The following is a 109,929-nucleotide window of genomic DNA, read 5'->3' on the forward strand; positions in this document are numbered from 1 at the left end:
CGCCCGGCGAGATGGGCGCCGACATCGCCGTGGCCGAGGGCCAGTCGATCGGCAACGGCCTGAACTTCGGCGGCCCCTATGTCGGCCTCTTCGCCTGCAAGGAGAAGTTCGTCCGCCAGATGCCGGGCCGCCTGTGCGGCGAGACCGTCGACGCCGATGGCAAGCGCGGTTTCGTTCTGACCCTGTCGACCCGCGAGCAACATATCCGCCGCGACAAGGCCACTTCGAACATCTGCACCAACAGCGGTCTCTGCGCCCTGGCCTTCTCGATCCACATGAGCCTGCTGGGCGAGACTGGCCTGCGCCAGCTTGCCGCCCTGAACCACCAGAAGGCGGTCGCCCTGCGCGACGCCCTGAAGGCCGTGCCGGGCGTCGAGATTCTGACCCCGCGCTTTTTCAACGAGTTCGCGATCAAGCTGCCGAAGGATGCGGCCGAGGTCGTCGAGACCCTGGCCGGCCATGGCGTCATCGCCGGCGTGCCGTTCTCGCGCCTCGACGCGGACGCGGGCCTGAACGACGTGCTGCTGGTCGCGGCCACCGAGACCACGCTCGATATCGACATCCCCTTCTTCGCCAAGATCCTCACCAAGGCGGTGGCCCAATGAGCATGAACAACGTCGGCCGCCCCACGCGTCCCGAAACCGCGAACGACGCCGCCACCGGCCACGAGACCCTGACCGGCGGTCGTGGTCTCCTTCAGGACGAGGCCCTGATCTTCGAACTGGACGGCTGGAACAAGACCGGCGTCGACCTGCCGGAAGCCGCCGCCCCGTCGAGCGACCTGGCCGGCCTGCTGCGCGCCGAGCCCATCGGCCTGCCGGGCCTGTCGGAGCCCGAAGCCGTCCGCCACTACGTGCGCCTTTCCCAGAAGAACCATGCCATCGACCTGGCGCTGTATCCGCTGGGCTCGTGCACGATGAAGCACAACCCGCGCCTGAACGAGAAGATGGCGCGGCTGCCGGGCTTCTCGGACATTCACCCGCTGCAGCCGCAGTCGACCGTGCAGGGCGCCCTGCAGCTGATGGACCGTCTGGCCCACTGGCTGAAGACCCTGACCGGCATGCCGGCCGTGGCCCTGACGCCGAAGGCCGGCGCCCACGGCGAGATGTGCGGCATGCTGGCCATCCGCGCGGCCCACGAAGCCAACGGTCAGGGCCACCGCAAGACGGTGCTGGCTCCGACCAGCGCCCACGGCACCAACCCGGCCACGGCGGCCTTCGTCGGCTACACTGTCGTCGAGATCGCCCAGACGGAAGACGGCCGGGTGGACATGGCGGACCTGGAGTCCAAGCTCGGCGACCACGTCGCGGCGATCATGGTCACCAACCCCAATACCTGCGGCCTGTTCGAGCGCGACGTCGTCGAGATCGCCCGGCTGACCCACGCGGCCGGAGCCTACTTCTATTGCGACGGCGCTAATTTCAACGCCATCGTCGGCCGGGTTCGTCCTGGCGACCTGGGCGTCGACGCCATGCACATCAACCTGCACAAGACCTTCTCGACGCCCCACGGCGGCGGCGGTCCGGGCGCTGGTCCTGTGGTGCTGTCGGAGGCTTTGGCGCCCTTCGCGCCGACGCCCTGGCTGGTCCACGGCCACGACGGCTTCACCCTGGTCGAGCACGCCGGCGAAGAGGGGGCCAAGACCGCCCTTGGCCGCATGAGCGCCTTCCACGGCCAGATGGGCATGTATGTCCGCGCCTACGCCTACATGCTCAGCCACGGGGCCGACGGCCTGCGGCAGGTGGCCGAGGACGCCGTTCTCAACGCCAACTACATCAAGGCCCGCCTGAAGGACGTGATGAGCCCGGCCTTCCCGGATGGTCCGTGCATGCACGAGGCCCTGTTCGACGACAGCTGGCTGGAAGGCACCGGGGTGACCACGCTCGACTTCGCCAAGGCGATGATCGACGAAGGCTTCCACCCGATGACCATGTACTTCCCGCTGGTCGTCCACGGCGCCATGCTGATCGAGCCGACCGAAACCGAGAGCAAGCAGGAGCTGGATCGCTTCATCGAGGCGCTTCGCCTGCTCGCCGGCGCGGCCAAGGCGGGCGATACGGAGCGCTTCAAGGGCGCGCCGTTCCACGCTCCGCTCCGCCGCCTCGATGAGACCCTGGCGGCCCGCAAGCCCCGGTTGAGGTGGAAACCTGTGGCCGCGGCGCCACTAGCCGCTGAATAGCAAATTCCATACCCCCCTTGCGACGGCAGGGCGCCTTTACGGCGCCCTGTTGTCTCCACATATCGGGGGGGCGCATCCGGGCTGACTGGCTTTTCCAGGGAGCAAGCGGCGCGCAAGCCCGTTTCGTCCTCCCATGACTGCTTTCGCACTCACCATGCCGCGCGCCCAACGCACCGCCGATGACCTCGCCCGCGAGCTCGTCGCGCGTTTTCTGCGCGTCATTCTGGTGACACTGGGTATGCTGCTGGTCATCGGCGGCATACTGATCGCGCCGCTGCCCGGCCCCATGGGGCTGCCGCTGACCGTGGTCGGCCTGATGCTGGTGCTGCGCAATTCGTTCAAGGCCCGCAAGCAGTTCGTCCGCTTCCAGCACGCCCACCCCAAGCTGATCTTCCCGCTGCGCCGCCTGCTGCGCCGCGAGCCGGAAGTCGTGCTGGTGGCCTGGCAGCAGGCCCTGCGCGTCGAGCGCCTGATCGTGCCGCGCAGGTGGCGGGTGGCCGTTCGCTGGCGCAAGTCCCTCAAGCAGCGCGCCGTGAAGCGCAGCCAAAGGTGAGCGCGGTCGCCACGATTGACGATATTAAGCACAAGGTCCGCCGCCGCGCGCGGCTGGCCCTGCTGCTGCGCGAGTCCGCCGCCCGCACTTTCCGCTGGATCGCCATCGGCTTCGGCACGCTGGTGATCCTGGCCGGAGCGGTGCTGACGCCGCTGCCGGGGCACCTGGGCCTGCCGCTGCTGGTCATCGGGCTGATGATCGTGCTGCGCTACTCGTTCGCCGCGCGAAAGACCTTCATCCGCTGGCAGAAGCGCCACCCCAAGCTGGTCTTCCCGATCCGCCGCCTGATGCGCCGCGAGCCCGAAGTGCTGCTGGTCGTCTGGCAGCAGATGCTCCGTACCGAGAAGATGGTCCTGCGCCGCGCCCGCTGGCGCCTGCTGAAGAAGACCCGCAAGCGCGTGAAGAAGTACGTCGCGCGGAAGATGGCGAAGACGGCCTAGGGACGGGCGTCGGCTTTCGGGCCAAGTTGGACGTTGGAGCGAGGCCGGCCTCATCCTATTTGCTTGCTATGGTGGGCTCCGCCTCAACATAGTCTTGGCATGACCGACGCGCACACGTTGAACATCGCCGCCCACGTCTCGACCGGGGCGCTGGCCCTGCTCATCGGTCTCATACCGTTGTTCTGCCGCAAAGGCGGTCCGCTGCATCGCTGGTCGGGGCGCGCCACCGCGGGATTGGGTCTTGTGGTCCTGTCCAGCGCGGTGCTGGCGGTGATCCTGTTTCGACCGCCGGCGCCGCTGGTCGCCGCGACCCTCACGGCCGGGTATCAGTATCTCAGCGGCTTGCGGACCTTGTCGCTCAACCGGCGCGGGCCACGCCTGCCGGACACCCTGCTGTCGACCCTGGGCGTGGGGATGGCTCTGCTCGTGGCTTTCCAGATGGGGCGAGGCACGGCGTCCTGGACCCCGGCCATTGGCTACACGACCATCGGCTATCTGCTGACGATGACGGCCTATGATCTAAGCCGGTCGCTGTGGGTCGGGGCCTGGTATCGCTGGGTCCGTCCTCTGGATCACGGCGTGAAGATGATCGGCTTCTACTTCGCCATGCTTTCAGCCGGGGTGGGCAATCTGCTGGCCGAGTGGCAGCCGCTGAGCCAGGTTCTGCCATCCGCTGTCGGTATGGCGATGATGATCGGCTTCGTCATCTGGTACGGCCTGCATCCCATCCGCCCCGGCGCTGAAAGCCGGGCCTGACGTCCGTTTTTCACGCCAGGACCGACACTTCGTCCGAAAGCGTGATCCGAGGTCCGGTATCCGGCCGGTGCCGATAGCTGTTCCCCACCCGCGCCGGATCTTGGCGTTGCTGATGAATGGCGCTCGCTTCTGGGCAAAGGCGGCCTTGGAAGATCCGCCCGTCGGCGCCTTTCATCTCGGGGCCAGGCTGCCGCGCGGAGGGGGGTTCTAAGCCGCTAAGCGCGCGGCGTCGGCGTCGATTGTGAAGTGCCCCACGCGGCGTGTCAGTTCATGCGCCTCGTCGGCCAGCGAGCGGCTGGCGGCGGTTGATTCCTCGACCATCGCGGCGTTCTGTTGGGTGACTTGATCCATCTGGTTGACGGCAATATTGACCTCGCCCAATCCCTGCGACTGCTCCTGAGCCGCGGCGGCGATCTGCTCCATGACCTGGGCCGATTGTCGGACGCCCCCGACGATGCGCTGGAGCGCCTCGCCCGTCTGGTTGACGAGCAGCACGCCGTTCTCCACATGACCGGAACTGGCCAGCATCAGGCCCTTGATCGCTCTGGCCGCTTCTGCGGAGCGCTGGGCCAGGGCCCGCACTTCCTGCGCGACGACGGCGAAGCCACGTCCGGCGTCACCGGCCCGAGCCGCCTCCACCCCAGCGTTCAGGGCTAAGAGATTGGTCTGGAAGGCGATCTCGTCGATGACGCTGAGGATTTGCTCGATTTCGTGCGACGACTTTTCGATGGCGCTCATGGCGATCACCGCCTCGGCGACGATCGCGCCGCCGCGCTCGGCGTCGTCGCGCGCGGTCTGGACCTGAGTCCTGGCCGAGGCGGCGCCGTCGGCCGAGCGGCGGACCGTCGCCAGCAGTTCTTCAAGCGCGGCGGCGGTTTCTTCGATGCTCGCGGCCTGGCGTTCGGTGCGCTGGGCCAGCTGATCGGCGGCCTTGCTGATCTCCGACGAGCCGCCAAGGATGCTACGCGCGCCGCCGTCGATGGCCGCCATGGCGATGTTGAGGTGCTGAATGGCGGCGTTGAAATCCTCCTTCAATTTGGCGGCGGTGGCGGGAAATCCGGTCTGGATCTGATAGGTGAGGTCGCCAGCCGCGAGGCGATCCAGCGCCACGCCCAAATGTTCCACCACGATGGCCTGTTCGCGGGCGTGGGCGGCGCGCTCGGCGTCATGGATCACGCGGTCGCGTTCGGCCGCCTGGCGCTGATCCTCCGCCCTATGCTCCACCTTCAGCTTGTCGATCGCCGATTGCTTGAAGGCCAGCACCGCATCGGCCATTTGCCCGATCTCATCGCTTCGTCCGACCGCGGGCACTTCGACGGTGTTGTCGCCGGCCGCCAGGCTCCGCATCGTGGCGGTCATATCGCGGACAGGGTTGGCGATCGCCCGGGTTAGAAGCCAACCCATGGCGCAGGCAAGGCCGATCGTCAGCACGCCGACAACGCCCAGGCCGATTTCAGCCCAACGATATAGCGCCGACAGCGAGGCCTCGCGCTGTTTCCGCGCGGCCTCGGAGTGTTCGGCGATCTCCTTGCCAACCTTGCGGACGGCGGTGAGACGTCCTGCGGTCAGCAATGATGCGCGGGCGGCCTCTAGTTTTGTCGGATCTCCGCCCTGGGCGATCTGGAGATCGGTCTGGCCCGAGAAGGTTTGAACGGCCGAGGCGAAGCGCGTCAGACGGTCCTTGTCGCCGTCGTCGGTGGGCTCGGCGAGAAGGACATCGAGAGCCGCCGCATAGTCGGCCTTGAAGCCGTTGTAGCGCTTGAGGAATGACGGATCGTTGGTCGCCAGATAGCCGCGGACGGCGTTCTGTTGTTCGACAAGGGCGTCGTTGGCTTTGGCCATCAGGCTGTCGCGCGTCAGGTCGCGGTGATCCTCGGCCGCCCTGGCCTTGATGGTTTGCTCGCCGGTCAGGACCAGAACGCACACCAAAGCCACCAAGGTCACCAGCACGGTGAAGGCCGCCACGAGCTTGTGGGCGATCTTTAGGGAGCCAAACATGTCGAACCTCGCTGATCAACGGCGATAGTGCTCATGGACGGCGTTAACGGAGACCTCGGCTTGGGCTGTCCGCGTCAGTTAGCCGCGTGTGCTTAAGGTCCGCGTCCTTGAAAATCCCTATGCCTGCTTCGTGATGCGAGACGGAGCTTTCGCGGGACCGGGAGTGAAGCCGGCTTCCCCCTCTCCTCAAACGCCTGCCGGGTCCGCTTTCGAAGGCGCCCAGAAGAAAGGGCGCGGACCTTGCGATCCGCGCCCTCTTGTCTTGTCCGATGTCGCTAGCCGCTATTGCAGCTTGGCGCCCATCTGGCGGATCGCGGCGTCGACCAGGCCGTCGTTGGTCGAACCGGCGAGGCGGGCGGCCAGGACGGTCTCGGCGGCTTGCGCGGCCAGATCGACCGCGGCGGCCTTCACGTCGGCGGCGGCTTGCGCCTCGGCCTGGGCGATCTTGCGTTCGGCCATTTCGGCGCGGCGCTTGATCTGCTCCTCGAGCTTTTCCTTGGCTTCCTCGGCCATCCGCTTGGCGTCGGCCTTGGCGGCGTCCATCATCGCGACGGCTTGGCGTTCGGCTTCCTCGCGCTGGGCCTTGACGTCCGCGAGCAGGGCCTGGGCCTCTTCACGCAGGTGCTGGGCTTCGTCGAGCTCGGCCTTGATCTTGGCGGCGTAGCCGTCCAGGGCGCCGAACAGCGCGCCCGGCAGGACCTTCAGATAGACCAGCAGGCCGAAGAAGATCACCAGGGCGACCAGAACCCAGAATTCGGGGTTCGAGAGGCTGAACAGGGATTCGTGTTCCATCGTCAGCGCTCCTTAGGCCAGGGCCGACTTCAGCTCGGCGGCGGTGGCCACCTTGCCGGTCAGCTTCTCGACGATCGCGCCGGCCGTCTCCTGAGCCACTTCGCGGACATGGCTCATGGCCGTGTCGCGGGCGGCCTGGATCGAAGCCTCGGCCGCGGCCAGCTTCTCGGCCAGGACGGCCTCTTCCTTGGCCTGACGCTCGGCGGCTTCGGCCGAAGCCTTGGCCTTGGCGTCCGCCGCGGTCTTCTGGGCCTTGGCGCGCGCCTCGGCCACTTCGGCGGCGGCCGCGCGGGCCTGGGCTTCCGCCTCGTCCTTCAGGCGACGGGCGTCGGCGATGTCGCCGGCGATCTTGGCGCCGCGCTCGTCGATCGCGCCGCTGACGCGGGGCAGCAGGCCCTTCGACAGCACCGCGTAGAGGACGGCGAAGATGAGCAGCAGCCAGACGATCTGACCACCCCAGTGCTCGAACTGCAGCTGCGGAAGGCCGCCGCTTTCGTGCTTGGGGGCTTCAGTCGTCTCGACCGTGCCGTGATGTTCCGTCGCCATGGGCGAAGGCGCCTCTCAGCTAGTGCGCTTGGAGCGGACCGTGATCCGGCCCGCTCCAGGAAGCGCGAGAAAACAAAAGCATGGAGCGCGTCGCTTCCGTTGAAGCGCCGCGCTCCAGGGTCGGATTACGAGAACAGGATCAGGAAGGCGATGACCAGGGCGAAGATGCCCAGGGCTTCCGTCAGGGCCATGCCCAGGAACAGCATCGGGCGCTCTTGAGCGGCGGCCGTCGGGTTGCGCAGGGCGCCTTGGAAGTAGTTGCCGAACATCACGCCCAGGCCAACGCCCGCGCCGATCATGCCGAGCATGGCCAGGCCAGCGCCGATGTACTTAGCTGCAGCAGCGTCCATGATAGAGACTCCTTGGAAGGGTATTTGTTGGAAAGACTAAAGGTTGATCAGTGGCTGTCGAGGTGCACGACGTCGTTGATGTAGACGCAGGCGAGCACCGCGAACACGAAGGCCTGCAGGAAGGCCACCATGAACTCGAGGGCCGTCAGGGCGACGACCGAGGTCAAGGCCAGGGCCGAACCGGCCCAGCCCAGGGCGCCGAGACCGCCCAGGGCGATCACGAAGCCGGCGAAGATCTTCAGCACCACGTGGCCGCCCAGCATGTTGCCGAACAGACGAAGGCCCAGGGTGATGGGGCGGATCAGGAACGACAGGATCTCGATCGGCACCAGCAGGAAATACAGCGGCCACGGCACGCCCGACGGGGCGAACAGCTTGAAGAACTTCAGGCCGTTCTTGGCGAAGCCGACGGCGACCACGGTCAGGATGACCATCAGGCCCAGCGTCAGGGTCACGGCCAGCTGCGACGTGGCGGTGAACACCAGGAACATGCCCTGAATGTTCATGAACAGCACGAAGGCGAACAGCGTGAAGATGAAGGGCAGGAACTTCTTGCCGTCGTGGCCGATGATCGACTCCGCGAGCCCGTCGACCAGTCCGTAGAGCATCTCGCCCACCGACTGTAGGCGGCCCGGGATGACGGCCTTGCGCGCCGCCAGGCTGTAGAACGTGATGACCAGCAGCGCCGCCAGCATCATCGCGAACACCGAGTTCGTGATCGACAGGTCGATAGCGCCGAGGCCGGGAACGGTCACGGTGGGCAGTTCCACGATCTTCTGGATCTGGAACTGGTGCATCGGATCGGCCATCGGCCCTAGTCTCTCTTCTGCTTGGGGGCGGTTGACCCGCCTCCCGTGTCTCCGCCGGCATTCCCTTGAGGGGACGGCGCCGACGCCTGCGCGCTCATTTTCGTCGCCTTGCGGACGACGGAGAAAATCGAGAGCCCCAAGCCGATCAGCAGACCGCCGACCATGCCCCAGGGGCTCGTGTGGACATAATGGTCGAGCAACCAGCCGAAGCCGAGACCCACCAGTACGCCCCCGATCAGATCCGCCAGGAGGCGATAGCCGTCCTGGTTGGCCTTCTCGGACGCGGCTTTCGCCGGCTTTTCTGCCGCCTTCCTCGCCTCAAATGCGTCGAGCCGAGCGTCGAGGCTTACCAGAGCCTTGTCGTTCGGTTCGTCGGCCTTGGGCATGGGAGCGGCAGGTCCGAAAACGCCGCGGGCGCGCCAAAACAAGGCGCATTTCCGGCCGGCTTGATCGGCGCGGAACCTATAGACCTCGCCGCAGTGCGTCAAGGTAAGCGCTTCGCGGGCCAAGTTACGGGAATACTTAAGGATTTCGCCTTTGGCTTAAAGGGAAGGCAAAACCATCCCGCTTTTCATTCGATTGGCCGTTCGTTCGCGCCCCTACCGGAGGCGGGAACGGCTTCCTACATCACACGCGTTCTTTCGGCGCCACACCCCATAGGCAAGGTGCGGCGCGGCCCAATCACGCATTGATTTTTTCGTCGATCTGGGTTTTAGAGCCGCCGCCTCCAAACAATACGAAGATTCATGTCGCACCTGAAGAACACCGGATTCGCCGATCGCATCTCCTCCCAGCAAGAGGCCAAGAAGGCCATGCTGGCAAAGTTCAAGGCCAAGCCGACCGTCCAGGACCCCGATTTCGACAAGCGCGAGGAACTGCGCGCCGCCGAACTCGAGGCTGTCCGCGCCGCCCGCGCCGAGGCCAAGGAAAAAGCCCGCCTCGAGGCCCTGGCTCGCGAAGAAGAGCTGATGGCCGCCAAGCGCGCCGAGCGCAAGGAACGCAAGGCTCTCGAAGCCGCCGAGATGCGCGTGCGCAAGGAAGAGAAGGCCAAGGAACGCGACGAGCTGCGCGCCCTGGGCAAGACCAGCAACAGCAAGGCGTCTCGCGCTCACGCGTGGGGCAGCCTCCTGGGCTGATCCGAGAAGGGGCCTCATCAGGCCCCTTTTTCTTTGCCATGCCTTTCCCTTGATCGACGCCTCGAACGGGATCATGAGCCGCTCATGGTCCATCTCGACGTCATCGCCAGCCTGTTCGTGGTCGCCGCGCTCGCTGGCGCGCTGGACGCCATAGCCGGCGGCGGCGGTCTGGTGACCCTGCCCGCCCTGCTGCTGGCGGGCCTGTCGCCGGTCCAGGCCCTGGGCACCAACAAGCTGCAGGGCGCGGTCAGCGCCATCTCCTCGACCAGCGCCTTCGCCCGTCGCGGTCTGATCGACTGGAAGACGGCCCTGCCGGTGGCCGGCGCGGCCGCGGTCGCGGGCCTGTGCGGCGCGCTCTGCGCCAGCCTGCTGTCGCCGCACCTGCTGCGGGCCATCGTGCCGCTGCTGCTGATCGCCATCGCCCTCTATTTCGGCTTCTCGCGCGCCCTCAAGACCGAGGACGTCGCGCCGCGCATGGCGCTGATCCCATTCGCCTGCTTCGTCGCCCCGCTGGTCGGTTTCTACGACGGCATCTTCGGACCTGGCGCCGGGGCCTTCTACATGGTCGCGATCGTCACCCTGCTGGGCTACGGCGTGCTGAAGGCCACGGCCCACACCAAGCTGGCCAACGCCGCCAGCAATGTGGGCAGTCTGAGCCTGTTCATCCTGAAGGGCGCGGTCGTCTGGCCGGTCGGCCTGGCCATGGCCGCCGGGGCCTTCATCGGCGCCCAGGTCGGCTCAAGGCTCGCCATGCGCTTCGGACCCAAGCTGATCCGGCCGCTGCTGGTGGTGATCTCGTGCGCCATGGCCGTGAAGCTGCTGGCGGATCCGAGCAATCCGATCAGACAGGCGGTTGGGTTCTAAGCCGCGACCAGCTTCTCGGCGGTGGACAGGTCAACGCTGACCAGCTGGCTGACGCCGCGCTCGGCCATGGTCACGCCGAAAAGGCGGTCCATCCGGCTCATGGTCACCGGGTTGTGGGTGATGGCGATAAAGCGGGTCTGGGTGCGCCGGCGCATCTCGTCCAGCATGTTGCAGTAGCGATCGACATTGGCGTCATCCAGCGGCGCGTCGACTTCGTCCAGCACGCAGATCGGGGCCGGATTGGCCAGGAACACGCCGAAGATCAGGGCGCTGGCCGTCAGGGCCTGCTCGCCGCCGCTCATCAGGCTCATGCTGGCCATGCGCTTGCCGGGCGGGCAGGCGAAGATCTCCAGGCCGGCCTCCAGCGGATCGTCGCTCTCGATCAGCTTCAGCTCGGCCTGGCCGCCGCCGAACAGGGCCTGGAAGAGGGTCTGGAAGTTGGCGTTGATCACGTCGAAGGCGGCCAGCAGGCGCTCGCGGCCCTCGGCGTTCAGCTCCTCGATGCCGGCCCGCAGCTTGCCGACCGCGCCCGACAGGTCGGCGCGCTCGATCCGCATGGTCTCCAGGCGTCCGGCATATTCCTGGGCCTCCTCCTCGGCGCGCAGGTTTACCGGACCGATGGCGTCGCGCTCTCGTTCGAGAGCGAACAGGTGGGCCTCGACCCCGGCGGCGTCCTTCGGGACGGCCACGGCCTCGCCGGCGACGTGACGGCCCAGCTCCTCGGGCTCCATGCGGGCCTGCTCGCGGATGGCCGAGGCGACCTCGCCGAAGCGCTGGCGAGCCCCGTCCAGGTGGGCGACCAGGGCCGCGCGCTTCTCGCGGGCCTCGCCGGCGGCCTGCTCGGCGGCCCGGGCGGCGCGGTCGTTGTTGAGGCGGGTGGTCTCGGCGGCTTCCAGGGCGTCGCTGGCCTTGGCGCGCCGGGCTTCGGCGGCGCCGAACTCGTCCAGCAGGATGACCAGCTTCTCCTTCAGCGCCGCAGGCGCCTCGCGCGCGCCCTCCAGGGCGGCGGCGGCTTTCACGCGGTCGCCCGCGAGCGACTCCGCGCGCTTGCCGGCGGTCTCGGCGCGCTTGGCCCAGTCGGCGCGGTCGCGCTCCAGGCTTTCCAGACGCCGTTGGCGGCCAGCGCGCTCACGGGTCTCGACATCCAGCGCCGTGCGGGCGGCGCTGGCGGCTTCGCGGGCCTGGGCCGAGGCCTGGCGCGCCTGCGCGAGTTGAGGTTGCAGATCGCCCGACGTCTGGGCGGCGGCGTGGGCCTCGCGGGCCTCCGCCAAGGCCGCGTCGACCTCGGTCTTCTCGGCCTCGAAGCGGGCGATGGTGTCGTCCAGCGACTGGGCGCGGGCGGCCCGCATCGCCTGCTCGCGTTCGAACTTGGCGACCTGCTCGCGCGCGCCGTTCAGCAGGCGTTCGGCGTCCGGCGGACCCCGGCGCTTGTCGCGCAGCAGATCCTCGACGACGCGCATCCGGTCGGCGGCGGTCTTCAGCGCGGCGGCGGTGGCCTCGGCGCGCGGGGTCATGAGGTCGATCTCGGTCTCGACTTCGGCCAGGCGCGTCCGCTGCTCCAGCCGCACGGCGGCCGGCTTGGGCGCATCGGCGCGGGCCACGAAGCCGTCCCAGCGCCAGAGATCGCCTTCCTTGGACACCAGGCGCATGCCGGGCTTCAGCGCGGCTCGCAGCCGGTCACCATCCGCGCGGGCCACGACGGCGACGTGCGAGAGACGGGCGGACAGGGCGGGCGGCGCCTTCACGAGCGGGGCCAGCGGCTGCGCGCCCTCGGGCCAGGTCGGGGCCGGCGCCTCGGCCCCGCCCCAGTAGGACGGCGCCTTGGCGTCGAGCGCGGCGTCCAGGTCGTCGCCGAGAGCGGCGGCCAGGGCCGCGCCATAGCCCTTGTCCGGCGAGACGCTGTCGAGGGCCGGGGCGTGGCCGCTCTTGGAGCGTGGGGCGGTCAGCTGAGCCAGGCCGCGCGCTTCCGTGCGCAGACGGCCCAGCTGGTCCTCGACATTACGCGCCAGCTGGCGGGCCTGGGCCTCCTGCTCGGCGGCCTTGACCCGCTCGGCCTCGGCCTCCTCCAGCGCCGCGCGGGCGGCGGCCAGGGCGGCCTCGGCGTTGGCGAAGCGCTGGCGGGCTTCGGCGGCGGCCGGATCGACCTCCGGACCGACGGCGGCCCGCTCGGCCTTGGCCTGATCGAGGGCGCGGCTGGTGCGGTTGGCGCGGGCCTCGGCTTCCGAGAGGCGGGCGGCGGCAGCGCGGCCCTGCGCCTCCTCGGCCGCGACGCGGGCGGCCAGTTGCTCGACAGCGGCCTCGGCGGCGGCGCGGGCCTCCTCGGCGGTCTTGGCGGCGGCGGCCAGCTCGGGCCCGCGCTCCGGCGCGGCGGCGACCAGCTCCCGCACTTCGGTGAGTTCGGCGTCGATGCGCGCCAGGGCGGCGGCGGCGTCGTCCTTGGCCTGCGCCTCGCGGGCCAGGTCGGCGTCGATGCGCGCCAGATCATTGGAGAGGCGTTCGAATTCGGCGGCGGCGGCCTCGGCCTCGCGCTCGGCGCGGTCCTTCTGGATGGCCAGCTGGCCCAGGATCGCCTGGGCGATGGTCGCCTCTTCCCGCAGGGGCGGCATGGCGGCCTCGGCCTCGGTGATCGCCACCTGAGCGGCGGCGCTGGCGCGGGCCGTTTCCTCGACCAGCCGGGCGGCGCTGGTGGCCTCGCTCGTGGTCCGCTCCAGCGTGTCGCGGGCCTCGGTCCAGCGGGTGTAGAGCACCGCGCCCTGCACGGCCCGGATCTCGGACGACAGGCGCTTGTACTTCTCGGCCTGGCGGGCTTCGCGGCGCAGGCGATTCAGCGCCATCTCCAGCTCGCGGGCGACATCCTCCAGCCGGGCCAGATTGCTCTCGGCCGCCCGCAGGCGCAGCTCGGCCTCATGGCGGCGGGTGTGCAGGCCCGAGACCCCGGCGGCCTCTTCCAGGATGCGGCGGCGGTTCTGCGGCTTGGCGCCGATCAGCTCGCTGATCTGGCCCTGGCGGACCAGGGCTGGCGAGTTGGCGCCGGTCGAGGCGTCGGCGAACAGGAGCTGGACGTCGCGGGCCCGGACCTCGCGGCCGTTGATCCTGTAGGTCGAGCCCTCGCCGCGATCGATGCGGCGGACGACCTCCAGCACCGGATCGTCGTTGAACTGGGCGGGGGCGGTGCGGTCGGTATTGTCGATGGTCAGGGCGACGTCGGCGTGGTTGCGCGCGGGCCGCGCGCCGCTGCCGGCGAAGATCACGTCATCCATGCCGCCGGCCCGCATCGCCTTGGCGGAATTGGCGCCCATCACCCAGCGCAGGGCTTCCAGCAGGTTGGACTTGCCGCAGCCGTTCGGGCCGACAATGCCCGTCAGCCCGGGCTCGATCCGGAACTCGGTCGGCTCGACGAAGGACTTGAAGCCCGAAAGGCGCAGGCGCTGGAACTGCACGGAGGCGGTCCCCTGGGACCCTAGCCCTTCGCCGCGGCGGCGAAGGCCTTGGAGAGCACGGCGAAGTCGGCGCTGTGATCGTAGGGCGCGCCGTTGACGAAGAAGGTCGGCGTGCCCTCGACGCCATCGTCCACCGCCTTGGCCATGCGCTCGTTGACGCCCTTCAGCGCCGCCGGATCCTCCAGCGTCGCCTTGAACTGCGCGTCGGTCAGGCCGTACTGCTTGCCGATCGCCTGCAGGCCCTCGAACAGCTTCTCGCTGCGATAGATCTCTTCCTGCTTCTGGAAGACGGTGGTCAGCACCTCGAAGTACCTGCCCGGGATGCGGCGGGCCAGGATGAAGCCGGCGGCCGCGAACTCGTTGGGCGGGGTCAGGAACTCGCGGAACACCAGGCGCACCTTGCCGGTGTCGATGAAGGCCTTGCGAACCTCCGGCAGCACCGTCGTCCACCAGTGGGCGCAGTGCGGGCAGCTGGCCGAGGCGTAGACCACCAGCTGGACCGGCGCCTTGGCCGAGCCCAGCATCATCTCGCCCGGGACCGGCGGCAGCGGCGCGGCGCGCGCGGCCAGAGGGCTCGCCGCGACAGCGAGGCCCGAGACGATCAGCGCGCGCCGGTCGAGACGCATTACTTCGAGGCTTCCGCGATGGCGGCGTCCAGCTGGGCCAGGGTGACCTCGCCGCCGGACTCGCCGCCGACCTTCTTGCCGTTGACGATGAAGGTCGGAGTGCCTTCGATCTTGTCGGCCTTCATCTGCTTTTCGATGCGCTCGGCCGACTTGGCGGCCTTCTCGTCGGTCAGGCAGGCGTTGAACTGGTCTTCGCTCATGCCGGCCGCCTGGGCGATGGTCAGCAGCTCGCCGCGGATGTCGCCGGTCTGAAAGATGCTGGCCTGGGCGTGATAGATCGCGTCCGTCACCTGGAAGTACTTATCCTTGCCGGCGCAGCGGGCCAGCATGGCGCCGGCGTTGGCCAGGCGCGGCTCGCCGGTCAGGGCTTCGCGGGCCACGTAATTGACCTTGCCGGTGTCGATGTACTTGGCCTTGAAGGCCGGGAAGACTTCCGCGTTCCAGGTGGCGCAGTGTGGGCAGGCGACCGAGGCGTACTCGACCACGGTCACCTTGGCGGCGGGATTGCCCAGGGTCATGTCGTCGGCGGTGACCTTGGTTCCCGTGGGGCCGCAGGCGGCGAGCGCGCCCAGCGAGGCGGTGAGGGCGACGGCGGTCAGAAGCCGGCGGGTCAGCGGACGCATGGTCGATCTTCCTTGCAGTAGAATAGCGAAGTTAAGCGCGATTCTTAGAGGTGGCGAAAAGGGCGCCGATAAGGCCTGTGCAACAGCGCGATCGGGGTGGGGTTGTCAATCGGAAGGTCTGTGGATCGGAGGCTCAGGGATGCTCGCGCAGCACGCCGCGCCCCAGTTTCAGCAGGGCGTCCTTGAGACCGCCGTCGGGCTGGTCGGCCAGGCTGTCGGAGAGCTGCTTTTCCAGCGCCGCGTCCAGCGGCGGCTTGCGGCGCGGACGTTGTGCGACCGGCGCGGCGGCGGCCTTGACCGGGCCCTGGACGATGCGCAGGCGGGTGACGACGCCCTTGCCCAGCAGCATGTCGAGGCGGGCGGTGATCTGCGGGGCCTGGTGCTGGATCAGCGAGGCCACGGGGCCGTCGACGCGCAGCTCCAGCGCGCCGCCTTCGCCATTGCGGCCCTTGATGATGCGAACGGGCTCCGTCCGACGCGCGAGGGTGTCGCCGACGATCTCGCGCCAGCGGGCCTGCAGGGCGGCGGGACCCTTGCCGAAACGGTCTTCCAGCGACTTCAACAGCGGCGCCAGGCTCTTGCCGGCGGGCGGCGGCGGGCGGCGCTGGGGACGCGTGCGCTTGGCGCGCAGGATCGCGAGGGCTTCTTCCGCGGTGGGCAGGGGGCGGCGCATGCGAGGAAACTAGCATGCCGGGCTCGGTTCGCGGTAGGCGAGGGACGATGAAAGACCGTCAAGCGATCCGTTCGGCCCTGCTGGCCTGGTACGACGCCCAGGCCCGGACCCTGGCCTGGCGCGTCTCGCCCGCCGACCGCCGCGCCGGCGTGCGGGGCGACCCCTACCGCGTCTGGCTGTCGGAGGTGATGCTGCAGCAGACCACCGTGCCGCACGCCACGCCCTATTTCCTGGGCTTCACCGAGCGCTGGCCGACGGTCTCGGATCTCGCGGCGGTGGACGACGGCGACCTGATGGCCGCCTGGGCGGGGCTCGGCTACTACGCCCGGGCCCGCAACCTGCTGGCCTGCGCGCGGGCGGTGGCGAACCAGCACGGCGGCGTCTTCCCGGATACCGAGGAGTCCTTACGCGCCCTTCCCGGCGTCGGGGCCTATACCGCCGCCGCCGTGGCCGCCATCGCCTTCGACCGCGCGGCCAATGTGGTCGATGGCAATGTCGAGCGGGTGATGTCGCGGCTGTTCGCCGTCGAGGCGCCGATGCCGGACAGCAAGCCGGAACTCAAGGCCCTGGCCGGCGAGCTCGTCACCGACGATCGCCCCGGCGACTGGGCCCAGGCGCTGATGGATCTCGGAGCCACGGTCTGTAAACCCAAGGCCCCGCTGTGCGACCGCTGCCCGATCTCGGACTGGTGCGCGGCCTACAAGGGCGGCGCGCCCGAGACCTATCCGCGCAAGACCAAGAAGGCCGACCGCCCGCGCCGACACGGCGTCGCCTATGTCCTGACGCGCGGCGACGACATGGCTCTGGTCCGCCGTCCGCCCAAGGGCCTGCTGGGCGGGATGCTGGGCCTGCCGACCAGCGACTGGCGCGCCGCGCCGTTCTCCGACGCCGAGGCGGTGGCCGCGGCGCCGATCGCGGTCGCCTGGCGCGACCTCGGCGCGGTGGAGCACGTGTTCACGCACTTCTCCCTGACGCTGAGGGTGTTCGCGGCGGACGGCGTGAACGCTGGCGACTTCGTCTGGACCCCGCGCGAAGGCCTGGGCGCGCTGCCCAGCGTGTTCCTGAAAGCAGCGCTGGCGGCGGAGCGGCTGATCTAATCAGCGCGCGAACGTCCCGAGCGCGTCAAGGAAGTCATTGCCGAAGATTTTCAGCAGGAACGCCGCGATCACGAGAAGTACGGAATAGCTGAGCGCCGACACCACGCCGATCATGACGTCTTTCCACAACGGTCGGCCGCGTAGCAAGGCATCGCGCTGAATGGAGGGCGTCTGATCCTCGAGCGCGATCTGGGCATAGGCGGATAGGGCGCTGTCGGCGGTCTCGCGGAAGGCTTGAAGCGTTGTCGGCGTCCATTGCCGAGAGAAGCCGCGCAACTCGGTCACCGTCGGAGCTCTGCCCTCGCGAGCGCGGTGCTCGAATAGCCACTCGCGCTTGGCCTGCTTGTAGAGGCCGTAAGCGATGAAGCCTTCAATATCGTCCGAGGCGCGGACCAACTGGTCGAAGACCGGATTGTGGTCGGTCGTCGCCACGCGGCGGTTATTTCCTGGCCAGGACGAGTTTGGCGCGAGACAGAGCCCGTTCATGCGTATCGCGGCTCAGGGCGATGACCTTGCTGCCGTCAGAGCGTCGAATCTCTTGCAAAACGCTCCCGTTCCGCGGATCGCGAAAAGGAACGGCGCTCACCATCGCTTTGCTGGCGGGAATTCTACCGGTGCGGATCATAAGGTGAACATTGCCGCCTCGCGTTGGATCACGCAAGACGGCGGCGCGAAAATGAGCGCCTCAGTTCATCCCCGCCCGCACCTGCGCCCGCAGCACGTCGATCGGGGCCAGGCCCGCGTCGGTCTTGAAGTGCCAGTAGGTCCAGCCGTTGCAGGCTGGGGCGCTCTGCACCAGGGCGCCGATCTTGTGGATCGAGCCGGACAGGTCGCCGACCGTGATCGAGCCGTCCGGGCGGACCTTGGCGGCGTGGTTGCCCTTGGAGCAGTAGAGGGTGTCGCCGGGCGACAGCAGGCCGCTCTCGACGATCGTGCCGAACGGCACGCGCGGTTCGGCGCGCTTGCTGCCCATGACGTCCAGGTCTTCCGGCGCGATCGGCACGACCTTGGCGATGCGGGCCTTGGCGTGTTCCAGATATTCGGCCTCGCGCTCGATGCCGATGAACTTGCGGCCCAGGCGCTTGGCGGCCGCGCCGGTGGTGCCGACGCCGAAGAACGGATCCAGGATCACGTCGCCCGGCTTGGTGGTCGACAGGATCACCCGATAGAGCAGGGCTTCCGGCTTCTGGGTCGGGTGGGCCTTGTGGCCGTCCACGCCCTTGATGCGCTCCTCGCCGGTGCACAGCGGGATGGTCCAGTCCGAGCGCATCTGCACCTCGTCATTGGCCATCTTCAGGGCGTCGTAGTTGAAGGTGTAGCGCTTGGCGTTCTGGCTCTTAGAGGCCCAGATCAGGGTCTCGTGGGCGTTGGCGAAGCGGGTGCCCTTGAAGTTGGGCATCGGGTTGGACTTGCGCCAGACGATGTCGTTGAGGATCCAAAAGCCCAGGTCCTGCACGGCCACGCCGACGCGGAAGATGTTGTGATAGCTGCCGATCACCCAGATCGCGCCGTCATCCTTCAGCACGCGGCGGGCGGCCTTCAGCCATTCGCGGGTGAACTTGTCGTAGGCGGCGAAGCTCTCGAACTGGTCCCAGTGGTCGTCGACCGCGTCGACCTTGGAATTGTCGGGACGCAGCAGGTCGCCGCCCAGCTGCAGGTTGTAGGGCGGATCGGCGAAGATCAGGTCGACCGACTTCTCCGGCAGGGCGTTCATCTGCTCGATGCAGTCGCCCAGGATGATGGTTTCCGGCCCGAACTTCATGTCCCGCGTCCCTACAAAAGAGAACGGAATCATGAGTCTTGCTGGTAAATGCGGGGTGAGCAGACGTGGTTAGCGGGACGTTAATGCGCGCAAAACGCGTGGTCTTGAGTCCGATCAGACTCAAAACCTCTTTCGGATCAGAGGTCTAGGTCGTCGCCCAGCGCCAGTTCACCGGCCAGCGCGGCCTTCACCGGGGCCCAGCCCATGCGGTGGATCGGCGAAGGGCCAAGCTTGCGCAGACCCTCGACATGGATCGGCGCGTGATAGCCCTTGTGGCCGGCGAAGCCGTAGCCGGGATAGACCGCGTCCATCTCCACCATGATGCGGTCGCGGGCTTCCTTGGCCAGGATCGAGGCGGCGGCGATCGAGCACGACAGGCTGTCGCCCTTGACCACGGTCTTGATCGGGCAGGGCAGCTTGAAGGCGTAGTTGCCGTCCACCAGCGCGATGGCGGGCGTCACCGACAGGCCCTCGATGGCCCGGCACATGGCCAGGCCCGCGGCGTGCAGGATGTTGAGCTCGGCGATCTCGTCGATCGAGGCCAGGCCCACGCCCCAGGCGATGGCGACGGCCTTGATCTCTTCCTCCAGGCCCGCGCGGGCCTTGGCGGTGAGTTTCTTGGAGTCGTTGAGGCCCTTGGGCACGCGGTCGGGATCCAGGATCACGGCGCCGGCGCTGACCGGCCCGGCCCAGGGACCGCGCCCGGCCTCGTCCACCCCGCAGACCGGCCCCGGTCCGCAGGCCAGCTCCAGCATCATGTCGGGTCCGGTGCGCATGGGCCGGTGTTTAGGCCGGTTCGCGGAGGCGGGAAAGAATTTTACGAGCGTAATAATTCGCCTTGACGGCGCGGCGTGACGTCGCTCAGTTGATTACAGATGTAATACTGGGGGCGAGCATGGACACCGGTCACGGCTATCGGCGCGACATCGACGGCCTGCGGGCCGTGGCCGTGGCGGCGATCGTCATCCACCACGCCTTTCCGGGCCTGCTGCCCGGCGGCTTCGTCGGGGTCGACGTGTTCTTCGTCATCTCCGGCTTCCTGATCACCCGGCTGATCGCCGAAGCGCGCGACGCGGGAACTTTCTCGTGGGGCGGCTTCTACCTGCGCCGGGCGCGGCGGATCATCCCCGCCTATCTGCTGGTCGTGCTGGTCACGGCGGCCCTGGCGGTGGTGATCGAGATGCCGCGCCTGCTGGCCATGACCGGCGCGGCGACGGCGGCCTCGGGCCTGTTCGCGGCCAATATGCTGTTCGCCCAGACCGCCGGCTATTTCGCGCCGGGCGCCCAGCAGAACCCGTTGCTGCACCTGTGGTCGCTGGGCGTCGAGGAACAGTTCTATCTCGTCTGGCCGGCGCTGCTCGCCCTGTTGTGGTGGAAACCTCTGCGGGGTCGGCGAGCGATCCTGGCGCTGCTCCTGCTGCTGGCCTCGCTGGTGCTGGCCCAGGCGCTGGTCGGGCGGGGCGCGGCGACCTGGGCTTTCTTCGGCCTGCCGACGCGGGTCTGGGAGTTCCTGGCCGGCGGGGTTCTGGCCCTGGGCCTGGTCAAGCCGCCGGGGGACCGCACGACGGCCAATCTCGCCGGAGTGATCGGCGGGCTGATGATCGCCGCCAGCCTGGCCCTGCTGAACGAGGCCAGCGCCTTTCCCGGGCTCTCGGCCGTTCCGGTCTGTCTGGGGACGGCGCTGCTGATCTGGTGCGGCATGGGCGCCCGGCCGGGCCCGGCCGTCCTGCGCCTGGCGCCGGTCGTCGGCCTGGGGCGGGTGTCGTATTCGCTCTATCTCTGGCACTGGCCGCTGCTGGTCCTGGCCGCCGACGTCGCCCAGCAGCCGCTGACGATATTGCAGCGCCTGGGCCTCGTCGCCTTGTCGCTGGCTTTGGCCGTCGTGACCTGGCGCTTCATCGAACAGCCGTTCCGGCGCGGTCCGATCGATCGTCCCTGGCGACGCCTGGGCGTCCGGCTCCTGCCGCTGCTGGTCCCGATCGCCATCGGCGCGGCGCTGTTCTTCAGCCACGGCCTGCCCCAGCGGCTGTCTCCCGCCGCCAAGGCCCTGGCCGAGCTGGAGGAGACCGACGTCAATCCGGCCCGCAAGGCCTGCTTCGAGAAGGCCAGGACGGCCAAGCCCGAGGACTGCCGCTTCGGCGCGCATCCAGACGGTGTCGGCGACGACGTGCTGGTCTGGGGCGACTCCCACGCCGACGCCCTGACTCCCGGCGTGGTCGACTGGGCCGTGGCCCGCGGCTGGAGCGTCCGTGAGGCAGCGCGCGGCGGCTGCCCGCCGCTGGTCGGGGTCAATATCCGCACGATGTACCGCTTCAAGCTGGAATGCGCGGCCGCCGCCGACCAGGCCATGGCCCTGATCGCCTCGGACCGGAAGCTGAAGCTGGTGGTGCTGATGGGCCGCTGGCCGCTCTATCGCGACGCGCCGCCGTTCTACGACGTCAACTCGCCGCGCGTGACGATGGAGGTGATCGGCCAGCCTGGGAAGCGTCAGCGCGTGTCGACCGCCCTGAAGGCCACGCTGGACGCCATCGCCCGTCGCCGGCCCGATGTCCGGGTGCTGGTGGTCGGGCCATTCCCGGAGCTAACCCTGGGCGCGCCCGAGTGCCTGGCCCAGCAGAAGCAGATCGGCGGCCGGCCGGGGGTCTGCGCCAGCGTCGCCGCCGACCTGCCTCTGTCGCGGACCTTGCCGGCCGAGGACGCCCTGCGCGCCGCTGTCCAGGATCGCCCGAACGTGGCGGTGGTGTTCCCGTCCGAAACCCTGTGCCGCAACGGTCGTTGCCTGGCGATGATGGACGGGGAGCCGATCTATTTCGACGACGACCATCTCAGCGCCTCGGGCGCGCGCCGCCTAGCGCCGGCCTGGCTGGAAACGGGCTGGTCACGCTTGGAGAAACCGGATCCGGCGCGTCTAGATGGGCCATGACCTTCAAGACCGTCGCTGTCGCCCTTGGCCTGCTCTCGGCCGCCGCGCCAACCCACGCCCACGCCGATGAGGAGGGCTGGAAGCTGGTGTGGTCCGACGAATTCGACGGTGACCGGCTGGACGACGCCAAATGGACCTATGCCGCCGACTGCGGCGGAGGCGGCAATGACGAGCGGCAGTGCTACGTGTTCAGCCCGCAGACGGTGTCCGTCGGCGGCGGCGTGCTGAAGCTGACGACGATCAAGCGCAGGACACAGGGCCTGACCAATCCGTGGGCTGGGCCGACGGGGCCGATGAAGACCGGCGACTACGCCTCGGGCAAGATCCTGACCAAGGGCAAGGCGTCGTGGCTCTACGGTCGCATCGAGGCCCGGGCTCGCGTCCCGGGCGGCCAGGGCGTCTGGCCGGCGATCTGGATGATGCCGGAGCGCGGGGCCTATGGCGGCTGGCCGCGCTCGGGCGAGATCGACATCCTGGAGACGGTCAATCTGGGCGCGCCGTGCGGATCTTGCGAGGGCGGTCGTGAGAACCGGATCTTCGGCACGATCCACTTCGCCGGCGATGCGGCCGGCGCTCACAGGCAGGTCAGCACGGCCACGCCGATGCCGGCCTCTCCCACCGGCTTCCACGTCTACGCGGTCGAGTGGTCGCCCGAAGCCATCGTCTGGTTCGTCGACGGCCAGCGCTATGCCGAGGCCAAGGCGGCGCAGTGGAAGCGCGACGAGAAGGGGGAGGCAACCGCCGCGCCGTTCGACCAGCCCTTTCACCTGATCCTCAACCTGGCCTTCGGTGGCCGCTGGCCCGAGAGCGCCAACGCCAAGGGCGTCGACGAGACCGCCCTGCCGGCGACGATGGAGGTCGACTGGGTGCGGGTGAGCCAGAAGCCCTGACCACGTCTTTGCCTTTAATTCGCCGCGCCGCTGAGGACTTCATGCGTCAACCCAGGGTGGCGAGGCGTCAATGAGCGTGATCTCAGCGGTTCTGGCGTCTGCCCTGCTGGCGGCCGCGCCGACGGATGACGCCGTCCAGACGACGGTGGCGCGGGTGAAGACCATCGGTGACCGGGCGGCGATCATCGAGGCGATCACCGGCATGGGATTCGTCGACTCGGCGATGCGGACGGCCATGCTCGAGGCGTCGAAGACTCTGCCGCCCGATCAGCGCGACGCCGCCCAGAAGGCGGCCGGGCCGTTGATCGTGGCGCAGGACAAGATCCACGTGGCGAGACTGAAGGCCATCATCGCCGAGCACGGCTGGCCGAAAATCTCGGAGACCTCCGAGCGCACCTCGGCGTCGGCGGTGACCCTGGTCAATCACGCCAGCTTCGATCTCGCGTTTCAGCGGGACGTTCTCGCCCTGATCGAGCCTCTGGCCAAGACCCGCGAGGCGAGGCCCGAGGACTATGCGCGGCTCTACGACCGCCTGGCCACGGTCGACAAGCGCCCCCAGCGCTACGGAACCCAGGGGACCACCTGCAAGGACGGAAGGTACGCGATCCCCAACGACCTAGAGGCGCCCGAGACCCTGGACCAGCGCCGCGCCGCCGTCGGCCTTCAGCCGATCGCGGAATATCTTGGCGTGCTGGACAAGATGTATGGGGCTTGCAAGCCGCCTTCGAATTGAAGAGCGCCTAGAGCCTCCGCCCCTAGACCCGCCTGGCCATCGCCCGGCATTCCTCGTGACGATAGCATGTCACCAAGTGGTCGTTGACCAAGCCGGTGGCCTGCATGAAGGCATAGACGATCACCGGGCCGCAGAACTTGAAGCCCTTGGCCTTCAGCGCCTTGGCCATGTCGACGGCCAGCGGCGTCTGGGCCGGGACCTCTCCGGCGCGCCATGCGTTCTGGATCGGCGCGCCGCCGACCATGTCCCACAGGAATTGGCCGAAGTCCTCGCCCCGCTCGCGCATGTCCAGATAGATCCGCGCGCCCGAAATGGCCGCGTCGATCTTGCCGTTCGAACGGATGATGCCGGCGTCGGCCATCAGCCGGGCGCGGTCGGCGTCATTGAAGCGGGCGACCTTCTCCGGATCGAAGTCGGCGAAGGCGGCGCGGAACCCCTCGCGCTTGCGCAGGATGGTGATCCACGACAGTCCGGCCTGGAAGCCGTCCAGCACCAGCTTCTCCCACAGGGCGCGGCTGTCCCACTCGGGAACGCCCCATTCATCGTCGTGATAGGCCTCGTAGAACGGGTCGCCGTTCATGCCCTTCCAGGTGCAGCGTGTGGGTTCGGTCATGCGGCGAAGCTAGCAGAAGATCGCGAACTGGCCAGAACTTTTCAGGAACATGCGTTTTCGCGCGACGGATCGGCCGCCTTGGTGCGTTACAAGGCGTTAGAGGGATTAAGCCAAGGAGCAGACGCCGATGAAGCGCCTGAAGACTCTCGCCCTATTGGCCCTGGCGACAGCCACCGTGGCCGCGACGCCCGTCCTGGCCCAGCGCCATGACCGCGACAACAACCCGCCCGGCCCGCGCGGCGGCCCCGGCACCAACTGGGAGAACCCGCCCGGCTGGCGTGGCGGTCCGGGGGCCTCGCCCGACCGCCGCTACTACCGCTGGCACGGCAAGCGCGTCGAATTCCGCTATCGCAACGGCTACTACTACAACCGCGCCTATGGCTACTATCACCCGCGTTACGGGTGGTGGAACCAGGCGGCCCGGTGCTGGCTGGACAACGACAACAACCCGCCCGGCCCGCGCGGCGGCCCTGGCACCAACTGGGAGAACCCGCCGGGCTGGCGCGGTGGTCCAGGCGCCTCGCCCGACCGCTTCGGCCGCTGCCGCTAGCTAGGTTAGCCAGGCCGGACGGTCGACGCGCACCGGCCGGCCGTCGGCCGTCAGGTCCGCGCCCTCGATACGGTCGAGGCGCAGCAGGGCCAGGGCCCGGCCGTCGCGGCCGCTCAGCACCTCGCCGGCCCGCAAGGTCCCGGCCAGCACCTCGGTCCCGAAGGCCGGGGCGGGGCCGTCGAAGGTGATCGGCAGCATGCGGTTCTTGATCACGCCGCGCCGCTTCATGCGGCTGGTCGTCTCCTGGCCGACGAAGCAGCCCTTCTTGAAGTCGATGCCGGCCATCAGGTCGAAGTCCGCTTCGATCGGATAGGTCGTCTCGCTGCCCCAGTCGGCGGGGCCGGGGACGCCGAGGGCAAGGCGATGGGCCTCGTAGGCGTCCTCGTCGGCGTTGGAGAGGCGGTCGTCATAGGCGCGCGCGCCCAGGCCCGGGAGGCGTGGGTCGACATAGGGGCCCGAGACGCCGTCGCCGAACACCGCCAGCACCGGCCGGTCGCTGGCCTCCAGCGTCACCTTGGCGCGCAGGCGGTACATGGTCAGGCGTTGCAGGATCGCCGCGCGGTGCTCGGCCGCCACGTCCAGCAGGGCGCCGTCATCAGTCCCGGCCACGAACAAGTCGTAGAGCAGCTTGCCCTGCGGCGTCAGCAGGCCGGAAAAGCGCAGTTCGCCCGGCGCGAGGGTCTCGACGTCCTGGGTCAGCAGACCCTGCAGGAAGCCGCGCCAATCCGGGCCGGACACGGTGATGACGGCGCGGGAAGCGAGGCGGGCGACATTAAGCGAGCTCATGCCAGGAGATGTGGCGCCGAGTCCCCACCAACGCCAGTCCCTGAAAACGGGGAAAGCTCAACTGTTAACGTGGGATGCGCCGACTCGCCGACTGATCTATGGATAGTCCGATGACACAGCGGGCTTTCCCGATTCTCTTCATCACGGCCACCCGCATCGGTGATGCGGTGCTTTCGTCCGGCCTCATCCGGATGCTGGCCGACCAGATTCCCAACGCCCGCTTCACGATTGTCGCCGGTCCGCTGGCCGCGCCGCTGTTCGCCCACGTGCCGGGCCTGGACCGCGTGATCGTCATGGAGAAGGGCAAGGGCAAGGGCCACTGGTTCAAGCTCTGGCGGCAGGTGCGCCACAAGAAGTGGAGCCTGGTCGTCGACCTGCGCGGATCGGCCACGGCCCTCTTCCTGCGCCGCGACAAGCGGGCGATCTGGAAGAAGCTGCCGGGCGAGGTCGTGCACAAGGTGGTCGACGCCGCCCGCACCTTGAAGCTGGAAGGCGACCCGCCCGCGCCGCACCTCTACATCACGCCCGATGTCCAGGCCCTGGCGGATGATCTGCTGGCCCCAATCGCAGGACAGGGGGAGGGACCGATCCTGGCCGTCGGGCCGGCCGCCAACTGGGTCGGCAAGGTCTGGCCGATCGAGCGCTTCACCCAGACGGTGGCCCAGCTGCTCGACAAGGACGGCCCGATGGCCGGGGGGCGTCTGCTGATTCTGGGCGGACCCGAGGACACCCGCATGATCGAGGAGCTGCGCAGGGCCTCGGCCCGTGGCCGCACCATCGACCTGACCGGCAAGGTGGACCTGCTGACCGCCTATGCCTGCCTGCGCCGGGCGCGCCTGTTCATCGGCAACGACTCGGGCCTGATGCACATCGCCGCTGCGGCCGGCGCGCCGACCCTCGGCCTGTTCGGCCCCTCGGACGAGCGCCGCTATGCGCCCTGGGGCGACAAGGCCGTGGCGGTGCGGGGCCCGCGCGGCTTCGACCAGTTCCTGGCCGTCGACCCGGACCTCTCGCAGGCCATCCGCCACATGAGCGACCTGCCGGTGGCCACGGTGATCCGCGAGGCCAAGGCCTTGCTGATCCGCACCGAGCCGAGCGCCGAGGTCTCGCCGCAGGAAGCGGAGGTCGAGGACACGATCGCCGAGGAGGCCGCCGGCGCCGAGATCGCGCCGCTGGCCGAAGAGCCCGCGCCCGAACCCGTCGAGGCGTCGGTCGAAGAGGTTTCGCCTGAACTGGCCGTCGTCGAAGAGGCCCTGGCCGAGGAACGCGCGGCCGAGCGGGACGCCAGCTAGTTTCGGTTGCCTCGCGAGCGAGCCGGTCCTACGACCGCCTCAACCCATCGCCAGGAGCCGTCCCATGACCCAGACTTTCGACCTGATCGTGCGTGGCGGCGAAGTGGTGAACCACGCGGGACGCGGGATCACCGACATCGGCGTCCGGGGCGGCAAGATCGTCGCCATCGGCGATCTCTCTCAGGCCTCGGCCGGCGAGGTGTTCGACGCGGCCGGCCTGACCGTTCTGCCGGGCGTCATCGACAGCCAGGTCCACTTCCGCGAGCCGGGGCTGGAGTGGAAGGAAGACCTGGAGAGCGGCTCGCGCGGCGCGGCCCTGGGCGGCGTGGTCGCCGTCTTCGAGATGCCCAACACCGAGCCCACCACCACCGACCCGGACGCCCTGGCCGACAAGCTGGCCCGCGCCAGGAACCGGATGCACACCGACCACGCCTTCTATGTCGGCGGCACCCACGAGAACGCGACGTTCCTGGGCGAGCTGGAGCGCCTGCCGGGCTGCTGCGGCATCAAGGTGTTCATGGGCGCCTCGACGGGCTCGCTGCTGGTGCAGGACGACGAGGGCGTCGAGAACGTGCTGCGCCACGTCAACCGCCGCGCGGCCTTCCACTCGGAAGATGAGTACCGCCTGGCCGACCGCCGCCACCTGGCCCGTCCCGGCGACTGGACCAGCCACCCCGAGGTGCGCGACGCCCAGGCCGCCCTGCAGTCGACCCATCGCCTGGTCCGCATCGCCAAGTCGCTCGGCAAGCGCATCCACGTGCTGCACGTCACGACCAAGGAAGAGATCGACTTCCTGGCCCAGAACAAGGACGTCGCCTCGGTTGAGGTCACGCCCCAGCACCTGACCCTGGTGGCGCCCGAGGCCTATGAGCGGCTGAAGGGCTTTGCGCAGATGAACCCGCCGATCCGCTCGGCCGACCACGTGGCCGGCGTCTGGCGCGGGATCGAGGCGGGCATCGCCGACGTGCTGGGCAGCGACCACGCCCCCCATACCCGCGAGGAAAAGGCCCGTCCCTATCCGGCCTCGCCGTCGGGCATGCCGGGCGTCCAGACCCTGGTGCCGGTCATGCTGACTCACGTGGTCGACGGCAAGCTCAGCCTGGAACGCTTCGTCGACCTGACCAGCCATGGCGTCAACCGCGTGTTCGGCCTGGCCGACAAGGGCCGCATCGCCGAGGGTTTCGACGCCGACTTCACCATCGTCGACATGAAGGCCCGCAAGGTCATCACCAACGACCAGATGGCCAACCGCGCCGGCTGGACTCCCTTCGACGGCTTCGAAGCCAAGGCCTGGCCGATGGCGACCATCGTGCGCGGCGTCGTGGTCATGCGCGACGACGAGATTGTCGCGGAAGGCAAGGGCGAGCCGGTGCGGTTCCTGGAGACGCTGGCTGGCTAGAGTTCGGTCCGCCTACGGATCAGCCATAGCCGCTCCGCCGGTCCGGGCGCCATGTCCAGCGCCCGATCATAGGCCTCCAGCGCTTCGTCCCGCCGGCCCAGCCGCGCCAGCAGGTCGGCGCGCACGGCATGGAACGGCTGGAAGTCGTCCAGCCGCGCGGCGTCCAATCCATCCACCTCGGCGAGCGCCGCCGCCGGTCCCGCCACCTCCGCCAGCACCACGGCGCGGTTGATCCGGACGAATGGATCTTCCCGCCAGGCCAGCAACAGGTCGTACAGCGCCAGGGCGGCAGACCAGGGCGGCGGTTCGGCCAGTGCGCGGCGCATGCACCAGACGCCGTGCAGCGCCGCCCGCAGCTGGCGCGGCCCAGGCCGATTCAAGCGCGCGGCCGCCCACAGCAGCGCCTCGCCCTCCAGGATCAGCGGTCGCCGCCACAGCTTGGGATCCTGCTCCGACAGCGGGACCATCGCCCCTTCCGCATCCAGTCGCGCCGGCCGCCGCGCCTCGGCGAAGCGGACCAGGGCGGCGAAGGCCAGGCATTCCGGCTCGTTTGGCAGTAGCTCGGCCAATACCGCCGTCAGGTCCAGCATCTCGCGGGCATAGCCGGCATGCTGGCCGGTCCCGGCGGCGTCTTCGTGGGCGCGAGCATAGGCGACCTCCAGGGTCGAGAGCACGGCCGCCAGGCGCTCGGGCCAGGCCTCGGGACCGGGGACTTCGAACGACACGCCGGCCTGGGCGATCTTCTTCTTGGCGCGGGTCAGGCGCTGGAACATGGCCGGCTCGGCGACCAGGAAGGCGCGGGCGATCTCCTCCACGGACAGGCCGCAGACCAGCCTCAGGGTCAGGGCCGCGCGAGCCTCGGGCGCGACGGCCGGATGACAGCAGACGAAGATCAGCCGCAGCCGCTCGTCGGGGATCAGACGGGCGTCGCAGGCCAGGATGTCCTCGGCGGAGGGCTGGGGTTCGGGGGCGTCCGGCGCCAGGCGCTGATAAATGATCCGTTTACGGATTAAGTCGATCGCATGGCGCCGCGCCGTGACGTAGAGCCAGGCGGCCGGGTCCAGGGGCGGGGCCGTCGGCCAGACGGCGGCGGCCCGCGCGCAGGCCTCGGCCCAGGCCTCCTCGGCCAGGTCCAGGTCGCGGAAGGTCGCGGCCAGGGCGGCGACGATGCGCCCGCCGGCCTCCCGCGCGGCCCCTTCAAGAGCCGTTCTGGAGTCGGGCGTCTTCAATCTTCGTCGATGACGGGGCGGACCTCGACCGCGCCGTCGCCGGCCAGCGGGATCCGCTTGGCGATGGCCAGGGCCGCGTCCAGGTCCGGAACCTCGACCAGGTAGAAGCCGCCCAGCTGTTCGCGCGCCTCGGCATAGGGACCGTCGTGCAGAGCGTGCTGGCCGTCGGTCTTGCGCACCGTGGTGGCCGTGTCGACCGTCTTCAGGCCCGAGCCGCCCTTCAGGACGCCCGTGGCCGCCAACTCGCCGGCCAGGGCCTGGTGGGCGGCGATGATCCCGTCCAACGCCCGGCCGTCGCCCGCGCGGTAGAGGTCTTCGTTCTCGTAGATCAAAAGGGCGTATTGCATGGCGATATCTCCCGACGAGCCCGCGACCATCGCGGCGCTTCGACCTTTGAGACGCGTCGGCTCGGCGAGATTCGACAGCGGACGACGAAAAATGTCGAGAGGGGCGCCGCGGCGGCCGGATTGAACCGCGCCGCTGGCGGTCGCATAACAGGGCATGGACGGATCCAACCCCCACACCGCTCCCTTCCGCGACGCCCGCTACGCGCCTCGCGCGCTGGAGGTCGAGCGACTTGGAGGCCATGAGGGCGAGACGCTGATCCTGCGCAATCCGATGGCCTATTCGGACGCGGTGCGGACCACGACCGAGCCGCTGGCGCGGTGGGCCGCCGAGGCGCCGGATCGGGTCTGGCTGGCCGAGCGCGCCAATGGGCAGGGGGGCGACGACTGGCGAAAGGTGAGCTACAGCGAGGCCAAGGCCAAGGTCACGGCCCTGGCCGGCGGGCTCGCGGGCCTTGGCCTGTCGCGCGGCCGGCCGCTGCTGATCCTGGCCCGCAACGGGATCGACCACGCCTTGATCGCCTACGCCGCCATGAGCCTGGGCGCGCCCGCCGCGCCGGTCTCGCCGCAATACGGGCTGAAGGGCGCGGACCTGACCCGGCTGCGACACGCCGTCGAGCGGCTGAAGCCGGCGGCCGTCTATGCCGACGACGCCGAAGCGTTCGGCGACGCCCTGGCCGCGCCGTTCCTGGCCGGCCTGCCGGTCGTGGTCAGCCGCCACGCGCGGCCGGGCGACGTGACCTTCGACGATCTGCTGGAAAGTCCGCCGATCGAGCCGGTCGCCCAGCCCGGCGACGTCGCCAAGCTGCTGCTGACCTCGGGCTCCACGGGACGGCCCAAGGCGGTGGTCTGCACCCACGCCAACATCGCGCTGAACGCCGCCCAGATCGAGGCCTGCTACGCCGATCCCGAGCCGCCGGTGCTGGTCAATTCCGCGCCCTGGAGCCACAGCCTGGGGGCCAACGCCATCCTGCACATGGTGCTGCACCGGGGCGGGACCCTGTACATCGACGCCGGCCAGCCCGCGCCCGGCCGCTTCGCCGAAACGGTGCGGAACCTGCGCGAGGTGGCGACGACCTATCACAACATGGTCCCCGCCGGCTGGGGGCTGTTCGTCGGCGAGCTGGAGCGCGACGAGGCGCTGGCGGCCAGGTTCTTCGAAAAGGTGCGGGTGCTACAGTACGGCGGGGCCTCGATGGCCCAATCGATCCTGGATCGCGTCCAGGCCGTGGCGGTGCGGACGATCGGCGAGCGGATCACCTTCGCGGCCGGCTATGGCGCGACCGAGACCGGGCCGACGGCCTGCAACATCCACTGGCTGAACGCCCGCTCGGGCATGGTGGGGCTGCCGACGCCAGGCACGGCGGTGAAGCTGGTCCCGGCCCCAGGAACGAAGGATGGCGACGGCGGCAAGTTCGAGGTCCGGGTGAAGGGGCCGCAGGTCTCGCCGGGCTATCTGGATCAGCCGGAAGCCACCGAGCAGGCCTTCGACGAGGACGGCTTCTACCGCCTGGGCGACGCCGCCCGGCTGGCCGATCCGGAGGATCCGGCGGCGGGGCTGGTGTTCGACGGGCGGCTGGTCGAGAACTTCAAGCTGGCCAGCGGCACCTTCGTCGCGGCCGGGGCCCTGCGGGTGGCGGCGGTGTCGGCGATCGGCGGCGTGGTCTCCGACGCGGTGGTTTGCGGCGAGGGGCAGGACGGCGTCGGCCTGATGCTGTTCCTCGACGCCAAGGCCTGCGAACACCTGAAAAACGAAAGAGGGGGAGACGAGGCGGCCGTGCGGGCGGCGATCGTCGACGGCCTTTCGCGCATGAACGCCTCGGCCAAGGGCGGCGGCGGCAAGGTGCTGCGCGCCCTGATCCTGGACGGCGCGCCCGACGCGGCCAGCGGCGAGCTGACCGACAAGGGCTACATCAACCAGGCCCTGGCGCGGGATCGGCGGCCGAACGAGCTGGCGCGGCTGTTCGCTACGATACCGGACGACGGGGTTCTAGTTCTTTAGCCGCGCCCAGACAGATCAGAAGCTGGCCGAAATAATAGAGGCCCCAGACCGCCAGGCCGGTGGCCAGGTTGTCGGGCAGGTCGCCTTGCCGGGCGAAGATCAGCAGGTCCGAGACCACGAACATCAAGGCGCCCAGGCCGACGGTCTTGAGCGGGAAGCGGCTCATCAGGGCGGCAGCGGCCATGACCGCCAGGAACAGGCCGTAGAACGCGACGCCCGGCGCGCCGGCTCGATCGTGCGGGAGCAGATAAGCGATCCCGACCACGACCGGGATCAGGACCAGCGGGATCAAGGTCCCCGGCTTGCGATGCCGCAGATAGAGCCCGCTGGCCACCACATGGCCCAGCAGGAACGACACCGCCCCGACCGTCAGGCCGTGGGTCTCCAGCAACACGTCGCCGCCCGCGCCAAAGGCCATCACGGCCGCCAGCAGCCAGCCGTCCAGGTTCTTGGCCCGCAGCGCCGCGTGGACCGCCAGCAGCGCCACGCCGGCGCCCTTCCAGGCCGTCTCGACGCCCGGCGGCAGGGTCAGTCCCCAGGTTGACACATAGCTGACGCCGGCGATCAAGGACGCGATCAACGTCCAACGCGCGGCCGCGCTCATACCTTGCATCGAACGTTTCCCCCCGATTTTGCCGACCAGACTGCAATGGCGATCGGCTGATGCGCAACCGGGTTGGCCTGCTTGCCGAAATGTCGGAGACAAGAGGCCTAAAAAGCGGAGGAACGCATGAACGGCGCGGACGCCCTGATCACCACCCTGGCCGATAACGGGGTCGTCGCCTGCTTCGCCAATCCGGGCACCAGCGAGATGCAGTTCGTCTCGGCCCTGGACCGCGAGCCGCGCATGCGCTCGGTGCTGTGCCTGTTCGAAGGCGTGGCGACCGGCGCGGCCGACGGTTATGGCCGCATGGCCGGCAAGCCCGCCTGCACCCTGCTGCATCTGGGGCCCGGCTATGCGAACGGCGCGGCCAACCTGCACAACGCCCGCAGGGCGTACACCCCGGTGGTCAACGTCATCGGCGATCACGCCACTTATCATCGGGGCTTCGACGCGCCGCTGAACAGCGACATCGCCGCTTTGGCCGCCCCCAATTCGCTCTGGGTCAAGTCGGCCGAGACCGCCGACAGCGTCGGCCCGCTGGCCGCCGAGGCCATCGTCGCCAGCCACGGAACGCCCGGCGGGAACGCCTGCCTGATCCTGCCCGCCGACGCCGCCTGGAACGAAGCGACGGTGAAGGGGCCAGTCGTCACGCCGGCGGCCTTCGCCGAGCCCGACACGGCCGCTGTCGAGAGCGTCGCCAAGGCGCTGGGCTTCGCCAGTAAGCCGGTGCTGCTGCTGGGCTCGGGCGCCTGCGGCGAGGTCGCCCTGGCGGCGGCCGGGCGGCTGGCGGCGCACGGCGTCCGCATCCTAACCGACACCTTCACCGCCCGTCAGGCCCGTGGCGAGGGGCGCTTCCGACCCGACAAGCTGCCCTATTTCGGCGAGCAGGCCCTGAAGGACCTCGATGGGGTCGACCTGATGGTCCTGGTCTCGACCCAGCGTCCGGTGGCCTTCTTCGCCTATCCGGACCGGCCGAGCGTGCTGGTTCCCGAAGGCTGTTCGGTCGAGACCTTGTGTGGCCGCGAGGTCGACGCGGCGGCGGCCCTGAACGCCCTGGCCGACGCGATCGGCGCCCCGGCCGCGGGCCCCGTCGAGGCCTATGCCGCGCCCGACGCCCCGGCCGGCCGCCTGGACGCCTGGGCGATCGGCGCATCGGTCGCGCGGCACATGCCGGCCGACACGGTCATCTCGGACGACGCGGTGACCGCCGGCCTGCCGATCTTCACCCAGACCAGGGCCGCCCGCGCCCACGACTGGCTGTCTCTCACGGGAGGCGCGATCGGCCAGGGTATTCCGCTGGCGATCGGCGCCGCCGTGGCCTGCCCGGACCGCAAGGTCCTGGCCCTGACCGGCGACGGGGCGGGGATGTACACGGTGCAGGGCCTCTGGACGATCGTCCGCGAGCAGCTGGACGTCACCGTCGTGGTCTTCGCCAACCACGCCTACCGGATCCTCGGCATCGAGCTCTCCCGCACCGGGGCCGGCAATCCGGGCCCGGCGGCCTCGCGGCTGCTGGATCTGGGCGACCCTCGCATCGACTGGGTGAAGCTGGCTCAGGGGATGGGCATGCCGGCCGAACGCGCCGAGACCGCCGAAGCGTTCGACGACGCCTTCGCCCGGGCCATGGCCGCGCCCGGGCCGCGCCTGATCGAGGCGGCGCTCTAGCCAAGAAAAGGCCCGCCGGATCGCTCCGGCGGGCCTCGTCATTCAGAGATCAAGCGCTGGGATCAGCCCTTGACCTTGTTGGTCGGCAGCTTGCAGCCGCCGCCGATGCCCTTGGCTTGGGCGCAGGACAGGAACTCCTTGGCCGCCGGCTTGGCGACGCCCGTCGGATAGCCCAGCACCCAGCCCGGCAGACCGTCCGAGCAGGCGACTTCGACGAAGCCTTCGTTGTCGGTCGAGCCCATGACGCGGACGTCGGAGACCTTGCACGAGGCCTTGTTGAAGCCGACCAGATCCTGGCTCAGGCGGGCGTACTGCGTGTCCTTCTTGGTGAAGGAGCAACGGTAGCCGTTGAGCTCGGCCGTCAGGCAGTCGAACACCGTGCCGCCGCCGGCGGCGGCGAACACGGCGATGGCGCCGACTTCACTGCCCTTGCACTTCAGCTCGACGACTTCCTTCTTCGGATCGGCGCTCGGCAGCATGCCGTACTTCTCGACGTCGCAGGGGAAGCCGGCCTTGGCCGACAGCTTGCTGTAGAAGCCGGCCTGCTCGGTCTGAGCGGCGACGGCGTCGGTCATGGTGCAGCCGCCGCCGACGAAGCCGGCCTGGGCGCAGGGGATCGACTTGACGAAGGCGTTGGTGGCCATCGCCTGCTGATACATGTAGCCCTTGCCGTCCTGGCAGGCGACTTCGAAATAGTTGTCGTTCTTGGTGCTGAGGACGTAGCGGCGGTCCTTGATCACGCAGTTGTTGGCCGCGGCCGTGTTCAGCGTGTCGACCAGCTGCAGCTGGGTCTGACGGTTGGTCAGCTTGCAGCTGACGTTACCGCCCTCTTCGTACAGCAGGCAGCTGTTGGCGACGACTTCGCCGTTCAGGTTCATCGGGTTCGTCGTCTGGACGATGTAGCCGGCGCCGCCCTTACAGGCGACCTCGAAGAACGAGTTCTTGGCGCCGGAGCCGATGGCGCGGGCGTTTTCCTGCTCGCAGGTCACGCCGGCCTTCTTGACGTAGGGGGCCAGTTGAGCGCCGGGGTTGGCGTTGCCTGGCAGCAGGCAGGCGAGGCCGCCGACCTTGCCGTCCGGACCCGGCTGGCTCGATTCCAGGCAGGAATACAGCTGCGGGGCGCCTTCCTTCTTGGCGATGACCGCGAAGCCCATGCCTTCGTTGCAGGCGACTTCGTAGTACTTGTCGCCAGCCTTCTTGTCCTCGCCCATGTAGCGGGCGTCGGAGACGGTGCAGCTCGCGCCGCTGGCCTGGATGACGGCCGGGGCGTCCTTCTTACCGATCTCGCGCGACTTGGCGTCGATGGCGGCGGGCTTGCTCTTCTCTTCCTTCGGCGCCGAAATGACAGCGGCCGGAATGAGAATGGCGACCGCGAGGGCGGCCGACAGGCCGATCGCGAAAGGCCTCATGGGTAACATCTCCTGGGTGGATTCCTCGCGCGGACATAAGCGCGTGCTTGTATCAGGGGTCAAGACACCGTCCGACCCAGGCGTGATGATGACTGGGTTTCAGGGCAAAAAATGGGTTGGATCAACGACAAGCGCCGGTTGAACGGGGCCTGAGGGAACGAAAATGCGCGACGGATTCGAAGACGAAGCGGCGGCCGAGACGCCGGAGGTCCGCAAGGCCGGGCGGCTGGTCTATCCGTTCGAAACCGCGCCGGAGGCCGGCTCGGGCGGCGCCGTGGAGGTCGCGCCCGGCGTGCTTTGGCTGCGCATGCCGCTGGGCGGCTCGCTGCAGTTCATCAATGTCTGGGCCATCGAGGATGGCGAGGGCTGGGCGATCGTCGACACCGGCGTCCAGACCCGCGAGACCAGCCAGGCCTGGCGCGACGCCTTCGCCGGCGCCTTGGGCGGCAAGCCGCTCACCCGGGTGATCGTCACCCACCTGCATCCCGACCATATCGGCCTGGCTGGCTGGATGACCCGCAAGTTCGACTGCCGGCTGTGGATGACCCGGCTGGAATATTTCCAGTGCCGGATGCTGGTCGCCGACACCGGCCGCGAGGCGCCCGAGGACGGGGTGAAGTTCTTTCACGCCGCCGGCTGGGACGAGGACGCCATCGAGAACTACAAGGCCCGCTTCGGCGGCTTCGGCAAGGCGATCTACGCCCTGCCCGACAGCTATCGCCGGCTGTCCGACGGCGAGGACTTCGACATCGGCGGCAAGACCTGGCGGGTGGTGACGGGGCAGGGGCACTCGCCCGACCATGCCTGCCTGTGGTGCCCCGAACTCAATGTGCTGATCTCCGGAGACCAGGTGCTGCCGCGCATCTCGTCCAATGTCTCGGTGTTCCCGACCGAGCCGGACGCCGACCCTCTGAGCGACTGGCTGCGGTCGCTGGCCAAGGTCAAGGCGACGGTCCCCGACGACGTCATCGTCCTGCCCGCGCACAACGATCCTTTCGAGGGGCTGCACACCCGCATCGACGGCCTGATCTCGGGCCACGAGCGCGGCCTGGCGCGGCTGGAAAAGAAGCTGTCCGAGCCCAAGCGGGTGGTCGACACCTTCGGGGCGCTGTTCGCGCGGCCGATCGGGCCGGACCTGCTGGGCATGGCGACGGGCGAGGCGCTGGCGCATCTCAACTGCCTGATCGGTCGCGGCAAGATCCGGCGCCAGCTGGATGGAGACGGCGTGGCCTGGTACGCGGCTTTTTCTAGTCCCGACTAGAAACGCTCGTTTGACATTTCGCATACGAAACATAATCTGCGGCCATGTCCGTGTCCGCTGATCGCCGTCTCATCTTCCTGCTCAACGCCGGCCATCGGCGCGTGCAGCGCTGGATCGAGGGTAAGATGGCGGCCAAGGGCGGCCTGACCGCCGCCCAGTCGGGGGTGCTGTTCTATCTGGGTGAGCAGGACGGAGCGCTGATCGGCGAGGCCGCCGACGCGCTGGACCTGGCCCCTTCGGCCATGACCGGCCTGATCGACCGCATGACCCGCGCCGAGCTGGTCGAGCGCCAGGCCGATCCCAAGGATGGCCGCGCCATGCGCCTGCGCCTGACCGCCAAGGGCCGCGCCGCTCGCCAGGCCGCGAAGGCGGGTCTTGATGGCGTCAACGCCCACCTCACCGAAGGCTTCACGGACGAGGAGATCGGCGTCGTCGCGCGCTGGCTCGCCAGTCTGCAGACCAAGTTCCCCAAGGGAGACCAACAATGACCGATCACGTGAAGGTCGAGATCGACGCCGGCGTGATGACCCTCACCCTGGCGCGTCCGGAGAAGAAGAACGCGCTGTCGAACGCCATGTACGGCGTGCTGGCCGACAGCCTGGAGGCGGCCGAAGCGGATTCCGCCGTCCGCGTCGTGGTCATCCAGGCCGACGGCGACAGTTTCACGGCCGGCAACGACCTGCAGGACTTCGCGGCCCAGGCCACGGGCGCCTTTACCGGCGAGCGACACGTGCTCCGCTTCCTGAAGGCCCTGGCCAACGCCACCCGGCCGCTGGTCGCCGCAGTCCAGGGCCAGGCCGTGGGCGTGGGCACGACCATGCTGCTGCACTGCGACCTGGTGTTCGTGACGCCCGACGCGCGCCTGACCACGCCCTTCGTCAACCTGGCCCTGGTTCCCGAGGCCGCGTCGAGCTGGCTGCTGCCGGCCCGCATCGGCCATGCCCGCGCCTACGCCATGTTCGCCCTGGGCGAGGCGATCGACGGCGCCACCGCCGTGGCCTGGGGCATAGCCAACGGCTCGGCCGAGCTCGGTGACCTGCGGGCCCGCGCCCGCGCCGCGGCCGACCAGCTGGCCAAGCGTCCGCTGGGGGCACTAACCGTCACCAAGCGTCTGATGCGCGACGCCGAGAAGATCGCCGCCCTGATGGATGTCGAGGGCGCCGAGTTCGCCGCGCGCCTGCAGACGGCCGAGGCCCGCGAAGCCTTCATGGCCTTCGCCGAACGAAGGGCTCCCGACTTCTCGAAGGTGGGCTAAGCTCCACCGACAACACTACGATCTGGGAGGATCAGATGGCGGAACGGATCACCTCGCCCTTCGGGGCGAAGTCGACGGCGCGCGAGGTCGTCGCGGGCCATGACCTTTCAGGCCGGGTGGCGATCGTCACCGGCGCGGCCACCGGCATCGGCGTCGAGACGGCGCGGGCCCTGGCCCTGGCGGGCGCGGAAGTGATCATCGCCGCGCGCAAGCCGGAGCTGGGCGAAGAGGTCGCCAACCAGATCAACGAAGAGGCGGGGCTGAAGCGCGTCAGCTTCGGCATGCTGGACCTTTCCAGTTTCGAGGCCATCCGCCACTTCGCCCACCGCTGGGGCGATCGCCGGCTGAACATCCTGATCAACAACGCCGGCGTCATGGCCTGCCCGCTGTCGCGCACGGCCGACGGGCTGGAGATGCAGATCGGCACGAACCACTTCGGCCACTTCCTGCTGTCGGTGCTGCTGGCCCCAAACCTGGTGGACGGCGCCGAGCACTCGGGCCATCGATCGCGGCTGGTGTCGCTGTCCTCGATCGGCCACCGTCGCTCGCCGGTGCATTTCGAGGACCCGAACTACCAGACCCGGCCCTACGACAAGTGGGAGGCCTACGGCCAGGCCAAGACCGCCAACAGCCTGTTCGCGGTCGGCTTCGACAAGCGGTTCAAGGACCAGGGCGTCAACGCCAACGCCGTCATGCCCGGCGGCATCATGACTCCGCTGCAGCGGCACATGAGCCTGGACGAGCAGCGGGCCATGGGCTGGCTGGACGAGCACGACAAGCCGCGCGAGGGCTTCAAGAGCACCGAGCAGGGCGCGGCGACCAGCGTATGGGCCGCGGTCGGCGACGAGCTGGAAGGCGTCGGCGGGCTCTATCTGGAGGACTGCAACCAGGCCGTCCCGTGGAGCCAGGAGCACCCCTGGAACGGCGTCGTGCCCCACGCGCTCGACCCGGAAGCGGCCGACCGCCTGTGGGAACTGTCGGTCAAGACCACGGGCGCGGGCGCCTGATGGACGACCGGTCCATCCTGCGCCTGGCCGGGATCGCCACGATCGTCGGCGCGGTGATCGACATCGTCGCGCCGTTCGTCATCTATCCGCATCTGGTCGAGCCGCAGCCGCATCTCGTCTACGTGGCTATCGATCTGCTGCTGATGTTCGGCATGCTGGGCGTCTGGTCGGCGAGCCGGCGCGCGGCCAGCATCCTGGGCCTCGCGGGCTTCGTGCTGGGCCTGCTCGGCGTGATGCTGGTGCGGACCTCGTCGGCCAAGATGTTCGGCGAAGCCTCGTACCTGATCGCCTCCAGCGTCTGGTCGATCGGCATGGTGGTCTGGGCCGTCGACCTGCTGCGGGTCCGGACCTTCCGTATCGCCGCCGGCCTGTGGATCGCCGCGCTCGTCATCGGCCTTGTCGGCGTCGCCCTGAAGGATCACGGTCCCGTCGCGCACGTGGCCAAGATGAGTTTCATCCTCGGTTTCGTCGTCGTCGGCGTCGACCTGATCAAAGCGCGTGGAGAACCCGCATGAGCCAGCCCAATTCGCTTCGGGGCAAGACCCTCTTCGTCACCGGCGCCTCGCGCGGCATCGGCCTGGCCATCGCCCTGCGCGCCGCGCGGGACGGGGCCAATATCGTCATCGCCGCCAAGACGGCCGAGGCGCATCCGAAACTGCCCGGCACCATCTACACGGCCGCCAAGGAAATCGAGGACGCCGGCGGCAAGGCCCTGCCGCTGGTGGTCGACGTGCGCGAGGAGGCCAATGTCCAGGAGGCGGTCGAGAAGGCCGTCGCCCAGTTCGGCGGGATTGACATCTGCGTGAACAACGCCTCGGCCATCTCGCTGACCGGCACCCTGTCGACCGACATGAAGCGCTACGACCTGATGCACCAGATCAATACGCGCGGCACGTTCGTCACCTCGAAGGCCTGCATCCCCTATCTGAAAAAGGCCGAGAACCCGCACGTCCTGATGCTGTCGCCGCCGCTGGATATGTCGCCGCGCTGGTTCGGCTCGCACGTGGCCTACACCATGGCCAAGTTCGGCATGTCGATGTGCGTGCTGGGCATGGCGGAAGAGTTCAAGAGCGACGGCGTCGCCTTCAACGCCCTGTGGCCCCGCACCGGCATCGCCACCGCCGCCATCCAGTTCGCCCTGACCGGCGACGAGGGCCTCAAGCACTGTCGGACGGTCGAGATCATGGCCGACGCGGCCCATGCGATCTTCAGCAAGCCGTCGCGTGAGTTCTCGGGGAACTTCTTGATTGATGATAGTTTCCTGTACGGCGAGGGCGTCCGCGACTTCGACCAGTACAAGGTCGATCCGGCCGCGACCCTGATGCCGGACTTCTTCGTGCCGGAGAGCAGCGAACCGCCGCCGGGGGTGAAGATCGGCTAGCGCTTCTTCTTGCCCGCCGCCTTCTTGGCGCTTGATCGGGCCGCGACCTCCAGCGACTTGCGCGACCAGTCCAGCAGGATGTCCTGGTCGTCGAGCGCCTCGGCCGGCGCGGCCCAGTAGGCCATCGGCTTGCCCTCGCCGAACGGGTCGAAGGCGTGGGAGCCGGCGGCCTCGAACGCGACCTTCAGGGCGTCGTCGCCCTTGAGGTAGAGGACGTCGTCGTCGATCAGCGCGAAGAACAGGCCGTTCGCATAGACGCCGACTCCGCCGAACATCCGGCGCGCGGTGATCTGGCCCAGCGGGGCCAGTTGCTCCAGAACGAAGTCCCGATAGTCCGCAGAGACCGCCATGTCCGTTTCCATTCGCTCGGCCACGCCCGCCGACGCCGCCCTGATCCACCAGTTCATCCTCGATCTGGCGGACTATGAAAAGCTGCTCGACACGGTGGAGGCGACGCAGGCCGATACGGCCGCGGCTCTATTCGGTCCCAAGGCCCGCGCCTTCGCGGACATCGCCGAGCTCGACGGCCAGCCGGTCGGCTTCGCCCTGTGGTTCTACAACTACTCGACCTTCGTCGGGCGGCACGGGATCTATCTGGAGGATCTGTTCGTGCGGCCTTCCGCGCGCGGCTCCGGCGCGGGCAAGGCGCTGCTGGCGAACCTCGCCAAGCGCTGCGTCGACGAGGGGCTGGGCCGCCTGGAGTGGTCGGTGCTCGACTGGAACGCCCCGTCGATCGCCTTCTATGACAGCCTCGGCGCGGCCGCGATGGACGAATGGATCATCCGCCGGCTGACCGGCGACGGCATCCGAAAGCTGGCGGGCCTCTAGGTCCTATTCCAGTCGGTCGGCCTTGCGCAGGTCGGGGAACAGGAAGGCCCACACGGCGGTGACCGCCATGGCCCCGACGCCGCCGAACACCGCCGCGCCGATCGGTCCGAGCAGCCAGGCCATGGCCCCGCTCTCGACCTCGCCCAGTTCGTTGGAGGCGCTGATGAACACACCGGAGACGGCGGCGACGCGGCCGCGCATGGCGTCCGGGGTGACGATCTGGACCAGGGTCTGGCGGACATAGACCGACAGCATGTCGGCCCCGCCCAGCACGGCCAGGGCTCCGACCGACAGCCACTCCAGCTTGGAGAGGCCGAACACCGCCGTGGCCAGGCCGAACACCGCCACGCCGGCGAACATGATCTTGCCGGCGTTGCGGCGGATCGGGTTGCTGGCCAGGTAGACGCCGACCAGCGAAGCGCCGATGGCGGGAGCCGCGCGCAGCAGGCCGAAACCGCCGGGGCCGATGTGCAGCACGTCCTTGGCGAACACCGGCAACAGGGCCGTGGCCCCGCCCAGGATCACCGCGAACAGGTCCAGCGAGATCGAGCCGAAGACGATCTTGTTGTTCCAGACGTAGGACAGGCCTTCCTTGATCAGCTCCACGCGCGAGCCGGGCTGGGTTTCGGGCTGGGTGTTCTTGCGGATCGATAGGGCCAGCAGGGCGGCGACCAAGTAGAAGACCAGCGAAGCGCCGAAGGCCAGGGCCGGCGAGTGGATGAGCAGGAGCCCGCCCAGCGCCGGGCCAATGATCGAGCCGCCCTGCCAGGACAGCGAGTTCCAGGCGATGGCGCGCGGCAGCAGGGGGCGCGGCACCAGCATCGGCCCCATGGCGCTGCTGGCGGGCGAGAGAAAGGCGCGGCTGGCCCCGAACATCACCGAGACGGCGAAGATCGGCCACAGCGCATGCGAGCCCATCAGCGCCAGGATCAGCAGCACGCTGGCGCTGATCGCGTCCAGGCACAGGGTGGCGGCGACGATCAGCTTGCGGGTCCGTCGGTCGGCCGTCTCGCCGGCGATGAGGGTCAGCAGGAACAGCGGCACGAACTGGGCCAGGCCGATCATGCTAACCATGAAGGCCGACTCGCCCACCGAGTGGGTCAGGCGGGCGATGGCGTAGACCTGCCAGCCCAGGGCCACCGACTGGATCTGCACCCCCAGGGTGGAGACGAAGCGCGCCACCCAGAAGAGGAGGAAGTCACGCTCCCGCAACAGGGCGCGGGTAGAGGTGTCGGGAGCGGGCGGCGCGGGAGAGGCGGGGTCGGACATTGGGTCGCAACATAGGCCGCGCTTCGCGCACCGCAACGTTATTGACCTGAGAAAGGCTTGGCCCTACAGCGCGCGCATCTTCTGGAGGTTTCCGGGTATGCCCCGCCTGCGACGAATGACGCGCGAACGCGCCACGATCTGACGCCCTCCCGGTCGCGCCTTCGCGTCGGGAGCCCCCGACGCCCTTTCGCATTTCCCGAAGGCCGATGACCCCGACAACAGCCCAAAAGACCGTTCCGCCCGCGCCCGCCTATCCGCCCCTGGTCCATGAGACCCCGGCGATGGAGGCGGCCGTCACCCGCCTGATCGACCGGGTGTTCGGCCCTGGCCGTTTCGCCAAGTCGTCCGAGCGTCTGCGCGAGGGCAACACCCTGTTGAGCGACTGCTCGTTCGTGGCTCTGCGCGACGGCGAGCCGGTCGGCTGCTGTCGCATGTGGCCGGTGACGATCGGCGGCGAGCCGGTCGCCTTCCTGGGGCCGCTGGCGGTGGATCCCGACGAGCGCAGCGCGGGCCTGGGCCAGGCCCTGGTCGAGAGCGCCGTCAAGGCCGCCCGCGCCGCCGGCTGGCGCGCGGTGCTGCTGGTCGGCGATGGCCCCTATTTCGGCCGGGTCGGCTTCACCAACGCCCACACGGCCGGCGTCGTCATGCCCGGCCCGGTGGATCAGCGCCGGGTGCTGCTGCTGCCGCTGAAGGAAGCCGGGGACGAAGGACTCGCGGGTCTGGTCGCGATCGATCCGCGCGCTTGAACCGCCACTCCTGCTTGAGTGCGATGGCCTATGGGCCTAACTGATCCGTGATGACCGACGCATCTCCCAAGACCGGGTTGGACGGCGTCGCCCAGGCCGCCCAAAACGCACAAGGGGGGGCCGCCGGCGCGCGCGGCCTGCCGCCGGTCCATCTGTGGAACCCGCCGCATTGCGGCGAGATCGACATCCGCATCCGCAAGGACGGGGTCTGGTTCCACGAGGGCTCGCCGATCGGCCGGGAGGCCCTGGTGCGGCTGTTCTCGACCGTGCTGCGGCTCGATCCGGACGGCTATCACCTGGTCACGCCCGTCGAGAAGATGAGGATCACGGTCGAGGACGCGCCGTTCATCGCCACCCGCGTCGACCGCGTCCAGAAAGACGATGGCGGCGAGGCGCTGGTCTTCCAGACCAATGTCGGCGACACGGTCGAGGCGGGGCCGGACAATGCGATCCGCGTCGAGATCGATCCGGTGACCGGCGAGCCGCGCCCCTATGTTCACGTCCGTCGCGGGCTGGAGGCGCTGATCGCCCGGCCGGTGTTCTACGAACTGGCCGAGATGGCTGGCCAGCAGAACGACGCTTGGGGCGTCAGCTCGAACGGCGCGTTCTTCCCGATCGCGCCGCCGGGAGCCGTCCCGGCATGACGCACCCAGACATGACGCGGGAGGAGCGCCGCGCCTGGATCGCCAGCCGTCTGCATCCGATCTCGGACTACGACCCCAGTCTCGCCAATCCGAAGAAGTCCGACTACGACCTCAATCCCGGCTTGAAGGTCGACAACCCGCACGCTCTGCGTCCGGCCGCCGTGCTGGTGGGGCTGATCGAGCACGAGGACGGGTTGACGGTCCTGCTGACCCGCCGGTCCGACACCCTGCGCAGCCACACCGGACAGATCGCCTTTCCCGGCGGTCGCTGCGATCCGGGCGAGACGCCCTGGCAGACGGCCCTGCGCGAGGCGCAGGAGGAAGTAAACCTCGATCCGGCCCTGGTGACCGTGGTAGGCCTGTTGCACGGCTACCAGACGGTGACCGGCTTCCATGTGACGCCGGTGGTCGGCTTCATCGATCCGAAGGCGACCTTCGTCGCCAGCCCCGAGGAAGTGGCTGACGTCTTCGAGACGCCGTTCGCCTTCCTGATGGATCCGGTCAACCATCAACGGCAGTCGCGGGAGGCTCCGGATGGGGCGCGACGTCATTTCTATGCGATGCCCTGGAACGATCGGTTCATCTGGGGGGCGACGGCCGGCATGCTCCGGTCGTTGTACGAGGCGCTTTACGACGAAAGCGGACGGACACCCTCCGAATAGGGTGTTTCGCATCTGGCGAAGCCAGGGTCTCCTGGCCTAACAATGTCGCCCCGTTCAAGGGGCGATGACGCGTGCTGTGGGGAGTCAGGCGTTGAGCAGTGAATCGATCGGCGTTCAGCCGTGGATGGCGCTACCTGGAACAAGGGCGGTGTTCGCCGCCCTGGAGGCGCGCGGCTATCCCGGCTGCGCGCGCTTCGTCGGCGGCTGCGTTCGCAACGCGGTGATGGGCAAGCCCATCGACGATATCGACATCGCCACCACCCTGACGCCTGACCTGATCATCGACGCCCTGGAGCAGGCCGGCCTGCGCGCCATTCCGACCGGCGTCGACCACGGCACGATCACGGCGCTGTCGGGCGGCCGGCCCTATGAGATCACCACCCTACGCAAGGACGTCTCGACCGACGGCCGCCGGGCGGTGGTGGCCTTCACCCAGGACTGGGGCCAGGACGCCGAGCGCCGCGACTTCCGCTTCAACGCCCTGTACGCGGATCTGGAAGGACGGCTCTACGACCCGACCGGCGAGGGGATCAAGGACGCTCACGAAGGCCGGGTGGTGTTCGTCGGCGATCCGATGACCCGTATCCGCGAGGACTATCTGCGCATCCTGCGCTTCTTCCGGTTCCAGGCCTGGTACGGCAAGGGCGACGCCGACCAGAAGGCCCTGGCCGCCTGCAAGGCGCTGAAGGGCATGGTCTCCGGCCGCGCCGCCGAGCGTACTCAGAAGGAACTGATGAAGATGCTGGCCGCGGAGGATCCGCGCCCGGCTCTGCGCCTGATGGCGGCGACCAGCGTGCTGTCCTCGATCCTGCCCCAGGTGAAGTCTCTGGCCCGCTTCGAGGCCCTGGTGGCCATCGAGACCGAGCAACTGTTCGAGAACGACCCGGACCTGCGCCTGGCGGCGCTGATCCCGGACGATCCCAAGCAGGCCGCCGACCTGGCCGAGCGACTGCGCCTGCCCAACAATGTCCGCGACCGGATCGTTGACGCGGTTGGCAAGAGTCCGCGCATCGTCTCGTGGATGAGCCCGCGTGAAGCGCGCCGCGCCGTCTATGGCCTGGGCGTGCGGGCGTTCAGCGACCGGATCAAGCTGGCCTGGGCCGGCTCGGGCCGTGACTCGACCGCCCCGCAGTGGCGGGCCCTGCTGGCCCTGGCCGAGACCTGGAACCCGCCGGCCTTCCCGCTGTCGGGCGAGGAGGTCATGCAGGCCGGCGTGCCAAAAGGGCCGATGGTCGGCGAGGTGATGCGCGAAATCGAAATCTGGTGGATCGACCAGGACTTTATCGAGGACAAGTTCAGCGCCATCGAGCGGCTGAAGGCGGTCGCGCAGGGCATGGTTTACTAGGAGGGGTGTCTTGAAGATCGGCCTGCTCGAGACCGGCAATCCGCCAGGCGACCTCGCGGAGACCCACGGCAGCTATTCGGCGATGTTCGAGGCGCTGCTGGGGCCGGAGCATAGCTACCGCGTCTATGACGTCCAGAAGGGCGAGCTGCCCGAGGATCCGGGCGAGAACGACGCCTATGTCATCACCGGCTCGGCGGCCGGAGTCTATGACCCGTTGCCGTGGATCGAGCCGCTCAAAGCGTTCCTCGTCCAGGCCAAGGGCGAGCAGCCGATGGTCGGGGTGTGCTTCGGCCACCAGATCATGGCCGAAGCGTTCGGCGGCAAGGTCATCAAGTCCGACAAGGGCTGGGGCGTGGGCCTACAGGCCTACGCGGTCGAGGCGCAGGAACCGTGGATGGACGATGCCCACCACGTCGCCGTGCCCGGCTCGCACCAGGACCAGGTCGTCGCGCTGCCCCCTGGCGCGCGGGTGCTGGCCGGCAGCGCGTTCACGCCCTACGGGATTCTGACGTACGACGACGCCAAGGCGATCTCGATGCAGGTCCACCCCGAGTTCTCGCCGGACTACGCCAAGGCGCTGATCGAGACGCGGCGCGGCGCGCGGCTCACTGACGAGCAGGCCGACGCGGCGATCGCCAGCCTTTCGGCCGACAACGACCGCGCGCGGATGGCCGAATGGATCGGCGCATTCCTGAAGCAGGAAACCCAAGGCTAAGCAGGCGCGTTCCTCCCGCGGTGAAGTCCGGGAGGTCCGTCCATGCGTATCGCTACCGTCGTGATCCTGGCCGGAGCCCTGGCCGCCGCCGGCGCGGTCGTCGCCAGCGTACAGGCGGCGCCTGAAACGAAGGCGGCGGGGCCAGCGCCCGTGGCGCTGAAGACCGCCGCCAGCTTCCAGTCGATCAAGGATCCGGCCGCGCGGTCGATCGCCCTGTTCCAGGAGGCCGGCAAGGTGATCCAGAGCCCGCGCTGCCTGAACTGCCATCCGGTCCAGCGCGCCCCGACGCAAGGCGACAACCTGCATCCGCACAATCCGCCGATGATCGCTGGCGACAGCGGCCATGGCCCGGCGGGCATGCCGTGCTTCTCGTGTCATACCCAGGCCAACGTCCCGACCTGGGGTGCGGATATCAAAAGTATCCCCGGCGATCCGAAGTGGGCCCTGGCCCCCGCCGAGATGGCCTGGCAAGGCAAGTCGCTGGGCCAGATCTGCGCCCAGATCAAAAATCCCTCGACCAACGGCGGCAAGTCCATGGCCGAGCTGCATCATCACATGGCGCAGGATCACCTGGTCGGCTGGGCCTGGAACCCGGGCGCCGGACGGATCCCGGCCCCCGGCACGCAGGCGCGGTTCGGCGAGCTGATCAAGGCGTGGATCGACACCGGCGCCAAATGCCCTAAGGCCGCCTGATACTTTCCAGATAGGCGGTGAACATGTCGGCCATGGCGTCGGCGTGGGCCGTGATCTCGGTGTCCGTCCTCGGCGTCTCGGAGAAAGCCTTGGCGACCTCCTTGAGCGTCAGGGTGATCAGGTCGCCGGCCTGGACGCGGACGTCTTCGTCCGTGTCCGGCAGCACCTCGCGCATGAAGTCGCGGATGGTGTCCGTGCCCGAGACCCTCGCCGCCTGGGCCTCGGGGGCGTCGCGATAGAGCGGCGCGGCGTCGTTGAGCGCCGTGCGCATCGCGGCTTCCTCGCATTCGGATCGGACGAAGGCGTGGACCAGGGCGCGCAGGCGCTCCAGGGGCGGCCGCGCGCGGTCCTCCAGGATGGTGCGCAGCAGGTCGGTCGTCTGGCGCCATTCGTCGCTTTGCAGCCGGAACAGGATCGCGGCCTTGTTCGGGAAGTACTGATAGACCGAGCCGACGCTGACTCCTGCCTTGTCTGCGACCCGGGCGGTGGTGAAACGCGCCGCGCCCTCCTTGGCCAGAACCTGAACAGCCGCCTCCAGGATCGCCGCCACCAGCTCGGTCGAACGGGCCTGCTTGGGCTGCTTTCGTGAGGAAATCCGGGGGCTTGGGTGGTCAGGCATAGGAGCGTCCAGCAACGCGAATAGGAAACCTGACGAATTAGTCGCATTTCTGAGGTCGGCGCAACACCGCGCTTTTGGAGACCTCCATGAACACCCTGATCAAGCTTGGCCCGCTGCTGGGCCGCCTGTTCGACCTGAGCGACACGGCGCGCCCCGTCTTCTCCGGCGTGCCCGCCGCCGAGCGCGAGCGGCTGATGCGCAGCAAGACCGAGTATCTCGAGCTCTACGGCGCCCTGAAGGAATTTCCGCTGGCGGTGTCGCGCGACACCGGCGCGCTGCTCTACATGCTGGCGCGATCGATCGGCGCGAAGACGATCGTCGAGTTCGGGACCTCGTTCGGCGTCTCGACCCTGCACCTGGCCGCGGCCCTGCGCGACAATTGGGGGAATGGGGGCGGCGGTCGCCTGATCACCACCGAGTTCGAGCCGTTCAAGGCCGAGCGCGCCCAGGAGCACTTGGTGGCCGGCGGCCTGCTGGACCTGGTCGAGATCCGCCTGGACGACGCGCTGCGGACCTTGGCTGTCGACCTGCCGGAGACCATCGATCTCGTCCTGCTGGACGGCGCCAAGGCGCTTTATCCGGAGATCCTGGCCCTACTGGAAAGCCGCCTGCGGCCGGGCGCGTTGATCATCGCCGACAACGCCGACTATGCGCCGGAGTATCTGGCGAAGGTGCGGTCCACCGAAGCCGGCTACCTGTCCGTGCCGTTCGGCGAGGACGTGGAACTGTCGATGAAGCTCTGAACGGGCCACAGCAGCACGATCGCCGTCAGGACGAGGTGCGCCCCGGCCGAGAGCCAGGGCGACCCGTCCGGACGGGCCGCGTCGATGGTGACCGCGCCATCGAGCAAGGTGTTGGTCAGGTTCCAGCCCCAGTGCAGACCGACGGCGGCCCAGAGGCTCTTCCAGCGCCAGGCCGCGGCCGCATAGGCCAGGCCGAAGCAGAAGATCCGCATCCAGGCCAACGGCCCGTCGCCCAGCCGGTAGATGTGATTCAGCAGATAGATGGCGCTGCTGGCCAGGACGAAGGCCGAGCTGGTCCAGGCGACGCCCGAGGCCTTCAGCCAGAAGCCTCGGGTCAGGATGTCCTCGGTGATCGAGGCGACGAAGGTCGACAGGGCCGCGCCGGCGACCATGCCGATCCAGAAGATCGGTGTGTGCGAGGCAGGTGGCGAACCGAAGACGAAGGTTCCGTTCGCCAGGCCCCAGAAGACCGCGGCGAGTCGCGCCAGGGCGGCCAGTAGAATGCCGACCAGCACCAGCCGCGCCCAACCCGGCTTGAGGTCGAGGGCATAGGCGTCATAGCCGCGATGGCCCAGCAGCCAGCGTCCAACCGGCCAGGCCGCCAGCAGGGCGGCGATCATCAGTACGGCCTGGAGAGCGGGGCTGTGCAGCCAGAGCATGCCTACGCCCTCGGCCGACTGGTAGAGAGCGAACAGGATGACGAAGGCCGCGATCCGGCGGCCGGCCGACACTGTCCCTAAGGCCATTTCACCGCCGGCGGCATCGAGCTCAGGATCGATTCCACGTTCCCCCCCGTCTTCAGACCGAACATCGTGCCACGGTCGTAGAGCAGGTTGAACTCGACATAGCGGCCGCGCTGGACCAGTTGCTGCTCGCGCTCGTCGGCCGTCCAGGCCTCGCCCATCCGGCGACGGACCAGCTCCGGATAGATCTCCAGGAACGCCCGGCCAACGTCCTGCGTGAAGGCGAAGTCCCGGTCCCAGTCGCCGCTGTCGTGGTGGTCGTAGAAGATGCCGCCGATACCGCGCGGTTCATTACGGTGGGGCAGGAAGAAGTACTCGTCGCACCAGGCCTTGTACTTGGCGTACCAGTCCGGATCGTGCTTGTCGCAGGCCCGCTGGTAGGCGGCGTGGAAGTCGATGGCGTCGGGGAAGTCCTGCTGGCGCTGATAGCCGAGCAGGGGTGTGAGATCCCCGCCGCCGCCGAACCAGCTCTTGGTCGTGGCGATGAAGCGGGTGTTCATGTGCACGGCCGGCACCCGCGGATTGGTCATGTGCGCGATCAGGCTGATGCCGGTGGCGAAGAACCGGGGGTCGTCCGCCGCGCCGGGCATGTTTTTCGCCATCTCGGGCGTGAAGGTCCCGTGCACCGTCGAGACGTGGACGCCGACCTTCTCGAACAGGCGGCCGTGCATCATGCCCATGACGCCGCCGCCGCCGGCCGGGCGGTCCCAGGGTTTCTTCTCGAAGCGGCCGGGCGCGCCGGGATAGAGATCGGCAGGGGCCTCGTCCTCCAGGCGTTCGAATTCCGCGCAGATCTGGTCGCGCAGGCTTTCGAACCAGGCGCGGGCCTTGGCCTTCTTGTCGTCGAGGGCCAGAATTTCGAGGTCTTGGTCGGTGCTCATGCCGTCGGATTAAGCCGCAGAACGCCCGCGTGCAAATGGGTCGCCGCGCCTGAGGCAAAACCGAAGGGCGGTATTCGACAAGAACGGGACGGCGACCCCATATAGATCAAGGTTTCCGCGCCTTCCGGAGTTCGTCATGCCCGTCGCCAAATCCGCCGCCAAGTCCTCGGATGTCTGGATCGCCTCGGGCGTCCGCACCCCGTTCGCCAAGGTCGACGGGCCGCTGGCTTCCTACGACGCGATCGAACTCTCCGTGCCGGTCGTGAAGGCCATGCTGGCGAAAGGCGCGCGGCCCGACTTCGCCGTCTGGGGCACGGTCATTCCGAATCTGACCTGGAGCAACCTGGCGCGCGAAGTGCTGCTGGACGCCGGAGCCGACCCGACCATTCCGGCCTTCTCGACCATCATGGCCTGCTCGACCAGCATGATCGGCGCGATCGAGGCGGCCGGCATGATCGACGGGCGGGGCCGCGACCTCGCCCTGGTCGGCGGCGTCGAGAGCATGAGCCGGGTGCAGATCGGCCTTTCGGTCGCCCTGTCGGACTGGATCCGCAAGTTCCAGGGCGCCAAGACGGGCCAGCAGCGACTGGCGGCCCTGGGCGCGCTGAACCTGAAGGACGTGAAGCTGTTCATCCCCAAGGTGGCCAACCGGGTCACGGGGTTGTCCATGGGCGAGCACACCGAGATCACCGCCAAGGAATGGAACCTGTCGCGCGCCGACCAGGACGCCCACGCCCTGGCCAGCCACCAGGGCGCGGTGAAGGGCTGGGAGGAAGGCTTCTTCGACGACCTGGTCATTCCGATCGGCGGCGCCAAGCGCGACACCATCCCCCGCAAGGACTCGACGCTGGAGAAGCTGGCCAAGCTGGGTCCGGCCTTCGACAAGACCAGCGGCAAGGGCACGCTGACGGCCGGCAACTCCTCGCCGCTCACCGATGGCGCGGCGGCGATCTGGGTCGGGTCCGAGGCCGGCATGGCCCGCCTGCCGGGTGAGACGCCGAAAGTGAAGATCGTCGACTACGAGGTCACCTCGATCGACCTGCGCCACGAGGGCCTGCTGATGGCGCCCGCCTATGGCGTGCCGCGCATGCTGGCCCGCAACGGCATGACCTATGCCGATGTCGGGCTGTGGGAGATCCACGAGGCCTTCGCCGCCCAGGTGCTGTCGCACATCGCGGCCTGGGAAAGCGCCAAGTTCCTGTCGGAGAAGGCCGGCGTCGCCGCGCCGATGGGCGCGTTCCCACGCGATCGCATGAATCCGTTCGGCGGCTCGCTGGCGCTGGGTCACCCGTTCGGGGCGACCGGAGCGCGGATTCTCAGCCAGGCGGTGAAGGAGCTGGCCGCCCGTCCGAAGGGCGAGCGCGCCATCGTCAGCATCTGCGCCGACGGCGGCCAGGGCACGATGATGCTGCTGGAGAGCGCTTAGGTTCGAGGAGCCGAAACCTCGTCCTTCGACAAGCTCAGGATGAGGTTTCTACCGCGACGTTTGATGTCGTCCTCACCCTGAGCTTGTCGAAGGGCGAGGGCGTATCCTAGGTCAGGGCCGTGAAGATCAGGGCCACGACGGCGACGTCGAAGATGCGGATGGCGACGGACAGCATTTGAAGACCCGTGGGCGATGAATTCACCAACGATTAAGCAAGACTGGCGCCAACCCTTCGGTTCCCGCTGATGGCGCTCTTCTTCGACGCCGCCTGGTACGACGAACGCCTCGCCGAGCGCGGTCTGAGCCGCACGATCCTGGCCGCCGCCGCTGGTCTGAGCGAGGCCGACCTCACCCTGGCGTTCAAGGACCAGCGCGAGCTATCGATGCGGGAAGTCTCTGTCTTCGCCGAGCTTTTGGGCGTCACGCCGGCCGAGGCCGCGTCGCGCGCCGGGATGCGTCCACCGCCGGTCAGCGACGCCCAGCGTCTGGCGGCGTTGGAGGCGCGGGTCGCCGCGCTCGAGGCCGAGCTGGCCCGCCTGAAGGGTTAGATCTTGGTCTTCTTCAGCAGGCCCGTTGGGGGACGGCGATCGGCCGGCCCGGAATATTCCGTCCCGAGATAGGTCGATCTGGCCGTATCCAGCACTTCCTGCCCACCGCGCAGGCCGCGTTTCTGTCCAGGCTGACCCATGACATGCGCGGCGAAGGCGGCGAAGCCTCCCCGGCGCGGCGGGGGTTCCTGACGCGGTGGGGGGGCGTCTTCCTCCACGACGAATACAACCTCTTCTTCGGTCTCATGACGCTCGCCATCGCGCGGCGCCGGCAGGGCGCGGCGCGCGGGACCAGGGCGTCGAAGGGGATCGATCGGGCCGCTCATGGTGAAGAGCCTAGAAGCCGGACGGTTAAGAACCGCTGGAGCGTCTTGGTTAAGGCGTGGGTTAGGACTTGTTCGCCAGCTTGGCCAACTGCTCCTGCATCGCCTCCATCTGGCGCTTCAGGTCGGCCAGGGAGTCGTCGCCGGCGGGGGGGGGCGCAGGCGAAGGCTGAGGCTCGGCGGGCGCCGCGCCGCCGTCTTCCGGACGCACATAGGCGAACGGCGAGAACATCTTCATGGCCCGGTCGAACAAGGCCATGTTCTGGCGGATCTGCTCTTCATAGACGCCCATGCCGGGGATCTTGCCGGGCGCCAGGCCCGCGAACTGTCCGCGCATGCGCTCCTGCTGCTTGGAGAAGCTCTCCAGCGACATTTCCAGGTACGACGGCAGGAAGGCCTGCATCGAATTGCCGTAGAAGCCGATCAACTGGCGCAGGAACTGGATGGGCAGCAGATTCTGGCCGCCGCCGCGATTCTCTTCCTCGAAGATGATCTGGGTCAGGACCGAGCGGGTGATGTCGTCGTTGGTCTTGGCGTCATAGACCACGAAGTCGACGCCCTCCTTCACCATGTCCGACAGGTGTTCGAGGGTCACGTAGGACGACGAGGCCGTGTTGTAGAGGCGGCGGTTGGCGTACTTCTTGATGATGACGCGCTGGCCGGCAGCCTTCTCGGCGCCCGCCTTTTCGCTGTTCGCGGCCGTTTCGCCTTTTTCAGGGTTCTCGGACATTTCGTTCCCTAAGGTAGCGGTTGGACCGCTTCTCGCACCGCACTATCGCTAATGCAAAGGCGAGGCGCCAGTGGTCAGATGACTTGGAGCTGTCGCCAAGCCGTGAAAATGTAGCCGTGACGAACGCCGTCGCGATGTGCATGTTGGATGCTGCATCGCAAAAGCACGGGCGCCGCAACCGCGAAGGCGTCACGTCAGAACGTCACGGGAGCCTATCCATGAGCGACATCGTCATTGTCTCCGCCGCGCGCACGCCGGTCGGTTCGTTCAACGGGGCGCTGTCCAGCCTGCCCGCTTCGGACCTGGGCAAGATCGCGATCCAGGCCGCCGTCGAGCGCGCCGGCATCGCCCCCGCCGACGTCGACGAGGTTATCCTGGGCCAGGTGCTGCAGGCCGCCGCCGGCCAGGGCCCCGCTCGCCAGGCCTCGGTCAATGCCGGCATCCCGGTCGAGAGCCCGGCCTGGAGCCTGAACCAGCTGTGCGGCTCGGGCCTGCGGGCCGTGGCCCTGGCGGCCCAGCAGATCGCCGCCGGTGACGCCAAGATCGTCGTGGCTGGCGGCCAGGAGAGCATGAGCCAGGCGCCGCACGCCCAGAACCTGCGCGGCGGCCAGAAGATGGGTGACCTGACCTTCGTCGACACCATGATCAAGGACGGCCTGTGGGACGCCTTCCACGGCTATCACATGGGCCAGACGGCCGAGAACATCGCCAACCGCTGGCAGATCACCCGCCAGGACCAGGACGTCTTCGCGGTCGCCAGCCAGAACAAGGCCGAGGCCGCCCAGAAGGCCGGCAAGTTCGACGCCGAGATCGTTCCGGTCACCATCAAGGGCCGCAAGGGCGACACCATCGTCGACAAGGACGAGTTCATTCGCCACGGCGCGACCCTGGAAAGCGTCCAGGGCCTCAAGCCCGTGTTCAACAAGGAAGGCTCGGTCACCGCGGCCAACGCCTCGGGCCTCAATGACGGCGCAGCCGCCCTGGTGTTGATGACCGCCGACGAAGCCGCCAAGCGCGGCCTCAAGCCGCTGGCCCGGATCGCCTCATGGGCCAATGCCGGCGTCGAGCCGGAGATCATGGGCACGGGTCCGATCCCGGCCTCGAAAAAGGCGCTCGAAAAGGCTGGCTGGACCGTCGCCGACCTCGACCTGGTCGAGAGCAACGAAGCCTTCGCCGCCCAGTCGCTGTGCGTTGTCCGCGAGCTGGGCCTCGACCCGGCCAAGGTCAATGTCAACGGCGGCGCCATCGCCATCGGCCACCCGATCGGCGCCTCGGGCGCGCGGATCCTGACCACCCTGCTGCACGAGATGAAGCGCTCGGGCGCCAAGAAGGGCCTGGCCACCCTCTGCATCGGCGGCGGCATGGGCGTGGCCATGTGCGTCGAGGCCGTCTAGGTCCGGAGCGCCCAGGCCTCAAGAAAGTAGGCTGCCTCAATAACGTCGCGCATCCTTAGGCGTGATCCGCGCGCTTCCTCTTGCTGAGGCGCGCGGATCACGCGAACCATAAGAAAACAGCGTTCGGGAGAGATCAGATGACGAGAGTGGCTTTCGTGACCGGCGGCACCCGCGGGATCGGCCGGGCGATCTGCGAGCGATTGATCGCCGACGGACACAAGGTGGCGGCGGGCTATTCCGGCAACGAGGAAGCGGCCGCGGCCTGCGCCAAGGCGCTGGGCGTCATGGTGGTGAAGGGCAATGTCGGTTCGTTCGACGACTGCGCCGCCGCCGTGAAGACGGTCGAGGCCGAGCTTGGCCCCATCGACATCCTGGTCAACAACGCCGGCATCACCCGTGACGGCATGCTGCACAAGATGACCTACGAGCAGTGGTCCGAAGTGATCCGGGTCAACATGGACTCGGCGTTCAACATGACCCGCCCGGTGATCGAGGGCATGCGCGACCGCGGCTGGGGTCGCATCGTCAACATCAGCTCGATCAACGGCCAGAAGGGCCAGATGGGCCAGACCAACTATTCAGCCGCCAAGGCCGGCCTGATCGGCTTCACCAAGGCGCTCGCGCTCGAGAACGCCAAGAAGGGCGTGACGGTCAATGTGATCTGCCCCGGCTACATCGACACAGAGATGGTGGCGGCGGTGCCGGAGAACGTTCTGGCCCAGATCATCGCCGGCATCCCCGTCGGTCGCCTGGGCAAGGGCGAGGAGATCGCCGACATGGTCTCGTTCCTGTCGGGCGAACGCGCGGGTTTCGTCACGGGCGCCACGCTCAGCCTCAACGGTGGCCAGTACATGGCCTGATGCGGGCCTGATCCCGGTTCCCTGAAGCCCAAGGCTTGACGCCGACTGTTGCGGTTGGGCCTCATGCCGCCGGCTTCGGGGAATAGGCGTTAACGCGTCCAAGATTCGCCCCAGTCGGCGGGCAGTACGGATCGCATGAAATTCTGTAAGGCGGAGTTGGCTGACCTCGGGGCCCGTGTGTCCCTGGCGATCGCGGCTCTGATGGTCATGACGGCGTCCGCGAACGCCCAGCAGCTGCCGCACTCGCTGCGGGACGCCTTGCTTGGTCACAAGGGGCCGGCCGAGGCCCGCCGCGTCGCCGCTCCGCCGGTGGGGCGCTATGTCTCCGAAAGCGGCGGCGCCTTCATCTTCGACCAGGCCGCGCCCCAGCCGCTGATGAAGTTCGACAACAGCGCCGAGGTCTGGGTGCTGTCGGCCCAGCCGGCCTCGCGCGGCGATGTCATCTACCGAAACGACCTGGGCGAACCCGTACTGCGGGTGACCAAGCTGGGCGGCATGATCCTGTTCACCGACGACGCCCCGATGGGCGCGGCCGCCGCCCTGTCGGGCCGCGCCTCGTCGATCCAGCCGCCGGCGATCATGTCGTTCAGCGTGTTCGTCCAGCGCGTCCGCATCGCCACGGCCCGCGCCAGCCGCGCGGCCCAGCGCGATATCGAGTTCTCGACCGTCGAGGACGTGCGGCCCGAGACCTCTGTCCTGGCCGCCGACTCCGCCACGGTCGTGGCCGAGGCTTTCGAGCGGATGGCCCGCAAGGGCGACCGCTCGATCATCGCCAAGGTCTTCCGTGTCCTGCTGGCCGAGGGCCGCAAGCCGTCCGCGGCGCTGAAGGACGGGGCCCTGACCATCACCTATTCGCCGGATCAGGGCCTGGCCGGCCGGCCCTCGTCCAAGCGGATCATCAAGGTCATGAACCGCTGATCCGTCGCGGCGTACTGAATTCTGGCGAACGTCGTTCTCCAAGCGTAACCATAACTCCTCAGCGACCGTTTACCCGAATGGTCTAGCTTGATGACACACGGCCACGATGGCGCCGCCGCATGGGATCAACCCCGCGTGGTGCGACGCCAGCGAGGCTTTTCGTGCATCCGCAAGGTTCTATTGTCTGGTCATGGATAGCTCCGAGCTCGCCGAGGTTCCTGAGCGTGGGCGGCTGAAGATGGCCGACATCGCCCGCATGGCGGGCGTGTCGATCTCGACGGTGTCGCGCGCGCTGGCGGGCAATCCGCTGATCCCCAAGACGCTGCGCGACCAGATCGTCGAGATCGCCCAGACCCACGGCTATGTCGTCAACCAGTCGGCGCGGTCCCTGCGCCTGCGCAAGACCGACACCATCGGCGTCATCATTCCGCTGGCCCACGAGGCGGGGCAGCTGATCTCCGACCCGTTCTTACTGGAGATGGTCGGGCGACTGGCCGACGAGATCACGCGCCGCAACTACTCCGTTCTGCTCAACAAGGTGATCGTGACCGAGCCGGGCTGGCTGGACCGTATCATCCAGTCGCACCGCGCCGATGGTCTGGTTCTGATCGGCCAGAGAGTCCAGCACGAGGCGCTGAACGCCGTCGCCGACACCTACAAGCCGATGGTGGTCTGGGGCGCCCCGCTGCCGGGCCAGCGCTATTGCGCGGTGGGCAGCGACAACGTCCAGGGCGGTCGACTGGCCGTGGCGCACCTGGCCGGCGCCGGCCGCAAGCGCATCGCCTTCCTCGGTGCGGTTGAGGCGCCCGAGGCCGCCCAGCGCTTCGAGGGCTACAAGATGGGCCTGGCCGAGGCGGGCCTTCCTTTCGACGCGAGTCTGGTCGCGCCAGCGCCCTGCGCCATGGAAGAGGCCCAGGAAGCGATCACGGCCTTCTTGGCGACCGGTGTGTCGTTCGACGCCGCCTTCGCCTTCTCGGACATCATCGCCCTGGCGGCGATCGGCGCCCTGACCGAGGCCGGCAGGAGCGTGCCGGGCGAGGTGGCGGTGGTCGGCTTCGACGACATCGTCCTGGCCCGTTACAGCACTCCGCCCTTGACCACGATCCGCCAGGACCTGGCGTTCGGGGCCCGGGCGATGGTCGACCTGCTGTTCCGCCGCATGGCCGGCGAGGATGCGCCCGGGACCCTGTCGCCGGTCGAGCTGGTGGTGCGCGGCTCCAGCGTCTAGAGCGCCGACGGGGACCTACGTCGCTTCGACGCCGATCGACTTCAATTCCTTGAGGAAACGGGCCAGGCTCTGGTGCGAACGCTTCAGGCCTTGCAGAACCTCGGGCTTGGACAGGGCCGACTGCGGGACGATGAAACCTTCGCGGCCGACGCGCTGGGCCATGCCCTTCTCCAGCATCTCGACGAAACGGCGGCGAACGGTTTCGTAAGGCAGGGCCAGCGAGTCGGCGACTTGGCGCACGGTCAGCGGGCGGCGCTCATGGTCCGGCGGAACTTCGTCGACCTCGGCGTAGAGGCCGCCGCGGATATGCGAGCAGTTGCCGGCCCAAAGGGTAGTGAAAACGAGGGCGTACAGGAGGTCCGAACCATGGACTTCGTTGGCGATCTCGACCCAGCGTAGAATGTAGTCCGTCGCGTAGCGGCTGGCCGCGCGAGCGTTGATGTACTCATCGGACATAGGTTACTCGGTTCCCCAGGGTCGTCGTTTCGGCGCGACGTGAAAAGGATTGCATGGCTCGATGAACGACGCCATGCGACCAAGTTGCCCACTATGGGTACCCTATCTGAGCACCCGCGACCGGTTGACGCAGGTATGGAGGGCTTAGGTTTTCGAGGGGCTCCAATCGGGCGCGGCCAGCTCGAAGCCCTCGAAGCGGAAGCCCGGCGCGACGGTGCAGCCGACCAGAGTCCACGCGCCCAGGCTGACCGCGGTCTGCCACCACAGCGTCGGCACGACCACCTGCGGCCGGCAGCCGGCGCGCAGGTCCGGACCCAGGACATAGGCCGTGGCGCCTCGACCGCCGGGCGGCGACAGGGTGATCGAGATCGGCGCGCCGGCGTACCAGTGCCAGGTCTCGACGGCGTCGACGCGGTGCCAGGCCGACATCTGCTCGGCCTCCAGCAGGTAGTAGATGCAGGTGGAATGGGCGCGGCCGTCGGGACCGGGCTCGTCTTCGAAGGTCCGCTTGTACCAGCCGCCCTCGGGATGGGGCTGCATGTCCAGCATGCGGATGATTTCCTTGGCGCCCAGGTCGCCGGAGACGCCCCGTACGGTCTTGTTGGAGTCGATCACGCTGTCACTCATCCCTTGAAGCTGTCCTTGGCGGCCCGGATCTCGGCGAAGGCCTGGGCGGGGGTGGAGGCGGCCGACCGCAGCCGCGGCGCGCGCAGGAAGGGATTGGTCGCCTTCTCGGCGCCGATGGTGGTGGGCACGGTCGGTTCGCCGCGCTCGCGGGCCGCGAACACCGCGTCGGCGCGGGCCTTGAGGGCGGGGTCGTCATCGACCGACAGCGCGAAGCGGGCGTTCGCGGCGGTGTATTCGTGAGCGCAGTAGACGACGGTGTCGTCGGGCAGGGCGGTGATGCGGGATAGCGACTCCCACATCTGCTCGGGCGTACCCTCGAACAGACGGCCGCAGCCTAGGGCGAACAGGGTGTCGCCGACGAAGGCGATGCCGTCGGCGGCGTCGTGATAGGCGATGTGGCCCAGGGTGTGGCCGCCGGAGTCGATGACCTCGAACCGGGTCTCGCCCAGCAGGACGATGTCACCACCGCGCACCACGCGGTCCAGCGGCGCGATGCGGGTCACTTCGGCCGGGCCGGTGATGGTCGCGCCCGTGGCCTTCTTCAGCGCCGCGTTGCCGCCGGCATGATCTGGGTGCCAGTGGGTGTTGAGAATCAAGTCGAGGCTCCAGCCCAGCGTGTCGAGCTCGGCGAGGATGGCGTCGGCGTCCGGCGTGTCGATGGTCGCGACCTTGCCGCTGGTCTCGTCGCGCACGAGGAAGCCGTAGTTGTCGGACAGACACGGGAACTGGTGGACGGTCAGGGACATGAGAGGGCTTGCTCTATCGCGCCGACGCGGGCGCGCCTACAAGGATGGCCTCGACGCTCGGGAGACTCAATGCGCCGCGACGTGCTGGATCTGAGAGCCTTCTACGCCGCCCCGCTGGGCCGCGCGGCGCGGACCATGCTGACCCGCAAGGTGGAAGAGGCATGGGGTAATACGCGGGACCTCGACGTGCTGGGCGTCGGCTACGCCACCCCCTTTCTGGACGCCGCCCGGGGCAACGCCCGCCGGGTGGTGGCCGCCATGCCGGCCCAGCAGGGCGTCGAGGTCTGGCCGCATGGCGGCCGCAACCAGGCCTGCCTGGTCGAAGAGACAGCCTTGCCGCTGCCCAACGCCATGTTCGACCGCGTTCTTGCCGTCCACGCCCTGGAAGAGGCCGACGACCCGGCCGCCCTGCTGGCCGAGATTGGCCGGGTGATGGCCCCCACGGGACGGCTGATCGTGGCGGTGTCGTCGCGCGACGGCGTCTGGACGGGCGCCGAGACCACGCCGTTCGGCCACGGCCGCCCCTACAGCCGCGGCCAGCTGGAATCGCTGATTCGAGAGGCGGACCTGGAGCCGGCCGGCTGGACGCGGGCTCTCTATGTGCCTCCGGTCGGGGCCATGGCGTCGTGGGCCGAGGGCTTCGAGCAGGTCGGCGCGCGCCTGTGGCCGCGCTTCGCCGGGGTGATCCTGATGGAAGCCATCAAGCAGACCTTCGCGGTCAAGCCGCGCGGCCATCGCGCTCGCGCGCGGGTGTTCGCGCCCGGCGTCCTGCTGCCCAGTCCGGCCGGGCCGACCCCCGCGCGGCACGAAGGTGGCCGGTCCGTTCCCGTTCATCAGGCGCCCGTTCCTCAGGCGCCGAACGGTCGGGACGTCTGATCTCACTTGGAGCGAAGCGCGCGGACGCCTAGCTTGTGGTCCTGACAACCGTTCGCTCCCGGGAACACCGCCATGAAGATGATCGTCGCCGTGATTAAGCCGAGCCGCCTGGATGCGGTGCTTGAAGCGGTCACCGAGGCGGGCGCGTCGGGTTTGACCGTCACCGAGGTGCGCGGCTACGGCCGCCAGAAGGGCAAGACCGAGGTCTATCGCGGCGCCGAGTACGAGGTGAAGCTGCTGCCGAAGGTCAAGCTGGAGATCGCCGTGCCCACCGACGTGCTCGAGCCCGTCATCGAGGCTCTGCAGCGCACCGCCAACACCGGCAAGATCGGCGACGGCAAGGTCTTCGTCATGGACCTGGAACAAGCCCTGCGCATCCGCACCGGCGAACGCGACGCGGCGGCCATCGCGGGCTAAGACAAGCGGAGCCATGAGCCGCCCTGCGCGTTGTCGTGGTTCACGGCGATTTGGGGCGACATGGATCCGGGACCTTCCGTCTTCCAACCGGGATACAACTGCTGGCGGGTCGAGCCCGCCGATCGCGTGGCCCTGTTCATCGACAACGACGAGGCGTTCGACGCGCTGAAGCCGTTGATCCTGTCGGCCAGGAAGTCGATCTGGATCCTGGCCTGGGTGTTCGATCCCCTGACGCGCCTGGACCCCGACCGCGTCAAGAAAAGCCGTGATCCCAGCCACGCCGACCGCATCGGCCTGATCCTGCGGCGACAGGCGGCGCTCAATCCCGCGCTCGACGTGCGGGTGCTGACCTGGGACATGCCGCTCCCGATCGCCGCCTCGCAGCTGTTCGGCCCGCATCGCGGCGCGGCCTTCTTCGCGGGCTCCCGCGTCAAGTACCGGCTGGACGCCACCCTGCCGGCCAGCGCCTGCCATCACCAGAAGGCGGTGATCATCGACGGCGTGACCGCTCTCGTCAGCGGCGGCGACATCGGCGTCGACCGCTGGGACGACACCCTGCACCTGGATAACAATCCGCTGCGTCGCCTGCCGACCGGCCGTCACTATCCCGCCCGCCACGAGGTCTCGATCCTGGTCGATGGCCGGGCGGGCGAGGCGATGGCCGACCTGTTCGTCGACCGCTGGAAGGCCTCGGGCGGCGATCCGGTCGAGCGCCCGGACCGCCCCGACGAGACGCCCTGGCCCGAGGATCTGCCGCCCGATCTGCGCCGTCTGCCGGTCGCCGTGGCCCGCACCTCGGCCGCGTGGCAAGGCCGCCCGGAGATCATCGAGTGCCTTATGCTGCACCTCTCGGCGATCCGGCGCGCGAAGCGGCTGATCTATCTGGAGAACCAGTACCTGACCTCGCCAATCATCGTCGAAGCCCTGGCCGAGCGCCTCGCCGAGCCCGATGGTCCCGAGGTGGTCACGGTCGGACCGGCGCGCAGCCCCAGCTATTTCGACCAGATGACCATGGACAGCGCGCGGACCTCGGCCATCAACCGCCTGCGCGAGGTCGACGTCCATGGGCGTTTCTCGGCCTTCTCGGCCCACACCCCCAAGGGGGCGCCGATCATCGTCCACTCCAAGGTGGCGATCATGGACGACTGGATGCTGCGGATCGGCAGCGCCAACCTCAACAACCGTTCGATCGGGCTCGACAGCGAGTGCGACCTGGCCTTCGAGGCCAGGAGCGAGTTGGAGCGCGAGACGGTCCGCGCCTTCCTGGGCCGTCTGGTCGGTCACTTCATCGATCGTTCGGCCGCCGACGTCCTGGAGGCCATGGATCGCGAAGGCGGCCTGGGCGGGGCGATCAACGCGCTGGACGTCAAAGGCGGCCCGCCGCGCCGGCTGCAGCCCGTGCCGGCGCGCCACCTGAGCGGCGTTCAGAAGTTCATCGCCGACTGGAGCCTGGGCGACGCCATCGCGCCCGACGACGCCTGGCGACCCTGGGGGCGTCGAACGCGCCTGCGGCGCGACATCGCCCGGCTTACTCAGCCGCCGCCCGAGCCTCCAGAGCGGCTTAAGCCGTGACCTCCAGCTCGACCACCAGCGGCAGGTGGTCGGAGGCCACGCGGGCCAGCGGGCTGAACGGCGAATTGACCCCGCGCGTCTCCAGGCCCTTGGTCAGGAAGACATGGTCGATGCGCATGAACGGGAAGCTGGACGGGAAGGTCGCCGTGGCCGGTCGCGGCCAGCTTGGCGTCGGCGCCTGGGCGTCGCGCAGGGCCGTTCGCAGCATCCTATAGGTCGCCGAATAGGGCGTGGCGTTGAAGTCGCCCAGCACCACCCCGGGGGCCAGCCACTCGTCCGCGCCCATCCAGTCGGGACCCAGCAGGGCGGCGGCCTGGCGCTTCTGTTCCTGTGGGATCAGGCCCAGGTGGGTGTTGATGATCTGGACCTTGGTCCCGCCGACATCCACCTCCACCCACAGGGCGCCGCGGGGCTCCAGGCCCGGCACGCGCTTGTAGAGCGGCAGGCTCTTGGCCTTGACCCTTCGCTCGGGAAGGGCGGTCAGGATGGCGTCGCCGTAGAGCTCTTCCTCCACGGTCATGGCCGGGTGGAAGTGAAAGCTCATCTTCAGAAGTTCGGCGAGGCGATGGGCCTGGTCGACGCCCTTGGTGCGGGCGCGAAGGACGTCCAGTTCCTGCAGGGCGACGACATCGGGCTTTTCGGCCGCGATGACCTCGGCCACACGCTCGACATCGAGCTTGCGGTCCGTGCCCACGCAGCGGTGGACGTTGTAGGTCATGAGACGAAGCGTCTTCATCCGTCGAACAGATCGCCCGAGACCGGCGGAAGTTCCCCCCCAGGATGGTTTCCTTGCGTCGTCGCGCCGTTGCGGCTGAGCATGAACAGGCAGGTCTCGGCCCGCCAGTTCTCGAGCGTGCTGGCCGGATTCATCGGTCGGGCCGGACCGGCGCCGGCGAAAGCGGCGCAGGCGTCGACGCGCAGGTTGAGCTCGGCCGTCAGGGCCAGGAAGTCGGCCAGGGTGCAGAGGTGGATGTTCGGCGTCGACCACCACGGCATCGGCAGGGCCTTGGTCTCGGGCATCCGGCCTCGGCTGAGCAACGACCAGCGCACCCGCCAGTGGCCGAAGTTCGGGAACGAGACGATGGCCCGGTCGGCGATCCGCAGCAGTTCGTCCAGCACGTGGCGCGGATGGCGCGTCGCCTGCAGGGTCTGGGACAGCACCGCGTAGTCGAACGAGCGGTCGGGAAAGTGGTCGAGGTCCAGGTCGGCGTCGCCCTGCACCACCGACAGGCCGCGCGCCATGCAGGCGGCCACGCCGCTGGCGCTGATCTCCAGCCCCCGGCCGTCGACCTGCTTTTCGTGACTCAGCAGGTCCAGCAGCGCGCCTTCGCCGCAGCCGACGTCCAGCACCCGCGAGCCGGGGCGCACCAGGCGCAGGATCTCGCGGAAGTCCTCCCGAACTTTATTCTGGGAATTTGGGGTCAAATCAGCCCCCGGTCACGCTCTGCCGAACTCAGGAAGCCCGCCAGCGCCGCGTCCATCACCGGCTCGTCCAGCAGGAAGGCGTCGTGGCCCTTGTCGCTCTCGATCTCGGCGAAGGCGGCGCGGGCCCCGGCCGCGGTCAGGGCGCGGACCAGATGACGGCTCTCGGCGGTGGGATAGAGCCAGTCGCTGGTGAAGCTGAGCACGCAGAAGCGCACGTCGCGCGCCCCGGTGAAGGCCTTGGCCAGCACCCCGCCGTGGCTGGCGGCGATGTCGAAATAGTCGGTGGCCCGGGTGATGTAGAGATAGCTGTTGGCGTCGAACCGGTCGACGAAGCTGGCCCCCTGGTGACGCAGATAGCTCTCGACCTGGAAGTCGGCGTCGAAGCCCCAGGACAGGCCGTCGCGCTTGAGCTCGCGGCCGAACTTTCGCTGAAGGGCGGGCTCGGACAGATAGGTGATGTGCGCGGCCATCCGCGCCACCGCCAGGCCTTTTCCGGGCTGCACGCCATGCTCGGCATAGGCGCCGCCGCGCCAGTCCGGATCGGCCATGATCGCCTGGCGGCCCACCTCGTGGAACGCGATGTTCTGGGCCGAGTGCCGGGAAGCGGACGCCAGCACCACGGCGCTGAACAGCCGCTCCGGATAGTCCACCGCCCACTGCTGGGCCTGCATCCCGCCCATTGAGCCGCCGATCACGGCGAACAGGGTCTCGATGCCCAGGGCGCTGACCAGCATCGCCTGGGCGCGGACCATGTCGGGGATGGTGATGACCGGGAACGCCAGCCCGTAGACCTTGCCGGTGGCCGGGTTGATCGAGGCCGGCCCGGTCGAGCCCATGCAGCCGCCGATCACGTTCGTGCAGATGATGAAGTGCCGCGCCGGGTCCAGCGGCTTGCCGGGACCGATCATCCGCAACCACCAGCCGGGCTTGCCCGTCGTCGGGTGCGGCGAGGCGACGTACTGGTCGCCGGTCAGGGCGTGGCAGATCAGGACGGCGTTGGACTTGTCGGCGTTGAGCGCGCCATAGGTCTGGTAGCCGATCTCCAGGCCCTCGAGCATGGCGCCGGAATCGAGCCGCAGGGGTTCGTTCGCGGGAAACCGCCAGGTTCCCCCGCCGGCGGGTGTAACCAGATCGAGCGCAGCCATGGCCCGCCTTGGACCCCTTGGCGAACAAGGTGTCAACCACTGGCTTCCTGACAAGGCGAGGGACGGCTATGGAGGTCGCATGGAGCGACTGATCCTGATGCGCCACGGCAAGGCCGAGCGGCACGCCCAGAGCGGCGGCGATTTCGAACGCGCCCTGGCCGACAGCGGCCGGGCCGACGCGGCCGTCATGGGCCAGACGCTGGCGCGCGCCGGCCTCGCGCCTGACCTGATTCTGGTCTCCTCGGCCCGCCGCACGCGCGAGACGGCCGAGCGCGTCGCGCCGAACTTTCCCGAGGCGCGGGTCGAGCAGTTCCGCGACCTCTATCACGCCGATCCGGAAGAGGTCGTCCAGGTGATCGAGGCGTACGCCGACAGCGTGGCCACGGTCATGGTGGTCGGGCACAATCCCGGCCTGCACGAACTGGCCCTGCGTCTGGCCCAGCAAGGCGAGGCCTCGCCGATCCAGACCAACAAGCTGCGCGGCCGTTTCCCAACCTCGACCACGGTGGTGTTCGGCTGGACCGACAGGGGCCCCGTGCTGGAGCACCTCCTATACGCGCACGAGAACGGCGGAGCCGGCGGCGAATGACCCTGATCTACAAGATCCTGTCCCGCGCCGAGTGGGACGCCGCCAAGGCCGTGGGCCGATTCGAAGGCTCGGCCGTCGACCACCAGGACGGTTTCATCCACCTCTCCGCCGCCGACCAGGCCCAGGAGACCGCCGCCAGATATTTCAAGGATCAGCCGGACCTCGTCCTGCTGGGCGTCGAGGCCGAGGGCCTGGGCGCGGACCTGAAGTGGGAAGCCTCGCGCGGTGGGGCGCTATTCCCGCATCTCTATCGCCCGCTGCTGGCCAGCGAGGTGATCACCGAGGCCGATCTTGGTCTCGACGCCGACGGCGTTCCTCGACTGGGCGATCACCTCGCATGAACCTGCATGACCTCGCCGCGCGCGCCCTGCACGCCTTCGATCCCGAGGACGCCCACGGCTGGGCCATTCGCGGCCTCAGGATGGGCCTGGGCCCCCGCGAGACCGGTCCCGACGATCCGATCCTGGCGGTGAAGATCGCCGGCCTGGAACTGCCTAACTGCGTGGGTCTGGCCGCCGGCTTCGACAAGAACGCCGAGGTCGCCGATCCCATGCTGGCCGCCGGCTTCGGCTTCGTGGAGGCCGGCACGGTCACGCCCCTGGCCCAGGCCGGCAATCCGCGTCCGCGTCTCTTCCGCCTCACCGAGGATCGAGCGGTGATCAACCGCATGGGCTTCAACAATGGCGGCCTTGAACCCTTCGCGGCGCGGCTCGGTAAGCGCCAGGGCAGGGGCGGGATCGTTGGCGCGAACATCGGCGCCAACAAGGACGCCAGCGACCGCATCGAGGACTACGTGACGGGCCTGACCCGCCTGTGGGGCCTGTCGGACTACTTCACCGCCAACATCTCCTCGCCCAACACGCCGGGCCTGCGCGCCTTGCAGACCAAGGCGGCGCTGGAGGACCTGCTGGGCCGCATCTCCGAGACCCGCGAGGCGATGAAGGTCGCCTCGGGCGCCGACTATCCGATCTTCCTCAAGGTCGCGCCCGACCTGGAAGACGGCGAGGTCGAGGCCATCGTCGAGGCTGTGGTCGACGCGGGCCTGGACGCGATCATCGTCAGCAACACCACCATCGCCCGCCCTGACAGCCTGAAGTCGGCCCATGCCAAGGAGAGTGGCGGCCTTTCCGGCGCGCCGCTGCTGCAACCCTCGACCCAGGTGCTGAAGCGCTTCCATGCCGCCGCGGCCGGTCGCGTTGACCTGATCGGCACGGGCGGGATCGCCGACGGCGCCGGGGCCTACGCCAAGATCCGCGCCGGCGCGCGGGCCGTGCAGCTCTATTCGGCCCTCGTCTATGGCGGCCCTGGCCTGGTCACCCGCATCAAGCGCGATCTCGCCGCCCGCCTGCGGGCCGATGGCTTCGCCGCCGTCGAGGACGCGGTCGGCGCCGCATGACGCGAGACCGGGCTGTAATGCTGTTGCGCCGCTTTGGCCCGCTGGTGGTCATCGTGGTCCTGTTCGTGGCCGCCTTCGCCAGCGGCGTCGCCGATCATATCTCGCTTGAGGAGCTGCGCGCTCGCGGCGCCGAACTCCAGACTTTCGCGCGCGAAAAACCGCTGCTGTGCGCGGCCATCTATCTGGCGATCTACATCGCCTCCGTCGCCGTGTCGTTGCCGGGGGCCCTGATCCTGTCGCTGACCGGCGGCTTCCTGTTTGGACCGATAGGCGGCGGATTCGCGGCGGTGACCGGCGCCACCGGCGGGTCGACCATCATCTATCTCGTGTTCCGCACCGCGTTCGGCGACATGCTGCGCCGCAAGCCCGGCGCGTTCCTGGCGCGGGTTGAGGAGGGCTTCAAGCACGACGCCTTCAACTACCTGCTGACCCTGCGCCTGATCCCGGCCTTTCCGCTGCTGATCGTCAATGTCGCGGCCGGGCTGATGAATATTCCGACCCGCACCTTCGTTCTGGCCTCGGTGCTGGGCATGATCCCGAGCTCCTTCGTCTATGCCGGCATCGGCGCGGGACTGGGCCATCTCTTCGCGCGGGGCGGCCCGGTGACGCTGGAGACCCTCTTCTCGCCACGGATTTATCTTCCCATTGTCGGCATGGGCGTTCTGGCCTTTCTGCCGCCGTTGTGGCGCCATTGGCGCAAGCGGCGCGGAGCAGCGCCCCTGCCAAAGCCTTTGGACGAGAAGTAGCCGCCCCGGATGGTCGAAACGGTTTCGCCGTCAGAGACTGAGCCCGCCCCGCCCCGGAAGCGATTTCCGTGGCCCGGCGGCCTGTCGGCGCGCCTGCTGCTGTTCACCGCCATCGTCGTCACCTTCGGCGGCCTGCTGATCCTGCCGCCGACCCTGGCGGCCTATGAGGAGCAGTGGCTGCTGGATCGTGTGCGGGCCGGGGAACTGGCCTCGACCATCGCCGAGTCGGATCCGGACCTGCGGGTCAGCGACGCCGTCGCCAACCAGATGTTCGACCAGGCCGGGGCCGTCACCGTCGCCGTCCAGGCCGAGGGCGCCCGGCGTCTCGTCCTGCCGCCCAAGCAGCCGTTCAAGACGCCGTATCTCGTGGACCTGCGCCGCCAGAACCCCGGTTCGTGGCTGGCCGCGCCGTTCTTCACCCTGACCAGCCCCAAGGGCAGCATGGTCCGCGTGATGGCCGAGCCGCGCTTCCGCAAGGCCGAGTTCGTCGAGGTCGTGGTTCCAGACGCTCCCTTGAAGGCTGCGTTGGTCGAGTACTTCTGGCGACTGGCCGGCGTGACCATCTTCGTCGCCGCCCTTGCTGGCCTGTTCGTCTACGCCTTCCTGAATGTCTTCCTGGTCCGGCCGATGCAGCGGATCACCCGCGCCATGGAAGCCTTCCGGGTCGACCCCGGCGATCCGGAGGCGCGTATCGCCGTGTCCAAGCGCCGCGACGAGATCGGCCGCGCCGAGGCCGAGCTCGACCGCATGCAGGTCGACCTGCTGGCGGCGCTCGCGTCCAAAGCCCGTCTGGCCGCCCTCGGCGAGGCGGTGGCCAAGATCAATCACGACCTGCGCAACATGCTGACCAGCGCCCAGATGGCGTCCGATCGCCTGGCCGCCCTCGGCGATCCCAAGGTGGCTCAGGCCCTGCCCCGCCTGGAACGAGCCCTGGACCGCGCCATCACCCTGGCCTCCGATGTCATGGCCTATGGCAAGTCCAAGGAGCCCGAGCCGGTGACGCGGATCATCCCGCTGCGTCCGGCCCTGGACATGGCCGCCGAGGACGCCGGCCTGACCCCGCAGGGCGTCGCCCTGGAGACCGTCATCGGTCCGCGCGAACAGGTAGTGGCCGACCCGGACCAACTGCACCGCATCCTCACCAACCTGTTCCGCAACGCCCGCGAGGCGATCGAGGGCGCGACCGACCGGGGCGGCAAGGGCAAGGTTTTCGTCGAGCTGCGCCGCGACGCCGGCCACAGCATCCTGCGCCTGTCGGACGACGGCCCCGGGGTGCCCGAGCGCGCCCGCGCCAACCTGTTCCAACCCTTCGTCGGCTCGGTGCGGCGCGGCGGCACGGGACTGGGTCTGGCCATCGCCCGCGAGCTGGCCCAGGGTCATCATGGAGATCTTGCGCTGGTCGAGACCGGACCCGGCGGTTCGGTGTTCGATCTCACCCTGGCCGGCGCGCCCGAGCCGCTGCCGGAGCCGGATGACAAGGCCGCCGACGCCTCGGCCACCTAGGAGGACGTGCGATGACCACCACCTGGACCATCGCGGTGAAGATCGGCGCCTCGACTGGGGGCGCGCCGATCCACGAGATCACGGTCGAGGCGCCCGATGTCCCGAGCGCCCTGCGCCGGGTGGCGGCCATGGTCGCGGTGCAGGAAGCCTCCGACACCGAACTGCTCATCGACGGCCAGGAGGAAGTCTTCTCCCGCGCCGAGGTCGAGGCGGGCCTGGAGCCCTGATCGTTCGATCAGGGTCCATCTCTAAAAAGGCAGGGCGTGGCAGGCGCCGAAACCGCTTACACTTTCGGCTGCCACGCCCTGGAAGGAGGTTCAGAGCCCCTTGGCCACGCCCTCGCGACGCGGGTCCGCGCCGCCTTCCAGCACGTCGCCCGGCCGCACGATCACGCCGTGCAGGCCAGAGCCCTCGACCTGGCCGACCTTGATATTGACGCCACGCGCGTTCAGCGCCGACAGCATCGCGGGTCCGAACCACTGGGCGTCGCCCGAATAGGTGTCGCCCCGCGCCACGACGTTCGGCAGCGACACGGCCTCCTGCATGTTCAGGTTCCAGTAGAACAGCCCGACCATGGCCTTCAGGTTATAGGACAGGATGGCGTTGCCGCCCGGCGAGCCGACGGCCGCCAGGAACTTGCCCTTCTTGTCCAGCACGATGATCGGCGACATCGATGAGCGCGGGCGCTTGCCCGGCGCGATGGCGTTGGCGGCCGGCGCGCCGTCCTTCTCCTTCGGCGAGAACGAGAAGTCGGTCAGCTGGTTGTTGAGGAAGAAGCCGTTCACCATCCGACCGTTGCCGAAGATGCTCTCGACCGTGGTGGTCATCGACACGACATTGCCGGCCGGATCGACCACGACCAGATGGGTGGTGCCGCCCGGCTCCTTGGTCATGTCGATCCCGACCTTCGGCGCGCCCTTCGGCTTGCCGAACGGGGGGGCCGCGCCGGCCGTGTCGGTGATCAGCTTGGCGCGCTCGGCGACATATTTCGGATCCAGCAGACCGTCGACCGGCACGGTCACGAACGCGGGGTCGCCGACATAGCGGTCGCGGTCGGCGTACATGACCCGCTCGGCCTGGGCCAGCTGGGTCCAGGCCACCGGATCGGTCGGGCCGCGCTTGCCGATGTCGGTGTGCTCCAGCATCCGCAGCGCCTGGATCACGGCCAGACCCGACGACTGCGGGTTGGGCACGCAGACGGTATAGACCTTCCACGGGCGGCACAGGGCCGGGGCCACGCGCGGCTTGTAGCTTTTCAAGTCGGCCAGGGTGATGCTGCTGGGCAGGTCGCCCTCGTGCAGCCGGTCGACGATCGCCTGGGCGATCGAGCCGTCCAGCAGGGCCGCCGGACCCTCGGCGGCGATCTTGCGCACCGTCGCGGCATAGGCCGGGTTCTTCAGCACGTCGCCGGCCTGGTAGCGGGTTCCGTCCGGCTTGGTGAAGTACTTCACCGCGTCCGGCTGCGAGGCTTGGGGCGCGCGGCTGACGATCATGCCAGCCAGGCGCGGGCTGACCACGAAGCCGTCGTCGGCCAGCTTTTCGGCGTCCTTGAACAGGGTGTTCCAGGCAGCCTTGCCGTGTTCCTTCTGGGCCTGGGCCAGCATGGCCACCGCGCCTGGCACGCCCGACGAGCGGCCCGACAGCAGCGCCGTCACGAAGGGCAGGGGTTTGCCGTCCGGCGCCATGAACATGTCCGGCGAAGCGCCGCTCGGCGCGGTCTCGCGGCCGTCATAGGCGGTCACCTTGCCGGTCTTGGCGTCGTAGAAGACCATGAACGCGCCCCCGCCCAGGCCCGAGCTCTGCGGCTCGACCAGGCCCAGCACCGCCTGGATGGCCACGGCGGCGTCGACGGCCGAGCCGCCGTCGCGCAGCACCCGCAGGCCGGCCTCGACCGCCAGCGGATTGGCCGCGGCGACCATGCCCTTGGCGGGTGTCGAGGTGGAGACCGGCCTGGCCGCCGGCATGCCCAGCGGGATCGACTCGGCGTGGGCGGCGGAGACCGGAGCCAGCGCCAGCTGGAGCGACGCGGCGAGGGCGAGCAGGGAAACAAAACGACGCATACGGATCCTCTATGGCGGACGAGGGGCGAACATTGGGGAAGGCCTGCCCGCCGTCCCGAGGCGTTCCATGGACACCAATCAAGCGACGCTGTCACGTCCAGATAGTCTGCAAGCGGCCTCAATCCCGCGTCCTGAACCGCTATGCGGCAAGGCCGTTGCGCCGAGCGAACACCGGCGTGCGAAACTTTTCGAATTTTCCTGCGAACCGGGCTTGCGTTCCCGAAACGGACGGGCTACTTCCCCCGCCTCGCCGAAAGGCAATGCGCGCCCGTAGCTCAGCTGGATAGAGCATCAGACTACGAATCTGAGGGTCGGACGTTCGAATCGTTCCGGGCGCGCCACTTCGGTTTAAAACTGCGAACTTCCAGAATCGCAGACTGGTCGCCCCCCGAAGCGGCCAACGTCCGAAGCAGTTCGGTCCTTCCCCCCATGATCTTGATCTCGGCTGTGGACAGCACTTCCACGCGCTGCGCGACGGCGCGGACGTGGGCGCGCCGATAGGAGCCGTCCGGCGCCCGTAGGCCCTCGCGGGTCGCCAGGGCCATCCGCTCGATGGCCTCCGGCGTGATCATCGGCCCGAGCTTGTCGATGGCGGCCTCGGCGCGTTCGGCGTCGGCCGCCGCCTCCTTCTTGATGGCCTCCAACTCCCTGATGCGGTCGCTCAGGCCTTCGGAGCCGTGACCGACCAGGCCGTCCTCAATCGCCGCGTAGAGCCTCACTAGCTTGTTGGCCGCCTCGGTGGACCGCTTACGCAGTTCGGCGACGTGGGAGCGCCTGCGCTCCACCCATTCCTGGCGACGGTCGAGCACGTTGCCCATGAGCATGCACAGCCGGTCAGGCTGAAGAAGCCGGCGCTCCAGATGATCGACGACGGCGTCGTCGAGCTTGTCCATCGGCACGGTGATGCCGGTGCAGCCCGCCTTGCCCATGCGGGCCTTGGTCGAGCAGGTGTAATAGCGATAGCGCCCATTCTTCCCGGTCCGCAGGGTCATGGCGCCGCCGCAGAGACCGCAGAAGCAGATGCCGCCCAGGAGCACCTGGCTGGTGACGAACCGCGAGGCCATGCAGGTCGGGCTGCGGAGCTTCAGATGGTCTTGCACCGCCTGCCACTCGTCCTCGGTGACGATGGCCGGGATCTTGGCCACCGCGTGCTCCTCGTCGGGCTTGCGAGCGCGGTTCTTGTGGTCGGTGAAGTTAAACCGGTGCTCGCCCTTGTAGGTCGTGCGGGTCAGCACCTTGTGGACCGCGTCGATTCCGAACCGGCCGCCATCCTTGGTGCGGACGTTGTTGTCGTTGAGGTAGGTGGCGATGGACTTCAGGCCCAAGGGACCGGAGCCGTCCACGCCGAACAGGGCGAGCTTGTAGATGCGTCGAACCTTCTCGGCTTGGATCGGGTCAATCTCCAGCTTCTTCTTGAGTTTGGCACCGCGCTGTTCAGCAATGATGACGCGATAGCCCAATGGCGGGCGTGAGCCATTCCAGAAACCCTGGCGGGCATTCTCCTTCATGGCCCGTAGGGTGTGCTTGCCGTTCTCCTTGGACTGGTACTCGTCGAAGAGCGTCATGATCTTGCGCATCATGTTGCTCATCGGATCGTCACCCAGCTCCTGGGTGATCGAGACGACCTTCACGCCGTTCTTGGCCAGCTTCCTGACGTAGAACTCGAATTGGAACTGGTCGCGGAAGAACCGCGAGAACGAGTGGACCAAGATCACGTCGAACGGCGCGGGCTTGGTCATCGCCGCTTCGATCATGTCCTGAAAGGCGGGCCGCTTGTCGTCGGTGGCGGTGTTGCCCGGCTCCAGATATTCGGTCGCCACCTTCCAGCCTTTGCCAGCGCAGTAGGCCTCAAGCTGGCGGCGCTGGTCGGGCAACGACAGGTCATGTTCTGCCTGACGACCCGTAGAGACGCGGAGATAGACCGCCGCCCGCGATGCGGGCGACGGCGTGGGGGCTAGGCGAGCGCGGCCCATGTCAAACTCCATTGATCAGGGAATGGGGCCGAACAGCTCATCCAGAACGTCGGCGAAGAAGGCCTCGATAATGCGGGCCTCGTGGTCGGTGACTGGCACGAAGTCGGGCCAGTCATCGGCGACCTTGATTGGCGCGTCGGCGCGGCGTCGGCGGCGCTTGATGACGCGGGCGCCGCCGTTCTCACAGCTATCCGGATGATGCCGAGGGGCCATCGCGCCACGGTGCAGGGCGGTGACAGCGCCGCAAGCGGCTTCGGCCACCCGTCGTACTGCGGCGAAGAGAGACAGGAAATCGGCGGGTTTGCGTCCGCCGCGTCAGGCCGTGGGCAGGCTCGGCGGCACATAGGGCTCTCCGCAGCCGGGGCATTTGGCCGAGGCCAAGAACGCGATGGCCTTGTTGACCAGGGGCGCGGTCGGGCCTGGGTCATGGAAATCCATGCGGGCGGCGATGACGAGGAGGCTGGCGACCTCGTGGATGTTGCGAGGCTCCAGCTTGGTGATCGCCTTGAGGCCGCGCTTACGCTTCTCCCAAAGCGCGTCCAGCTCCACTTCGATCGCGGCCATCTCGGGCGCCATGGGAAGGCTGCCGCGCTGATGGTCGCTCATGCGGAAGTAGTCGTATCCGGAGGCCGCCAGGGTCTCCAGCGCGCCCCATCGGCGGGCAAGGCCATCGGACTCGAAGTCGTAGGCCAGCCAGCGCGCGCACTGGCCGATGAGGCTATCAGTCGGCGGTGGCGCCGCTGCGTTCGGGGCGCTGCAAATCAGCGGAGCGGCTGACGTCGCGCCAAGCAGGGCGCGGCGGGAAATGGACGTGGGGTCGGCCTTGTCTTTAGACATGCGGGGGCTCCCGGCGCAGGCGCTCGGTCCGATCAGCGCGCTAATCGGTGGAGTTTCGGAGGATTCCGCTTAGACTTCAGCGAATTTCACCGGCCTGGTCAACAGAAATTCGCAAGAAGTCGGAGAATTTCTCTAAAAATGATCTCGCCCGCTCAAATCCGCATGGCGCGAGCCGCTCTTGGAATCAGCGTGAGGGTGCTTGCTGAGCGCTCGGAAGTCGCCGATTCCACGATCCATCGGTTCGAGGCCAACAAGGGCGGAATGCAGACCGGCACGATTGATCGTATCCAAGCCGCGCTCGAATCCGAGGGCGTGATCTTCATCAGCGCCGACGCTGGCGGCGGCCCAGGCGTTCGCCTAGCTAAGTAGGCGCTGGCACCAACCCGCCCGCTCAAGGGAGCCAGGACCTGAAAGGTCGGTGCTCGCCCTGGAGCGCTTGGAGAGCCTCTGCCGGGCGGGATGGTGCGGGTCAAGGGCGGCTTCGCCGTCGCTCCGCGATGGCGCCGTAGGCGCCACCCTTGACGCGCGCCAGCCCGTCCGGCCCTCGTTCCACCAAGCGCACCAGGGCGGTTTGTCTCCGAGCGAGGGTCTGAAGCTCTCAGCGAGGGCGACGCCAGTTGACTGACCAGCCCACGCCTTAAAGCGTGAAGGTCCGCTCTCTGGCCGGGTGCGTTTTCCCGCTCCCGACCCGTTGCGATGGGGTGGACGCCCCCCGACGGCATCGATGTGCCAAAGTGGAGGTGTTGAGAACACCACTGCAAAGGAGGCGTCCGTGGGAGAAGTTATCACAATCGGGCTCGACTTGGCCAAGTCGGTCTTTCAAGCGCATGGCGCTGATCGGGCCGGCGGCGTGGTCTTCCGCAAGAAGCTGCGACGAGATCAGATGCTGGCGTTCTTCGCCAGCCAGCCACGCTGCCTGGTGGCGATGGAGGCCTGCGCCAGCGCTCACTACTGGGCCCGAGAGATCGGAGCTCTGGGTCACGAGATCCGCCTGATCCCGCCGGCCTATGTGAAGCCATTCGTGAAGCGGCAGAAGAACGACATGGCCGACGCCGAGGCCATCTGCGAGGCGGCGCAGCGGCCGACGATGCGGTTCGTCACGCCCAAGAGCGCTGAGGCTCAAGGCTCGGCCGTGGTGTTCCGCACCCGCGACCTGCTGATCAGGCAACGCACCCAACTGATCAATGCGCTGCGGGGTCATTTGGCGGAGTTTGGATTCGTGGTCCGGCAAGGCGCGGCGCACACCGCCAGGCTGATCGATGTGGTCGACGACCCAAGCAGCGACCTGCCCGCCGAGGCGCGGCCGGTGTTGGCCATCATCGCCCAAAGCCTGCGAGCCCTACAGGGCCAGATCGTGCAGCTGGATGCCGAGATCGCCGCGCGGGCCAAGCGCGATCCCGTCGCCAGACGGCTGATGACCATCCCTGGCGTTGGGCCCGTCGTCGCCACCGCGCTGGTGGCGCTGGCGCCGGCGGCCAGCACCTTCAAGCGCGGGCGCGACTTCGCCGCCTGGGTCGGCCTCACGCCAAGGCAGCACTCGAGCGGCGGCAAGGAGCGACTAGGGCGAACCAGCAAGATGGGCGAGCGTAGTTTGCGACGACTGCTGATCCTTGGCGCCAGCTCCGCGGCCAGGGTGTCGGGCCGCGATCGCGCACCTGCCAATCCATGGCTCGAGAGCATGCTGGCGCGAAAGCCGCGGATGCTGGTCACCGTGGCGTTGGCCAACAAGATGGCCAGGATCGTCTGGGCGCTGATGGCGCACGGAGGAACCTACAGGGCTCCGGCCGTGGCGGTCTAACCGCCAGGGTCTGAGGCGTCGGAGAGGCAAAGGTCAGACGAGAGGTATGGCGCAACGGTCAGAAGACGGGGTTGGGAAAACCAGTGAAATGTCCGAGCGCCTTGAGCGCGCCGTTGCGGTCTGGACCCGATCCGCGATCTCCATACAGGCCAGCGGCGTGTGAACGGCCGCATCAACAGGCCGGACACACGGAAGCACCTGAACCGACCGCGTCAGAAATCTCGAAAAACCTCTTGCCTCGAAGCGGGCGTCCACACACGGACGTCTAGTGTACTTCCGACAGGCGACGGACGAGAAACGCCGCTCGCTCTCTGACCGCGCGGCTGGGATCGTCGAGCATCGATTTGGCGAGCATCCTGGCGTCGACGATGGTTGCCCGCCTTGCGGGGCTTCGCCATGTCAGAAACCTGTAACCATTCGCGTTAATCGGAACTTGGCCACCCCCGAGCAACCATAGAGCGAAACTCAGGGGCGCGCATGGTATCGGCAAAAGAAGTCGTGGTTCTCGGCGGCGGGACGTTCCTGGCTGTGGGCGTTGTTTCGCTGCTCGTCATCGGCTGGAACTCGGCCCCTTCCGACCAAGCGCCTCCCGTGGAGCCCGCAGCTGCCTCCGCACCAGCACCTCAATCCGCTCCCGAGAGCGTCGAGCCGGAAATCCCGCTCGTCGACTTGAGCCAGGTGCCGCCCAATGAGGTGCGCGACCTCAACGTCTACACCGCACGCCAAGTCGAAGCGTTCGTAAGCAAACGCCTTGGACGCGCCTACCGGCTGACAACCGCGTGCGAAGCAATGGGCAGCCAAGGCGCAGTCTACGACGGAACTGCAGAGCCAGTCGGAGGGGGTAAGCGCCGCACCTTCTCGATTGGGTTTTACATGACCAACACCCCCGAGTTCAGTTCCGAACCCGGTCAGGGACCTACGACGTGCGACTCTAGCCGCCCACTTGTACTCGACGGCAAGCGCGTTCCGATGGTCGTGGCTGACGAAACCGTGTCTCAAAGATCGAAGCAGCTCGCCGCACAGGAGGAAGCGATGGCCAACGCAGCTCCAGTCAGTGCCGGCGAACCGTCACAGGGCGAGATGTACGGCTACATTGATCGCGTCTCGACATACGCCGTCATGATTGGCCGTGGCGCAGCGTGCGGCGTGAACATAAAGCCCTACGCGGGCCGTGTGGGCGCTTGGCTGGATCGGGTCGCCCCGCCGGGCACAGCAGCTCAACAGACCCTGCTCACGCAACTCACGCAGGGCGGTCACTATCACGCCAAACAGCAGGCATCGGGCCAATCTCCGGATAGCTGCGATACGGTCGCGAGGGCGATCTCTCGCTTCGACTGGCCGTAAGCCCCTGCAAGGCGCCACACAGGGCAGGAACAGGCATCGCACACACCTAATGCTCAGATGCAGAAACGGCCCCTTCTCAGGGGTCGTTTGCGTTTCGGCTTGTCAGCGGTGTTAGCTGGCTTTGCGACCGCGCTTCTTCGGAGCGCTCGTCCCACGCGACACAGCGCGCTTTTGGATCATCGCCTGGACTTCTTTGTCGACCTCGGCGATCGCAGCGTCGAACTGACCGGCGAGCAGATCAGCCTTGATGGCCCCGCAGCCCTCGCGCCCTGAGAGTGGCGCTGGCGACAAGGCTGACCTAGGTTGCGCTGTCGGGCCAAGGGGGAACGCCGGTGCTGCTCACTATCCTCGTCATCATCGCCATTCTGTTCGGCGGCTTCCTCTACCTGGGCTATCTCGGAAACGAGAAGGAAAAGGCCCGCCAGGAAGAGCGCAAGGCTGCAGCCAAACGCGAGCGGCTGGCCCTCTACGAGTACAAGGAAATGAACGGGCTCGCGGATGCAACTGACGTTCGCAACGGCAATCACCGCGCATGGCTGGCCCTCAACAGCGACAACAACTCCCTGCGGATCGTGAGCTATCGCTCTGGCGAGGAAGTGACGATCGTGAGCGATAAGGCCGTCCCGCTGGCGTCGATCATGGAACTAACCCTCCGCCAAGACAGCCACGAGATCAGCTACACCCGCACGGTCACAACCCCCGTAGCAGTCCAGAAGAAGAAGAGCGCGATTGGCCGTGGCGTGGTTGGCCTGGCTGTCGCGGGACCGGCTGGATTGGCCCTCGGCGCTGCATCGGCAATGACCCCCTCCAGCAAGATCGTCGAGCACAAGCAAGAGATCAAAGACACGAAGATGGTCGATGGACCGCCAACCCTGGTGTTCGGCCTACGCGATCCCGAGACCCCGCTTATGAAGCTGGAATTCCAAGACAGCAGCCTCGCGGAGAAGTGGCTCTATCGCATCAAAGCGATGATGGACGCAACAACCGCCGATTAAGCGCTTGCCAACCCATAAAATAACTCGCTAATAACTCTACATTAGGTCGCCGCGGAGGTCGGGGCGACTTTTTGGAGGGGCTGCTATGACTCCCATGGAACTTGAAGAAGCCGTATTGGACATCGAAGGCATTCGCATTGTCGTTCGAGCCGGACGCAGAGCGGCGATGGGAGACCAAGAGGAATACGGCTACACCCGCAAGGCGGCAGATAACTCCTCAATAAGGGAATGGCTGGATCGGCGCATCGTCCCGCTTCTCAACGGGTACGAGGTCTCAGTGGTCAATGGCGAGGGCGTTACGCCGAACGGGCAAATGTCGCTGGGCCGACTGCGCGCCAGCTACCAGAGAGACTAGGAGCGGAGCTGGCCAAGACCAGCTTTGTCAGCGGCGATATCGGGACCTTTTCGCACTACCGATAGATTTGAGCAGCGGCTTCCGTTGCAGCCTCGCGGTTTCGCTCGCACCACGCGAAGAATGCCGCGTTCATCCCGCTACCCGCATGGGCCGACGCGATTGGTCCCGGTCAAATCATTGAAGCGTTTGAGGAAGTCTGAAAAACAGGGACCTGACCTTTAGGGCTGGTCCCTAAAAATTCTCAGCACCATCAACGACATGGGGCCGTCAGGTCCCTGTCCTTTTATCTCGCCCTAGAAAATTGGGGCCAGTTCGCGCCTTGAAATCCATGAATATTGGGCTCTTCACAGGACCGCGCCCCCAGGCGACAGGCCGGGAAAATCCAGTGTGCAGACAAGCGCATCCCTGCCACCTGAGCCGGATGCTTCAATCTTGCCATCGCCGCCAACCCGATTGGAGCGGCATCAGTTCACCAACGGCTACCTTGACGCTCCGAATGGATGCAACGCCAAAAATACACTTCCGGAAACCTTCTAAGTTTGGGGATTTCTAATCACGTCGACAATCTCAGCTGCGATGTCTTCAACCGTATGGGTCGCTGTGCTTCGCGCCAGCCTATCGGCAAGCGACGGAGAATAGCCAATTACCTCGCGTTTGCTTACGTTGTGCCAAATCGGAAGCAATATTTGATCGCCAGATACGGCTCGCGTCACGAGTCCATCCAATTCGTACTCTGGCCACCCTCGGCCAAAGAAGGCTTGGGATAGAACGACGACCCCAAATCTGCTGCTGCCAAGACCGCGATCAATTTTCCTCCGAAGGCTATCACCGATACGAAGTTCGAATTCGTCATACCAGACACTTAGACCTGCAGCTTGAAGGGCCAGCGCAAGAGGGCGCACGACATCCGCCTTGTCTTCAGATGCATGTGAAATGAAGACGTCAAATGTCCGTCCGTCAGGTGCCTCGGGCGTCGGAGCTAGATCCTCCTCGGCGTCTCTGACCAGCGTGGGTATCGAGCGAAGAGGAGCTTCGTTGATTGTCGGCAGGGGCCTCATTGCGGCTCCAGGAATAACTCGAGCAGAAGATCTAACGGAACCTCGCAGCCCCTGCATATCAACTGTTACGTGCCAGTTTCCCGAGCTAGGAACGACCAGCCGAACAGGGGAACTTCTTGCAAGCCCGCCGTGGTATCTATGTTGTCGGCCAGACTTGAAGCTATTGAAATTGGAGCTATCCATCAGCCGCACATTCGCGGCGCTCCCCTGTAAGGACACCTCGACAACGCTTCCGCGTTCGATGTAGCCAAGGGAATAGTGAGTGAAATTCATAGATTCGACCTCAACGGAAGAAATCTATGTTCACCGTTTGTGCCTGAATTGGCAAGGCTTGCACTACGCTAAACGCGTTCAAGCCTGCGGATCGTAGCTGCACTGCCGGTTCGCTTGTCAATGTCGGGAGCGGCTATGATTCTCAAGCGCCCGCCTTCCGGATTCGCGTCCGGCGAGACGCCAAGACCTAGCGAGAGAGAACGGGCATGGTGTCAACCAGCGACCTAGCCAATATGCGGTTTCCAGTACGCTTTACCTGCGTTGGCCTGGGCGAGCTCATCGTCGAGCCTATGACGCCTGAGTTTAACGACTGGACGCGGTCCGGCCTCGCAGACGGCCGATGGGACGACGCCGCAGCCATGATCCGCGACCTGCTTATCGATATGGCCAAGACGGCCGATCAAGAAGTACGCCTGTCGCCAGAGACGGTGCTAGACCTGACCCGGGACGCTTTGGACGACGCCGCCAACCAGTTCTTGGACAACAGCGGCGCCATGTTGACGCCGAACTACCTCGCCGAAGGCCGTGGGACGCGCCGGAAGGTTCGGCGTCGTGGCGACAACGAGGCTTATCCGATGGCCGCTCAGGACGATGAGACGGGTTCAGAGCGGCTGCGTCGGGTGGTTAGCGATTGGCAGCAGGATCAGGAAGACCGGAACGAGCATTTCGCCATAAACGTCTTGCCGCCCGTGTCCGCCATTGAGAAGGCGGTGGCCAATCACAAGACCCTAAGCGCGATGCTGCGACCTCCCTTGTCGCTGCTCGACCAGGAAGTCCGCAAGTATGAGAAACTCGGCGTTCTTGCTGGATACCGCTCGCCTCTGGCTGATCTGGCGATCCCGAAGATCAAGACGATCAGCGCCATCAGTGCCTATCAGGACCAGTTAGCCGAACGCATGCGCATTGGCGGTGCCTTCGAGCGGCTGGACTCCGTGGGCAGGCTGAGCAAATCGCTCAGCGGGGCGTTTCCGGACTGGGCGATGTCAGCGGCGGGTCTTAGCCGGCACGCCTCGATCCTGAATTCCATATCGGCCCTACCCAGGATTTCAGCCATCGGCGCTGTCGATCGCCTCGTCGGCGCGCGCCTGGCCGACGTCACGCGCCTGGGGCGGATCTACGACGACCAGTTTGCCTTCCTGAAGGCTGCCAATCGCACGTTCAACTTGGGCCTCACGGCCTCGACGATCGCTGCCCTGACGATGGCGCAGGTCCCTGACGTCGGTGCCGTTCCACGCGCGTTGGGCGAGGCCATGGCCATGCCGGCGGGCTTCCAGATGGCCACCAGCCTTGGCCTGAGCGGGATCACCGCGCGTGGCGTGACCGCCGATCTGCTGCAACACTACGACGAGACGCCGCTGGACGGCGAGGTTGGCAAGGAATTCTCAAGCCTTCAAGACAGCGTCCGTCGGGTGGACGAAGGCACCCTCGACAACTCGAAAATCGATGAGCTGATAGCGTTGATCCGCGAAGCGCTTTCAGGTCGCTTGTTGACAGGCGTCGATCCAGTTCATCGCGCCGGTCGATTGGAGATTTTCACCACGATCCTGGCGATTCTCGCTTTTGCGATGAGCGGCTACAACTTGTCTGTCGATATGGAATCTCGCGACATCGCGAAGGCGTCCTTCGCTCTCGACCAGGCTGCCACCCAGGTGCTGCCGGACCCCGCTGACCTAGGACACAAGGTTGACCTGTTGCACGAGGATTTGACGGTCTTGAAGGCCGACGTCCTGTCCAACGAGACCACCCTGCGTTTCGTGCACAAGGAGGTCCCGCTCCGCGCGGAACCTGATGCGAACGGCCTGCTCATCCGCGTGGTCTATCCCGATCAGCCCGTGCGAATCCTGGATGAGCGCGATGCCTGGGTGAAGGTGGAGGTGCACGACTACCACACGGGCGGGCCAGTCATTGGATGGATGAGCCGACGTCACCTGCGCAACAAGCCCATGCTGTAAACAGGCTCGTCCGTCCCTTTCCAACGTTCGCTTACCCATCCCCTGGTCAGCTAAGATGCTCGCCGCAAGCAAGTGTCGGTTGGGGCGAATGGACGCTTTGTGGCGCAAACCTTCAAGCGATTTGAGCTACTACGCGCCACCGGCCGACCTACTGCGCATGGCGGAGACGCGCGCCAAACGGTAAGGTAACGCAATTCCGCCGAACCGGATGATCCACGTGAGCGACCCCGACCTACCCGCCGACCGATTTGAGCGGGCGCTCTTTCTAATGAACTTGCTGATCGACCGGGCGACCGGCAACACCGCCGATGACGGTACTTACAAGCTGCTGCGCCGCGAGTTCATGGATGATCCGATGACATCCGATCTCCTCCCCAGACATGTGCGCACGTGCCGAGACCTGTCAGCTTTTTGGCCGATCGCAAAAGCAATGCACTCGTCCTGGGAAGGCCGGCGAGTTCAAATCCGAAATGACTTCGAACCGCTGATTGCGCAGTTGGAGGCTGGAGCAAGAAAGCCGCTCGATCAGGGAGCGACGGATGTCCTCGCCGCTTTCAGCGCCGATGGCGTCGCGGCTATCTGGAATAAGGCGCTGGACCGACGCAGTACCGACCCTGAGGGCGCGATCACGGCGGCGCGCACTTTATTGGAGACGGTCTGCAAAACAGTTCTCGATGAAGGGCAAGCCATCTACCCCGATGATGCTGACCTCCCCAAACTCTATAGGCTGACTGCGGAGCTACTGAATATAGCGCCTAGCCAGCACACCGAAGATGTATTCCGGCGCATTCTTGGCGGCTGTACAAGCGTGGTCGAAGGTTTGGGCGCACTCCGGAACAAGGTCGGCGACGCCCACGGCCAAGGCAGACGTCAAGTTCGTCCCCTACCGCGCCACGCGCATCTAGCGGTAAACCTCGCGGGCACGATGGCAACGTTCATTGTCGAAACGTGGCTAGACCGACGCGGACCAATTGCACCGGCAGATCTGGATGAGGCAATGCGGCTGCTCCACTTCATGAGCCCGTCTGACACTCGTCACTTTTAGCCGTTGAAGCCGCGCAGAGTTGAAGCCACTGGCTCACGGGCGTGTGTCACGGGACAAGTCTCAGCGCGTTAGATCGCTAGCGGCCACTCATAGTTCTCCGAAGCATCCGTATTTGCGCGCCATTCTTCCAAACATCGTTGAAAACCCTGCGGTTTCACCGTCTGGAAGACCGTCTGCGGACGATTGCTACACAAACCTGCTACACAATCGCGCGCCCGAAAGCATCCTAACCATCAGAGATGGTTCAGGAAAACGATCATGCGGCTGCTACACAAACAGTCTACACGCTATTCGGCTCCATCTCTTTCGGCGGGGCGGTCGCATCTACTACCGGCGGCGCGTGCCTGAGGCTCTCAGAGCAATCATTGGAAAGCGCGAGGTTTGGAGATCGTTGGGGACGGACAGTCCAACGGTTGCCCTGCGGCGGTCCTATGATGTCGCCGCCGGGGAGCCGTCCACACATGGTGGTGGGTTAAACTGATCGCCGCAACACACTCAGCGAAGGTGTCTGCGGGTGTGCGTGAACGCGCACGCTGCAGATTCAACCGTTCAGGAAACTGGATCGATCGGCATTATTCGTGCTGAAAATAAGCCTGTGAAATCGTGGGGTCGACTTTTTCAACACAATCGGCGCTGAGGCGACGTTCGGCGCGAAAAGGCGATAGTGTCACAAAGTCGTGCTAGCGCCTGGCCATGCTTGGTCGGTCCGTCCGCTATTCCGCTCCCTGGGGGAGCCAAGCGCTACGATGAGCGACCTGGTTAGCCTGCGCGCGCAGCGGCGCGACCTTTATCAGTTTATCGTTCGGCGGACGCGTGATCCCGCGACGGCCGAGGATTTGGTGCAGGAAACGTTCGAGCGCCTGCTTGCCTACGAGCAGGCGCGGACCATCGTTGACAGGGCCGCGCTGGGCTATCGCATCGCCTTGAACCTTGTGCGCGACCACTTCCGCCGCGCCAGCCGACGGCCCGCCCAGGCGCTGGACGACGACATTCCCTGCCAAGCCCCTGCGCCGGAGCAGATCCTGATGCATCGCCAGAAGGTCGAGGTGTTCGGCAAGGCGCTGGACGCAATGCCGCCCCTGCGTCGCGACGTTTTCATCCGGCGCCGGTTGCACGGCCACTCGCCGCGTCAGATCGCCCAGGATCTCAGCCTCAGCGAGGCGGCGGTCGAAAAGCACGTGGTGCGGGCGCTGGAGCAGCTGCATCGCGAGATCGCGCGGGCCGAGCGCCGCGCCAGCGGAGGCCGCCGATGAGCCGCATCCGCCAAGAGGCCGCCGTCTGGGCGGCGCGACGTCTGGACGACGGCGACCGTCAGGACGCCGCCTTCGAGACCTGGAAGTCGGCCGATCCGACCCACGGCCAAGCCTTCGACGCGGTTTGGCGCGCCAGTCAGGACCCTGCCCTGGCTGAGGCGATGCGGCTGAGCGAGCAACGGCGGAGCGTCCCGCGCCGCGCTGGGCGTTGGGCCGCGCTAGCGGGCGGTCTGGCGGCCTGCGGCCTGGCCGCCGTCCTCGCCTGGCCGCAGATCCAGCTGATGACCGTCGCGCCGGTGGTGCTGCAGACCGCGCCGGGCCAGCACCGGGTCGCCACCCTGGCCGACGGCACGCGGGTCACCCTGGACGGCGCGACCCGCCTGGAGGTGCGCTTGGGGGCCCGGCGGCGCCAGGTCGAGCTGGTCAGCGGCGAGGCCTTCTTCGACGTCGCCCACGACGCGGGACGGCCGTTCACGGTCAAGGCGCCCGAAGGCTCGGCCCGCGTGCTGGGCACCGCCTTCGACCTCGAGCGCAGCGACGAGCGCCTGGAGCTTTCGGTGCGTCGCGGTCGCGTTCGGCTGGCGCCGGCGGGGCTGATCCACCGCACGGCCGAGCTGACCGTGGGCCAGCGGGCCTTCGCCAAGGAGGGCCGGCTGTCGGCGATCCGCGCGTTCGACCTCCATGCCGACGACTGGCGCTCGGGCTGGCTGGAAACGGACGGCATCCCCCTGGCGCGGCTGGTCGAGCGCCTGAACCGCGCCTCGGCCACGCCGATCGTGATCGCCGATCCGGCCTTGGGTCGCCAACGGGTGGCTGGCCGCTTCCGGCTCGACGAGCCCCGGGCCCTGGTGCGCGATCTGGCGCTGATGCACGGCTTCACCGTTCGTCAGACCTCGGACGGCTTGCTGCTCTCGCGCTGACCGCCGTCGCCGAAACTTCACAAAAATCCCTGTCCGGGTTCGCCGGGGGCCAGCGTCTTCCCGGCCGAACCGGCGTCGAACGCCGCGCAAAACGGGGATGACGACATGACTTCGAAGACCTGGACCTGGCTTGGCTCGGCCTCCGCGGCCGCGTTGCTGGCGGCGAGCCCCGTCGTGGCCGCGCCGCCCGAAAAGCCGACCCTGGCGATCCCGGCTGGCGACCTGGTCTCGGCCCTGCCGAGCTTCTCCCGGGCCACGGGCCTGCAGGTGCTGGCCGATCCGGCCCTGCTGAGCGGCAAGCACACCAATGGCGTGCGCGGCCAGTTCGACGCCGAGCGCGGCCTGGCCGAGCTGCTGCGGGGAACGGGCCTGACGTTCGTGCGCAACGGCGGCGCGGCGATCCTGCGCCCGGCGGCCCAGAAGGTCTCGACCGAGGCCAACCCCGCCGCGTCCGCCCCGCGCGCCGCGTCCGCCCCGGCCCGAGCCGACGAGCCCACCGAGATCGAAGAGCTCGTCGTCACGGGCGGCTTCGCCAACTCGCTCGCCCGCGCGCTGAACGAAAAGCGCAAGGCCGCCAATGTCGTCGACGCCATCTCGGCCGAGGACATCGGCAAGTTCCCGTCCAACAACATCGCCGAGGCCCTGCAGCGCGTGCCGGGCGTGGCCATCACCCGCGACCGGGGCGAGGGCCTGTTCATCCGCGTCCGGGGCCTGGGCCCGAACTTCCAGATCGTCACCCTGAACGGCCGCAGCGCCGCGGTGAACGAGAACATGCGCGACAGCGGCCAGAGCGGCCGCCAGTTCCGCTTCGACACCCTGCCGTCGGAACTGGTGGCCGGCGTCGAGGTCGGCAAGACGCCGCTGGCCTCTCTGGACGAGGGCGCCATCGGCGGCGTGGTCGATATCAAGACCTTTCGCCCGCTGGACCTAGGCCGCACGACCCTGGCGCTGTCGGCCACCGCCAGCCATCCCGAGCTCGCCGGCAAGACCGACCCGCGCGTGTCGGGCCTGGCCAGCTGGACCAACGCGGCCGGCACCTTCGGCGTGCTGGCGGCGGCGGTGTACGATCAGCGCACCCTGCGCCAGGACCGCATCACCGGCGTGGGCTGGAGCTATCCCAGCGCGACCACCACCCTGGGAAAGAGCCTGATCGCCCAGGGCGTGCAGCTGTATGCGACCAATATCCGCCCGACGCTGGAGCGCGAGGACCGCAAGCGCAAGGGCCTCGTCCTCTCGGCCCAGTATCGGCCCAGCGACGCCACGGAAATCACGCTGGACGGCAGCTACACCAAGCTCGACGACCACTATGACGAACTGACCTACTCGGTCGATCCGGATCTCTCGACCCTGGTCGCCGGCTCGGCCGTGATCAAGGACGGCGTCATGACGGGCGGCACGGCGAACACCAACAGCCAGATCGGTCGCGAAGTCAGCGACCTGGCTCACGACAACATGATGATCGCCGGAAAGATCCGTCAGAAGCTCGAGGACTGGACGATCACCGGCGACCTCGCCTACGCCCGGGCCTATTCGGAAACCTCCAAGCCGATCACCCGCACCCGTCTGCAGGGGTCGATGGGCCGGGCCACGTTCAACCTGCCCCAGGCTGGCGACGGGCTGCCGGACGTCAGCCTGCTGACCGCCGACCTGAACAACCCATCCATGCTGCCGTTCCGCCGCATCGAATGGCGGGTGAACGACGCCACGGACGACGAGACCGCCCTGCAGTTCGACGCCGAACGGCCGGTGAACCTGGGTCCGGTCAGCCGCCTTCAGTTCGGCGTCAAATTTCGCGAGCGCTCGCGATCCTATAATCGCGCCGACATCAACTACACGACCAACCTGACCGGCAAGGTCTTCGGCGCGGACTATTTCGACCCGTTCCCGGTCACCGACTTCCTGGGCGGCGCCTCCGCCGGCCTGCCGACGCGCTGGGCCATGCCGGACCCGGCCGCGTTCTGGGCCCTGCGCGACCCGAACCAGAAGGGCACGGCCCGCGCGGACCAGCGCAATTCGTATCGCGTGTCCGAGAAGATCGGGGCCGGCTACGCCCTGGGCGACATCGACACCAACCTGTTCGGCGCGCCCCTGCGCGGTGAGGTCGGCGTGCGTGTGGCGCAGACCAAGCAGGTCTCGTCGGGTCACGCCGACAACGGCGCGGCGGCGCTGCCCGTCCGCTTCGAGAAGACCTATACCGACGTCCTGCCGACGGCCAACTTCGCGCTGGAGCTGACCGAGACCCTGCAGGCCCGCGTCGCCGCCGCCAAGGTGATCACCCGGCCGTCCCTGGCCGACCTGGCGCCGCGCCTGACCCTGAACTCCGGGACCCTGCTGACGGCCGTGGGCGGCAATCCGCTGCTGAAGCCCTTCGAGGCCTGGCAGTATGACGCGACCCTGGAATGGTACTTCGCGCCGGGCAGCGCGCTGATCGGCGGAGCCTTCTACAAGGATATCACCACCTTCGTTTACAGCCAGAACACCAACATTGTCGTCGACGGCCAGACCTACGTGCTGACCTCGCCGACCAACGGCGGCAAGGCGACGATCAAGGGCGTCGAGCTGGCCTACCAGCACCTGTTCAAGCGTTTGCCGGCCCCGTTCGACGGCCTGGGCTTCCTGGCCAACTACACCTACACCGACACCGAAGCGACCTACTCGCCGACCCTCAAGGACGAGATGGTCAATGTCGCCAAGAACAGCTTCAACGTGACGGCCTTCTACGAGAAGGACCGCTTCGCCGCCCGCGCCAGCTACAGCTGGGTCGACGACGTCCTGCAGGACGTCGGCGGGGCGGGGCTCTCGGCGTTGAACGACAAGGCGTTCGGCTCGCTGGATGGCAGCGTCAGCTACAAGATCACTCCGCAGATCACCGCGACGATCGAAGGGCAGAACCTGACGAAAGCCTCCCAGCGGCAGTTCATCAAGGGTGGCTGGTTCGGCGGCTACACCAACTACGGCCGCACGGTCAGCTTCGGCCTGCGGGCCAAGTTCTAGGCCTGACGGCGGGGTTTGAGGCCGGCTCGCGCCCCCGCGGCGCGGGCCGGCTTGCTTTCCCAAGATCGCCTGCGGGAAGCGTCACAGGGTTTGGCTAGGATATTCGGATGCGCACCTTTCCGTCTCGAGCCCGTCTCGTTTGCTCGGCTGCCGCCCTGACGCTCTGCCTGGCGCAGGCCGCCGGAAGCCCGGCGTCGGCGCATCCTGGCCACTCGGTCGAGCCGGTCGCGCCGAACCGCCCCGGCACGCGCCCGGCCAAGGCTTCCGAGCGCCGCTGGCTGGCCGGCGACCATCACGTCCACAGCTGGTTCAGCGTCTCGGTGAAGCCCAGCGCCGATCCGTCCCAGCCGCCGATCCTGGTCAAGGCGGGCGACGCCAGCAACCCGATCGCCACCAACGCCCGGATGGCCGCCCAGTATGGCCTCTCGTGGATGGTGGCCACCGATCACGGCGGTCCCAACCACTCCAAACTGAATCGCGACGAGGCCTATCCCGAGCTGGTGCGCTCCCGCCGCGAGACGCCGAGCGTGCTGCAGTTCTGGGGCATGGAGCTGGATACGCCGGCGGCCGAGCACTCCAGCCTGATCCTGCCGCGCACGGCGGGCGAACGGGACGCCCTGTTCGGGATCGAGAGCCGCTACAACCGGCGCGAACCTTGGCCGGCGGACCCGGCCCGCGACGAGGAGAGCTTCATGCTGGACGCGCTGCGCCACATGAAGGCGCTGGCGAAGCCGCCGGTGGTGATCGCCAACCACCCGTCGCGGTCGGCGACCGGCATGGACCGCTACGGCCTGGTCTCGCCGTCCGAGCTGCGCGACTGGAACGACACCGCCCCCGACGTCGCCGTCGGCATGGAGGGCGCGCCCGGACACCAGGCCTCGGGCCTGAGCCCCGACGGCTCGCTGAAGGGCAAGGGCGATCGCGGCGGCTATTCGCGAGCGCCGACCCTCGGCGGTTTCGACCAGATGACCGCCAAGCTCGGCGGCTTCTGGGACGCGATGCTGGGCGAGGGGCGCCGCTGGTGGGTCACCTCGACCTCGGACTCCCATCGCCACTACACAGGTGGTGGCGCGGACTTCTGGCCGGGCGAGTATTCCAAGACCTATGTAAAGGCCGCCCACACCTATGACGACGTGCTGGACGGTCTGCGCAACGGCCGCATCTTCGTAACCCTGGGCGACCTGGTCTCCGAGGTCGATGTGACCGCCAGCGCCGCCGGCGCTAGGGCCGAGATCGGCGGGCGACTGGAGGTTCCTGCGGGAGCGGACGTCACGGTGGTCATCCGGGTGCGCGACCCCGCGGGCAAGAACTTCGGCGGCTTTTCGCCCAGCGTCGCCCGCATCGACCTGATCCAGGGCGACATCACCAGACCGGCCGCCGACCGCACGCTCGACGCCAATCCCTCGACCCGCGTCGCGCGCGCCTTCACCCCGACCTCCTGGGCGCGCGAGGGCGAGGTGCTGTCGATGGTCTACGCGCTCAAGGACGTGCGCCGCTCCACCTATATCCGGGTCCGGGGCACGAACGGCGCGGAGAGCGAGCCGCTGCCGGACTTGCCAGGCGAAGATCCGTGGTCGGACCTGTGGTTCTACGCCAACCCGATCTTCATTGCCGTGAAGTAGGCGACAAGGGCGGGCCCCCTCAAGAGGGGGCTCGGCGTCAACGAGCTCGCCCCGGAGCCTTATCCCGCGAGATTTTTCCCTTACGCACCTGTCGCGAGGGGGCGCAAAAAGGGGCGGCGCCGAAGTTAGTTGCTCTAGCACCGAATGTCCGCTTCCCGGGCATGAAGCAAAGTACGCTCAGGGTCGTGAGCCGCCGAAGGCGCCAACGATGCCATGTCTGGAGCCTGGCGCCCCCCAATGTCGGCTATGCGCAGCCGGAGCCCCGAACGCTCGAACGTGGTAGGATGAAACGAGGGGAGTAGCCATTCGCGGGAGGCGGACATGGCTCAATTTGACCTCTTCCTTCCACCCAAGCGTCCTTGGAACACTGGCCGCATCATCGGCCCAAAGCCGCCGTTCAAGCCGCGGCACATCTGGGGTACCCGACAGCAGCTCAAAGCGAACGGGCGAGTCCGCGACCTCGCCATGTTCAATTGCGCCATCGACGCCAAGCTCAGGGGATGCGACCTGGTGAAGCTACGTGTCAGCGACGTGGCGCCGGGCGGCGCGCTGCGAGCGCGCGCCACGATCATCCAGCGGAAAACCGGACAGCCCGTCCCATTCGAGATCACCGAGCCCACAAGAGACGCTTTGGCGGTTTGGCTGAAGTTGCGTGGAAGACGCAACGACGACTGGCTGTTTCCCAGCCGCAGTCGACCAGGCGACCACGTCAGCACGCGGCAGTACGCCCGCTTGGTCGACAAATGGGTGTCGATGATTGAGCTCGAGCCCCGTGCGTACGGGACGCACAGCCTCCGCCGGACGAAGGTGGCGCTGATCTACAAGAAGACGGGCAACTTGCGCGCATGCCAACTACGACTCGGACACAGGAAGCTCGAGAGCACGGTCCGATACCTTGGCATCGAGGTCGACGACGCTCTGGAGATGTCCGAGCAGATCGACCTCTAGCGCAACAACGGGTCAGCTTTAACGCGGCCGGATGCATGACGCGCCAGCTCTGAATGTCGCGTTCCTGGAGCCATGCCAACGTCAGCAACTGGCGCCGCCCAGCCGCTGAGTTGGACGCGTCGACTGACCAGGGAAGGGGCTTCTCGCCCACTCGGATGATGGGCGAGAAGTAAGGAACTCCAGTCTGGAGATCCGGACCTCAAGAGGCCACTGAGCTCACGACCGCCTAGCGCGGGCTCCGGCGTCGATATCGACCAACGGCGCTGCCGACCTAGACCTGGGTCATGCCGCCGTCGACACAGAGTTCGGCGCCGTTGACGAAGCTGGCGTCGTCGCTGAGCAAGAAGGCGGTCGCCGCTGCGACCTCGTCCGGGCGCGCCATGCGACCCAGCGGGATTTGGCCGACGAGCGCCGCACGCATCTCCTCGCTCGTCGCCGCCATCATCGCCGTGTCGGTGGGGCCGGGGCTCACCACGTTCACCCGGATGCGGCGCGGCCCGAGCTCCGCCGCCCAGGTGCGGGCGAAGGAGCGGATCGCCGCCTTGGTGGCCGCGTAGACGCCGTAGTTGGGCACCCCGATCGCGTCGGCGATCGACCCGACCAGCACCACGGCCGCGCCGTCCGGCATGGTCGCCAGGCTGGCTTGCAGCGCCAGCATCGCGCCCCGGACATTCACGGTGAAATGACGATCGAAGTGCTCGACGCTCGCGTCGGCCAGCGAGGCTGGTTCGGCCAAGCCGGCATTGAGCACAAGGGCGTCGATGCGCCCGTCCTGAGCCCTCACGGTCTCTACCACCTTGGCGAGGTCGCCAGCCTCGCTGGCGTCCGCGACCAAGCCGACAGCATTGTGTCCCACCTGCTCGGCCGCCTTCTCGACCTCGGCCGCGTTTCGGCCGGTGAGGTAAACCCGCGCGCCATCGGCGGCCAGCCGCCCGGCGACCGCCAGGCCGATGCCCTTGGCGCCGCCGACAACCAGGGCGATATCGTTATCCAGTCGAGCCATCATGTTGCTCCTCATGCAATGACGGCGGTTTAGATATACGGAATATATCTGCTATCAAGAACGCACCATGAGTAGCCTAGATATCCCCGACGATACCGATCTGGACCAACTGTCCGAGCGCGCGCGCCAGGACATGGCGCAGGTGCGGCCGGTGCTGGAGAAGATCGCCGACAAGTGGACGATCATGATCCTGACCGTCCTCTGCCCTCGACCGTCACGCTTCAACGAGATCAAGCGGCGGCTGGACGGCATCACCCATAAGGCGCTGGCCGACGCGCTCAAGCGGCTCGAGCGCCATGGCCTGGTGACCCGCACAGTGCTGCCGACCGCTCCGATTGGGGTGGAGTACGCGATCACACCCTTGGGCCATTCGCTTCGAGAGCCTTTCGAGGCCCTGTGCGCCTGGGCCTTGGCCCATGCCGACGAGATGCGCCGCACCTAGCGGTGATCGCCTAGCCACCAATAGGCGCGCCGCGACCGAGGAGCTTGGAGAAGGCGTCATGGCAAGCTGGAAGTCGCCGCCGCCATCCGGTCATCGAAGGTGGCGCTCAACATGGAAATGAAGGCCCGGACGGCCGGGTTGCTGCGCCGGCTTTCCGGCCAAAGGGCTGTGACGTTGTGGCGTTCCACCGCGAAAGTTGAAAGGACCGGCGTCAGCTGTCCACGCTCCACATACGGGGCGGCCACGAAGGAGGCGCCGAGGCCGATCCCGCCGCCCGCCACCAGCGTCGCCATCAAGGCTTCGCTGGCGTCGATCACGATGTCGGATCTGGGCAGGATCTCGATTTCACGATCGGCGATCTTGAACGGCCAGCGAAACATCTGACCGGTGCTTTGATAGCGTAGATTGACCGTATCGTGGGCCTCGAGGTCGTTTGGATGCGATGGCGTTCCACGCGCGGCCAGGTAGTCCGGAGAGGCGAAGCAGCAAAGCCGATAGGGCGCGAGCTTGCGCGACAACAGGCGGCTGTCCGGAACTTCACCGATGCGGATGGCGACATCGATCCCGTCGTCGATCAGGTCCGTCGTCCTGTCCTCGAGACGAAGATCGATCGAGAGATCCGGAAAGCGCCGCCGGAACGCGGGCAACGCAGGCGCGATCACGTGCAGGCCGATCGGGAGGGACGCGGCCACCCGAAGCGTGCCACGCGGCTCCGAGCGCGCCGTCAGCGCCATCTGCTCGATCTCCTCGGCCTGGCGGATCAGGTTCAAGGCGCGCTCGTGCAGGTCGCGACCCTCTGGCGTGAACGCCAGTGAACGCGTGGTGCGCGTGAACAAGGAGACGCCCAGCCGCTGCTCGAGCCGCTGGATGCTTTTGCTCACGGCCGAGGGGGAGATCGACAGCGACCGTGCGGCCGCCGTGTAGCTTCCCAGCGCGCCGACCCGCGCGAAGGCGATCAATCCCGTGAGGCGGTCGAGGCTAATTTGTTCCATGGTGGCACTATTGAAGTGATTTTTGGCCTGATTATCAACCTTATCGCCACCCGCTAAATCAGCCGTCAAGCGCCGTGCGAGGAGATTGATCATGGGCGAGACGATGAAAGCGGTCCGACTGCACGCCTTTGGCGGACCTGAAGTGCTGACTTACGAAGACGCCCCCAAGCCTGACGTTAGGCCGGGCGAGGTCTTGGTCCGTGTCAGGGCCGTCGGCCTCAATCCGCCGGACTGGTATCTGCGCGACGGCTATCGCGCTCTGCCGCCGGAGTGGCGACCGGACGGGGACTTCCCGCTCATCCTGGGAACCGACGTCTCCGGCGTTGTCGAGGCGACGGCCGCTGACGTCACCGACTTCCAGGTCGGGGACGAGGTCTTCGGCATGGTGCGCTTCCCGGACGGCGTCATGACCGGCGGCGGCGCCTACGCCCAATATGTCAGCGCGCCGACCTCGCATCTGGCGCGCAAGCCGGCCAAGCTGGATCACATCCAAGCCGCCGGCGCGCCGATGTCCCTGCTGACGGCGTGGCAGTTCCTGATCGAACTTGGCCACGACGCGCCCAACCCCTTCCAGACCTTCCCGCATGAGCCGGCCGAGCTTGAAGGCCGGACGGTGCTGATCAACGGCGCCGGCGGGGGCGTCGGCCATCTGGCGACGCAGCTGGCCAAGGCGCGAGGCGCGCGGGTGATCGCCGTGGCCTCGGCCAAGAACGCGACGATGCTCGGCGCGTTCGGGGTCGACCAGTTCATCGATTACGGAAAAGCCGCCGTCGAAACGGTCGTCCGGGATGTCGACCTGGTGCTCGATGCGGTGGGCGGTGCTCGAATGGAACGGTTTCTGGACGTGATCAGGCCTGGCGGCGCCCTGTTCCTGGTCAACCCGCTGGGCTTCGAGGGCCGCGACGCCGCCGCGCGGCGCGGGATCAAGGTCTCGTCGACCCAGGTCCGCTCGAACGGCGCGCAGCTGGCGCAGGCCGCCGCATTGCTCGACCAAGGGACCGTCCGCGTGGTGATCGACAGCGTCTTTCCGTTGTCGGAAGCCTCGCGCGCGCACCAGCGCGTCGCCGAGGGCGGCATCCAAGGCAAGATCGTCCTGACCGTCGCCTGACGCCGATGCGCCTGCTCGTCGCGGCGGGTTCCGTTTCCTTGTTCGAGCTTCTGGAGTTGCTCGCCATGATCATCGTCACGGGCTACGTGCAGGTTCCGCCCTCGGACCTTGAGGCCTTCACCCGCCATCTCGCCGATCTCGCCGAAGCCACCCGCCAGCGCGACGGCGTCCTGTCCTATGACGCCGCCGTGGTCGACGCGTCTCGCGGGCGGCTGCTCGTGATGGAGCGCTGGCGAGATCAGCAGGCCCTAAGCGCCCACCTGGCGGCCGCCGACACCGTCGCCTTTGTGGCGCGATGGGGGCAGCGGCTCTCGGCGGATGTCAGAAAATACGACGCGACGCGCGAGCGCGCCTTGGCGGACGCCTGAATCTTACAAGCGACCGCACTGTGTTTGTATTCGCGGGAACCCGGCTCCCTATCGAGCCGATGCGGGAAAGACCGGAATGGCGCCAAAGCTCCGCGAGTCATGCGCTGGGAGCGGATGGATTTGAGGGAATTTCTCGCGGATGGCTCTGACGAGAGCGATAGGCGCCGGCGCCGAAGCTTCGGTCGCTTACCACGCACGCCGGATCAATGCTCCGCACACGGCGTTAATGGACGACATCCGACAGGAGCTTGCCGTCACCGCGGATCCTGTCGGTCACCTCGTGAGAAGGAGCCGATCATGAAATTCGCTATCTTGGGTTTTTCCCTCGCCGCTGTCGCCACTGGTGCGCTCGCTCAAACCACCATCGCCCAGCTTGAAAGCCAGCCGGCCAAGGGCGCCTTCACGGTTGGCCAGATCGAAGATGCCGATGTCATCGACGCCGCTAACCGCAAAGCAGGCGAGGTCGAGCACGTGCTTCTCGATGCGGCCGGCAAACCCACGGCCATCGTGATCGAGATCGACCGCATGGGTCCGGACAAGAAGGTTGTCGTGGCCCTGGCCGATGTGACCGTGGCGCCCGAGCCGGGCGATCCGGACGACCACATCGTTCGCGCCAAGCTGACGAAGTCTCAGCTGGCTGCGCTACCTGACTGGAAGGGTTAGGATAGGCGGCCTTTAGGGCGCGTCCCATGAACCGGCTCTACCTTATCGGGTGGGGCTTTTCATTTGCGCGCCAGCCGAGTTGGAAGGGGCTTGGGCGCCGTCTGCGCGCGCTGAGTGTCTGGTTTCCGGAGATGCGCCAAAGTCAGTCCATGGCGCTTGCTTGCCTCCACCATACGCCAATCACCCCTTGGCGACTGCGTCGCATTTTTGACAGCCCAACCTGTTTCCGGGACACTTCCAGCCTGTACCGACAGACTAGCTGGTGGCGGGACGCCGCAGGGGGACGTCCCGCACTTGGAGGACTATCTCTGCGGGGCCGAGGCGACCAGTTCGGCGAGACCCTCGGCGAGGGAGACGACGGGCGCATAGCCCAGTTCGCGACGAGCCTTGCCGATGTCGAGCGTCACCTCGACGGCCGAGGCGGAGAAGCCCTGCAGGGTAAGGGGAACGGGCTTGGCGCCGCGTGTGGCCGCGCCGATCAGGTCGCCCACGGCCGCGACCACCCGCACCACGGCGCGGGGCGCGGTCTTGTCCGGCGGGGCCTGGCCCTGGGTCTCCAGCAGCGCCGACACGAACGCGCGGAAGGTCACCGGCTCACCGTCGGACAGGAAGTAGATTTCGCCGCCGCGTCCGGCCCGCAGCGCCAAGTCGACGCCGTGGCAGAGGTTGTCGATGTGGGTTGTCGACGTCAGATAGCCGCCGCCGTCGATCCAGGCCAGCTGTCCCGACCGCGCGGCCTCCACCAAGGCCGGCAGGGCCGTGGTGTCGTCGCGCCCCCAGACGAAGCGTGGGCGCACCACCAGGACGTCGAACCCCACATCGTTCATGGACAGGGCGATCGTCTCGGCGGCGATCTTGCTGCGCGAATAGGAGCCCGCCGGGTGCGCCGGATAGGGCCGGGTCTCGTCGACGTTCCTCAGCGGACGGCCGTCGCCCAGCACCGATTCCGTGCTCAGGTGCACGACGCGGCGGACGTCCGCCGCCCGCGCGGCGCGAAGGACGTTCCGCGTCCCCTCGGCGTTCGTCCGCATCTGCGCGGGGCCGCCATGGCCGTGATCGGTGTCGGCCGCCGCGTGGATCAGGGCGTCGCAGCCGGCCATGGCCTCGCCGATCGCCGGGTCCAGGATGTCGCCGACGACCGCGACGGCGCCCATGGCCCGCAGGCGCTCGGCGTCCTGGGGATTGCGCGACAGGGCCACCACCTGGACGTCGTCGCGCAGGAAGCGGCGGGCCAGGTTGCGTCCCACATAGCCGGCGGCGCCGGTCAGGAAGAGGCGGCGCGGGCAGGCGTGCGCGATCGTCGCCGCGCCGGGGGGCGGCGGAGGGGGTGTTGGTCATCTTGAAAATCCGGTTGGGGGAGGGATCAGCCGCCGGCGGGCGCGCCGTCTTGCGGTTGGGCCTGTGACAGCCATTCGATCTCTCGAACGATCCTGTCGCGTTCGGCCGGCGGGAAGTGGTGGAAATCCAGATGCTCGAGGAACTTCAGGCCCTCGAGGGCCAGATAGGCCAGCTGCGCGCCGCGCGGCGAGGCCGAGGTCGCAAGCACCCGGGCGACGACGCTGGCCTGGCTGGCCTGCATCTTACGCCGCAGGTCAGCGTCCAATACCAGGGCGGCGCTGAGGTTGAGCGCGACGGCTCGGAAGTCCTCGGGCGGGGCGTGGGCGCCGCCCCGGATGCGGCCGCGGATGGCGCGGCTGTCCTGGCCTTCCAATTCTGCTTCCAGCGCCGCGTGGCGGGCGGCGTCGGCCTGGAACGCGCGATCCACCACGGCCTCGATCAGGGCCTGCTTGGTCTTGAAGTCGTAGATCACCGTGGCCTTGCCGACCCCGGCCTCCTTAGCCACCGCGTCCAGAGTGAGGTTCGTGGCGCCATCGCGCGCGACGACGCGTTCGGCGGCGTCGAGGATAGCTTGCTGGTCAAAGACGCGTCGACGTCCCATGGCTGCTCTGATTCATAACCGACCGGACGGTTATAAATAATGCGAGACCTCGCGTAAAGCCTGTGGACCAGAGCGGGAACCGCCTCGTCACGATCTAGGCGCGCTGATGGGGGCTTGGTTCAGCGGCAGCTCCTCAATTTCGACTGTCTGGAGGCGGGGGAAGTTTCGCTAGCGCCGCGTTGTAGTCGCCGGGGTCTCCAACGGAAGTTTCACACGATTGTCGTCAGGCGCTGGCATGGCCGGCTCATGTCCATCCCAGCCTCCGATCAAGGCCTGGCGCGCGAGTCGGCCGGCCCGCCAGGCGCCGAGCGCTTTGAGGCTCTGACCCGACGCCTTCGCATCCCGCTGCTTCGCTACTTCACCCGCCGCACCGGCTCGCGGCCTGACAGCGAGGAATTGGTGCAGGACCTGTTCCTGCGACTGCTGCGTCGCCCTGGCCTGATGGCCCTGGAAAGCATTGACGGTTATGTATTCGAGGCCGCGGCGAACCTCCTTCGCGATAAGGTAAAGCGGGAACGGGCGCGGCCGCTGCTGAGCGCGGTCGACTTGGATCGCATCGACCTGGCTGACGACCTTCCGGACGCGGAGGACGTCATCGGCGGGCGACAGAACCTGGAGCGCATCCAGGTCGCCCTCAAGTCGCTGTCGCCTCGGGCGCGCACGATCGTCATCCTTCGTCGCTTCGAGGACATGAGCCACGCCCAGATCGCCGCCCGACTGAACATCTCGGTCAGCGCCGTTGAGAAGCATCTCGTGCGGTCGATGGCTGTTCTGCGCAACGCCTTGCGGGAGCAGGGTTGATGGGGCGTCGCATCGTTCACGAAGATCAGGCCGCCCAATGGTTCGCCAAGGCCGATCGGGGGCCGCTGGCGGCGGACGACCGCAAGGCTTTCCTTGAATGGCTCGAAGCGCCCGGCAACGCCGAGGCCTACCAGGAAACCGCCGACGCCTGGTCGTCCCTGGCGGCGGCCAAGGGGGCCGATGGCCTGATAGCGATGCGCGCGGCTGCTTTGCGCGACGCGTCCGGGATCGGCCGTCGGCGCATGATCCTGGGCCTCGTCGGCGCCGCGACGGCGGCCGGCGGGGGCGGCGTCGCGGTGATGATGGCCAGCACGGCCGGCGCGACGATCCGCACCGGCGCGGGTGAGCGTCTTACCGCCCCGTTGCCGGACGGATCGAGCGTAACCCTAGCCCCGCTGTCGAGGGTGCGTGTGCAGTACGACGCCCAGCGCCGTCGTGTGCGGCTCGTCGAGGGACAGGCCTACTTCGACATGCGCTCGGCCCCCGACCGGCCGTTCCAGGTCGTTGTCGGCGATGAGCGCGCCCAGGGCAGCGGCGGGCGCTTCCAGGTGACCAGGCAGGGCGATACGGCGCAGATTCTTATCGAGGACGGAGCGCTCGACGTCGTCGCGGCTGGGCAGGCCGCGGCGCGAAGGCTGACGACCGGCCATATGCTGTCGGGTCAGGCCGGGCCAAAGTCCGTAGCGGCGGCGGATCTCGACGCGCTGACGGCTTGGCGCGATGGTCGGCTGGTGTTCAACGACACGCCGTTGCCGCAAGTCGCCGCGGCGTTCAATCGCTACTCCAGCGACCAGTTGTCCCTGGTTCCGGGCGCGCGGCTGAACGACATCCGGATATCGGGATCGTTCCGCTACGACGGCGCGCGCGAGTTCGCCAACGCCCTGCGGGCGGGCTTTGGCGTGCGCGTCCAGCAGGTCGACCGGACGACCTGGGAGATCGCCGAATGACGGCAGCTGGCGTTCCGGCATTCGATGAAATTTTCACGACAAGGTGAGGCTTTCAGCGGAGCCGCAGTTCCTGGGAGTGATCGGTCGACGGGGGCCGGATTGCCTAGGAAAGCACGATGACGAACCGAGTTTCCCACGCCGCCGGTCTTCGGCGCGGCCTGATGGCCTGCTGCGCCCTGTTGGTCCTGGGCGCGGCCGCGCCGGCCCTGGCCCAGGAGCCCGCCGCGCCGCCGGTGGCCTTCACCCTGCCCACCCAACCCCTGGACCTGGCCCTGCCGGCCTTCGCCAAGCAGGCCGACGTGCAGGTGCTCTATGCGTCGAACCTCGTGAAGGGCAAGCGGGCCAACGCCGTGATCGGCACGCACCCGCCCGCCGAGGCGCTGCGTGACCTCCTGGCGGGTTCGGGCCTGAAGGCGACGGCCACCGGACCGCGCACCTTCCTGATCTCGGCGCAGGAAAATCCGGTCGTCGCCGAGCTGGAAGAAGTGATCGTCACGGCCCAGAAGCGCTCGGCGCGGATCGAGAACGTCCCGATCGCGGTAACCGTCGTCGAAGGCGGCGACGCCCAGCGGCGCGGGATCACCAATGTCGTCGATCTGGTCGATCAGGTCGCCGGCGTGTCGGTGAACTACGCCTTCGGCGGCACCAACTACGGTCTGATCAGCATCCGCGGCATCGGCGGCGCCGACGACTACAAGCCCAACGGCAACCCCTCGGTCGCCCTGCACGTCGACGGCGTCTACCAGACCTCGAACGCCTATCTGGGCATGCCGTTGTTCGACCTCGATCGCATCGAAGTGCTCAAGGGCCCGCAAGGCACGCTTTATGGCCGCAACACCACGGCCGGCGTCATCAACGCGATCACCCGGGGTCCTGGTCAGGCTCTCGAAGGCTCGGGCCGCGTCGAGTACGGCAGCTACGACTACACCGAGATGGAAGCTTCGGTCGGCGGGCCCGTCAGCGAGACCCTCGGCGTGCGTCTGGCCGTCCTGGCTCAGAATGGCGGCGGCTTCATGGATGGCGCCGGTGCGGGCCTTCTGGCCGGCTTCCGTCCGTCGGTGCGCGGCGTGGTCCAGACCCAGGTGCCGGCGCTGGTTGATCCGGGCCGCCGAAAGGGTTTCGGCGACAAGGACCTGGTCGCCGGCCGCGCGACGTTTGACTTCAAGATGGCCCCGGAGAGCGATTTGGTCGTGAAGCTGTTCGGCAGCCGCGACCGGGGCGACACCCGTCAGTACGATCGGATTTCGCGGGCCCAGGACGCCACGATCGCCAACGCCGGCGAGAACAACGATCCTTACGAGTTCTACTCGACGGGTTATCCGACCCAGAGGATCGACATCTACGGCGGCTCGGCGAGCTTCAGTCACAAGGTTCGGGAGAACCTGAACTTCACCGCCATCGGCGGCTGGCAGGGCAGCAAGCGTTCGGTGCAGGGCAACGGCGATGGTTCGCCCTATCCAGCTTCGTATTTCGACGCCAACGAGAAGCTCAGCCAGTCGTCGCTGGAACTGCGCTTGGCCGACGACACGGGCGGCAAGCTGGACTGGATCGCCGGCGCCTTCTACGTGACCGACGACGTCAAGTTCAACACCAACTGGATCAGCTACTCGGCGCTGACCAACTACGACAACCTGCACCGCCAGGAACGCAACAGCTTCGCCCTGTTCGGCCAAGCCGACTACCACCCGCTCGAACGCCTGCAGGTGTCGGCGGGTCTGCGCTACACGCGCGACAACGCCCACTATGTCGGCCGCAACGTCGACCACAATCCGTGGGGCATCAGCACCTTCACGACCACCTTCGCCACCACCAACCCGTTCGCATGGGACGAGAAGTTCGACGACGACAACGTCTCGGGCCGCCTGACCGTGAAGTACGACGTCACGCCCAGCCTGAACGTCTTCGTGTCGGCCGGCACAGGCTATCGCGGCGGCGGTTTCGACGGCACCTCGATCTTCACCGTGGCCGAGACCAAGCCCTTCGCCTCGGAGACCGTGCGCGCCTACGAGGCGGGCCTGCGCTGGACCACGCCGCGCCTGCGTCTGTCGCTGGACGCGTTCGACTATCGCTTTAGCGAACTGCAGGCCACGACGCGGCTGGCCAACGACACCAACGGTCGGGCCAATGTCGGCAAGGCCAGCAGCAAGGGTATCGAGGTGGCGCTCAGCGCTCAGTTGCTGCGCACCGAGCGCCAGAGCCTGAGCTTCGACGTCAACGCCGCCTGGCTGGACACCGAGGTCCTGTCGTTCTCATCCAACCGGGTGGCCGAGGTGCTGCAGACGGTCGGAGATCCGCTGCCGGGCGCGCCGGACGTGTCGGCCACCGCCAGCCTGAACCACAGCATCACCCTGAAGGAAGGCTGGTCGCTGCGCAGCCGCGTGGGCGTCACCCACCATGGCGAGGAATCCAACCGCCTGAACGCCACGCCGGGCAACACGGCCAAGGCCTATACCCTGGTCAACGCCCGCGTGGACTTGGCCACCCCGTCGAACTGGACGCTCTATGCCTATGGTCGCAACATCACCGACGAGGTCTATTTCCCCGAGCTGAACGGCGCGGCTCGACTGGTTGGGGCGCCCGCCACCTACGGGATCGGCGCGCGGTTCGACTTTTGATCGCGGGGCGATCCGGTCCTTGGGCCGGATCGCCTCACTTCGTTCTCCTGATGGGATCCCAGCGATGTCCCTGCTGACCCGCCGCGCGGTGATGGCGGCCTCGACCGGCCTTTTCCTGGCCCGCGCGACGGCGACGCAGGGACTGGAGATTCGCCGGGCCGCGCCCGCCGAGCCCTTTGCGATGGGCGTGGCCAGCGGTGATCCGTCGACCGACGGCTTCGTACTGTGGACCCGCCTCAGCGCCGGCGGCGCGTCGCTCGACGCTCCGGCCGTTCCCGTCGCCTATGAGGTCGCCGAGGACGAGGCCTTCCGCCGTATCGTGCGGCGTGGCCGCCGCGCGGCGACGCCGACCTTGGGCCATTCGGTTCACGTCGAGCTCTCGGGTTTGCGCCCCGGCCGACCTTACTGGTACCGGTTTCACGCCTTGGGCGCGGTCAGCCCGGTCGGCCGCACCGCCACCGCGCCGGAGCACGCCGAACGCGCGCGGATCGCCGTCAGCTCGTGCCAGCATTTTGAACTGGGCTGGTTCAGCGCCTATCGCGACATGGTCGCCGCTCAACCCGACCTGATCGTGCAGTTGGGCGACTACATCTACGAGAACAGCTACGCCCAGTTTCCAAAGGTCCGTCGCTTCGACGCGCCCGAACCCACGGACCTGGACGGCTATCGTCGGCGGCACGCGACCTACAAGTCCGATCACGACCTTCGCGAGGCCCATCGGCTGGCGCCCTGGATCGTGACCTGGGACGATCATGAGGTCGAGAACGACTACGCCGATCTGGCCAACCTGAAGGGGCTGGATCCTCAGGTCTTCGCCCGTCGGCGGGCGGCCGCCTACCAGGCCTACTTCGAGCACCTGCCGGTGCGCCCCAGTCTGTGGGCTCGTCCAGGCGAGCCGCGACTCTATCGGCGCCTCGCGTGGGGGGATCTGTTGAGCCTGCCGGTATTGGATGGGCGGCAGTATCGCTCGCCCCAGGCCTGCAATCCTCCAGGTCAGAGCGGGAACCGAGCGCGCCGCGACTGTCCCGGGCTGAGCGCGCCAGACCGCACCATGCTGGGCGCGGCCCAAGAGGCTTGGCTGGACCGGACACTGAAGGCCGAGCGCGGGCGCTGGACCCTGCTGGCTCAGCAGACGGTGGTCGCGCCGATCGAAACGCCGGACGGCGTGATGTCGGATCAGTGGGACGGCTACGCCGCCGCGCGCGACCGGCTTATGCGCAGCATGACCCGTCCATCGGTGCGCAACGCCGTGGTCCTAAGCGGCGACATCCATGCCTACATGGTCAACGACCTGCGGATCGGCCGAGCCGACGCGGCGCCCGTGGCCACTGAGCTCGTGACGACATGCCTGGCCGCCAGCCACGCGCCGCCGGCGCGTTATGGCGATGTCCGGGCTCGCAATGACCACGTCCGCTTCGCCGACATCGAACGCTCGGGCTACACCTTGATCGAGGCGACGTCCCGGAAACTGGACATTGATCTGAGGGCCGTCTCGGATCAGGCCGACCCCAAAGGTGTCACCCAAAGCCTGGCGCGGTGCGTGATCGAGGATCAACGCCCAGGCGCGCAATTCGTCGTATGACCTCCGCTTCGCCCGCAGCTTCTTCATAACCCAAGCGGCGAGGCGCGGAACTCAGGTGGCGGAGGCCACGCGCCGAGACGGCTGCGCCATCGACAAGGCGGTTGAAGTCTGGAGTACGGAAAGACCCGACGCTTCACGCTCATCAGAGACTCCTCTCCAGCTCCGAAAACTAGCATGGGTGTCCACTCAAACGAGGGAGGATCACCGTTGTTGATTAAGGATAGCTTCGATCGAAGGGCGGTGGCTGACGGCCGCCACACGCGCATCGTATAAATATGCTCGGCTTTGCCAGTGCGGCCACCAAACAGTTCCCTGACGAGCCGCTCGCCTCGAAGGGAAAACGCCCTGAAGCGCTTGGTGGAACGAAAGGCCGGACGGGCTGCTGAGCCGTCAAGGGTGGCGCCTTAGTCGCCCCCCGCGGCGAGGAACAACGCCGGCAGCAGGGCCAGAGCGACGCCGATCCCGGCCAGGGCGGGCCAGCGCCAGGCGCCCATGCCGCGCCATGCCGACGCCCAAACGGCCGACGCCCGCTGTTCGCGCGACAGCCGCAAGGCGTAGATCGCCACACCCGACACCGCCAGCGCGGTGAGAGCCAGGCCGAAGGCGAACCAGATCAACTTGGTCCACACCCCGCCAAACGTGCCGAAATGCAGCGGGTCGGCCATTTCCGAAATGCGCTGGTGGACGGTCAATTCGCGCCCGTCGGTCAGCAGCACCACGGCGCCGGTGGCCGGGTTGGTCCAGGCCACATTGGCCCGCTCACGCACCAAAACGGCCTTGTACTGGCCCGCGAACTGGAAGGCGCCCACCTTGCCGGCCGGAAAGGCGATGCGCTGGATGCGCAGGCCGGGATAGGCGGCCTGAGCCGCGTTGAGATTGGTCTCCAGCCGGTCGGCCAGCTTCCGGGTGTCTAGCTTGACGGCGGCGACCTTGGCGCGCGGCGAGGGCGGGGCCTTGGCCACGGTGCTCTCGGCCAGGTACCAAAGGCCCGTCGCGCCGATCAGGGCCACGAACCACAGGCTCCACAATCCCACCAGGCGGTGCAGATCGCCCATGGCCGTGCGGGCGTCACGCCAGCGCACCGGCTTGAAGAAGCCCCGCCACCACTTCTTGTAGACCACGAAGGACGTGCCGACGCTGATCAACAGCAGGATCGACAAGGCCGAGACGATCGGTACGCCGATTGGGGTGGGCAGGTTCAGGTGGCGGTGCATGTTGCGCAGGACGCGATGGGCCCCGACCCACGGGCCCTCGCCCCGCACCGCCCCCGTCGAGGGGTGCAGATAGACGAAGGCGCGGACGCCGTCCGGCTTCTGGATCGTCGCGGTCAGGGCGAAGCCCCGGTCAATGGGCTCGTCCAGCAAAAGGATCCTGGCGTCGGGGTGCAGGGCCGCGACGTTGCGAGCCGCCGCCGACCAGGCGATGGGACCGTGGACCGTCGCTGGATCGACGCGCAGGGCGGGCCGCAACGCCCAATCGATCTCGTGACTGAACACCGCAATCGTCCCCGTCAAAAAGACGAAGGCCAGCAGGATCGACAGCTTCAGCCCCACCCACTGGTGGACGCTCCACCACAGGCGCGAGGCCTTGGGCTTGGCGGCGCGCCGAGGCGTCGCCGCCGTCTGGGCGCGCTCGACGCTCACCATTCCCGCGACACTTCCAGGAACACCGACCGCGGCTTGCCGGGGAAGTGGCCGGTGCGGTCGATGAAGCCGGAGGCGGCGTAGGTTTCGTCGAACAGGTTGTCGACCCGTAGCAGCGTCGACCACGGCCCGAGCTTGTAGATCACCGAGGCGTCGAACACCGTATAGGGACGCACCTTCTGACCGCTGATCGAGGTGCGGACGTCGACATAGTCACCGCCCAGGGCCAGGGCCAGGCCCAGCTTGGGGAACTGATAGCGGGTCCAGAAGCCGGCCTTGTGCTTGGGCGCGTTGGCGAAGCGGTCTCCGACGCTGTTGGTGATCACCGTCGCGCCGTTGGTCTTGGTGATGCGGGTGTCGTTGCAGGCGTAGGAGCCGGTCAGCACCCAGTTGTTGGTCAGGTCGGCGGCCAGGTCGAACTCGACGCCCTTGCTGGTCACCTCGCCGAACGCGACCAGATCGTCGACGCCATCCCCGTCGACGTCGCCGCGCGGATCGTTCTGCAGCATATTGCTGCGGACAATCCTATAGATGGCCATGGTCGACTGCAGACGGCCGCCCAGCAGCTCGGTCTTGACGCCGCCTTCCAGGATCTCGCCCTCGGTCGGGGCGAAGGGCCCGCCCGCCCGCGGGTCCTGACTAGACACGCTCTGCGGCTCGTAGCTCTGGGCCCACTGGCCGTAGACCGAAACGTCGGGACGGGAGCGCCAGACCAGGCCGGCGCGCCAGGTTGCCTTCTCGTCCTCGAAGGTGCTGGCGTCGGACTGGTCCTCATAGCGGTCGAACCGCACGCCGGCGGTGGCGATGAATTGACCGATCGTGGCTTCTTCCAGCAGGTACGCGCCGGACCGCTCTTGAATGGCCGAGGTGCGGACACGGGCTTTGAGCTTATAGGTCTTGGGGTCCGTGACGCCGTAGACCGGATGGGTCAGACTCAGCGGCGCGGGCAGTCCCGCCACCGCGGTGAAGCCGCCCAGCAGCGAGGGCCGATTGTTGTTGATCAGTTCGCTGCGATAGGCGTCGACGCCGACCAGCACGCGATTGCGCACCGCGCCGAAGTCGCGCGACCAGACGGCGTTGGCCCCGAAGCTCACTTGCTCCAGATCGCGCTCCTGATCGCGGAACTCGCGGCGTGACAGGTCCGGCACGCCGTCACGGTCGCTGTCGGTCAGGCCGCGCGGCTCGTGATACTGCTGGCGCTCCACGCTTTTCGAGTAGCGCAGCCCCGCGTCGACGGTCAGGTTTTCACTGACCGGCCATGCCACGCGCGCCTGCAGCACATTGGCCGTCAGGTCGAGGAAGTCGCTCTTCTCGTTGTGGTTCCAGCGCCGGTCGGCGAGAAAATGGCCCAGATTGTCGGTTGGCACGCCGCGCAGGCGGTTGCCCTGCAGGTTCTGCTCGTAGCGGGTGGCCTGCAGCGTCAGGGCGGCCGGGCCGAGATCGGTCTTGATCCCGCCGTCCAGGATCAGCACCTCGCTGCCGGAATTGCGGCGCGGGGTGTTGCGGTCCTCGTAGAAGACACCCAGCCGGGTGGCCGGCGCCTTGCCGCCTGGCAGGAAGCCTTCGACCTCGACCGAACCACCCCTGCGCGCCTCGGTTCCGACCACTGCGGTGGCCCGCGCCGAGAACTCGTCCTTGGGCGTCTTGGTGATGTAGTTGAACAGGCCGCCCGGCGCGCCGGGGCCATAAAGCATGCCGGCCGGCCCCTTCAGGAACTCCAATCGCTGGACATTGAATAGCTGCGGCACCGAAAAGGCGACATAGGGGTCGCCGCGCAGGCCGTCGAAGAAGATCTCCTCCTGACGGAAGCCCCGAGCGGTGACTCCGGCGTAGGAGAACAGGCTGACGCCGGCGATGTTGCGATAGAGGTCTTGTGCGTCGCGTGCGCCCTGGTCGCGGATGAGCTCCTCGTTCAGGACCTGGATGTTGAGGCTGGACTCCAAAGGAGGGGTCTCCAGCTTGCCGCTGGTGGTCTCCTGCGCGCGATAGAGCTGACGGGCGCGGGCGGTGATGATGATCGTCAGGTCGGGCTCGTCTTCGGCTGACGCCGTCGGCGCCTCGTCCGCCCAGGCAAGACCAGAGCCGCCGAGGCCCGCGATGCTGATCAGCGTCGCCATGCAAACCGCCGGCGCCCTACCCCTACCCATACCCACAACCCGACTCCGTAGCGATCCATCTGGGCGGTCGCTCTACAGAGAATGAGAACCAATATCAATTTAAATGAGAATGATTCTCGGGTTGATGGCGATGACCGTTCCTCGAACATGCGGTCGCCTTGGTGGCTCGGCCGCGCCGAGCCTGGGACATTGTCTGCAACGGCGTATTCCCCTCCTTTCAGGGCGGGGGGCCGCTGAGCCGTGGCGTGTATCGGGTGGCAGGCGCCCTGGTCGGTGCGCTCAGCCAGGCGCCGATCGAGACCGGCGGCGGCTCTTCAATGCCGTACGGTCCCTCAGCGCGCTCAAATACCGGCGGTCCGCGCCCACCCAAACCTTAGCGCTGGCGGGCCGGCTTCCGAGCAACCTGATGCAGACTGTCTGGGCCGCGCGGACGCTTTGGGCGAATGGCCCAATCTCCTCAGACCATAGCCTGGTGTCGTGGACTTGGCGGCGCTCCGTCGTGGATCAACAAGTCGCGACAATCCTGCGCTTGAAATCCTCGCTTCGCGTTATCGATTTCGATAGGTGTCCGTATGCAGCGCGATCCGCCAACCGGGAAAATCACGATCATCGATATCGCCCGAGCCGCTGGCGTGTCCATCAAGACGGTCTCGCGGGTAATCAACCAGGAAGAGGGCGTGGGGGACGAGACCCGGGCGCGGGTCCTGGAAATCGTCGCGACGATGGGTTATCGCCCGAACGTCTCGGCCCGCTCGCTGTCCAGCCGCCGCAGCTATCTCATCGGCGTGATCTTCATGCGCGTCGGAGCCTATCACTATGTGGGCGAGGTGCAGGTGGGCGCCATGCGCGCCTGTCGGCGGGCGGGCTACCATCTGGTGGTCGAGCAGGTGCTGCCGCCCGAGGCTGTAGGTGGCGTCCAGGGGTTCGCCGAAGGTTTGCGCGACGCCCGGTTCGACGGCGTGGTGCTGACCCCGCCGACCTGCGATGATCCCGAGGTTCTGGCGGCGGTCGAGACGGCGGGGCTGCCCTATGTGCGCATCGCGCCGCACCGCGAGTTCGAGCGCTCGCCGTACGTCTTCATGGACGATCGCAAGGCGGCGCGGGAGCAGACCCTGCGGCTATGGAACATGGGCCATCGACGGATCGCTTTTATCGATGGTCCCGCCGATCACGGCTCGGCGACGCGTCGCCGGCAAGGCTATATCGAGGCTCTGCGGGACCGAGGCGTCGAGCCACGGCCTGAGTGGATCGCCAAGGGCGAGTTTCTCAGTCTGTCCGGCTTCGACGCGACGGAGCGCCTGCTAGCCTTGCCCGAGCGTCCGACGGCGATCTTCGCGGCCAATGACGAGATGGCGGTGGGCGCGTTGGCCGCCGCCGCCAAGCACGGACTGTCGGTGCCGCGCGATCTCTCCGTGGTCGGTTTCGACGACACGCCGACGGCCGAAGCGGCTTGGCCGCGCCTGACCACGGTTCATCAGCCGACCGCCGAAATGGCCGAGGCCGCCGTCGAGATGCTGATCGACGGATTCGGGGATGAGCGGCTTCGCGCCCGAGTCGCGGCGCGCCAATTGGACTATAGCCTCGTCCAGAGGGACTCGGCCGCCCCGCCGCCGGCCTAGGCCGGATCGGCCCAGGAGCGCGCCCGACGCGATCGATTTTCGGCGTTGGCGTTAGGCCGGCGAACAAAGCTTCGCCATGGGACTTTGTCGGAGGCGAATTCCGTCCGCTGGCCGAAATTCCCGACAGCGGTGTCAATAACGACACCCATAGACAACGTTGTCGTAACTATGCTGTCTAGTTTAAGACAACGTTGTCGTAGCCGTCTTGGCGACGACGACCGCGTCGGGAAAAGGCCTCGGAACAAGGGGCCCAAGGAAACGCAAACAGGCGCCGATGGCGCCGCTGGGTTGGTGGCGTCCGGCGTTCGCGTCGGCGCGCTCCGAGTCCAGGCAGGACAAAGGGAAAGAGATGCGTAGTCTCCTGTTCGCATCGGCCGCCATGGCGGCCGTGAGCTTTCACGCGCCTGGCGCGGCGGCTCAGGAAGCCGGCGCCGTGAAGCTCGATGAAGTGGTCGTGACCGCTCAACGCCGCAGTGAAAACCTCCAGAAGACCCCGCTCACCGTGTCGGCGGTGACGGGTGACAAGCTGGAGTCGCAAGGCATCAAGACGGTGGTCGACCTGTCGGCGCAGGTGCCGGCGCTGCAGATCAGCTCCAGTGGCTCGGGCGCGGCCGTGGTCTTCCTGCGCGGCATCGGCAGCACCAATGTCACCGAGGTCGGCGATCCGGCGGTCGCCTATCACATGGACGGCATCTACATCGCCCGATCCACATCGGTGGGGGCGCTGTTCTACGACGTCGATCGCGTCGAGGTTCTGCGTGGTCCTCAGGGCACGCTGTATGGCCGTAACGCCACGGCCGGCGCGATCAACGTGATCACCAAGCAGCCCAAGTTCGACTACGAGGGCAATGGCTCGGTCGATATTGGCAACTACGGCGCCATCACCACCTCGGGCATGGTCAACCTACCTGTCAGCGACACCCTCGCCGTGCGCGCCGCGTTCCAGACCGCGCGCCACGACGGCTATGTGAAAGCGCTGAACAAGGGCCCCGGCACTGGCGGCAACGATCGCTACGACCAGGACGACAAGTCGGCCCGCGTCCAATTGCTGTGGAAGCCCAGCGACACGTTCTCGCTGCGGGTTGGGGCCGACTACCTGCACCAGGGCGGTGCCGGCGGCGGCGACAAGAGCTATGGCGCGGCCCTGTCCAACAACGATCCGTGGACCTGCAACTGCGCCACCAACCTCTATCGCAACAACAAGTTCTTCGGCGCCCACAGCCAGGCCGACCTGGACCTGGGCTTCGCCACGCTGACCTACCTGACCGGCTACAACTTCTCGCGCCTGGACCGCAGCGGCGAGAACGCCAGCACCGGCGCGCCCAACTACTTCAAGGGCAAGGACACCACCTGGTCGCATGAGCTGCGCCTGGGCGGCGACACCGGCAAGCTCAAGTGGGTCGTGGGGCTGTACCGCTTCACGGAAGACAACAATGTCGACTTCCGGGTGTTGCTGGCGCCCAATTCATACCTGTCGTTCATTCAGCCGGAAGTCACAGCCAAGTCGATAGCCGCGTTCGGCCAGGGCACCTACGAGGTGACGGACCGGTTCCGGATCACCGGCGGCCTGCGCTACACCGAGGACCGCAAGGCGCGTGACGGCGGGACCTTCCTGACCAATTCGGCCGGGGCGATCACCTCGACCGTTATCAAGAACCTGGCCGACGCCAAGTGGGACGCCACCAACTGGAAGCTAGGCGCCGACTTCGACCTGACCAGCAGCTCGATGCTCTACGCCAACGTGGCCACGGGCTATAAGGCCGGCGGCTACTACGACGGGGTCGAGAACAACGTCTACGAGCCCGAGAAAATCACCTCGTACGAAGCCGGTGTGAAGAACCGCTTCTTCGACAACCGCCTGCA

General features: G+C 67.7%; 113 protein-coding genes, 1 tRNA gene and 1 pseudogene (2 of these 115 only partly in view). 70 read left to right on the plus strand and 45 right to left on the minus strand.

The genetic code is table 11. The features are described from left to right. The 5 genes from gcvPA to AC07R7_RS05285 form a co-directional block, all read left to right on the plus strand. A protein-coding gene (gcvPA, locus tag AC07R7_RS05265; RefSeq protein ID WP_494634395.1) for an aminomethyl-transferring glycine dehydrogenase subunit GcvPA crosses the window boundary here: on the plus strand, positions 1–605 show its 3' portion. It extends 742 nt beyond the left edge of the window; only the last 605 of its 1,347 coding nucleotides appear in the window; the start codon falls outside the window, past its left edge; the stop codon is at positions 603–605. Then, positions 602–2,179 carry an aminomethyl-transferring glycine dehydrogenase subunit GcvPB gene (gcvPB, locus tag AC07R7_RS05270; protein WP_494634396.1) on the plus strand — a complete coding sequence of 526 codons (1,578 nt, stop codon included), beginning with the start codon at positions 602–604 and terminating at the stop codon, positions 2,177–2,179. The genes gcvPA and gcvPB overlap by 4 nt, the downstream gene beginning before the upstream one ends. Positions 2,180–2,312: 133 nt before the next feature. Further along, complete coding sequence (locus AC07R7_RS05275; protein ID WP_494634397.1) at positions 2,313–2,732, plus strand: hypothetical protein; 420 nt, start codon at positions 2,313–2,315, stop codon at positions 2,730–2,732. Then, positions 2,729–3,172 (plus strand): hypothetical protein, encoded by a 444-nt coding sequence (locus tag AC07R7_RS05280; protein WP_492888122.1) that lies wholly within the window; start codon positions 2,729–2,731, stop codon positions 3,170–3,172. Before AC07R7_RS05275 ends, AC07R7_RS05280 begins: the two co-directional genes overlap by 4 nt. A 99-nt stretch (positions 3,173–3,271) precedes the next feature. Next, entirely contained in the window at positions 3,272–3,928 is a 657-nt protein-coding gene (locus AC07R7_RS05285; protein ID WP_492888121.1) for a hypothetical protein, read from the plus strand. 207 nt (positions 3,929–4,135) lie between these two features. Here AC07R7_RS05285 and AC07R7_RS05290 read toward each other — a convergent pair whose 3' ends face one another. The 6 genes from AC07R7_RS05290 to AC07R7_RS05315 all read right to left on the minus strand — a co-directional run bounded on the left by AC07R7_RS05290 (position 4,136) and on the right by AC07R7_RS05315 (position 8,809). Beyond that, on the minus strand, positions 4,136–5,926 hold the full coding sequence (locus AC07R7_RS05290) for a methyl-accepting chemotaxis protein (protein ID WP_494634398.1): 1,791 nt from the start codon (positions 5,924–5,926) through the stop codon (positions 4,136–4,138). Between the two features lie 282 nt (positions 5,927–6,208). Continuing rightward, a complete protein-coding gene (locus AC07R7_RS05295) occupies positions 6,209–6,718 on the minus strand; it encodes a F0F1 ATP synthase subunit B (protein ID WP_492888119.1) in 510 nt (169 codons plus the stop codon). Between the two features lie 12 nt (positions 6,719–6,730). Then, entirely contained in the window at positions 6,731–7,264 is a 534-nt protein-coding gene (locus AC07R7_RS05300) for a F0F1 ATP synthase subunit B family protein (protein WP_492837397.1), read from the minus strand. A 125-nt stretch (positions 7,265–7,389) separates the two neighbouring features. After that, entirely contained in the window at positions 7,390–7,614 is a 225-nt protein-coding gene (locus tag AC07R7_RS05305; protein WP_004615714.1) for a F0F1 ATP synthase subunit C, read from the minus strand. Between the two features lie 47 nt (positions 7,615–7,661). Further along, a complete protein-coding gene (locus tag AC07R7_RS05310; protein WP_494634399.1) occupies positions 7,662–8,423 on the minus strand; it encodes a F0F1 ATP synthase subunit A in 762 nt (253 codons plus the stop codon). Between the two features lie 5 nt (positions 8,424–8,428). After that, complete coding sequence (locus AC07R7_RS05315) at positions 8,429–8,809, minus strand: AtpZ/AtpI family protein (protein WP_492837395.1); 381 nt, start codon at positions 8,807–8,809, stop codon at positions 8,429–8,431. Between the two features lie 360 nt (positions 8,810–9,169). Between AC07R7_RS05315 and AC07R7_RS05320 the strand changes: the two genes are divergently transcribed. Next, positions 9,170–9,559 carry a DUF6481 family protein gene (locus AC07R7_RS05320; RefSeq protein ID WP_492888117.1) on the plus strand — a complete coding sequence of 130 codons (390 nt, stop codon included), beginning with the start codon at positions 9,170–9,172 and terminating at the stop codon, positions 9,557–9,559. An 84-nt stretch (positions 9,560–9,643) separates the two neighbouring features. Continuing rightward, positions 9,644–10,423, plus strand: coding sequence for a TSUP family transporter (locus AC07R7_RS05325; RefSeq protein ID WP_494634400.1), 780 nt, complete (start codon positions 9,644–9,646; stop codon positions 10,421–10,423). Here AC07R7_RS05325 and smc read toward each other — a convergent pair. The 4 genes from smc to AC07R7_RS05345 all read right to left on the minus strand — a co-directional run bounded on the left by smc (position 10,420) and on the right by AC07R7_RS05345 (position 15,785). After that, positions 10,420–13,863 carry a chromosome segregation protein SMC gene (smc, locus tag AC07R7_RS05330; RefSeq protein WP_494634401.1) on the minus strand — a complete coding sequence of 1,148 codons (3,444 nt, stop codon included), beginning with the start codon at positions 13,861–13,863 and terminating at the stop codon, positions 10,420–10,422. The genes AC07R7_RS05325 and smc overlap by 4 nt on opposite strands. A 20-nt stretch (positions 13,864–13,883) precedes the next feature. After that, complete coding sequence (locus tag AC07R7_RS05335) at positions 13,884–14,489, minus strand: thioredoxin domain-containing protein (RefSeq protein WP_494634402.1); 606 nt, start codon at positions 14,487–14,489, stop codon at positions 13,884–13,886. Further along, the gene (locus AC07R7_RS05340) at positions 14,489–15,112 is read right to left on the minus strand and encodes a DsbA family protein (RefSeq protein ID WP_494634403.1); all 624 of its coding nucleotides are present in this window, start codon (positions 15,110–15,112) and stop codon (positions 14,489–14,491) included. Before AC07R7_RS05340 ends, AC07R7_RS05335 begins: the two co-directional genes overlap by 1 nt. Positions 15,113–15,245: 133 nt before the next feature. Further along, positions 15,246–15,785: a DUF721 domain-containing protein gene (locus tag AC07R7_RS05345; protein ID WP_494634404.1), complete on the minus strand. Its 540-nt coding sequence runs from the start codon at positions 15,783–15,785 to the stop codon at positions 15,246–15,248. A 47-nt stretch (positions 15,786–15,832) separates the two neighbouring features. Between AC07R7_RS05345 and mutY the strand changes: the two genes are divergently transcribed. Then, positions 15,833–16,882: an A/G-specific adenine glycosylase gene (gene mutY / locus AC07R7_RS05350; protein ID WP_494634405.1), complete on the plus strand. Its 1,050-nt coding sequence runs from the start codon at positions 15,833–15,835 to the stop codon at positions 16,880–16,882. Here mutY and AC07R7_RS05355 read toward each other — a convergent pair whose 3' ends face one another. From AC07R7_RS05355 to rnhB, 3 genes are all read right to left on the minus strand, one after another. Continuing rightward, on the minus strand, positions 16,883–17,314 hold the full coding sequence (locus AC07R7_RS05355) for a hypothetical protein (RefSeq protein WP_494634406.1): 432 nt from the start codon (positions 17,312–17,314) through the stop codon (positions 16,883–16,885). Positions 17,315–17,567: 253 nt separating this feature from the next. Next, positions 17,568–18,644, minus strand: a complete 1,077-nt coding sequence (locus AC07R7_RS05360; protein ID WP_099575541.1) for a site-specific DNA-methyltransferase — start codon at positions 18,642–18,644, stop codon at positions 17,568–17,570. Between the two features lie 137 nt (positions 18,645–18,781). Beyond that, positions 18,782–19,420 carry a ribonuclease HII gene (gene rnhB / locus AC07R7_RS05365; protein ID WP_494634407.1) on the minus strand — a complete coding sequence of 213 codons (639 nt, stop codon included), beginning with the start codon at positions 19,418–19,420 and terminating at the stop codon, positions 18,782–18,784. A 119-nt stretch (positions 19,421–19,539) separates the two neighbouring features. Between rnhB and AC07R7_RS05370 the strand changes: the two genes are divergently transcribed. The 3 genes from AC07R7_RS05370 to AC07R7_RS05380 all read left to right on the plus strand — a co-directional run bounded on the left by AC07R7_RS05370 (position 19,540) and on the right by AC07R7_RS05380 (position 23,190). Next, positions 19,540–21,567, plus strand: a complete 2,028-nt coding sequence (locus tag AC07R7_RS05370) for an acyltransferase family protein (protein WP_494634408.1) — start codon at positions 19,540–19,542, stop codon at positions 21,565–21,567. Then, positions 21,564–22,457, plus strand: coding sequence for a glycoside hydrolase family 16 protein (locus tag AC07R7_RS05375; protein ID WP_494634409.1), 894 nt, complete (start codon positions 21,564–21,566; stop codon positions 22,455–22,457). Before AC07R7_RS05370 ends, AC07R7_RS05375 begins: the two co-directional genes overlap by 4 nt. Positions 22,458–22,527: 70 nt before the next feature. After that, the gene (locus AC07R7_RS05380; protein ID WP_494634410.1) at positions 22,528–23,190 is read left to right on the plus strand and encodes a DUF6624 domain-containing protein; all 663 of its coding nucleotides are present in this window, start codon (positions 22,528–22,530) and stop codon (positions 23,188–23,190) included. Positions 23,191–23,212: 22 nt separating this feature from the next. Here the strand turns inward: AC07R7_RS05380 and AC07R7_RS05385 are convergent, their stop codons facing one another. Continuing rightward, positions 23,213–23,803 carry a DNA-3-methyladenine glycosylase I gene (locus tag AC07R7_RS05385; protein WP_494634411.1) on the minus strand — a complete coding sequence of 197 codons (591 nt, stop codon included), beginning with the start codon at positions 23,801–23,803 and terminating at the stop codon, positions 23,213–23,215. A 127-nt stretch (positions 23,804–23,930) separates the two neighbouring features. Between AC07R7_RS05385 and AC07R7_RS05390 the strand changes: the two genes are divergently transcribed. After that, positions 23,931–24,353, plus strand: coding sequence for a hypothetical protein (locus AC07R7_RS05390; RefSeq protein WP_125155099.1), 423 nt, complete (start codon positions 23,931–23,933; stop codon positions 24,351–24,353). Here the strand turns inward: AC07R7_RS05390 and ygfZ are convergent, their stop codons facing one another. Beyond that, positions 24,354–25,139: a CAF17-like 4Fe-4S cluster assembly/insertion protein YgfZ gene (gene ygfZ / locus AC07R7_RS05395; protein WP_494634412.1), complete on the minus strand. Its 786-nt coding sequence runs from the start codon at positions 25,137–25,139 to the stop codon at positions 24,354–24,356. Between the two features lie 110 nt (positions 25,140–25,249). Here ygfZ and AC07R7_RS05400 point away from each other — a divergent pair, with 110 nt between their 5' ends. Beyond that, complete coding sequence (locus AC07R7_RS05400; protein ID WP_494634413.1) at positions 25,250–26,431, plus strand: glycosyltransferase family 9 protein; 1,182 nt, start codon at positions 25,250–25,252, stop codon at positions 26,429–26,431. Between the two features lie 64 nt (positions 26,432–26,495). Further along, a complete protein-coding gene (locus tag AC07R7_RS05405) occupies positions 26,496–27,830 on the plus strand; it encodes a dihydroorotase (protein WP_494634414.1) in 1,335 nt (444 codons plus the stop codon). On the opposite strand, the gene AC07R7_RS05410 is transcribed toward AC07R7_RS05405, so the two are convergent. Continuing rightward, on the minus strand, positions 27,827–29,059 hold the full coding sequence (locus AC07R7_RS05410) for an RNA polymerase sigma factor (protein ID WP_494634415.1): 1,233 nt from the start codon (positions 29,057–29,059) through the stop codon (positions 27,827–27,829). The genes AC07R7_RS05405 and AC07R7_RS05410 overlap by 4 nt on opposite strands. After that, positions 29,056–29,406, minus strand: a complete 351-nt coding sequence (locus tag AC07R7_RS05415; RefSeq protein WP_492888104.1) for a YciI family protein — start codon at positions 29,404–29,406, stop codon at positions 29,056–29,058. Before AC07R7_RS05415 ends, AC07R7_RS05410 begins: the two co-directional genes overlap by 4 nt. 154 nt (positions 29,407–29,560) lie before the next feature. Between AC07R7_RS05415 and AC07R7_RS05420 the strand changes: the two genes are divergently transcribed. Further along, positions 29,561–31,405: a feruloyl-CoA synthase gene (locus tag AC07R7_RS05420; RefSeq protein ID WP_494634416.1), complete on the plus strand. Its 1,845-nt coding sequence runs from the start codon at positions 29,561–29,563 to the stop codon at positions 31,403–31,405. Here the strand turns inward: AC07R7_RS05420 and AC07R7_RS05425 are convergent. Next, complete coding sequence (locus AC07R7_RS05425) at positions 31,371–32,018, minus strand: lysoplasmalogenase (protein WP_494634417.1); 648 nt, start codon at positions 32,016–32,018, stop codon at positions 31,371–31,373. The genes AC07R7_RS05420 and AC07R7_RS05425 overlap by 35 nt on opposite strands. Positions 32,019–32,135: 117 nt before the next feature. Between AC07R7_RS05425 and AC07R7_RS05430 the strand changes: the two genes are divergently transcribed. Next, positions 32,136–33,674, plus strand: coding sequence for an acetolactate synthase large subunit (locus AC07R7_RS05430; RefSeq protein WP_494634418.1), 1,539 nt, complete (start codon positions 32,136–32,138; stop codon positions 33,672–33,674). 62 nt (positions 33,675–33,736) lie between these two features. On the opposite strand, the gene AC07R7_RS05435 is transcribed toward AC07R7_RS05430, so the two are convergent. Then, entirely contained in the window at positions 33,737–35,092 is a 1,356-nt protein-coding gene (locus AC07R7_RS05435) for a hypothetical protein (protein ID WP_492888100.1), read from the minus strand. 154 nt (positions 35,093–35,246) lie between these two features. Between AC07R7_RS05435 and AC07R7_RS05440 the strand changes: the two genes are divergently transcribed. Genes AC07R7_RS05440 through AC07R7_RS05465 form a run of 6 tightly spaced genes read left to right on the plus strand, consistent with a single transcriptional unit; the run spans position 35,247 to position 39,987 of the window. After that, positions 35,247–36,344 carry an MBL fold metallo-hydrolase gene (locus AC07R7_RS05440; RefSeq protein ID WP_494634419.1) on the plus strand — a complete coding sequence of 366 codons (1,098 nt, stop codon included), beginning with the start codon at positions 35,247–35,249 and terminating at the stop codon, positions 36,342–36,344. Between the two features lie 44 nt (positions 36,345–36,388). Next, entirely contained in the window at positions 36,389–36,832 is a 444-nt protein-coding gene (locus tag AC07R7_RS05445) for a MarR family winged helix-turn-helix transcriptional regulator (protein ID WP_494634420.1), read from the plus strand. Further along, complete coding sequence (locus AC07R7_RS05450) at positions 36,829–37,599, plus strand: enoyl-CoA hydratase-related protein (protein WP_494634421.1); 771 nt, start codon at positions 36,829–36,831, stop codon at positions 37,597–37,599. The genes AC07R7_RS05445 and AC07R7_RS05450 overlap by 4 nt, the downstream gene beginning before the upstream one ends. Positions 37,600–37,634: 35 nt before the next feature. Next, entirely contained in the window at positions 37,635–38,606 is a 972-nt protein-coding gene (locus AC07R7_RS05455) for an SDR family NAD(P)-dependent oxidoreductase (protein ID WP_494634422.1), read from the plus strand. Beyond that, entirely contained in the window at positions 38,606–39,121 is a 516-nt protein-coding gene (locus AC07R7_RS05460; RefSeq protein WP_494634423.1) for a hypothetical protein, read from the plus strand. The genes AC07R7_RS05455 and AC07R7_RS05460 overlap by 1 nt, the downstream gene beginning before the upstream one ends. Beyond that, on the plus strand, positions 39,118–39,987 hold the full coding sequence (locus AC07R7_RS05465; RefSeq protein WP_494634424.1) for an SDR family oxidoreductase: 870 nt from the start codon (positions 39,118–39,120) through the stop codon (positions 39,985–39,987). Before AC07R7_RS05460 ends, AC07R7_RS05465 begins: the two co-directional genes overlap by 4 nt. On the opposite strand, the gene AC07R7_RS05470 is transcribed toward AC07R7_RS05465, so the two are convergent. After that, a complete protein-coding gene (locus AC07R7_RS05470) occupies positions 39,984–40,349 on the minus strand; it encodes a TfoX/Sxy family protein (RefSeq protein WP_494634425.1) in 366 nt (121 codons plus the stop codon). The genes AC07R7_RS05465 and AC07R7_RS05470 overlap by 4 nt on opposite strands. Here AC07R7_RS05470 and AC07R7_RS05475 point away from each other — a divergent pair. Beyond that, positions 40,336–40,815 (plus strand): GNAT family N-acetyltransferase, encoded by a 480-nt coding sequence (locus AC07R7_RS05475; RefSeq protein WP_492888092.1) that lies wholly within the window; start codon positions 40,336–40,338, stop codon positions 40,813–40,815. The genes AC07R7_RS05470 and AC07R7_RS05475 overlap by 14 nt on opposite strands. Before the next feature lie 3 nt (positions 40,816–40,818). On the opposite strand, the gene AC07R7_RS05480 is transcribed toward AC07R7_RS05475, so the two are convergent. Continuing rightward, on the minus strand, positions 40,819–42,084 hold the full coding sequence (locus AC07R7_RS05480; RefSeq protein WP_494634426.1) for an MFS transporter: 1,266 nt from the start codon (positions 42,082–42,084) through the stop codon (positions 40,819–40,821). Between the two features lie 97 nt (positions 42,085–42,181). Between AC07R7_RS05480 and AC07R7_RS05485 the strand changes: the two genes are divergently transcribed. The 7 genes from AC07R7_RS05485 (at position 42,182) to AC07R7_RS05515 (ending at position 46,889) form a co-directional block, all read left to right on the plus strand. Continuing rightward, positions 42,182–42,226 carry a hypothetical protein gene (locus tag AC07R7_RS05485; RefSeq protein ID WP_199170699.1) on the plus strand — a complete coding sequence of 15 codons (45 nt, stop codon included), beginning with the start codon at positions 42,182–42,184 and terminating at the stop codon, positions 42,224–42,226. 64 nt (positions 42,227–42,290) lie between these two features. Further along, a complete protein-coding gene (locus tag AC07R7_RS05490) occupies positions 42,291–42,830 on the plus strand; it encodes a GNAT family N-acetyltransferase (protein WP_492888090.1) in 540 nt (179 codons plus the stop codon). Between the two features lie 50 nt (positions 42,831–42,880). Next, complete coding sequence (locus AC07R7_RS05495; RefSeq protein WP_494634427.1) at positions 42,881–43,474, plus strand: DUF1285 domain-containing protein; 594 nt, start codon at positions 42,881–42,883, stop codon at positions 43,472–43,474. 11 nt (positions 43,475–43,485) lie between these two features. Continuing rightward, entirely contained in the window at positions 43,486–44,136 is a 651-nt protein-coding gene (locus tag AC07R7_RS05500) for a CoA pyrophosphatase (protein ID WP_492888265.1), read from the plus strand. A 91-nt stretch (positions 44,137–44,227) separates the two neighbouring features. Next, positions 44,228–45,481 carry a CCA tRNA nucleotidyltransferase gene (locus AC07R7_RS05505; protein ID WP_492888088.1) on the plus strand — a complete coding sequence of 418 codons (1,254 nt, stop codon included), beginning with the start codon at positions 44,228–44,230 and terminating at the stop codon, positions 45,479–45,481. 10 nt (positions 45,482–45,491) lie between these two features. Next, positions 45,492–46,196 (plus strand): glutamine amidotransferase-related protein, encoded by a 705-nt coding sequence (locus AC07R7_RS05510; RefSeq protein WP_494634428.1) that lies wholly within the window; start codon positions 45,492–45,494, stop codon positions 46,194–46,196. Between the two features lie 42 nt (positions 46,197–46,238). Next, complete coding sequence (locus tag AC07R7_RS05515) at positions 46,239–46,889, plus strand: Isoquinoline 1-oxidoreductase subunit (protein ID WP_492888086.1); 651 nt, start codon at positions 46,239–46,241, stop codon at positions 46,887–46,889. On the opposite strand, the gene AC07R7_RS05520 is transcribed toward AC07R7_RS05515, so the two are convergent. After that, the gene (locus tag AC07R7_RS05520) at positions 46,876–47,508 is read right to left on the minus strand and encodes a TetR/AcrR family transcriptional regulator (RefSeq protein ID WP_494634429.1); all 633 of its coding nucleotides are present in this window, start codon (positions 47,506–47,508) and stop codon (positions 46,876–46,878) included. The two genes, AC07R7_RS05515 and AC07R7_RS05520, sit on opposite strands and share 14 nt — an antisense overlap. 86 nt (positions 47,509–47,594) lie before the next feature. Between AC07R7_RS05520 and AC07R7_RS05525 the strand changes: the two genes are divergently transcribed. After that, positions 47,595–48,251: an O-methyltransferase gene (locus AC07R7_RS05525; RefSeq protein WP_494634430.1), complete on the plus strand. Its 657-nt coding sequence runs from the start codon at positions 47,595–47,597 to the stop codon at positions 48,249–48,251. On the opposite strand, the gene AC07R7_RS05530 is transcribed toward AC07R7_RS05525, so the two are convergent. Continuing rightward, positions 48,200–48,997 carry a CPBP family intramembrane glutamic endopeptidase gene (locus tag AC07R7_RS05530; RefSeq protein WP_494634431.1) on the minus strand — a complete coding sequence of 266 codons (798 nt, stop codon included), beginning with the start codon at positions 48,995–48,997 and terminating at the stop codon, positions 48,200–48,202. The genes AC07R7_RS05525 and AC07R7_RS05530 overlap by 52 nt on opposite strands. Beyond that, complete coding sequence (hemF, locus tag AC07R7_RS05535; protein ID WP_494634432.1) at positions 48,988–49,875, minus strand: oxygen-dependent coproporphyrinogen oxidase; 888 nt, start codon at positions 49,873–49,875, stop codon at positions 48,988–48,990. The genes AC07R7_RS05530 and hemF overlap by 10 nt, the downstream gene beginning before the upstream one ends. 136 nt (positions 49,876–50,011) lie before the next feature. Between hemF and AC07R7_RS05540 the strand changes: the two genes are divergently transcribed. Next, complete coding sequence (locus tag AC07R7_RS05540) at positions 50,012–51,301, plus strand: acetyl-CoA C-acyltransferase (protein ID WP_494634433.1); 1,290 nt, start codon at positions 50,012–50,014, stop codon at positions 51,299–51,301. A gap of 106 nt (positions 51,302–51,407) precedes the next feature. Here the strand turns inward: AC07R7_RS05540 and AC07R7_RS05545 are convergent, their stop codons facing one another. Further along, positions 51,408–51,473 carry a hypothetical protein gene (locus tag AC07R7_RS05545; protein ID WP_125155815.1) on the minus strand — a complete coding sequence of 22 codons (66 nt, stop codon included), beginning with the start codon at positions 51,471–51,473 and terminating at the stop codon, positions 51,408–51,410. Positions 51,474–51,546: 73 nt separating this feature from the next. On the opposite strand from AC07R7_RS05545, the gene AC07R7_RS05550 reads away from it, so the two are divergent. Continuing rightward, positions 51,547–51,849 (plus strand): helix-turn-helix domain-containing protein, encoded by a 303-nt coding sequence (locus tag AC07R7_RS05550; RefSeq protein ID WP_494634434.1) that lies wholly within the window; start codon positions 51,547–51,549, stop codon positions 51,847–51,849. Here AC07R7_RS05550 and AC07R7_RS05555 read toward each other — a convergent pair. Further along, the gene (locus AC07R7_RS05555; RefSeq protein ID WP_494634435.1) at positions 51,846–52,175 is read right to left on the minus strand and encodes a hypothetical protein; all 330 of its coding nucleotides are present in this window, start codon (positions 52,173–52,175) and stop codon (positions 51,846–51,848) included. The two genes, AC07R7_RS05550 and AC07R7_RS05555, sit on opposite strands and share 4 nt — an antisense overlap. A 61-nt stretch (positions 52,176–52,236) precedes the next feature. Next, a complete protein-coding gene (phaR, locus tag AC07R7_RS05560) occupies positions 52,237–52,902 on the minus strand; it encodes a polyhydroxyalkanoate synthesis repressor PhaR (RefSeq protein WP_494634436.1) in 666 nt (221 codons plus the stop codon). 218 nt (positions 52,903–53,120) lie between these two features. Here phaR and AC07R7_RS05565 point away from each other — a divergent pair, with 218 nt between their 5' ends. The 4 genes from AC07R7_RS05565 to AC07R7_RS05580 all read left to right on the plus strand — a co-directional run bounded on the left by AC07R7_RS05565 (position 53,121) and on the right by AC07R7_RS05580 (position 57,302). Then, positions 53,121–54,296: an acetyl-CoA C-acetyltransferase gene (locus AC07R7_RS05565; protein WP_492837347.1), complete on the plus strand. Its 1,176-nt coding sequence runs from the start codon at positions 53,121–53,123 to the stop codon at positions 54,294–54,296. Positions 54,297–54,433: 137 nt separating this feature from the next. After that, positions 54,434–55,156 (plus strand): beta-ketoacyl-ACP reductase, encoded by a 723-nt coding sequence (locus AC07R7_RS05570; protein ID WP_492888078.1) that lies wholly within the window; start codon positions 54,434–54,436, stop codon positions 55,154–55,156. Positions 55,157–55,291: 135 nt separating this feature from the next. After that, positions 55,292–56,074 (plus strand): DUF4908 domain-containing protein, encoded by a 783-nt coding sequence (locus AC07R7_RS05575; protein WP_494634437.1) that lies wholly within the window; start codon positions 55,292–55,294, stop codon positions 56,072–56,074. A gap of 238 nt (positions 56,075–56,312) precedes the next feature. After that, entirely contained in the window at positions 56,313–57,302 is a 990-nt protein-coding gene (locus AC07R7_RS05580; RefSeq protein ID WP_494634850.1) for a LacI family DNA-binding transcriptional regulator, read from the plus strand. 15 nt (positions 57,303–57,317) lie between these two features. Here the strand turns inward: AC07R7_RS05580 and AC07R7_RS05585 are convergent, their stop codons facing one another. The 3 genes from AC07R7_RS05585 to gloB form a co-directional block, all read right to left on the minus strand. Beyond that, positions 57,318–57,758, minus strand: a complete 441-nt coding sequence (locus AC07R7_RS05585; RefSeq protein WP_492837344.1) for a hypothetical protein — start codon at positions 57,756–57,758, stop codon at positions 57,318–57,320. A 144-nt stretch (positions 57,759–57,902) separates the two neighbouring features. Next, positions 57,903–58,385, minus strand: a complete 483-nt coding sequence (locus AC07R7_RS05590) for a cupin domain-containing protein (protein WP_494634438.1) — start codon at positions 58,383–58,385, stop codon at positions 57,903–57,905. Beyond that, positions 58,382–59,131, minus strand: a complete 750-nt coding sequence (gloB, locus tag AC07R7_RS05595) for a hydroxyacylglutathione hydrolase (RefSeq protein ID WP_494634439.1) — start codon at positions 59,129–59,131, stop codon at positions 58,382–58,384. Before gloB ends, AC07R7_RS05590 begins: the two co-directional genes overlap by 4 nt. A gap of 69 nt (positions 59,132–59,200) precedes the next feature. On the opposite strand from gloB, the gene AC07R7_RS05600 reads away from it, so the two are divergent. From AC07R7_RS05600 to AC07R7_RS05610, 3 genes are all read left to right on the plus strand, one after another. Next, complete coding sequence (locus AC07R7_RS05600; RefSeq protein ID WP_492837341.1) at positions 59,201–60,007, plus strand: class I SAM-dependent methyltransferase; 807 nt, start codon at positions 59,201–59,203, stop codon at positions 60,005–60,007. A 72-nt stretch (positions 60,008–60,079) separates the two neighbouring features. Further along, a complete protein-coding gene (locus AC07R7_RS05605; RefSeq protein ID WP_010918409.1) occupies positions 60,080–60,424 on the plus strand; it encodes a P-II family nitrogen regulator in 345 nt (114 codons plus the stop codon). A gap of 60 nt (positions 60,425–60,484) precedes the next feature. Further along, positions 60,485–61,996: a phospholipase D-like domain-containing protein gene (locus AC07R7_RS05610; RefSeq protein ID WP_494634440.1), complete on the plus strand. Its 1,512-nt coding sequence runs from the start codon at positions 60,485–60,487 to the stop codon at positions 61,994–61,996. Here AC07R7_RS05610 and AC07R7_RS05615 read toward each other — a convergent pair. From AC07R7_RS05615 to metX, 3 genes are read right to left on the minus strand one after another with little or no spacing between them, the layout of a single operon-like run. Continuing rightward, a complete protein-coding gene (locus tag AC07R7_RS05615) occupies positions 61,986–62,732 on the minus strand; it encodes an endonuclease/exonuclease/phosphatase family protein (RefSeq protein WP_492888072.1) in 747 nt (248 codons plus the stop codon). The genes AC07R7_RS05610 and AC07R7_RS05615 overlap by 11 nt on opposite strands. Next, a complete protein-coding gene (gene metW / locus AC07R7_RS05620; RefSeq protein WP_494634441.1) occupies positions 62,729–63,421 on the minus strand; it encodes a methionine biosynthesis protein MetW in 693 nt (230 codons plus the stop codon). Before metW ends, AC07R7_RS05615 begins: the two co-directional genes overlap by 4 nt. Then, positions 63,418–64,566, minus strand: a complete 1,149-nt coding sequence (gene metX / locus AC07R7_RS05625) for a homoserine O-acetyltransferase MetX (RefSeq protein WP_492837336.1) — start codon at positions 64,564–64,566, stop codon at positions 63,418–63,420. The genes metW and metX overlap by 4 nt, the downstream gene beginning before the upstream one ends. A gap of 79 nt (positions 64,567–64,645) precedes the next feature. On the opposite strand from metX, the gene AC07R7_RS05630 reads away from it, so the two are divergent. The 6 genes from AC07R7_RS05630 to AC07R7_RS05655 are packed head-to-tail and all read left to right on the plus strand — an operon-like array spanning position 64,646 to position 69,027. Beyond that, entirely contained in the window at positions 64,646–65,155 is a 510-nt protein-coding gene (locus AC07R7_RS05630) for a SixA phosphatase family protein (protein ID WP_494634442.1), read from the plus strand. Next, positions 65,152–65,496 carry a DUF952 domain-containing protein gene (locus AC07R7_RS05635; RefSeq protein WP_492837334.1) on the plus strand — a complete coding sequence of 115 codons (345 nt, stop codon included), beginning with the start codon at positions 65,152–65,154 and terminating at the stop codon, positions 65,494–65,496. Before AC07R7_RS05630 ends, AC07R7_RS05635 begins: the two co-directional genes overlap by 4 nt. Then, complete coding sequence (locus tag AC07R7_RS05640; RefSeq protein WP_492888069.1) at positions 65,493–66,551, plus strand: quinone-dependent dihydroorotate dehydrogenase; 1,059 nt, start codon at positions 65,493–65,495, stop codon at positions 66,549–66,551. The genes AC07R7_RS05635 and AC07R7_RS05640 overlap by 4 nt, the downstream gene beginning before the upstream one ends. Further along, entirely contained in the window at positions 66,548–67,297 is a 750-nt protein-coding gene (locus AC07R7_RS05645; protein WP_494634443.1) for a TVP38/TMEM64 family protein, read from the plus strand. Before AC07R7_RS05640 ends, AC07R7_RS05645 begins: the two co-directional genes overlap by 4 nt. A 9-nt stretch (positions 67,298–67,306) precedes the next feature. Continuing rightward, the gene (locus AC07R7_RS05650) at positions 67,307–68,800 is read left to right on the plus strand and encodes a sensor histidine kinase (RefSeq protein ID WP_492888067.1); all 1,494 of its coding nucleotides are present in this window, start codon (positions 67,307–67,309) and stop codon (positions 68,798–68,800) included. 11 nt (positions 68,801–68,811) lie between these two features. After that, positions 68,812–69,027 (plus strand): hypothetical protein, encoded by a 216-nt coding sequence (locus AC07R7_RS05655; protein ID WP_492837329.1) that lies wholly within the window; start codon positions 68,812–68,814, stop codon positions 69,025–69,027. 90 nt (positions 69,028–69,117) lie between these two features. Here AC07R7_RS05655 and ggt read toward each other — a convergent pair whose 3' ends face one another. Beyond that, on the minus strand, positions 69,118–70,860 hold the full coding sequence (gene ggt, locus AC07R7_RS05660) for a gamma-glutamyltransferase (RefSeq protein WP_494634444.1): 1,743 nt from the start codon (positions 70,858–70,860) through the stop codon (positions 69,118–69,120). 264 nt (positions 70,861–71,124) lie between these two features. Between ggt and AC07R7_RS05665 the strand changes: the two genes are divergently transcribed. After that, positions 71,125–71,201 (plus strand) — tRNA-Arg (locus AC07R7_RS05665). On the opposite strand, the gene AC07R7_RS05670 is transcribed toward AC07R7_RS05665, so the two are convergent. Genes AC07R7_RS05670 through AC07R7_RS05680 form a run of 3 tightly spaced genes read right to left on the minus strand, consistent with a single transcriptional unit; the run spans position 71,157 to position 73,670 of the window. Then, a complete protein-coding gene (locus AC07R7_RS05670) occupies positions 71,157–72,845 on the minus strand; it encodes a recombinase family protein (protein WP_494634851.1) in 1,689 nt (562 codons plus the stop codon). The two genes, AC07R7_RS05665 and AC07R7_RS05670, sit on opposite strands and share 45 nt — an antisense overlap. 3 nt (positions 72,846–72,848) lie before the next feature. After that, positions 72,849–73,094, minus strand: coding sequence for a hypothetical protein (locus tag AC07R7_RS05675; RefSeq protein WP_494634445.1), 246 nt, complete (start codon positions 73,092–73,094; stop codon positions 72,849–72,851). A gap of 54 nt (positions 73,095–73,148) precedes the next feature. Continuing rightward, positions 73,149–73,670: a hypothetical protein gene (locus AC07R7_RS05680; protein WP_494634446.1), complete on the minus strand. Its 522-nt coding sequence runs from the start codon at positions 73,668–73,670 to the stop codon at positions 73,149–73,151. Positions 73,671–73,808: 138 nt separating this feature from the next. Between AC07R7_RS05680 and AC07R7_RS05685 the strand changes: the two genes are divergently transcribed. The 5 genes from AC07R7_RS05685 (at position 73,809) to AC07R7_RS05705 (ending at position 78,162) form a co-directional block, all read left to right on the plus strand. Next, the gene (locus tag AC07R7_RS05685) at positions 73,809–74,039 is read left to right on the plus strand and encodes a helix-turn-helix domain-containing protein (RefSeq protein ID WP_494634447.1); all 231 of its coding nucleotides are present in this window, start codon (positions 73,809–73,811) and stop codon (positions 74,037–74,039) included. Positions 74,040–74,442: 403 nt separating this feature from the next. Continuing rightward, on the plus strand, positions 74,443–75,468 hold the full coding sequence (locus AC07R7_RS05690) for an IS110 family RNA-guided transposase (RefSeq protein WP_494634448.1): 1,026 nt from the start codon (positions 74,443–74,445) through the stop codon (positions 75,466–75,468). Positions 75,469–75,945: 477 nt separating this feature from the next. Then, positions 75,946–76,812 carry a hypothetical protein gene (locus AC07R7_RS05695; protein ID WP_494634449.1) on the plus strand — a complete coding sequence of 289 codons (867 nt, stop codon included), beginning with the start codon at positions 75,946–75,948 and terminating at the stop codon, positions 76,810–76,812. A 332-nt stretch (positions 76,813–77,144) separates the two neighbouring features. Continuing rightward, on the plus strand, positions 77,145–77,807 hold the full coding sequence (locus tag AC07R7_RS05700; protein ID WP_494634450.1) for a hypothetical protein: 663 nt from the start codon (positions 77,145–77,147) through the stop codon (positions 77,805–77,807). 85 nt (positions 77,808–77,892) lie between these two features. Next, complete coding sequence (locus AC07R7_RS05705) at positions 77,893–78,162, plus strand: hypothetical protein (protein ID WP_494634451.1); 270 nt, start codon at positions 77,893–77,895, stop codon at positions 78,160–78,162. Positions 78,163–78,695: 533 nt separating this feature from the next. On the opposite strand, the gene AC07R7_RS05710 is transcribed toward AC07R7_RS05705, so the two are convergent. Further along, complete coding sequence (locus tag AC07R7_RS05710) at positions 78,696–79,220, minus strand: toll/interleukin-1 receptor domain-containing protein (protein WP_494634852.1); 525 nt, start codon at positions 79,218–79,220, stop codon at positions 78,696–78,698. A gap of 24 nt (positions 79,221–79,244) precedes the next feature. Next, positions 79,245–79,493 (minus strand): annotated as a pseudogene (locus AC07R7_RS05715) (DUF1883 domain-containing protein); the annotation flags it as partial. A 206-nt stretch (positions 79,494–79,699) separates the two neighbouring features. Here AC07R7_RS05715 and AC07R7_RS05720 point away from each other — a divergent pair. The 8 genes from AC07R7_RS05720 (at position 79,700) to AC07R7_RS05755 (ending at position 90,227) form a co-directional block, all read left to right on the plus strand. After that, positions 79,700–81,445, plus strand: a complete 1,746-nt coding sequence (locus tag AC07R7_RS05720) for an SH3 domain-containing protein (RefSeq protein ID WP_494634452.1) — start codon at positions 79,700–79,702, stop codon at positions 81,443–81,445. A 217-nt stretch (positions 81,446–81,662) separates the two neighbouring features. After that, positions 81,663–82,490 (plus strand): abortive infection family protein, encoded by an 828-nt coding sequence (locus AC07R7_RS05725; RefSeq protein ID WP_494634453.1) that lies wholly within the window; start codon positions 81,663–81,665, stop codon positions 82,488–82,490. Positions 82,491–82,533: 43 nt separating this feature from the next. Beyond that, entirely contained in the window at positions 82,534–82,971 is a 438-nt protein-coding gene (locus tag AC07R7_RS05730) for a DUF6538 domain-containing protein (protein ID WP_494634853.1), read from the plus strand. A gap of 265 nt (positions 82,972–83,236) precedes the next feature. After that, positions 83,237–83,743, plus strand: coding sequence for an RNA polymerase sigma factor (locus AC07R7_RS05735; RefSeq protein WP_099503481.1), 507 nt, complete (start codon positions 83,237–83,239; stop codon positions 83,741–83,743). Next, complete coding sequence (locus AC07R7_RS05740; protein ID WP_494634454.1) at positions 83,740–84,663, plus strand: FecR family protein; 924 nt, start codon at positions 83,740–83,742, stop codon at positions 84,661–84,663. The genes AC07R7_RS05735 and AC07R7_RS05740 overlap by 4 nt, the downstream gene beginning before the upstream one ends. A gap of 105 nt (positions 84,664–84,768) precedes the next feature. Beyond that, complete coding sequence (locus AC07R7_RS05745; RefSeq protein WP_494634455.1) at positions 84,769–87,657, plus strand: TonB-dependent receptor; 2,889 nt, start codon at positions 84,769–84,771, stop codon at positions 87,655–87,657. Positions 87,658–87,764: 107 nt separating this feature from the next. Beyond that, positions 87,765–89,279 carry a CehA/McbA family metallohydrolase domain-containing protein gene (locus AC07R7_RS05750; protein ID WP_494634456.1) on the plus strand — a complete coding sequence of 505 codons (1,515 nt, stop codon included), beginning with the start codon at positions 87,765–87,767 and terminating at the stop codon, positions 89,277–89,279. A gap of 321 nt (positions 89,280–89,600) precedes the next feature. Next, positions 89,601–90,227 (plus strand): site-specific integrase, encoded by a 627-nt coding sequence (locus tag AC07R7_RS05755; RefSeq protein WP_494634457.1) that lies wholly within the window; start codon positions 89,601–89,603, stop codon positions 90,225–90,227. Between the two features lie 271 nt (positions 90,228–90,498). On the opposite strand, the gene AC07R7_RS05760 is transcribed toward AC07R7_RS05755, so the two are convergent. Then, the gene (locus tag AC07R7_RS05760) at positions 90,499–91,230 is read right to left on the minus strand and encodes an SDR family NAD(P)-dependent oxidoreductase (protein WP_492888062.1); all 732 of its coding nucleotides are present in this window, start codon (positions 91,228–91,230) and stop codon (positions 90,499–90,501) included. Positions 91,231–91,297: 67 nt separating this feature from the next. Here AC07R7_RS05760 and AC07R7_RS05765 point away from each other — a divergent pair, with 67 nt between their 5' ends. Then, entirely contained in the window at positions 91,298–91,672 is a 375-nt protein-coding gene (locus AC07R7_RS05765; RefSeq protein WP_494634458.1) for a winged helix-turn-helix transcriptional regulator, read from the plus strand. A 56-nt stretch (positions 91,673–91,728) separates the two neighbouring features. On the opposite strand, the gene AC07R7_RS05770 is transcribed toward AC07R7_RS05765, so the two are convergent. Continuing rightward, positions 91,729–92,757 carry a LysR family transcriptional regulator gene (locus AC07R7_RS05770; protein WP_494634459.1) on the minus strand — a complete coding sequence of 343 codons (1,029 nt, stop codon included), beginning with the start codon at positions 92,755–92,757 and terminating at the stop codon, positions 91,729–91,731. Here AC07R7_RS05770 and AC07R7_RS05775 point away from each other — a divergent pair. The 3 genes from AC07R7_RS05775 (at position 92,756) to AC07R7_RS05785 (ending at position 94,803) form a co-directional block, all read left to right on the plus strand. Further along, positions 92,756–93,772: an NADP-dependent oxidoreductase gene (locus tag AC07R7_RS05775; protein ID WP_494634460.1), complete on the plus strand. Its 1,017-nt coding sequence runs from the start codon at positions 92,756–92,758 to the stop codon at positions 93,770–93,772. The two genes, AC07R7_RS05770 and AC07R7_RS05775, sit on opposite strands and share 2 nt — an antisense overlap. Before the next feature lie 5 nt (positions 93,773–93,777). Further along, entirely contained in the window at positions 93,778–94,140 is a 363-nt protein-coding gene (locus AC07R7_RS05780; RefSeq protein WP_494634461.1) for a putative quinol monooxygenase, read from the plus strand. Positions 94,141–94,437: 297 nt separating this feature from the next. Next, complete coding sequence (locus AC07R7_RS05785; protein WP_494634462.1) at positions 94,438–94,803, plus strand: PRC-barrel domain-containing protein; 366 nt, start codon at positions 94,438–94,440, stop codon at positions 94,801–94,803. 302 nt (positions 94,804–95,105) lie between these two features. Here AC07R7_RS05785 and AC07R7_RS05790 read toward each other — a convergent pair whose 3' ends face one another. Together AC07R7_RS05790 and AC07R7_RS05795 are read right to left on the minus strand one after the other, a co-directional pair. Further along, positions 95,106–96,050, minus strand: coding sequence for an NAD-dependent epimerase/dehydratase family protein (locus AC07R7_RS05790; RefSeq protein WP_494634463.1), 945 nt, complete (start codon positions 96,048–96,050; stop codon positions 95,106–95,108). A gap of 116 nt (positions 96,051–96,166) precedes the next feature. Continuing rightward, on the minus strand, positions 96,167–96,742 hold the full coding sequence (locus AC07R7_RS05795; RefSeq protein WP_492888057.1) for a TetR/AcrR family transcriptional regulator: 576 nt from the start codon (positions 96,740–96,742) through the stop codon (positions 96,167–96,169). 246 nt (positions 96,743–96,988) lie between these two features. Here AC07R7_RS05795 and AC07R7_RS05800 point away from each other — a divergent pair, with 246 nt between their 5' ends. The 4 genes from AC07R7_RS05800 to AC07R7_RS05815 all read left to right on the plus strand — a co-directional run bounded on the left by AC07R7_RS05800 (position 96,989) and on the right by AC07R7_RS05815 (position 102,687). Beyond that, entirely contained in the window at positions 96,989–97,543 is a 555-nt protein-coding gene (locus AC07R7_RS05800) for an RNA polymerase sigma factor (protein ID WP_492888056.1), read from the plus strand. After that, the gene (locus AC07R7_RS05805; RefSeq protein ID WP_494634464.1) at positions 97,543–98,490 is read left to right on the plus strand and encodes a FecR family protein; all 948 of its coding nucleotides are present in this window, start codon (positions 97,543–97,545) and stop codon (positions 98,488–98,490) included. The genes AC07R7_RS05800 and AC07R7_RS05805 overlap by 1 nt, the downstream gene beginning before the upstream one ends. A gap of 116 nt (positions 98,491–98,606) precedes the next feature. Then, positions 98,607–101,105: a TonB-dependent receptor gene (locus tag AC07R7_RS05810; protein ID WP_494634465.1), complete on the plus strand. Its 2,499-nt coding sequence runs from the start codon at positions 98,607–98,609 to the stop codon at positions 101,103–101,105. Between the two features lie 64 nt (positions 101,106–101,169). Then, positions 101,170–102,687, plus strand: coding sequence for an alkaline phosphatase D family protein (locus AC07R7_RS05815; protein ID WP_494634466.1), 1,518 nt, complete (start codon positions 101,170–101,172; stop codon positions 102,685–102,687). A 404-nt stretch (positions 102,688–103,091) separates the two neighbouring features. On the opposite strand, the gene AC07R7_RS05820 is transcribed toward AC07R7_RS05815, so the two are convergent. Both AC07R7_RS05820 and AC07R7_RS05825 read right to left on the minus strand, forming a co-directional pair. After that, positions 103,092–104,333 (minus strand): PepSY-associated TM helix domain-containing protein, encoded by a 1,242-nt coding sequence (locus AC07R7_RS05820; RefSeq protein WP_494634467.1) that lies wholly within the window; start codon positions 104,331–104,333, stop codon positions 103,092–103,094. Then, positions 104,327–106,447: a TonB-dependent siderophore receptor gene (locus AC07R7_RS05825; protein ID WP_494634468.1), complete on the minus strand. Its 2,121-nt coding sequence runs from the start codon at positions 106,445–106,447 to the stop codon at positions 104,327–104,329. Before AC07R7_RS05825 ends, AC07R7_RS05820 begins: the two co-directional genes overlap by 7 nt. Before the next feature lie 572 nt (positions 106,448–107,019). On the opposite strand from AC07R7_RS05825, the gene AC07R7_RS05830 reads away from it, so the two are divergent. Both AC07R7_RS05830 and AC07R7_RS05835 read left to right on the plus strand, forming a co-directional pair. Further along, the gene (locus tag AC07R7_RS05830; RefSeq protein WP_494634469.1) at positions 107,020–108,066 is read left to right on the plus strand and encodes a LacI family DNA-binding transcriptional regulator; all 1,047 of its coding nucleotides are present in this window, start codon (positions 107,020–107,022) and stop codon (positions 108,064–108,066) included. Positions 108,067–108,415: 349 nt separating this feature from the next. Continuing rightward, positions 108,416–109,929: the 5' portion of a TonB-dependent receptor gene (locus tag AC07R7_RS05835; protein ID WP_494634470.1), read on the plus strand. The gene runs 676 nt beyond the window's last position; 1,514 of the gene's 2,190 nt are visible here — the first part of the coding sequence; the start codon lies at positions 108,416–108,418; its stop codon lies beyond the right edge, outside the window.

The sequence above is a fragment of the Caulobacter sp. GW821-FHT05F04 genome (genome assembly GCF_059419665.1).

Bases quoted from the DNA above. Each gene is read 5' to 3' on its own strand.
- gcvPB (WP_494634396.1), top strand. From the start codon at position 602: ATGAGCATGAACAACGTCGGCCGCCCCACGCGTCCCGAAACCGCGAAC.
- AC07R7_RS05275 (WP_494634397.1), top strand. From the start codon at position 2,313: ATGACTGCTTTCGCACTCACCATGCCGCGCGCCCAACGCACCGCCGAT.
- AC07R7_RS05285 (WP_492888121.1), top strand. From the start codon at position 3,272: ATGACCGACGCGCACACGTTGAACATCGCCGCCCACGTCTCGACCGGG.
- AC07R7_RS05290 (WP_494634398.1), bottom strand. From the start codon at position 5,926: ATGTTTGGCTCCCTAAAGATCGCCCACAAGCTCGTGGCGGCCTTCACC.
- AC07R7_RS05295 (WP_492888119.1), bottom strand. From the start codon at position 6,718: ATGGAACACGAATCCCTGTTCAGCCTCTCGAACCCCGAATTCTGGGTT.
- AC07R7_RS05300 (WP_492837397.1), bottom strand. From the start codon at position 7,264: ATGGCGACGGAACATCACGGCACGGTCGAGACGACTGAAGCCCCCAAG.
- AC07R7_RS05305 (WP_004615714.1), bottom strand. From the start codon at position 7,614: ATGGACGCTGCTGCAGCTAAGTACATCGGCGCTGGCCTGGCCATGCTC.
- AC07R7_RS05310 (WP_494634399.1), bottom strand. From the start codon at position 8,423: ATGGCCGATCCGATGCACCAGTTCCAGATCCAGAAGATCGTGGAACTG.
- AC07R7_RS05315 (WP_492837395.1), bottom strand. From the start codon at position 8,809: ATGCCCAAGGCCGACGAACCGAACGACAAGGCTCTGGTAAGCCTCGAC.
- AC07R7_RS05320 (WP_492888117.1), top strand. From the start codon at position 9,170: ATGTCGCACCTGAAGAACACCGGATTCGCCGATCGCATCTCCTCCCAG.
- AC07R7_RS05325 (WP_494634400.1), top strand. From the start codon at position 9,644: ATGGTCCATCTCGACGTCATCGCCAGCCTGTTCGTGGTCGCCGCGCTC.
- AC07R7_RS05335 (WP_494634402.1), bottom strand. From the start codon at position 14,489: ATGCGTCTCGACCGGCGCGCGCTGATCGTCTCGGGCCTCGCTGTCGCG.
- AC07R7_RS05340 (WP_494634403.1), bottom strand. From the start codon at position 15,112: ATGCGTCCGCTGACCCGCCGGCTTCTGACCGCCGTCGCCCTCACCGCC.
- AC07R7_RS05345 (WP_494634404.1), bottom strand. From the start codon at position 15,785: ATGCGCCGCCCCCTGCCCACCGCGGAAGAAGCCCTCGCGATCCTGCGC.
- mutY (WP_494634405.1), top strand. From the start codon at position 15,833: ATGAAAGACCGTCAAGCGATCCGTTCGGCCCTGCTGGCCTGGTACGAC.
- AC07R7_RS05360 (WP_099575541.1), bottom strand. From the start codon at position 18,644: ATGAAGTTCGGGCCGGAAACCATCATCCTGGGCGACTGCATCGAGCAG.
- rnhB (WP_494634407.1), bottom strand. From the start codon at position 19,420: ATGCGCACCGGACCCGACATGATGCTGGAGCTGGCCTGCGGACCGGGG.
- AC07R7_RS05370 (WP_494634408.1), top strand. From the start codon at position 19,540: ATGGACACCGGTCACGGCTATCGGCGCGACATCGACGGCCTGCGGGCC.
- AC07R7_RS05375 (WP_494634409.1), top strand. From the start codon at position 21,564: ATGACCTTCAAGACCGTCGCTGTCGCCCTTGGCCTGCTCTCGGCCGCC.
- AC07R7_RS05380 (WP_494634410.1), top strand. From the start codon at position 22,528: ATGAGCGTGATCTCAGCGGTTCTGGCGTCTGCCCTGCTGGCGGCCGCG.
- AC07R7_RS05385 (WP_494634411.1), bottom strand. From the start codon at position 23,803: ATGACCGAACCCACACGCTGCACCTGGAAGGGCATGAACGGCGACCCG.
- AC07R7_RS05390 (WP_125155099.1), top strand. From the start codon at position 23,931: ATGAAGCGCCTGAAGACTCTCGCCCTATTGGCCCTGGCGACAGCCACC.
- ygfZ (WP_494634412.1), bottom strand. From the start codon at position 25,139: ATGAGCTCGCTTAATGTCGCCCGCCTCGCTTCCCGCGCCGTCATCACC.
- AC07R7_RS05400 (WP_494634413.1), top strand. From the start codon at position 25,250: ATGACACAGCGGGCTTTCCCGATTCTCTTCATCACGGCCACCCGCATC.
- AC07R7_RS05405 (WP_494634414.1), top strand. From the start codon at position 26,496: ATGACCCAGACTTTCGACCTGATCGTGCGTGGCGGCGAAGTGGTGAAC.
- AC07R7_RS05415 (WP_492888104.1), bottom strand. From the start codon at position 29,406: ATGCAATACGCCCTTTTGATCTACGAGAACGAAGACCTCTACCGCGCG.
- AC07R7_RS05420 (WP_494634416.1), top strand. From the start codon at position 29,561: ATGGACGGATCCAACCCCCACACCGCTCCCTTCCGCGACGCCCGCTAC.
- AC07R7_RS05425 (WP_494634417.1), bottom strand. From the start codon at position 32,018: ATGCAAGGTATGAGCGCGGCCGCGCGTTGGACGTTGATCGCGTCCTTG.
- AC07R7_RS05430 (WP_494634418.1), top strand. From the start codon at position 32,136: ATGAACGGCGCGGACGCCCTGATCACCACCCTGGCCGATAACGGGGTC.
- AC07R7_RS05435 (WP_492888100.1), bottom strand. From the start codon at position 35,092: ATGTTACCCATGAGGCCTTTCGCGATCGGCCTGTCGGCCGCCCTCGCG.
- AC07R7_RS05440 (WP_494634419.1), top strand. From the start codon at position 35,247: ATGCGCGACGGATTCGAAGACGAAGCGGCGGCCGAGACGCCGGAGGTC.
- AC07R7_RS05445 (WP_494634420.1), top strand. From the start codon at position 36,389: ATGTCCGTGTCCGCTGATCGCCGTCTCATCTTCCTGCTCAACGCCGGC.
- AC07R7_RS05450 (WP_494634421.1), top strand. From the start codon at position 36,829: ATGACCGATCACGTGAAGGTCGAGATCGACGCCGGCGTGATGACCCTC.
- AC07R7_RS05455 (WP_494634422.1), top strand. From the start codon at position 37,635: ATGGCGGAACGGATCACCTCGCCCTTCGGGGCGAAGTCGACGGCGCGC.
- AC07R7_RS05460 (WP_494634423.1), top strand. From the start codon at position 38,606: ATGGACGACCGGTCCATCCTGCGCCTGGCCGGGATCGCCACGATCGTC.
- AC07R7_RS05465 (WP_494634424.1), top strand. From the start codon at position 39,118: ATGAGCCAGCCCAATTCGCTTCGGGGCAAGACCCTCTTCGTCACCGGC.
- AC07R7_RS05475 (WP_492888092.1), top strand. From the start codon at position 40,336: ATGTCCGTTTCCATTCGCTCGGCCACGCCCGCCGACGCCGCCCTGATC.
- AC07R7_RS05470 (WP_494634425.1), bottom strand. From the start codon at position 40,349: ATGGAAACGGACATGGCGGTCTCTGCGGACTATCGGGACTTCGTTCTG.
- AC07R7_RS05480 (WP_494634426.1), bottom strand. From the start codon at position 42,084: ATGTCCGACCCCGCCTCTCCCGCGCCGCCCGCTCCCGACACCTCTACC.
- AC07R7_RS05490 (WP_492888090.1), top strand. From the start codon at position 42,291: ATGACCCCGACAACAGCCCAAAAGACCGTTCCGCCCGCGCCCGCCTAT.
- AC07R7_RS05495 (WP_494634427.1), top strand. From the start codon at position 42,881: ATGACCGACGCATCTCCCAAGACCGGGTTGGACGGCGTCGCCCAGGCC.
- AC07R7_RS05500 (WP_492888265.1), top strand. From the start codon at position 43,486: ATGACGCGGGAGGAGCGCCGCGCCTGGATCGCCAGCCGTCTGCATCCG.
- AC07R7_RS05515 (WP_492888086.1), top strand. From the start codon at position 46,239: ATGCGTATCGCTACCGTCGTGATCCTGGCCGGAGCCCTGGCCGCCGCC.
- AC07R7_RS05520 (WP_494634429.1), bottom strand. From the start codon at position 47,508: ATGCCTGACCACCCAAGCCCCCGGATTTCCTCACGAAAGCAGCCCAAG.
- AC07R7_RS05525 (WP_494634430.1), top strand. From the start codon at position 47,595: ATGAACACCCTGATCAAGCTTGGCCCGCTGCTGGGCCGCCTGTTCGAC.
- AC07R7_RS05530 (WP_494634431.1), bottom strand. From the start codon at position 48,997: ATGGCCTTAGGGACAGTGTCGGCCGGCCGCCGGATCGCGGCCTTCGTC.
- hemF (WP_494634432.1), bottom strand. From the start codon at position 49,875: ATGAGCACCGACCAAGACCTCGAAATTCTGGCCCTCGACGACAAGAAG.
- AC07R7_RS05540 (WP_494634433.1), top strand. From the start codon at position 50,012: ATGCCCGTCGCCAAATCCGCCGCCAAGTCCTCGGATGTCTGGATCGCC.
- AC07R7_RS05550 (WP_494634434.1), top strand. From the start codon at position 51,547: ATGGCGCTCTTCTTCGACGCCGCCTGGTACGACGAACGCCTCGCCGAG.
- AC07R7_RS05555 (WP_494634435.1), bottom strand. From the start codon at position 52,175: ATGAGCGGCCCGATCGATCCCCTTCGACGCCCTGGTCCCGCGCGCCGC.
- phaR (WP_494634436.1), bottom strand. From the start codon at position 52,902: ATGTCCGAGAACCCTGAAAAAGGCGAAACGGCCGCGAACAGCGAAAAG.
- AC07R7_RS05565 (WP_492837347.1), top strand. From the start codon at position 53,121: ATGAGCGACATCGTCATTGTCTCCGCCGCGCGCACGCCGGTCGGTTCG.
- AC07R7_RS05570 (WP_492888078.1), top strand. From the start codon at position 54,434: ATGACGAGAGTGGCTTTCGTGACCGGCGGCACCCGCGGGATCGGCCGG.
- AC07R7_RS05575 (WP_494634437.1), top strand. From the start codon at position 55,292: ATGAAATTCTGTAAGGCGGAGTTGGCTGACCTCGGGGCCCGTGTGTCC.
- AC07R7_RS05580 (WP_494634850.1), top strand. From the start codon at position 56,313: ATGGCCGACATCGCCCGCATGGCGGGCGTGTCGATCTCGACGGTGTCG.
- AC07R7_RS05585 (WP_492837344.1), bottom strand. From the start codon at position 57,758: ATGTCCGATGAGTACATCAACGCTCGCGCGGCCAGCCGCTACGCGACG.
- AC07R7_RS05590 (WP_494634438.1), bottom strand. From the start codon at position 58,385: ATGAGTGACAGCGTGATCGACTCCAACAAGACCGTACGGGGCGTCTCC.
- gloB (WP_494634439.1), bottom strand. From the start codon at position 59,131: ATGTCCCTGACCGTCCACCAGTTCCCGTGTCTGTCCGACAACTACGGC.
- AC07R7_RS05600 (WP_492837341.1), top strand. From the start codon at position 59,201: ATGCGCCGCGACGTGCTGGATCTGAGAGCCTTCTACGCCGCCCCGCTG.
- AC07R7_RS05605 (WP_010918409.1), top strand. From the start codon at position 60,080: ATGAAGATGATCGTCGCCGTGATTAAGCCGAGCCGCCTGGATGCGGTG.
- AC07R7_RS05610 (WP_494634440.1), top strand. From the start codon at position 60,485: ATGGATCCGGGACCTTCCGTCTTCCAACCGGGATACAACTGCTGGCGG.
- AC07R7_RS05615 (WP_492888072.1), bottom strand. From the start codon at position 62,732: ATGAAGACGCTTCGTCTCATGACCTACAACGTCCACCGCTGCGTGGGC.
- metX (WP_492837336.1), bottom strand. From the start codon at position 64,566: ATGGCTGCGCTCGATCTGGTTACACCCGCCGGCGGGGGAACCTGGCGG.
- AC07R7_RS05630 (WP_494634442.1), top strand. From the start codon at position 64,646: ATGGAGCGACTGATCCTGATGCGCCACGGCAAGGCCGAGCGGCACGCC.
- AC07R7_RS05635 (WP_492837334.1), top strand. From the start codon at position 65,152: ATGACCCTGATCTACAAGATCCTGTCCCGCGCCGAGTGGGACGCCGCC.
- AC07R7_RS05640 (WP_492888069.1), top strand. From the start codon at position 65,493: ATGAACCTGCATGACCTCGCCGCGCGCGCCCTGCACGCCTTCGATCCC.
- AC07R7_RS05645 (WP_494634443.1), top strand. From the start codon at position 66,548: ATGACGCGAGACCGGGCTGTAATGCTGTTGCGCCGCTTTGGCCCGCTG.
- AC07R7_RS05650 (WP_492888067.1), top strand. From the start codon at position 67,307: ATGGTCGAAACGGTTTCGCCGTCAGAGACTGAGCCCGCCCCGCCCCGG.
- AC07R7_RS05655 (WP_492837329.1), top strand. From the start codon at position 68,812: ATGACCACCACCTGGACCATCGCGGTGAAGATCGGCGCCTCGACTGGG.
- ggt (WP_494634444.1), bottom strand. From the start codon at position 70,860: ATGCGTCGTTTTGTTTCCCTGCTCGCCCTCGCCGCGTCGCTCCAGCTG.
- AC07R7_RS05670 (WP_494634851.1), bottom strand. From the start codon at position 72,845: ATGGAGTTTGACATGGGCCGCGCTCGCCTAGCCCCCACGCCGTCGCCC.
- AC07R7_RS05680 (WP_494634446.1), bottom strand. From the start codon at position 73,670: ATGTCTAAAGACAAGGCCGACCCCACGTCCATTTCCCGCCGCGCCCTG.
- AC07R7_RS05685 (WP_494634447.1), top strand. From the start codon at position 73,809: ATGATCTCGCCCGCTCAAATCCGCATGGCGCGAGCCGCTCTTGGAATC.
- AC07R7_RS05695 (WP_494634449.1), top strand. From the start codon at position 75,946: ATGGTATCGGCAAAAGAAGTCGTGGTTCTCGGCGGCGGGACGTTCCTG.
- AC07R7_RS05705 (WP_494634451.1), top strand. From the start codon at position 77,893: ATGACTCCCATGGAACTTGAAGAAGCCGTATTGGACATCGAAGGCATT.
- AC07R7_RS05710 (WP_494634852.1), bottom strand. From the start codon at position 79,220: ATGAGGCCCCTGCCGACAATCAACGAAGCTCCTCTTCGCTCGATACCC.
- AC07R7_RS05720 (WP_494634452.1), top strand. From the start codon at position 79,700: ATGGTGTCAACCAGCGACCTAGCCAATATGCGGTTTCCAGTACGCTTT.
- AC07R7_RS05735 (WP_099503481.1), top strand. From the start codon at position 83,237: ATGAGCGACCTGGTTAGCCTGCGCGCGCAGCGGCGCGACCTTTATCAG.
- AC07R7_RS05740 (WP_494634454.1), top strand. From the start codon at position 83,740: ATGAGCCGCATCCGCCAAGAGGCCGCCGTCTGGGCGGCGCGACGTCTG.
- AC07R7_RS05745 (WP_494634455.1), top strand. From the start codon at position 84,769: ATGACTTCGAAGACCTGGACCTGGCTTGGCTCGGCCTCCGCGGCCGCG.
- AC07R7_RS05750 (WP_494634456.1), top strand. From the start codon at position 87,765: ATGCGCACCTTTCCGTCTCGAGCCCGTCTCGTTTGCTCGGCTGCCGCC.
- AC07R7_RS05755 (WP_494634457.1), top strand. From the start codon at position 89,601: ATGGCTCAATTTGACCTCTTCCTTCCACCCAAGCGTCCTTGGAACACT.
- AC07R7_RS05760 (WP_492888062.1), bottom strand. From the start codon at position 91,230: ATGGCTCGACTGGATAACGATATCGCCCTGGTTGTCGGCGGCGCCAAG.
- AC07R7_RS05765 (WP_494634458.1), top strand. From the start codon at position 91,298: ATGAGTAGCCTAGATATCCCCGACGATACCGATCTGGACCAACTGTCC.
- AC07R7_RS05775 (WP_494634460.1), top strand. From the start codon at position 92,756: ATGGGCGAGACGATGAAAGCGGTCCGACTGCACGCCTTTGGCGGACCT.
- AC07R7_RS05770 (WP_494634459.1), bottom strand. From the start codon at position 92,757: ATGATCAATCTCCTCGCACGGCGCTTGACGGCTGATTTAGCGGGTGGC.
- AC07R7_RS05780 (WP_494634461.1), top strand. From the start codon at position 93,778: ATGCGCCTGCTCGTCGCGGCGGGTTCCGTTTCCTTGTTCGAGCTTCTG.
- AC07R7_RS05785 (WP_494634462.1), top strand. From the start codon at position 94,438: ATGAAATTCGCTATCTTGGGTTTTTCCCTCGCCGCTGTCGCCACTGGT.
- AC07R7_RS05795 (WP_492888057.1), bottom strand. From the start codon at position 96,742: ATGGGACGTCGACGCGTCTTTGACCAGCAAGCTATCCTCGACGCCGCC.
- AC07R7_RS05800 (WP_492888056.1), top strand. From the start codon at position 96,989: ATGTCCATCCCAGCCTCCGATCAAGGCCTGGCGCGCGAGTCGGCCGGC.
- AC07R7_RS05805 (WP_494634464.1), top strand. From the start codon at position 97,543: ATGGGGCGTCGCATCGTTCACGAAGATCAGGCCGCCCAATGGTTCGCC.
- AC07R7_RS05810 (WP_494634465.1), top strand. From the start codon at position 98,607: ATGACGAACCGAGTTTCCCACGCCGCCGGTCTTCGGCGCGGCCTGATG.
- AC07R7_RS05815 (WP_494634466.1), top strand. From the start codon at position 101,170: ATGTCCCTGCTGACCCGCCGCGCGGTGATGGCGGCCTCGACCGGCCTT.
- AC07R7_RS05820 (WP_494634467.1), bottom strand. From the start codon at position 104,333: ATGGTGAGCGTCGAGCGCGCCCAGACGGCGGCGACGCCTCGGCGCGCC.
- AC07R7_RS05825 (WP_494634468.1), bottom strand. From the start codon at position 106,447: ATGGCGACGCTGATCAGCATCGCGGGCCTCGGCGGCTCTGGTCTTGCC.
- AC07R7_RS05830 (WP_494634469.1), top strand. From the start codon at position 107,020: ATGCAGCGCGATCCGCCAACCGGGAAAATCACGATCATCGATATCGCC.